Genomic DNA, 112,420 nt, shown 5'->3' on the forward strand with positions numbered 1-112,420 from the left:
CTGCTCGATGACCGACGGCTACGACTGCTACCAGAACGCGCTGGCCGAGCGCGTCAACGGAATCCTGAAGATGGAGTTCCTGCTGCATCGGCCCGCCGACCTGGCGCAGGCCGCCCGGATGGTTCGCCAGTCGGTGCAGATCTACAACCAGGAGAGACCGCACCTGTCCCTAGAATTGAAAACGCCCGATGAGGTTCATCGGGCGTCTATTGCCGGCTTCAGCACGCCGGCTATGTGTCCCTCGTAGGTGTCAACCTATCGCAGGACGGGTCAGGCACCAGTCTTGCGGACTGGCTTGGCTTACTGAGGCGCGTGATGCAGGCGCGACTCCGGCACGATCTTCAGTTCGCCGGGCAGCGTGCTGATGTAGGTGGCCAGGGTCTTCAGTTCGGCGTTGGTGAACTTCTTGGGTTCGACCTGCGCGGCCATCACGGCGTTCGAACGGCCGAGGTGGGGGTTGTTCTTCACGCGGTACGACTTGAGCGCCACGAACAGGTAGTCGGCGTGCTGGCCGGCCAGCTTGGGCACGGTGCCGTCGTTCGGCGTGTTGAAGTTGGCGCCGTGGCACTTGGTGCAGCTGTTGTCCTTGTCGCGCGCGATGAGCGCCTGGACGTTCTCGGACGCAGCCTTGGCCGGTGCGGCCGGAGGCGCATCGCCTTCCTTCACGCCGAGCTGGCTGTAGTAGGCCGAGAGGTCGGCGATGTCCTGTTCGGTGAGGCTGTCGGCGATGGCGCGCATCGTCGGGTGCTTGCGGTCACCGCCCTTGTACGCGGTGAGCGCGGCCGAGATGTACGTGGCGCTCTGGCCCGCGATCATCGGGACCTTGTGGATCTCGGGAAAGCTCGCCTGGTAGCCGATGATGCCGTGGCAGCCCACACACATCTGGACCTTCTTGGCGCCGTCCTGGGGCTTGCCAGTGACTTGCTGGGCTTGTGCCGAGAGCGTCACGCAAGCGACAGCAAGGGCAAACATCGTGGTCAACAACTTGTTCATTTTGCGCGCACAATCTCGTGGAGATACAGTTTTTCGAATCAACATTCGATTATATGCAAGGGTCCCACGGGAACCTCGCGCGAGCTGCACAAGAGGCTGCGCAATGCAGTTCGAGTGTGTTCTTTTCTCCACCCTGCCTCCGCTCCACTCATGAAATTCAAGGGCTCAGACAACTACGTCGCCACTCAGGACCTGATGCTGGCGGTCAACGCGGCCATCACACTCCAGCGCCCGCTGCTCGTCAAGGGCGAGCCCGGCACCGGCAAGACCATGCTGGCCGAGGAAGTGGCGCAAGCGCTCGACATGCCGCTGCTGCAGTGGCACATCAAGTCGACCACCAAGGCGCAACAGGGCCTGTATGAATACGATGCCGTGAGCCGCCTGCGCGACTCGCAACTGGCCGACGTGGACGGCGGCCAGCGCGTGAAGGACATCCAGAACTACATCATCAAGGGCGTGCTGTGGCAGGCCTTCACGGCCGAGCAGCCGGTCGCGCTGCTGATCGACGAGATCGACAAGGCCGACATCGAATTCCCGAACGACCTGCTGCGCGAAATCGACCGCATGGAGTTCTACTGCTACGAGACGCGCGAACTCATTCGTGCCAAGCACCGTCCGCTGGTGTTCATCACCTCGAACAACGAGAAGGAACTGCCCGACGCCTTCCTGCGCCGCTGCTTCTTCCACTACATCAAGTTCCCCGATGCCGAGACGATGAAGCACATCATCGCCGTGCACTTCCCGAACCTGAAGCAGGAGCTGCTCACGTCGGCAATGAAGACCTTCTACGACGTGCGCAACCTGCCCGGCCTGAAGAAGAAGCCCTCGACCTCCGAACTGCTCGACTGGCTCAAGCTGCTGGTGGCCGAAGACATTCCGCTCGAAGCCCTGCAGAGCAAGGACGACAAGGTCGCCGTGCCGCCGCTGGTGGGCGCGCTGCTCAAGAACGAGCAAGACGTGACGCTGTTCGAGAAGCTCGTCTTCATGCAACGCAACAACCGCTGAGCCCATGAGCCAGCAACAGCCACCGCCGCATTCCACCGGCCAGTTGATGAAGCTGGGCATTGCCCAGGCGGTGCTGTTCGTGGCGGGCGCCCTGCTCGGCCGCGGCATCGGCCTGCTGCTGGGCCTCGACGCCTTCGGCGCGGGCGGCTACGGCAACAAGGAAATCTTCGGCATCCTGCTGATCGGCCTGGGCGGCGGCGCCGGCGTGCAACTGGCGCGTGCCTGGTACACGCGCAAGTACGGCAACCCGCGCGGCTGAGAAGCCGCCACAAGCCGAGCCCCTGCCCCACTGCTCACGAGAGAGTCTCTTGATATGGCGTTCGTCGAACCTGTCACCCTGAAGGCCCGCGGCATCGCGCTGGTGCCGCTCGCACTCCCCCACGAAGACGGCCTGCGCGCCGCGGCCGCCGACGGCGAGCTGTGGAAGCTGCGCGTCACCTCCGTGCCCGAGCCGCAGGACACGCGCGCCTACATCGAGACCGCCCTCAAAACCGCCGACCGCTTCGCCTTCGCCGTGACCGACGAGGCCACCGGCACGGTGCTGGGCAGCACCAGCTTTCACGACATCCTGCCGGGCGTGAAGCGCGTCGAAATTGGCTACACCTGGTACGCCGCGCGCTGCCACCGGACCCACGTCAACACCACCTGCAAGCTGCTGATGCTCACGCACGCGTTCGACACGCTCGGCTGCAATGTGGTGGGCTGGCGCACCGACAACTTCAACTTCGCTTCGCAGCGCGCCATCGAGCGCCTGGGCGCGAAGAAAGACGGCGTGATCCGCGGCCACGTGATGCGCCGCGACGGCACCATCCGCGACACCGTCATGTACAGCCTGCGCGCGGGCGAATGGCCCGAGGTGAAGGCCCAGCTGCAGTACCTGCTCGACCGGCCGCGCGACTGACACCGGCGACGACACACAAGGAGCGCACCCCATGCTCATCGACTTCTTCTACACGCTGCGTTCGGCCAAGCTGCCGGTGTCGGTCAAGGAATACCTCACGCTGCTCGAGGCGCTCAAGGCCGACGTGGTGGGCCCGAACTCCGACGGCGCCTACGGCATCGACGACTTCTACTACCTCTCGCGCACCGCGCTCGTGAAGGACGAGAAGCACTACGACAAGTTCGACCGCGCCTTCGCCGCCTACTTCAAGGGCGTCGAGATGCTCACCGACTTCACCAAGGAAGTGCCGCTCGACTGGCTCAAGAAGACGCTGGAGCGCGAGTTCACCGCCGAAGAAAAAGCCAAGATCGAGAAGATGGGCTGGGACGAGCTCATGGAAACGCTCAAGAAGCGCTTCGAAGAGCAGAAAGAGCGCCACGAGGGCGGCAGCAAGTGGATCGGCACGGGCGGCACCTCGCCCTTCGGCAACGGCGGCTACAACCCGCAGGGCATCCGCATCGGCGGCGCGGGCAAGAACAAGAGCGCCGTCAAGGTGTGGGACCAGCGCGCCTACAAGGACTACGACGACACGCAGGAACTGGGCACGCGCAACATCAAGGTCGCGCTGCGCCGGCTGCGCAAGTTCGCGCGCGAAGGCAACGTGGAAGAGCTGGACCTGGACAACACTATCCACTCGACCGCCGCCAACGCGGGCTACCTCGACATCAAGATGCGGCCCGAGCGCCACAACAACGTCAAGGTGCTGCTGCTGATGGACGTGGGCGGGACGATGGACGAGCACATCCAGCGCGTCGAAGAGCTGTTCTCGGCCGTGAAGACCGAGTTCAAGCACCTGGAGTTCTACTACTTCCACAACTGCGTCTACGACTTCATGTGGAAGAACAACAAGCGCCGCTTCTCCGAGAAGTTCGCGACCTGGGACATCCTGCGCAAGTACAACAAAGACTACAAGTTGATCTTCGTGGGCGACGCCACGATGAGTCCTTACGAAATTTTGCAACCTGGCGGCAGCGTCGAATACAACAACGAAGAGGCCGGCGCCGAGTGGATCCAGCGCCTCACGCACACCTTCCCCAAGTTCGCCTGGATCAACCCCGAGCCCCAGGGCGTGTGGCAGTACCGCCAGAGCATCGCGGTGATGCAGCAGCTCATGTCCAACCGCATGTACCCGCTCACCTTGCGCGGCCTCGAAGAGGCGATGCGCATGCTGTCCAAGTAACCCGCGGCCCCGCACAAGTGGGGGGCACGCGTCACACGTGTGCTGTCAGAATGCCCCCATGGTCAGGGTGGCATCCGTTCTTTCGCCGGCGTTGTGGCCGGCTTTGCTTTTTTCCGGCGTCCTGCTTTTGCAAGGCTGCAGCCTGCTGCCTAAAAAAGAGGCGGCAGACACGGGCGCGCCCACCGTCGGCGTGGTGCGCAGCGCCGATGCCGACAGCAACAAGGACGACGACAAAGCCAAGGCCGATGGCCGGCGCCGCGCCTTCACCGTCGACGTGCGCGGCCCCGAGACCGAGCGCGACTACCTGACGCGCCACCTCGAAATCCAGCGCTACCGCGAGCTCGACGACCTGGGCGTGACCGAGGTCTCGCGCCTCATGGTCGCGGCCGAGGCCAACGCGCGCGAACTGCTGGGCACGCTGGGCTACTTCACGCCCACGCTCACGCTCGAACTCAAGGAAACGCCCGACAGCACCGAGGCCCCGCGCGAGGTCGTCATCACCGTCGCGCCCGGCGAGCGCACCAAGGTGTCGACGGTGCAGATCCGCTACGCCGGCCAGATCGCCGACGACCCCACCGCCGAAGCGCAGCGCGACGCCATCCGCACCGGTTGGGCGCTGCGCGCTGGCGAGCCTTTCACCCAAGGAGCGTGGGACGACGCCAAGACCACCGCGCTGCGCAGCCTCACGGCCAAGCGCTTTCCCACCGGCAGCGTGGAAGTCAGCCGCGCCGAGGTCGATGCCGACCGCCACGAAGCCCGCCTCGGCGTGACCTACCAGTCGGGCCCGGCCTACAAGTTCGGCCCGCTCGTGCTGCGCGGCGTGGAGCGCTACGACGCCGATGCCGCGCGCCGCATCGCGCGCCTGCCCACCGGCACCGACTACGACCAGCAGAAGCTGCTCGACGCGCAACAACGCCTGGCCAGCAGCGGCTACTACGACTCGGTGTTTCTCACGCTCGACACCGACAGCAACACGCCCCTGGCCGCGCCCGTGATCGCCCAACTGCGCGAGGCGCCGCTGCAGAAGGTCGTGATGGGCGTGGGCTTCACCACCGACAACGGCCCGCGCCTGTCGATCGATCACACCCACAACCGCATGCCGCTGCTCGGCTGGCGCGCCGTGTCGCGGCTCTCGCTGGACAACGACATCCAGTCGCTGGGCACCGAGTGGAACGCCGTGCCCAACGACCGCGGCTGGCGCTGGTTTGCCGGCGGCGAACTCAAGAGCGAGCAGTCGGGCAGCTACGTGGTCGACAGCGGCCGCCTGCGCGGCGGGCAAAGCAAGTCGAGCGACCACATCGACCGCAGCCTGTTCCTGCAGTACGACTACGCCCACAACCGCGGCACCGACGCGCCGCCCTCGGCCTCGGCCGTCACCGCCAACTGGGGCTGGACCGGGCGCTACTTCGACGACAACTCGGCGCCCTCGCGCGGCTACGGCCTGGCGCTCGAAATGGCCGCGGGCTACACGCTCACCGGCCAGCAACTGCCCTTCACCCGCACCTACGCGCGCTTTCTCGGCGTGCTGCCGCTGGGCGCAGCCGACGACAAGAACGCCCGCGCGCGCCGCAGCCGGCTGCAGATGCGCCTGGAGGCCGGCGCCGTCGCCGCCAAGGACAGCGCGCAGATCCCGTCCACGCTGATGTTCCTCACCGGCGGCGACACCACCGTGCGCGGCTACAGCTACAAGCAGATCGGCACCGTGCGCGCCGACGGCAAGACCGTGTCGGGCCGCTACCTCGGCGTGGCCAGCCTCGAATGGCAGCGCCCCTTCGTCTACAAGGACAAGCTCACCGAATGGGAGAGCGTGGTGTTCGTGGATGCCGGCGCCGTGGCCGACAAGCCCGGCGAGCTCAAGCCCAAGGTCGGCGTGGGCGTCGGTGCGCGCTGGCGCAGCCCCATCGGCCCCGTGCAGGCCGACCTGGCCTACGGCGTCGACTCGAAGAAATTCCGCCTGCACTTCCGTCTCGGCTTCACCTTCTGACCCGCTTCATGCCGACCACGCCCGCCGCAGCCACGCCCCCTCCCAGCCCCCGCCGCCGCTCGCGCACCCGCCGCGTGCTGCGCGCGCTGGGCTGGACCCTGGCGGGCCTGTTGCTGGTCGTGCTGCTGCTCGCCGCAGGCACCTGGTGGTGGCTCGGCTCGAACAAGTCGTTGGCCTTCGCGCTCGCGCAGGCCGCACAGCGCCTGCCTGCGGGCCAGACGCTCGAAAGCCGCGACGTGACCGGCTCGCTGCGCACCGGCGGACGCATCGGCTGGCTCAAGTGGCAAAGCGAGACCCTCGCGGTCGAGGTGAACGACGCCACGCTCGGCTGGCAGCTCGCGCCGCTGTTCCAGCGCAAGGTGCAGCTCGGCGACATCCACGCGGCACGCCTGTCGATCGAACGCCGCGGCCCGCCCAGCGACACGCCGACCGAGCCGCTGGCACAGGTCGCGCTGCCCGTCGAGGTGGCCGAGGTGCCCTTCCGCATCGACGAGCTGCGCTGGGCCGGCCCGCCCCCGCTGCAGGCCACCGGCCTCGCCGGCCGCTACAGCTACCTCGGCGCGCAGCACGCGCTGGACATCGAAGGCGTCGACATCGCCGACGGCCACTACAGCGCCCGCGTGCGGCTGCAAGGCCCGGCGCCGATGGCGCTCGACGCCACGCTCGACGGCCGCGTGAAGGCCCCGCTCGCTGAAGACCGCCACCTCGAGGTGCAGGCCAAGGCCTCGGTCAAAGGCACGCTGGCCGGCCCCGAGGCGCGCCTGCAGGTCGCCGCCGACCTGCAACCCACCGAGCCCAACGCCGAAGCGCCGATGGAAGCCACGCTGCGCGCGCAGATCGCGCCCTGGCTGCCGCAGCCCGTGGTCGATGCCAAGGCCGACCTGCGCAACGTCGACGCCGCCAGCCTCTGGCCCGGCGCGCCGCAGACCCGGCTCACCGGCACCGTCGAACTCGCGCCCGACGCCGCCACCGGCCCCGCCGCATGGAAGGCCTCGGCCGACATCCGCAACGCCGTCGCCGGCCCGTGGGACCAACAGAAGCTGCCGATCGAGCAGGTCGAGGCGCAGGTCGGCTTCGACGGCACGACCTGGACCGTGCCCGAAGCCACCGTGCGCGCGGGCGGCGGCCGCATCGACGCCGAAGGCAGCTGGAGCCCCGCGCCCTCGCCCTGGCAGGTGCGCGCCACCGTGCGCGGCGTGCGGCCCGGCGCGCTGTACGGCGAGCTGTCGGGCACGCCCGTCGGCGGGCAGATCAGTGCACGGCAGGCCGAAGACTCCGACACCCTCGTCTTCGACGTGGCCCTCCGCGCCGAAGGCAACGGCGGCGCCGGCAGCAAGGCGCTGCCCGGCTTCGGCCTCGACCGCGCATTGGCGCAGGGCCAGTGGAAAGACCAGGTGCTCGACCTGCGCACCCTGCGCGTCGAAGCCATGCGCGCCCGCATCGACGGCAAGCTGCAGGTGCGCGTGGCCGACCAGGCCGCCAGCGGCAAGCTCGACCTCTCGCTGCCGGGCGGCAGCGCGCAACTCGACGGCCGCATCGCGCCCGCCACTGGCGGCGGCGACCTCAAGGCGCGCATCGACGACGCCGAGGCGATGCAGCGCTGGGTGCAAGGCCTGCCGGGCCTGTCGGGCGTGTTCGCGAACGCCAGCGCCAAGGGCAGCGCCCGCCTCGACGCCAGCTGGCAAGGCGGCTGGCAGACCGTGCAACGCCGCATCGAAAACCCCGGCGCCCCCACCGCACGCGGCAGCGCCGAGCCCAGCCTCAAGGCCGCGCTCGCCGTGCCGCGCCTCGACCTGAACCTGCCCGCCGCACAGCCCGACGGCACGGCCACCTCTGTGCAGTTGCGCGAGCTGCAGGCCGACCTCGCCGGCAGCATTGCCCAGGCCACGCTGACGCTCAAGGGCGAAGCCACCACCGGCACGCAAAAGCTCGCGCTCGACACCCGCGCCAGCGGCGGCCTCGCCAGCGCCAACCAGTGGCGCGCCACCCTCGCCAGCCTGCGACTTCAAGCGCAAGACACCGCCACCGCGCGCCCCGGCCAAGGGCCCTGGGTGCTGGAGCTGGGCCGCGAAGTCACGGCCACCGTGCGCGCCGCCGACAACCGCCTCGATGTCGAAGCCTCCGCCGCCGAGGCCACCTTGCGCGGCCCGCTGCCCGGCACCGTGCGCATCGACTGGCAGCCGCTGCGCTTCAACCAGAGCGGCGCCGCACCGAACCGCGTGTTCCGCCTGCAGTCCAAGGGCCAGATGCAGGGCCTGCCGATGGCCTGGGCCGGCGCGTTCGGCGCCAACGCCACGCTGAGCGAACTCGGCATCAGCGGCGACCTGCTGTTCAACGGCGACTGGGACATCGACGCCGGCGACACCCTGCGCGCCAAGGCCCGCCTTGCGCGCCAGAGCGGCGACATCCGCGTGCAGGCCGGCGAGGCGGCGCTCGTCACCCGCATCACCAGCACCGGAACCGGCACGGCGAGCGAACGCACCATGAGCTCGGCCAGCGGCAAGAACGACGTCAACGGCGTCGATCTCACCGCCACCCCGGCCGGCCTGCGCCGCGCCGAACTGCAGCTCGACGCGCAAGGCGACGCCGTGCGCGCCACCCTGGCCTGGGACAGCGAACGCGCCGGCCGCCTCGACGCCGAACTCGGCACCCGCATGCAGCAGCGCAGCGGCGGCTGGCAGTGGGCGCCCGACGCGCCGCTCAACGGCACGCTGCGCGCTGCGCTGCCCAACCTCGGCGTGTGGTCGATGCTCGCGCCGCCCGGCTGGCGCATCGCCGGCACGCTCGACGCCAACGCCACCCTGTCGGGCAACCGCACCGCGCCGCGCTGGAACGGCACGCTCGGCGCCGACCAGCTCGCGCTGCGCGCGCCCGTCGAAGGCCTCGACCTGCGCGACGGCCGCCTGCGCGCCTCGCTCACCGGCGACCGCCTCGAAATTGCCGAGTTCACGCTCAAGGGCGGCGCCGGCAGCAACGCACGCATCGGCGGCCAAAGCGGCAACCGCAGCACCGCCGCCAGCGAAGCGCGCACCGACGGCGGCTCGCTCACCGCGCGCGGCGACCTCAGCTGGGGCAGCAACAACAGCGCGACCAGCACCGGCATCCGCATGGCCCTGCAGGCCGAGCTGCGCGCCCTGCGCGTGCTGGTGCGCACCGACCGCCAGGTGTCGCTGTCGGGCAACCTGCAGGCGCGGCTGGACAACGGCCAGTTCAACGTGCGCGGCAAGCTCAAGACCGACCGTGCCGTCATCATCCTGCCCGACGAGACCGCGCCCAGCCTGGGCAGCGACGTCGTCGTGCGCTCGGCCGCCAAGGACAGGGCTGCCGCCGAGGCCGCGCAGCGCGAATCCGCCAAGGCCGACGCCCAGGCGGCCAAGGCCGCCAACAAGCCCCAGACCGCCAAGCCGCCCGACATCGTCGTCACCTTCGACCTCGGCGACGACTTCGCCGTGCAGGGCCGCGGCATCACCACGCGGCTCGAAGGCGAACTCGAAATCCGCAGCACCCGCCTGGACGCCCCGCCGCGCATCACCGGCGAAGTGAAGACCGTGAAGGGCCAGTACCGCGCCTACGGCCAGCAGCTCGACGTTGAGACCGGCATCGCGCGCTTCAACGGCCCCTTCGACAACCCCGCGCTCGACATCCTGGCCATCCGCCCGAACATCTCGCAGCGCGCCGGCGTGCAGATCACCGGCTCCGCGCAGTCGCCCCGCGTGAAGCTCTACGCCGAGCCCGCGCTGTCCGACGCCGAAACCCTGTCATGGGTCATCCTGGGCCGCGCCTCGGCCACCAGCGGCGGCGAATCGGCCCTGCTGCAGCAGGCCGCCCTGTCGCTGCTCGGCAAGATCGGCGGCACCACCACCGGCGGCAGCCTGGCCAGCCGCTTCGGCCTGGACGAACTCGGCTTCAAGGGCCCCGGCAACGGCGGCGACCTGCGCGAGTCGGCCGTCACGCTCGGCAAGCGGCTGTCGAAAGACTTCTACATCACCTACGAACGCAGCCTGGGCGGCACCTTCGGCACGATCTTCATCTTCTACGACCTGACGAAACGCCTCACGCTGCGGGGGCAGGCGGGGCAGACGAGCGGGGTGGACCTGATCTATACGGTGAAGTACGACTGAGGGTGCAGACACCCCAAACTGGTAAAGTGCGGGCCGCGCAGCAGCAGCTGCAGCGCGCACCGTCTTCGTAGTTCAATGGATAGAACGGGGTCCTCCTAAGACTCAGATACAGGTTCGATTCCTGTCGAAGGCACCACATCCAAGGCCTGGGACTTCCCAAGCGCCTTTCGGCTCCCCCAGTGACACAGTGCCTTCAATGGCCTGCCTCACCCCAAGCACGTCATCACGTGCCTGGAGTTCGAGGGTTTCAGGCACCTCGGAGACTCACGCCTGCGAGCGCACGTTGTCGCGCGATCTCACGGACATCCGCCCACCATGTGGACCACCGCTGCGCGACCTTGTCCGCCGTGAAGCGCTCTGCGGACGCCAATGCGCCGAAGCGAAGGTCATATGCTTTCTCGGGGTCCTCCAGCAGCGCCACGATCGCATCGGCCATCGCGCCGACCTCTCCGGGAGGAACCAGGATGCCGGCATCACGGCCCTCCAGCAAATCCTTCGGACCGTACTTCACGGAAAAGGCCACCAGCGGGCGCGCGTGGGCCAGGCACTCCAATCCGAACAGCGAGAAACCCTCCTCGCTGGACGCCATCACGCCGAGACTCGACGCCCTGAAGAGGGTGGCAACATCACTCGCGTAGCCGTGGATGAAGATGCTCCCCGCCAGACCGGTGGCGTCGACGCGTGCCTGGAGCGCCGCCTGCAGAGGGCCGACGCCGTAGTTGTGCAACTGCGCATCCGGGATCTTTCGGAGGACGCGCTCGAACACCTGAAAAAGCAACTCATGCTGCTTCTTCGCTGTGTAGCGCGCCAGATAGATCACCCGTTTCTCCGGCAAAGAAGCCGATTCGACGGTCTCGGGCACACGAGACAACGCGTGCGGGATCACACTCAACTTTGTGGCCGGCACACCGGTCTCGAGCAAGTCCCGCCGCTGCTCTTCCGTGGCAACAATGAGGCTGTCGAAAGAGTCCGGATCTTCGAGCAGATGCCGATAGCTGATTTTCAGTTGCCCATTGGGAAGCCGATGGGTGCTGTGCACGAAGGCACTGACAGTGCAGTGAAGCCGGCGGCTTGCCGCGCTCTGCCGGAGCTTGCGGTACATCTCGTTCTTGTCGACGAGAAAGTGCCAGGTGACGTCTTCTTCCAGATTGGCGCCCATCATCGCGCAGACAAAGTCACTCTCGGTCGCGTAGGTGATCGAGGTGCCCTCCGCACTGCGCAGCTCGATGGCTTGCAGATCCGTGCCGCCTCGGCCCGGCTTGAACGTCTTTCGCATCAAGACCTGGCCGTTCGCCAGCTCGAATTCTTCACAACCGGTCTGCGTCGAATCCCAGGCGGCTGGGTGGCTGACCTTTCGCAGCGAAAGCCTGGCAGTGTTCGGCTTGCCTCCCCCCGCAGGCGAGCCAGACGCCGAGCGCGATGAAGCAAGCGGGATCAGCAGGCCCTCGTCACGCATGTCCACGAGCCAGTCATAGACATTGAGCACCCTCGTTTCCGAAGGCAGCGCTCCCTCGGCCTTCAAGGTCGCTACGTTTTCACGCAGGCGAGGAGAGAAATTGCTGGTCAGTATCCATGGGGTGATGCCGAGGTGCCCATGGAAGAGATGGGCTCGGCGGATGCCTGCGACTTCAATGCCGTTGCCGATCTGGCGCAGATTTTCCTGCAGGAACAACACGCGCTCCGCCCGGGAAGGCCCCACAACTCCCGCCGTTCCTGAAACCGCCGATGCGTGGTCGGCCTTGAGCGGCGAATTCCCAGTGTCGTTCGTCAAACCCAACTCCTCGAGGTACGTGCTTGCAGGGTGCGTGGCGTCGAATTGTCAATCAAGACGGCATTGCAGCGTCGCTGCTTCGGACCGTCGACGGTGGTGCGTCGATTCGGGCGCTGCATTCAAACCCGGATGCGTGCGTGCCGCCTCGCGCAGTGACGCGCCTTCCATCCACGGCCCGACGGCGCGACGGACTACTTTTGGATGCACGGCGTAACGGCATGCTGCCCCTCATAGCAGACACAACACAGCAGGGGGCAAGCGATGAACAAGACCGAGGCCTTGGCGGCCATGGTGGAAGTGGCTCGGATCGGGCGCGGCATGACGCCCGCCGACGCACTCACGCACTTGGGCGAGCTGATCGCACAAGAGTCACCGGACGATCCGGCGCATGACGCCAATGTCGAAAGACTGCTGCGCCTCGGCGCCTGCATCTGGTCGCTGCGGCGTGGGCTGTTCCTGCCCGAGCTGGCCGGGCGCGGCGACGCGCCGGAAGCATCGCAGCAACCCCGCGAGATCGCACCCATCGGCACAGTGCCTGCGCGTGCATCGCACCCCGTCTCGCACCACCCGGTGATCCCGGCGCTGAGCACGTCGGTGCACTACGGGCTCGCGACCGCGTTCACACCACCCGATATTCCTCCACCACAAAGGCGGTGATCTCGTACAGGAAGGTCTTGGCGTGCGCCATCGTGCGCTGGCCTTCGGGCGAGGCGAACGCGGCGTTCAGCGTGTCGGTGTTCTCGAACCACAGCTCCACGATGCCGTCGATCGGCAGCTCGGCGTAACCGCAGGGCGTGCCCTTTTCGAATTCGCGCGCGACCACCACGTTCTGTCGGTAGCCGGCCACGCCGGGCATGCGGCGCACATGGTCGGCGTGCACCTTCCATTCGCGGCGAAAGTCGGCCTCCGACTGTGCGGCCGGACGGCGCAGGGTCGAGATGCGCTTGAGCATCACCGGCCCCGCCGACGATGCGGGCGATGGCGGCGCGATGACCTCGGTCTGCTCGACGGTCACGATGTGCAGCCCGCCCAGAAAATGCTGCTCGTCGGCGCGGATCTCTTCGGCGAGTTCGCCGATGTTGAAAGCCGCGTCGGCCTGCGCCGCGGCGTCGAACTGCAGCTGCGAGAAGCCATCGAAGTCCCACGGTCCGCGCGCGAAGTCGATGCCGCGCTGCAGGCGATCGGTCACGCGGTTCTGGCGGTAGCTGCGCAGCGTGGGCAGGCGCGCGACGAGCGGGCCGTGGCGTTCGCGCCAGTGACGGCTGAAGGCCTCGTCGGTCCAGCCGGGCTGCTTGCGGATCAGGCCCATGCGCAGCAGGGTCGTGGTGGTCGGTTCGGTCATCGGTCGGTCTCCTTGTTGGATGGCATCTCTGCTTCGGCGCGCGCACGCGCCAGACCAGGGGCGCGCTTGGCGAGCCACACGCCGTGGCGCACGGGCCAGCGCTGGTACTGCGGGTCGGCGCCGAGCGCGGCGGCCGCGTGGTGCGGCCAGTAGGGGTCGAACAAAGCTTCGCGGCCGAGTGCGACGAGATCGGCCTGACCCGCGGCGAGCACGGCCTCGGCCTGCTGCGCGTCGACGATCATCCCGACGGCCTGAGTGACCACGCCGGCCTCGCGCCGGATGCGCTCCGAGAACGGCACCTGGAAGCCCAGGCCGCGCGGCACGGGCAGTGCGCGCGTCTCTTCGGTGAGGCCGCCCGACGAACAGTCGATCACGTCGACGCCGCAACGCTTCAGCTCGCGCGCGAGCACCACCGAGTCGTCGAGGTTCCAGCCGTCGAGCGTGCCGTCCACGGCCGAGAGGCGGCAGAACAGCGGCTTGCCGGCGGGCCATGCGGCGCGCACGCGCTGCGCGATTTCCAGGGCGAGCGACATGCGGTTCTCGCGGCTGCCGCCGAGCGCGTCGTCGCGGTGGTTGGCGTTGGGCGACAGGAAGCTCGCCACCAGGTAGCCGTGGCCGAAGTGCAGCTCGACCACGTCGAAGCCGGCCTGGTCAGCGCGCACGGTCGCATCGACAAAACGCTGCACGACCTCGGCCATGTCTGCGGCATCGAGCGCGCGCGGCGCCGACCAGCCGGGGCCGGCCGCGAGCGCGCTGGGGCCCAGGCGCTCCCACGGCTCGTCGTCGGCCGCCATGCGCGCCGGGTCGATGGCGGCACCGCCCTCCCACAGCGGCTCGCTGCCGGCCTTGCGGCCCGCATGCGCGAGCTGCACACCGATGGCGCTGCCTTGCGCGTGGACGAAATCGACCACGGCCTTCAGCGGCGCGATCTGGCTGTCGTTCCACAGGCCGAGGTCGGCGGTGCCGATGCGCCCGCGCGGATCGACGGCGGTGCTCTCGGTGAGGATCAGGCCCGCGCCGCCGAGCGCGAACTTGCCCAGGTGCACAAGGTGCCACGGCGTGGCATGGCCGCGCTCGGCGGCGTGCTGGCACATGGGCGAGATGACGACGCGGTTGGCGAGCGTGAGCTCGCGCAGCTGCAAAGGCTGGAACAGCAGGGGAAGTGAATCGGACATGAGAAGAAGGGTTCAGGGTGCGCGGGCAGCCACGGGCCGCGTGCCGAGCCAGGTGCCGGTCATCACCGCGGCAAAGCCGAACAGGTGCCACCACGTGAGCACTTCGCCCAGCAGCAGCGCCGCGAACAGCACGCCGAACACCGGCACCCAGTAGAGAAAGACGGCCGTCCGCGCCACGCCGATGACGGAGATCGCACGGTTCCAGATGAGGTTGCCCGCGGCGGTGGCCGCGATGCCAGAGAACAGCACCAGCGCCCACGGCCACATGCCGGGAAAGAGCTGCGCCGTGCCCAGCCGCGACGGACCGAGCACGGTGTGGACCACGAGCATGAGCGTGCCGATGAGGTAGATGACCCAGCTGATCGACAGCGGATCGATCTGCCGCGCCAGCCGCTGCACGCCCACGCCGCCGACCGCGAAGCTCACCACCGACAGTGCGAGCATCAGGTCGCCGATGCCGGCGCTCGACAGCCCCGCGCCCGGGTGGCTCAGCACCACCGCGGCCACGCCCGCGAAGCCCAGCGCCACGCCTACCATGCGGCGCGGCGTGAAGCGCTCGCCGAAGACCAGCGCGGCCATCAGCGCCGACACCAGCGGGCTCAGCGCCATGATGAGTGCGCCGTTGGTGGCGGTGGAGCGCAGCAGCCCCTGCGCGAACAGGATCTGGTTGCCGTAGACCATGAGGAACGCGCAGCCCGCCATCACTGCGAGCTGCCGCGCCGTGAGCCGGGGCACGCCACCGCGCCGCCACAGCACGATGGCGCTGAGCGCGCAGCACGCCACACCCATGCGCAGTGCCGAGAGCGGCAGCGTCTCGAAGGACGTGGTGAGCGCCTTCACGACCGACACGTTCACGCCCCACACCAGCATCGCGAGCAGCATCCAGCCCTGCACGGACGCGGGCGTGGCGCCGTGCGAGGGCGCGGGTTGGTTCACCTCAGCTCTCGAGCGCGTTCCACATTTCGATGTCGCGCTCGGCCGTCCAGATGCGCGGGTGCGTGTGGCCCGTCGCCTCGTCGTAGGCACGCGTCACGTCGAAAGGCATGCAGTGGTCGAAGATCACCCAGTGGCCGTAGGTCGGGCGCAGCGCGGCCACGGTTTCCTTGTAGATCACGTTGAGCGACTTGCCTTCTGCCACGCCGTTGTTCACCAGCGTGTAGACGTCGGAGATGAAGGCGCGCGTGGAGGCAATCGCCTTGCGCACGTCGGCGGCGTTTTCCAGTGCGGCGCCGCGGCCAGGCACCAGCTTCTCGAAGCCGAAGCCAGCCAGGCGATCCAGCGTGGTGGGCCAGTCGCGGAAATAGCAGTCGCCCGCGTACGCGGTGCTCTGGTATTCGACGAGGTCGCCCGCGAAGCAGATCTTCTGGTCTTCGAGGTAGGCGATGGTGTCGCCCTTGGTGTGGCCGCGGCCGACCTGCGCGATCTTCACTTCGAGCTTCTTGCCCAGCCACACGCTCATGGTGCCGTCGAAGGTCATGGTGGGCCAGGTGAGGCCCGCCGGCACCGACTCGACGTTGCGGAACAGGCGCGGGAAGCGACCGATCTCGCTGGCCTTGTCCTGCTCGCCGCGCTCGACGATCAGGTCGTAGGTGTCGCGGCTGGCAATGATCTGCTCGGCGCCTTCCTTGAAGTACGCCGACGCGCCCAGCACGCGCACCGCGTGGTAGTGGCTCAGCAGCACGTACTTGATGGGCAGCGGTGTCACTTCGCGGATGCGGCGGATCACGTCCTGCGCCATCGCGGGCGTGGCCTGCGTGTCGACCACCATCACGGCCTCGTCGCCGATGAAGACGCCGGTGTTCGGGTCGCCCTCGGCGGTGTAGGCGTAGGCGTTCTCCGAGAGGCGGGTGAACGAGACCTTCTTTTCTTCAAGGTCGGCCTGGCTGGCGAATTTCTTGGTGGTCATGAGTGGTCCTTTGAAGTGAGAGGGAAAGTCAGTGCGTGCCGAGATAGGCAGACTTCACCTTGGGGTTGTCGAGCAGCTCGCGGCCGGAGCCTTCGAGCGTGATGCAGCCGGTTTCGAGCACGTAGGCGCGGTCGGCCACGCCGAGCGCCTGCTTGGCCATCTGTTCCACCAGCAGGATCGTGAGACCCGAGCTGCGCAGCTGGCGAATGGCGTCGAAGATGTCCTTGATGATGAGCGGCGCCAGGCCCAGCGAGGGCTCGTCGAGCAGCAGAAGGCGCGGCTCGCTCATGAGCGCGCGGGCAATCGCGAGCATCTGCTGCTCGCCGCCAGACAGCGTGCCCGACAGTTGATGCTCGCGCTCCTTCAGACGCGGAAAGCGCGCGAACTCACGCTCGATGGCGCGCTCCACGAAGGCCTTGTCGCTGCGGCGCGAATAAGCGCCGAGCATCAGGTTCTCGCGCACGCTCTGGTCGGGGAACACGCCGCGGCCTTCGGGCGACAGCGCCACGCCCAGGCCCACGCGCTGGTGCGCGGGCACCTGCGTGCAGTCCTTGCCGTCGATGAACACCCGGCCTTCGGCCACGGGCTCCAGCCCGACGATGCTCTTGAGCAGCGTGCTCTTGCCGGCGCCGTTGGCGCCGATGATGGTGACGACCTCGCCCGCGCGCACTTCCAGGCTCACGCCCTTGACGGCCTCGATGGCGCCGTACGAGACCTTCACCGATTCGATTTTCAACATGATGGTTTCGGTCCTCTGGCTCAGGCGGGCACGGCCTGCGCCGTGTGCGCTGGTTCTTCGTCGTCCACGCCCAGGTAGGCCTCGACCACGCGCGGGTTCGACTGCACCTCGGCGGGCTTGCCTTCGGCGATCTTCACGCCGTAGTCGAGCACGATCACGTGGTCGGAGATCGACATCACGAGGTCCATGTGGTGCTCCACCATCAGGATGGACACGCCGCACTTGCCGATGCGCACCAGCAGTTCGCCGAGCTCGGCGGTCTCCTGCGGGTTGAGGCCGGCGGCGGGCTCGTCGAGCAGCAGAAGCTGCGGCTCGGTGGCGAGCGCGCGCGCCAGTTCCACGCGGCGCTGCAGGCCGTAGGGCAGGCTGCCGGCGGGCCAGTGCGCCAGGTGGCCCAGTCCCACGAGGTCGAGCAGCTGCAGCGCGCGGTCGCGCGTGGCACGCTCCTGCTTGCCGGCCGTGGGCCAGGCGACGAGCGACGACAGGAAGCCGTTGCTCATGCGGCTGTGCCGCCCGAGCATCACGTTGTCGAGCACCGAGAGGTCGGCGAACAAACGCAGGTTCTGGAAGGTGCGGCCCATGCCCAGGCAGCAGATGGTGTGCGCCGGCTGGCCCACGATGTTGCGGCCCAGGAAGCGGATCACGCCCGCGTCGGGCTCGACCACGCCGGTGAGCATGTTGATCATGGTGCTCTTGCCGGCGCCGTTCGGGCCGATGAGCGCATGGATGTGACCGCGCTGCAGGCGGAACGACACGTCCTGCGCGGGCTTCACGCCGCCGTACGACTTGGTCACGCCCTGCACCACCAGCAGCTCGCCTTCGCCGCCGGGACCGATCTGGCCCGGCACGCCGTGGCCGGCCGCCCCTTCGCCGCGATGGCGCGACTTCAGGAACCACTTGTTGAACAGGCCCACCACGCCGCCCGGCATGACGTACAGCGCGAACAGCAGCAGGAAGCCGTACAGGAAGTGCTGCGCCGAAGGCCAGCGCGCGAGCAGCGCGTCGGTCGCCGTGAGCAGCACGGCGCCCACGATGGGGCCGTACATCGAGCCCGCGCCGCCGAACAGCACCAGCAGCAGGATGAAGATCGACAGGTGGAAGGTGATGAAGTCGGAGTTGATGTACTGGTTCTGCTGCGCCACGAGCGCGCCCGCGATGCCGCAGGTGACGGCCGCGACCACGAAGGCCATGACCTTGGCGCGGTACACGCGCACGCCCACCGACGACGAGGCGATCTCGTCCGCCTGCAGCGACAGCAGCGCACGGCCGAAGCGGCCCTGCAGCAGGTTGCGCAGCAGCAGGTGCAGCGCGGCGCTGAGCACGATGCCCAATATCACCCATTGCACGCTGCTCAGCGGCTGGCCGTTCCAGGTCAGCGGGCGGATGCCGTAGATGCCCTGCGCGCCGCCGAAGACATCGGTCCATTCGCCCACGAGCTTCTCGACCACGATGCCGAAGGCCAGCGTGACCATCGCAAGGTACGGGCCCTTCACGCGCAGCGAGGGCAGCGCGATGAGCACGCCGCACACGCCCGAGATGACAGCCGCGAGCACCAGCGCGAGCCACGGGTTCAGCTCGGTGCGCGAAGTGATGAGCGCGACCGCATAGGCGCCGGCCGCGAACAGGCCGGCCTGGCCCAGCGACTTCTGCCCTGCGTAGCCGACCAGCACGTTCATGCCGGCGGCGCACAGGTAGTAGACGCACATCATGAAGGCGATGCGCAGGTAGTAGTCGTTGCCGGACAGCGTGACGAGGCCGCACAGCACGGCCGCCACGAGCACCACGGCGGCGGGATGCATCAGGCGCTTCATACCTTCTCCACCGTCGAGCGTCCGAACAGGCCCGTGGGCCGGAAGGCCAGCACCAGGATGACGAGCGCGAACACCGCGACCTCGCGCCACTGGGCCTGCCAGAGGTTCACCATCGACTCGAGCACGCCGAGCAGAAAGCCGCCGATGACGCAGCCGCGCGGGTTGCTCAGCCCGCCGATCATGGCGCCCGAAAAACCCTTGAGCCCCACGGTCAGCCCCATGAAGAGCGAGGCCTGCGCGATGGGCGCAAGCAGAAAGCCCGACAGCCCCGCCAGCGCCGAGCTGACGACGAAGGCGCCGATCATCATGGCGTTGGTGTTGATGCCCATGAGGCTGGCGACGTTGCCGTTCTGCGCCACGGCGCGCATGGCCTTGCCGATCATGGTGCGGTTCATCACGCGGTCGAAGCCGATCATCACGACCACGGCCACGCCGAGCGTCAGCAGTTCCTGCGGGCGCACGCCCACGCCGAACATGCGGATCACGGTGTCGCCCACGGGCGCGGGCACCACCACGGGCTTCGGGCCCCAGATGGCAAGCCCCACGCTCTGCAGGATGACGCCGAAACCCAGCGTGCTCATGACCCAGGCCATGCCGGGGCGGCCCGCGAAGGGACGCACGCCGAGCACATAGAGCAGCCAGCCCAGGAAGCCCATCACGCCGAGCGCGGCGAGCAGCGCAAACAGCTGCGCACCCGCGCCCGGCACGGCGTCGCCGAAGGTGGTGGAACTGAGCGGCTTGCCCAGCACGAGGAACAGTGCGCTCATGCCGATGAACGCGCCGGCCGAGACGAACTCGCCGTGCGAGAAGTTCAGCGTCTTGGTCGTCGTGAACGTGATGCTGAATCCCAACGCCACCAGCGCATAGGCACCGCCGACGGCGAGCCCGCTGATGAGCGCCTGCAGGAGCGCTTCAACCATGGTGTGTATCTCCGTTGCGGAACGAGGCGGGGCCCCGTTCCTTTTTTTGTCTCAGACGTTTATTGCTTGAAGTCGGCCGGCTTGAGCGCACCGATCAGCGCGTCGCTGTAGGGCAGCAGCTTGCCGTCCTTCCAGCGGATCCAGACCAGGTCTTTCGCCGTCAGGGCTTCGTGGTTGGTCTTGCTGAAAGGCTTCTCGTAGGTCTTGAGCACGCCCTGCACCGGCGTCTTCAGGTCTTCGAGCGCAACGCGCACGGCGGCGCCGTCGGTGCTGTTGGCCTGCTTCATCGCCTGGGCCAGCAGCAGCACCGAGTCGTAGCCGTGCAGCGCGAACGAGAACGAGCCCGGCGCCTTCAGCTTGCTGCCGATGCGGTCGAACAGCTTCTGCTGCGCGGGCGTGCGCGTTTCGCTCACGGTGCGCATGAAGATCGGCTTCTCGGCGAGCGCCTTGCCGGCTGCGTCGTAGAAGGTGATGTTGTCGGCCGCCCACGAGGTGAGCGTCAGCGGGAAGTAGTTGATCTTCTCCATGCTGCGCACCAGCTGCGCGATGGGCGTGCCCTGCGCCCACACGACGACGGTGTCGACATTGGCGGCCTTCATCTTGCTGAGCTGCGAGGTCATGTCGGTGTCGCCGACGCCGAAGCGCTCGGTGGCCGCGATCTTGATGTCCTGCAGCTTGGCGATTTCTTCCATGTCCTTCAGGCCGCCCTGGCCGTAGCCGGTGGTCTCGGCCATGAGGCCCACAACCTTGGAGCCGGCCGTGTTGCGCTTCACGTAGGCCATGAGCGCGGCGACCTGCTCGCGGTCGACCATCGAGACGCGGAACATGTAGTTGTCGGCGCCGGCGCTCATCGGCTTGGTGATGTCGGTGCCCGAACCCACGTTGCCCAGCACGGGAATCTTCTTCTGGTTGGCGATGTGCTTCCAGGCCATGGCGTTGCCCGAGTTGGTGGGGCCGAACACCGCCACCACCTTCTCGTTGTCGACCAGGTCGCTCATGTTCTGGATCGACTTCGGCGGCGCCGAAACGTCGTCGCGCGTGACCAGCGTGAACTTCCGTCCGAGCGCGCCGCCGGCGGCGTTCAGGTCGGCAATGGCCGCCTCCATGCCCAGTACCGCGGCCTGGCCACTCTGCGCCGAGGGCGACGCCGAGAGGTCGCCGTTGTAGCCGAGCTTGATGTCTTGCGCGTAGGCACCGGCGCTGAACGCAGCGAAGGCGGCGGTCGCGAGCAGGGTCTTGTACAGACGGATCGTTTTCATTCTTTGTCTCCTAAGGGTTGACGGACGGGGAACGGGAAATCGAAAAAGAGCGGGTGCGCCTCAGACGGCGAGGAAGCCGCCGTCCACCGGCAGCGTGATGCCGGTGACATAGCGCGACATGTCGCTCGCCAGGAAGATCACCGGGCCCACCAGGTCTTCGGTCTGGCCGACGCGGCCCAGCGGGATGCGCGTCATGAACGACTCGAGGCGCTGCGGGTTCTCGCGTGTGGCGGCGGTCATGGGCGTCTCGATCACGCCGGGTGCGAGTGCGTTGACGCGCACGCCGGCCGGTGCGAGTTCCTGCGCCAGCGACTGCGTGAGCATCTTGATGGCGCCCTTCGAGGGCGCGTAGCCCAGGCTCGCGGCCTGCCCCGCATAGGCGGCGATGGAGGCGATGTTGATGATCGATCCCTTCGTCTGCTTGAGCACGGGGATGAAGGCCAGCGTGGTGTTGAAGGTGCCGTGCACGTTCACGTCGATGGTCTTCTTCCAGTTGGCCGCGGCGTTCGGGCTGCTGGTGGTCTCGCGGATGATGATGCCGGCGTTGTTCACCAGCAGGTCGACGTTGCCGACCTCTTGCGCCACGCGCGCGGCCAGTGCATGGCAGGCCTCGGGCGCGGTGACGTCGAGCACGAACGACCAGGCTTCGCCGCCTTCGTTGCGCACCAGCTGCGCGGTCTCGGCCACGGTGGCTTCGTTCATGTCGGTGACGACGACGCGCGCGCCCGCCTGGGCCAGGCCGAGCGCAAGTGCACGGCCGTTGCCTTGGCCGGCGCCGGTGATCAGCGCGAGGTGGCCTTCGAGCAGGCGTGGTGCGACGTGAGGAGGAAAAGGCATGGTCGACTCCTTGAATGAATGAATGCGTGCGTGCGTTGAATCGAGACGGGGTCAGGCGCCGCGCGGCACGGCCACGGCTTCGCGCTGCTCGACGTGCAAGGGCACAGCCACTTCGGCCTGTGCGACCTGCAGGCCCGCGACGTAGCCGAAGGTGAGCGCCGGGCCGAGCGTGATGCCCGCGCCGGGGTAGTTGCCGCCCATCACGCTGGCCGCGTCGTTGCCGACGGCGTACAGGCCCTTGATCGGCTGGCGGTCGGCGTCGAGCACGCGGGTCTTCTCGTCGGTGACGAGACCGGCGAAGGTGCCGATGTCGCCGACGACGAGCTTGATCGCGTAGTACGGGCCGTGCTCGAGCGGTGCGACGCAGGGGTTCGGCGTGACGTTGGCGTCGCCCTGGTAGCGGTTGTAGGCCTTGCTGCCTTTGCCGAAGGCGGGGTCGTCGCCGGTGCGCGCGCCTTCATTGAAGGCTTGCACGGTGGCTTCAAGCGCGGTGGGGGCGATGCCGATTTCTTTGGCCAGCTCGCCGATGCTCGCGCCGCGCTTGAGGTAGCCGGTCTTCAGGTGGCGGCCGATGGGCAGCGGTGCGGGCGCGACGCAGCCCAGGCCGTAGTCGCGCAGCGCCTTGTGGTCGCACAGCAGCCAGGCCGTGACCTCGGGCTCGCCGTCGCTTTCGCAGGCCTTGACCATCGCCTGCACGAAGTCGTGGTACGAGTTGCCTTCGTTCGCGAAGCGCTTGCCCTTGGGCGTGACCGCGATCACGCCGGGCTTGGCGCGGTCGATGAAGTGCGGCATGACGCCCTTGCTGCCGTCGGGCCGCGTGGTGACCGACGCCGGCACCCAGGCTGCGGCGTGCGGGATGGTGCCGTCGACGCGGCCACCCACGGCCTCCGCCAGGCGCAGGCCGTCGCCGGTGTTCGTGGAGGGCGACGGCGAGTAGTGCTCCTTGCCGGTCGGCGCGTGCGGGAACAGTTGCTTGCGGCGCTCCACGTCGTACGGGAAACCGCCGCAGGCCAGCACCACGCCGCGCCTGGCGGTGATGCGCACCGACTGGCCTTCGTGCTGCACCACGGCGCCCGAGACGCCGTCGTACTCGACCACGAGCTTCTTCACCGGCGACGAGAGCCACACGGGAATGTCCAGGTCCATCGCGGCCTTGGCCAGGCGGCCGGCCAGCGCGTTGCCGTTGGTCAGCGTCATGCCGCGGCCGTGGCGCACCACGTCCAGGAAGTGCCGGGTCAGGCGCTTGGTCACGTACCAGAACGAGGTCGGCGACTTGAAGGCCCGCATGAAGTGTTTGATCTCGGGGCCCGAGCCCAACATCATTCCGAACACCGTGAGTTCGGGCAGCGGCGGCGCCAGGTGCTTGATGCGCTTGCCGAGTTCACGGCCGTCGAACGGGCGCGTGACCATCGAACGCCCGCCGGGCTGGCCGCCGGGCGCTTCGGCGTGGTAGTCGGGGAAGACGGCCGGCATGTCGAACTGCACGCAGGTGTTGCGCGTGAAGAAGTCGATGGCCTTGGGGCCCATGTCGAGAAAGGCGCCGACGCGCGCGGCGTCGAAGTGCGTCGTGGTCTCGTGCTGCATGTAGGCGAGCGCGGCGCCGGGCGGCTCATGGATGCCCTGCTCGGTGGCCAGGCGCGTGCCCGGGATCCACAGCCAGCCGCCCGAGCGCGCGGTGGTGCCGCCGAAGCGCGGCTCTTTCTCGACCACCAGCACCTTCAAACCCTGCGACGCCGCCGTGACGGCGGTGGCCATGCCCGATGCGCCGCTGCCGACGACGAGGACATCGCATTCCCACGTGTTCTGTTCCATCTCTGCCTCTGTTCGCTCTCGTGTTGTGTTGTGTTGTGTACGACTTAAGTTGCGGCGGAGTTTAGGCAGCGATATTGATATGGTCAAGTCGTTTAGTTACTATCAGATGATCAGTCATCGTCAATTGAACGTGACAATATCAGTAGAAACCCTGATGGCTATACTCGCTCCCACTCTCAACCCCCACGCCGGGCGCCCCATGGAAAAGCCAAGACGTGGCATTCAATCCGTCGAAATCGGAACGCAATTGCTGGTCGCGCTCGGGCGGCACGTGGCGCCCATGGCGTTGCGCGACCTCGGCAAATCGGCCGGCATTCCGGTCGGCAAGGCGCACCCCTACCTCGTCAGTTTTCTGAAGGTCGGGTTCGTGGTGCAGGACGGCGCCGGCCGCTACGAGCTGGGCCCGCTGGCCCTGCAGCTGGGCCTGGCCAAGCTGCAGCGGCTTGACCCGATCAAGGAGGCGTCGCCCCTCATCGAGGCGCTGGCGTCCGAAACCGAACAAAGCATCGCGGTGGCCGTGTGGGGCAACTTCGGGCCCACCGTGGTGCGGCTGGAAGAACCGATCCACCCGCTGCACGTGAACCTGCGCACCGGCACCGTGATGTCGCTGGCCTACACGGCCACGGGGCGTCTGTTCGCGGCCTACCTGCCGCCGAAGGTGGTGGAAAAAATGATGCTCGAAGACCTGGCGCGCACGCGCCCGGCCGACGGGCGCGGCGCCAGCGACGAGCTGTCGACCTCGCAGATCGAGGCGCTGCTGGTCGAGACGCGGCTGCACGGCGTGTCACGCACGCTGGGCCAGCCCATTCCGGGCATCGACGCCTTCTGCGCGCCGGTGTTCGACTCGACCAACAACCTGGTGCTGGGCATCACGGCCATGGGCCCCGAGGCCACCTTCGACAGCGACTGGAACGGCCGCGTGGCCGTGCCGCTGAAGGCCTGCGCGCTGGAAATCTCGCGCCGCCTGGGCTTCGTGGCGACCGACGCGCCAGCTTGATTTGTAGGCAGGCGCTCACGCGCTTGGTTTGCCTTATCCCGCACGCGCGGGCCGCCGACGCGGCCACTGTAGAGGCCTACCTACCTCACGGAGACCGGCCATGAAAAGCATCATCCTTTGGCTCTGCGGCGTGCCGCTGATCGTGATCATCGGGCTGAAGGTGTTCGGCATTCTCTGACCGGCCACGGCCACCTCACGAACGATCGCTTCCTCCTCACGGCGCCTTCGTGCGTCGTTCCAGCGCCCCTTCCGGGGCGCTTTTTTTGCGCGGATCGATCCGGTCAGTGCCGCTCAGTGGGTATCGCGGCGCAGCTGCTGCACGTCTTCATGCAGCGCATGCGCCCAGCTGCGGCGCTCGCGGCTGTACGAGGGCTGCGACTCGCCGAAGCGCACGATGGCCAGCAGCGGCGGCGCGCGCAACGTGTTCCACACCGAGGTCAACAGGCTGTCGTCGTCGATGTAGCGCGGCGCCTGGCTGGTCTCGCCGGTGGCGGCGTCGGCAAAGCGCAGCGCGGCCGGGATCACGGGCGCGCCCGAGGAAATCGCGGCCTGCAGCAGGTTGGCGTGGAACGGCAGCAGGCCGCGCCCGTCGCTCGTCGTGCCTTCGGGGAACACGCCGATCAGGTCGCCGCCGCGCAGCGCCTCGGTCATGTGGTGCACCACGCGCATGGCGTCGCGGCGGCGTTCGCGCTCGATGTAGAGCGTGCCCGCGCCGGTGGAGAGCGTGCCGATCACCGGCCACTGCTTGACGTCCGACTTCGACACGAAGCGCACATGACGCGCCGCATGGATGGCGGTGATGTCGAGCCACGAGAGGTGGTTGCAGATGAGCAGCGCCGGCCCGTGCACGGGCGGTGTGCCCTGCACGCGCAGCGTGACGCCCATGATCTGCAGCATGCGCGCCGACCAGGCCTGCACGCGCGCGCTGCGCTCGTCGGGCGAGAGCCGCGGAAAGGCGAAGCGGATCGTCCACCAGCCGGACAGCGCATGCGACGCCGCATGCAGCAATCGCCAGCCGGCCTTCAACGAGTGCAGCATCTGGACGCGGGCCCTCTTCTTCTTTTGACTGCGTGCCGTGTGGCGGGCGCGTCGTTCAGCCGTGCACGATGCGACCGGCCACCAGCGTGTGGCGCACGCGCCCCTGCATCGGGTAGCTGGAGAACGGCGTGTGCTTGCCCTGGCTGCGCAGCGCTTCGGGCAGCACCTGCCATTCGAGCGACGGATCGGCAATGCACAGGTCGGCCACGCCGCCCTGCACGATGCGGCCGATGCCGCTGGCCGCGTCGGCGGCGGGGAGCAGCCGTGCCGGCGCCGAGGTGATGACCTCGATGGCGCGCGCCACGCCCGCACCGCTGCGCTCGCCCCACTGCAGCGCGAGCGGCAGCAGCAGTTCGAGGCCGGTGGCGCCGGGTTCGGCTTCGGCAAAAGGCAAGGTCTTGGCGTCGGCCTCGACCGGCGTGTGATCGGACACCAGCGCGTCGATGGTGCCGTCGGCCAGCGCGGCCGAGAGCGCGTCGCGGTCGCCCTGCTGGCGCAGCGGCGGGTTCAGGCGTGCGCGGCTGTCGAAGAAGCCGATGTCGGTGTCGGCCAGGTGCAGCGAGTTGATGCTGACGTCGCAGGTGAGCGGCAGGCCCTGCGCCTTGGCGTCGCGCACCAGCGCCACGCCGCGGGCGCTGGACACGCGGCACAGGTGCACGCGCGCGCCAGTGCTCTTCATGAGCTCGATGATGGTGAAGATGGCGATCGTCTCGGCCGCCACCGGCACGCCGCCCAGGCCCAGGCGCGTGGCGAGCGCGCCGCTGGCCGCGACGCCCTTGCCGAGGTCGCGGTCTTGGGGGCGCAGCCACACGGTGTAGCCGAAGGTGCTGGCGTACGACAGCGCGCGCTGCAGCACCTGGGTGTCGGCCAGCGGCACGTCGGCCTGGCTGAAGCCGATGCAGCCGGCTTCGGTGAGTTCGGCCATCTCGGTGAGCACGCCACCGGCGAGGTTGCGCGTGAGCGCACCGAGCGGGAACAGGCGCGCGCACTGCAGCTTTTCGGCGCGGAACTTGAGCATCTCGACCAGGCCGGGCTCGTCGAGCACGGGGTCGGTGTCGGGCGGGCACACGAGGCTGGTCACGCCGCCCGCGATGGCCGCGGCCATTTCGCTTTCGAGCATGCCTTCGTGCTCGTAGCCCGGCTCGCGCAGGCGCGCAGCCAGGTCGACGAGGCCGGGGGTGACGATGCAGCCCGTGGCGTCGAGCGTGCGCTCGGGCTTGAAGCCTGCCGGTGCCTGCCCGATGCCGGCGATCTTGCCGTCGGCGATGGCGATGTCGGTGGGCGTGTCGGTGCCCGAGGCGGGGTCGATGACGCGGCCGTTGGTGATGAGGATGTTCATGCGTCTGTACTTCCGGTGGCAGTCAGGGCCTGTTCGGGAAACACCGTGGAACCGGCTTTGCCGGGCCACTGGTGTTGCCCCCGGTAGGGGGTTGGCGAAGCGACACGAAGTGCGCGAAGACTGGGGGCGAGCAACATTTCTATGCTTCGTTGCCTGCGACGATGCTCATGACGGCCATGCGCACGGCGATGCCGAAAGTGACTTGCGGAAGGATCACGCTCTGCTTGCCGTCGACCACGGCGGAGTCGATCTCGACGCCGCGGTTGATCGGGCCCGGGTGCATCACGATGGCGTCGGGCTTGGCCAGTTGCAGTTTTTCCTGCGTGAGGCCGAAGGTCTTGAAGAACTCTTGCGACGAGGGCAGCAGCGCGCCGCTCATGCGTTCGTTCTGCAGGCGCAGCATGATGACGACGTCGCAGTCCTTGATGCCTTCTTCGAGCGTGTGGCACACGCGCACGCCCATGCCGGCCATGTCGGCGGGCACCAGCGTCTTCGGGCCGACCACGCGCACTTCGGCGCAGCCCAGCGTGGTGAGTGCATGAATGTCCGAACGCGCCACGCGCGAGTGCAGCACGTCGCCCACGATCGCGACGGTGAGGTTGGAAAAATCTTTCTTGTAGTGGCGGATCGTGTACATGTCGAGCAGCCCCTGCGTCGGGTGCGCGTGGCGGCCGTCGCCGGCGTTCACCACGTGCACGTGCGGCGCGACGTGCTGCGCGATCAGGTACGGTGCGCCCGACTCGCTGTGGCGCACCACGAACAGGTCGGCGGCCATGGCGCTCAGGTTGGCGATGGTGTCCAGCAGCGACTCGCCCTTGGTGGCCGAGGAGCGCGCGATGTCCAGGTTGATGACGTCGGCCGAGAGGCGCTTGGCCGCGATCTCGAAGGTGGTGCGCGTGCGCGTGCTGTTCTCGAAGAACAGGTTGAACACGCTCTTGCCGCGCAACAGTGGCACCTTCTTCACCTCACGGTCACTCACGCTCGTGAAGTTGGCGGCCGTGTCGAGGATGTGCGTGACGATGTCCTTGGGCAGGCCCTCGATCGACAGCAGGTGAATCAGCTCGCCGTTCTTGTTGAGCTGCGGATTTCGCTTGTAGAGCATTAGGTGTTGTCCTCTACCTTGAGGCTGAAGGCGCCGTTGTCAGCGCGTGCGAGGGCGAGCAGTTGCGTGTCGGGCAGCGTGAGCGTGGTGGCGGCGAAGTCGGCCGCCACGGGCAATTCGCGCCCGCCGCGATCGACCAGCACCGCCAGGCGCACGCAAGCGGGACGTCCGAAGTCGAACAGCTCATTGAGCACGGCGCGGATGGTGCGGCCCGTGTAGAGCACGTCGTCGAGCAGCAGCACGTCGGCGCCGTTCACGTCGAAAGGCAGCGCGGTCTGCGCGCTGGCCGAGAGGCCGCGGCGCGCGAAGTCGTCGCGGTGCATGGCCGACGAGATGACGCCGGGGGCACCGGCCAGGCCCAGGTCTTTCTGCAGGCGCTCGACCAGCCAGGCGCCGCCGGAGGTGATGCCCACCAGTTTCGTCTCGGGGCGCATCAGCGCCTTCACGCCGGACAGCAGCGTCGTGTACAGCGCTTCGGCATCAGGGATTGAACTCACGGGAGACTCCTCAAAAATTGCTCCAGGATGATGCAGGCGGAGGCTGCATCGGCATCGCGGGCACCGGACGACAGCGCCTCGGTGGTGCTGTAGCGCTCGTCCACCTCGAACACCTGGAGATTGAAACGGCCGCGCAGCTGGCGCGCGAACTTCTGGGCGCGGCGGGTGTTCTCGTGCGGGGCACCGTCGGGGTGGTAGGGCACGCCGACCACGAGCGCGTCGGGCTGCCATTCCTTGATGCGGGCCTCGACCTGCGCAAAGCGGGCGTCGGCGCCCTCGGCCTTGATGGTGGTCTGCGGGGTGGCCGTGCGCAGCAGCCGGTTGCCGCTGGCCACGCCGGTGCGCTTGGCGCCGAAGTCGAAGCCCAGGAAGCTCTGGAAATGCGCGGGAACGGCGGCGGGGACGGGAGCAGAAGCAGGAGCGGGTGCGTCGGACATGACGTCGCTCATGCGTGACCCGCTTCGGGGGACAGCGTCCACGCTTCGAGGCCCAAGAGCATCAGCGCCTTGTCGTAGCGCTTTTCCACCGGCGTATCGAAGATCACAGCCGGGTCGGCCAGCACGGTGAGCCAGCTGTTCTCGGCCAGTTCGGACTCCAGCTGGCCCTCGCCCCAGGCCGAATAGCCCAGCGAGACCAGCACCTTGCGCGGGCCGGCGCCGGTGGCCAGGGCCTCCAGCACGTCCTTCGAGGTGGTCATTTCGAGCCCGCCGGGGATGGTCATGGTCGAGGCGTAGACCGATTCCTCGGGCTTCTCGGCCTGGGTGAACACCGGCTCGTGCAGCACGAAGCCGCGCTCGGTCTGCACCGGGCCGCCCTGGAAAACGGGGGCGTCGCCCAGCTCGGGGCGGGTCAGGTGAAGCTCGATTTTTTCGAACAGCACCTTGAGGTTGATGTCGCTGGGTTTGTTGATGACCAGCCCGAGCGCGCCGCGCTCGCTGTGTTCGCAGAGGTAAACGACGCTGCGGTTGAAAGTTTTGTCTTCCATCCCCGGCATCGCGATCAGAAAGTGATGCGTCAGGTTCATCGGGGCAGAATCGGCAGCCATATGCCCCCGATTTTACTGGCCGTCGATAAGACCTATCCCAAAGGGCTCATGTGGTTCCGCCGGGACCTCCGGGTGGACGACAACGCAGCGCTGTACCGGGCGCTGCGGGCCTGCCGGCAGGTGGTGTGCGTTTTCGTGTTCGACCGGGCCCTTCTGGACGCCCTGCCCCGCGCGGACCGGCGGGTCGAATTCATCCGCGAGTCGCTGGTGGAACTCGAAGCCGAGCTGCGCGGCCTGGGCAGCGGGCTCATCGTGCGGCACGCCGTGGCCGCCGAAGAGATTCCGGCGCTGGCCCACACGCTCGACGTGCAGGCCGTGTTCGCCAACCGCGACGACGAGCCCGACGCCCTGGCGCGCGACGCCCGCGTGCTCGGCGCGCTGGCCAATACGGGCATCAGCTTCCACACCTTCAAGGACAGCACCGTCTTCGACCGCGACGAGGTCATGACCAAGGCCGGCCTGCCCTACACGGTGTTCACGCCGTACAAGCGGGCCTGGCTGGCGAAGGTGGATTCGTTCTTCCTGAAGTCGTACCCGGTGCGCAGCCACGCCGACGCGCTCGCGCCGCCGCCCCCGGCGCTGAATGCGCCGGTGCCCACGCTGGGCGAGATCGGCTTTGAAAGCACCAACCTCCAGACGCTGGAGATTCCCACCGGCACGCGCGGCGCGGGCGCGCTGTTCGAAGATTTCTTCGAGCGCATCGACCGCTACGACGAGGCGCGCAACTTCCCGGCGGTGCGCGGCCCGAGCTACATGGGCGTGCATCTGCGCTTCGGCACGGTGTCGATCCGCCAGCTGGCCAGCGTGGCGCATCAGCTGGCGCTGCAGGGCAACACGGGCGCCGCGACCTGGCTCAGCGAGCTGGTCTGGCGCGACTTCTACTTCCAGATCCTGGCGCACTTTCCGCATGTGCATGCGAACGGCGAGTCGAAGAGCTTCCGCCCCGAGTACGACAAGATCGCCTGGCTCCACAGCAAGCACGCCGACCAGTTGTTCGACGCCTGGTGCGAGGGCCGCACCGGCTACCCGCTGGTCGATGCGGCGATGCTGCAGATCCGGCAGAGCGGCTACATGCACAACCGGCTGCGCATGGTGGTGGCGAGCTTCCTGTGCAAGGACCTGGGGCTGGACTGGCGGCGCGGCGAGCGCTACTTTGCGGAGCACCTCAACGACTTCGAGCTGGCCTCGAACAACGGCGGCTGGCAGTGGGCCAGCTCGACCGGCTGCGACGCCCAGCCCTACTTTCGCATCTTCAACCCGGTGACGCAGAGCGAACGCTTCGACCCCGAAGGCAAGTTCATCCGCCGCTACCTGCCGCAGCTCGCGGGCCTGTCGAACGTGGCGATCCACGCGCCGTGGATGGCGTCGCCGGTCGAGCTGGAGGCGGCCGGCGTCAAGCTGGGCGACAACTACCCGACGCCGGTGGTGGACCACGCCGAGGCGCGCGAAAAGACGATGCAGCGCTATGCGACGGCGCGGAGCAAGGCCCTGCAGAAGCCGTAGCCAAAGAGAAAGGGCCCCGAAGGGCCCTTCTCTTTTGCGCGTCGATCGCCGACGCTGCGGAGGCTGATCAGGCCACGGCCAGCGCGGCCGGCTCGCTCGTGTACGCACGCACCAGGCGCAGCAGTTCCTCTTCCGAGTACGGCTTGCCGAGGTAGTGGTTCACGCCCAACTCGCGTGCGTACTCGCGGTGCTTTTCGGCGATGCGCGAGGTGATCATGATGATCGGCAGCTCGGCCAGCGCGGTGTCGGCGCGGATGTTGCGAGCCAGGTCGAAGCCGTCCATGCGCGGCATTTCGATGTCCGACAGCACCACGGCCGGGCGCTCCTGCTGCAGCCGCTCGAGCGCCTGCAGGCCGTCGGCCGCGAGCGACACGCGATAGCCTTCGCGCTGCAGCAGACGCTGCGTGACGCGACGCACGGTGATGGAGTCGTCCACCACCAGCACGAGCGGGATCTGCGGCACCACCGGCGCGAAGGCCGCCGGGGTTTGCGGTGCACCGGCGTCTGCCGACGTTGCATGCGTCGGCGCGGCCAGCGCGGCGGTCTGGCGCGCACGCGCCTGGTCGCCGTGCACTGCCGCCAGCGCCACCGGGTTGTAGATCAGCGCCACCGCGCCCGACGCCAGCACCGAGATGCCGGCCAGGCCGGGCAGCCGTGCAAGCTGCGGCCCGAGGTTCTTCACCACGACTTCCTGGTTGCCCAGAACTTCGTCCACGTGCAGGGCGACGCGCTGCGCCGCGCTTCGCACGATGACCAGCGTGTTGTTCTTGGTGGCGGCGTGCTCGCTGCGAATCGAATGCTGCAGCAGCGCGCCGGCCCAGTAGAACGGCACCTGCTCGCTGCCGAAGGCGAAGCTGTGGTTCAGGTAGGCGGCCTCGAGGTCGGCACCGCTCACGCGCTGCACGAGTTCCACGAGGTTCGACGGCACACCGATCGACACCTCGCCGGCACGCAGCATCACCACGTGCGTCACGGCGGTGGTCAGCGGCAGCACCAGCTTGAAGGTGGTGCCCTGGCCCGGCGTGCTGTGCGTTTCGATGCGGCCGCCGAGTGCGGCGATCTGCGCGCGCACCACGTCCATGCCGATGCCGCGGCCGGCCAGTTCGGACACCTGTCCGGCCGTCGAGAAGCCGGGCTTGAAGATCAGCTCGGTGGCTTCTTCGGGCGACAGGTCCTGGTCGTGGCCGAGCAGGCCGAGCGCGCGGGCGCGTTCGGCGATGCGCTTCTGGTCGAGGCCTGCGCCGTCGTCGCGGAAGCTCACCGACACGTCGTTGCCTTCGTGGTGCAGGTCGATGACGATGAGGCCGCTGGCGTCCTTGCCGGACGCTTCGCGCGCCGCCGCGTCTTCGATGCCGTGCGCCACGCAATTGCGCAGCAGGTGTTCGAAGGCGGGCGTCATGCGGTCGAGCACGCCACGGTCCATTTCGATGGAGCCGCCGACGATGTCCAGGCGCACCTGCTTGCCGGTGTCCTTCGAGGCCTGGCGCACCACGCGGTACAGGCGGTCGGAGATGCCTTCGAACTCCACCATGCGCGTGCGCAGCAGGCCGCGCTGCAGTTCGCGCGTCTGGCGTGCCTGCACGCTCAGGTCGTCTTCCGTGGCCTGCACGGTCTTCTGCAAGGTGCGCTGCACGGTGGCCACGTCGTTCACCGACTCGGCCATCATGCGCGTGAGTTCCTGCACGCGGGTGAAGCGGTCGAACTCGAGCGGGTCGAAGCTCTGCTGCGAGTCCTTGGCTTGCGCCAGACGCGACTGCATCTGGCTTTCGGCCTGCACTTCGATGTCGCGCAACTGCTGGCGCAAGCGATCCAGGTTGCCCGTGAGGTCGGCGAGCGAGCCGCGCAGCTGGCCGAGTTCGGCTTCGAGGCGCGAGCGCGTGATGATGACCTCGCCGGTCTGCGCAACCAGACGGTCGAGCAGCTGGGTGCGGATGCGCACGGCCTGGCCCGAAGCCGCACGCAGCGGCGCGAGCAGGGCCGGCGCGGGGCGCGGCAGCAGGGACGACGGGGCTGCAGCGGACGCCGTATCCGCGGCCTCGCCGGCTTCGGCCTGGTCATCGTTCGCCGACACGCGGACCTCGGGCGCCGATTGCACGCGCTGCATGGCGGGTGCGGTCGGGCTGGCGGTCGCGATCAGTTGGGCCACTTCGACCTGAGCGGCGTCGTCGGCCGCGCGCAGGGCGTCAAAGGTGTGTTGCAGCGTGTCGAGGCGGCCCAGCAGCTTCTCGATGTCGGCCCGCTCGGCGCCCTGGGAGCCCAGGAGTTCGATCTCGGACTCCATGCGGTGCGCGCGCTCGCCCAGGCGCATGGCGCCGGCCAGCCGTGCGCTGCCCTTGAGCGTGTGCAGCGTGCGCAGCACCGAGGCGCGCGGCGCGCTGTCGTCGGGGTGGTGCGACCACTGGCGCAGCGCCTCGCCCAGCTGCGGCATCAGTTCAGCCGCCTCTTCCTCGAAGATCGGGAACAGGTCGACGTCGACCGCATCGGCCAGGTCGATGGCGTCTTCGTTGTCGTCCAGTACCACGTCGGCAAAGGCGTCGTTGGCGACGATCTGCTTCGGCAGCAGCGTCTCGAAACGGGCCGCGGCGATTTCAGGCGGCATCGGCGCGGCGGCGATTTCGCGCAGCGCCTGCAACGTGGCTTCGGACGGATCACGCAGGAAGCCGACGGCGAACTGGTGCAACAGGCGACGCAGCTCGTCGGCTGCGGCGACCAGCACGATGCCCTGCTCGCGCGTACCGCTGCCCTGCATCTGCAGATGCTGCAGCGCGGATTCGAGCAGGCGGGCCATGCCCGAGAGGCTGTGGAAGCCGACGGTGGCCGAGCTGCCGGCCAGCGAATGCGCCAGCGCGATGGTCGAGTCGGGCAGGCGCTCGTGGGTTTCGAGCGCCCATTCGCCGACATCGGTCGCCAGTTGGCGGGACCATTCGTCGGCTTCGTTGAGGTAGACGTTGTAGAGCGCGATGCCGATGCGCAGCGGACCGATCACCTTGACCTGGTCTTCGGCGCTCGGTGCGATGGAAGACTCGGGTTCGGGTTCGGGAACGGCCTCGGCCAGCACAGGCTCAGGTTCCGGTTCGGCAACGGCGGCCGCCGTCAGTTCTTCGATGACGACAGGGGCCTCGGGAGCAACGTCGACTGTCGCTGCCACGGGTTCCGGTTCCGGCTGCAGTTCAGGCAGCGCTTCGAGTGCCTGCAGTTCTTCGGCGACTTCGATGACTTCGGCAGCGTCCACCACCTCGGCGACGGGCTCTGCGGCAGCCAGAGGCAACGGCTCGGGCGCCCATTCGAGATCGGGCAGGCCCGACGCGGTCGGCATCGTCGCTTCGATCTCCGCAGCGGGCTCGGGCTCGACGTGCGACACGACAGGCTCGGCGGGTGCGTGCGTCTTCGAGGGCGCGAGGAAATCGAAATCGTCACCGCTGGGCAGCGCTTCGAGCGGTGCGGGTGCGGTGTTCTGCTTGGCTTCGAAGTCGACGAAATCGGTGGACGCGAAATCGTCGTCGGGCTCGGGTGTGACAGGCTGGGTGGATGCGTGTTGCGCGTCTTGCGCCTGCTGCCAGTCGGAGAAGTCCAACGTGGCGTCAGGGGCTCCGACGTCTTGCGGCGTCAGCGACAGATCGGGCAACTCTGGCAGTTCCGGCAGCGCGAGCGATGCCGATTCGGCGGCGATGTGGCGCGCCGCCACGGCGAGCGCTTCGGCGTCGGCCACGCGCACCGGTGCGGGCACGGGCTCGCCTGCCAGCAGGGCGTTGGCCACACGGCTGAACGGCGCCGAATGCCAGGTGCCTGCATCGCCGGCGGCAATGGCTTCGACCCACTGGCTGAAGTCGCGCAGCATGCGCTCGGTGCTCGACAGCAGCTCGGGCGTGGCGTCGCGCTGGTCGGCCAGCCAGGTGTTGACCACCTGTTCGAGCGACCAAGCGGCATCGCCGAAGTCGGTGAGGCCAACCATGCGCGAGCTGCCCTTGAGCGTGTGGAACGCGCGGCGCAGGATGGTGAGTTCTTCGGTGTCGCCGGGACGGCTGCCGAGCGCGGTGATGGCGGCCAGGCCGTTGCCCACCACTTCGCGGGCTTCGTCCAGGAAGATGTTCTGCAGGTCGTCTTCTTCGAGCTCGGTGACTTCGGTGTCGGGCAGCGCCGACGGACCGGAGATCTTGGTGGTCCAGCTCTCGGCCTTGCGGCTGAATTCCTCCAGCGGCGACGGCTTGGTCTTGCGGTTGGGCGTGGCCAACGCGGCGAGCTTGGAGGCGATCTGCGCGTCGACTTCCTCGATGCTGAGCACGGGCTCGGCGACCGGTGCGGCAGCGCCTTCGGCCGGGGCCGCGGCATCGGTGGCGTGGCGGCCCATCAAGGGCTTGAGTTCGCCGGCTTCGGCGTCGAACACGAACAGGCGCTTGGCCAATGCGGGCTGGTAACCCAGCATGTCGATGAGGAAACCGAGCGCGCCCAGGTTGTTGCCGAGCGCGTCGAAGGTGGCCATTTCCTCGACGGGCGAGCGGTTGGCCTGCAGCATCTGGTCGACGTCGTCGCGCATGCGCTGCACGGTGAGTGCGGCCTGCTCGAGCCCCAGCACCGAGAACACACCGCGCATCTGCATGAGCTGGGTGGGCACGGTGCGCAGCAACGGCTTTTCGGCCGGGCGGCGGAAATACTGGTCGAGCGACTTCTCGAGTTCGCTCAGATGGCTGCGCAGCTCGTCGACCACGGTGCCCATGGTCTGGCGGTCGCTGACGCGGCGGTACAGGTCCTCCATCCACGGCTCGAGCGGCTCGGAACGGCCACCGTCGCGCACGCGCTCGATGCGGCCGGCCAGTTGCAGCGTGCGGGCCGTGAGTTGCGGATCGCTGGGGTCTAGGTCTTCGAGCGCAGCTTCGAGGTACAGCACCGAGGTGGCGACTTCCATCGCCAGTTCGGTGTCGGGCGGCTGGCCGGAACGCACCGAGGCGTCCACGGCATGGGTCAGCGCCTCCACCATCGGCTGGCTCGGCGGGTGCAGCTTGTGCAGCGATTCGCCGAGTTGCGCGAAGGTGTCGGCCACCTGACGCGTGCGCGTGATGTCGCCGCCCGAGAGCGCCGACCACATTTCCTTGGCGGTTTCGATGCGCTTGCGTGCCTGCGAGAGCACCAGCGGATCGAAGCGACCGAACTGCACCACGGTGTAGTCGACGCGCGGCTCTTGCGCCACGCCCCAGGCGCTGCGCACGGTGCGCAGCGTGGCGGCGTCGTCGTCTGGTGCGCCAGGCCCGGCCTGGGCGCAGAAGAACAGCAGATCCTGGCCGAGGCGGTCGGACACCACGCTGTCGCCGCGCGCCAGCGTGGCGTACTGCAGCAGCACGCGCGAGGCCGCGCGCTTGACGTAGGTGTCGAAGGGAATCAGGCCCAGTGCGAGGGCTTCGAAGAAGCCCGCGGCCAGCGTCCAGAAGCTGGCGACGCGCGGCAGCAGCGCGCCGCGACCGAGCCCCAGGCACAGCGCATGCAGCCGGCGCGCGGCCTGCGGATCGCTGCTCTTGACCAGCTGCAGCACTTCGCGGTCGAGCCGCGAGCGCACGGCCGGGTCGTAGGCCAGTGCCGCCTGCGTGAGCGCGGGCTTGACCTCGACCCAGCGCCACGCGGTGCTCCACAGGTCCGCCGGGTGGACGCGCTCATTGCCGACCAGTTCGAGCACGTCGCGGTACTGCGGGAACAGCGCCACCGACGACACGGCCTTGCCGGCCAGCAGTGCGCTGAGGAAATCGGTGACGGCAAAGCCGGCACGCTCGATCTTGTGCACGGCACTCTCGGTGCAGCGCTGCGGCTCGGCGATGAAGCCTTGCACCGCGAATTCGATGGTGCCAAGCACCAGCGCGGGCGAGCTGTGGCCCACCATCTGCAGCGCGCCGACGGCCTGGTGCAGTTGCTGGCGGGCCATCTGCAGCGGACCGCTCTCGGGCTCCGTGGCACTGCCCACGTCGCGCACGAAACGCCGCAGCGACTTGCCGACACCGTCGAGGGATTTCTGGATTTCTCCCAGCACCCAGGCCAACGGCCCGAGGTCTTCGGTGGCCGGCATGTTGCCGGCGAGGGGGGCCGTGGCAGGGGTTTGAATCGACACGTGGTTGCTCGCCGTTCTTATCTATCTGTTGTCAGGCAATCTTGAAACGAGCCACGGAGCGACGCAGTTCTTCGGCCATCTGCGAGAGCTCGCGCACCTGCTGGGCCGTGGTCCGCGTGCCTTCTCCGGTCTGTTCCGTCACCGCAAAAATGTGCTGGATGTTGGCGGCCACCACGTTGGCCGAATCGGCCTCGCGGGAGGCGGACTGCGAAATCTGCTCGATGAGGTCAGCAAGGCGGCGCGACACGCGGTCAATCTCGGTCAGCGCGGTACCTGCGTTGTCGGACAGCTTCGCCCCCTCGACCACACCCTGCGTGGAACGCTCCATGGCGCCCACCGCATCCTGGGTGTCGGTCTGAATCGCCTTCACCAGCGCCGAAATCTGGCGCGTGGCGTCTGCGGAGCGTTCAGCCAGTCGCTGCACTTCTTCCGCCACCACCGAGAAGCCTCGACCGGCTTCACCGGCAGATGCGGCCTGGATGGCGGCGTTCAGGGCCAGCACGTTCGTCTGCTCGGTAATGTCCGAGATCAGCTCGGTGATTTCGCCAATCTCTTGCGACGATTCGCCCAGGCGCTTGATCCGCTTGGAGGTTTCCTGGATCTGGTCGCGGATGGAGTTCATACCGCCGATGGCGTTCTGCACGGCCTGCAGACCCGACGATGCGGCTTGCAGCGACTGGCGCGCCACCGTGGCGGACTCTTGCGCCTGCGTGGACACGCCGTTGATTCGCTCGGCCATGGTCAGCACCGACTGGCCGGTTTCGCGAATTTCGCGCAGCTGTTCGGTCGAGGCGGCGAGCAGTTCGGTCGAGGTGTTTTCCACCTGCGACGTCGTCTGCGCCACGCGGGTTGCCGTGTTCTGCACGTTGCCCACCAGCAAGCGCAGTTCTTCCACCGTGTAGTTCACCGAGTCGGCGATGGCGCCGGTGATGTCTTCGGTCACGGTGGCTTCCTGCGTCAGATCGCCTTCGGCCACTGTCTGCAGTTCGTTCATCAGCCGAAGAATGGCGGCCTGGTTGGCGTTGTTGACGCGACCGGCTTCTTCGGAAGTTTGCTCGGCCGCCAGACGTTCGCGTTCGGCGGTTGCGGCACGTTCGCGGCCTTCGCGCACCTGCACGAAACCGATGGCGCCGGCCAGAGCCAGGGCGGCCAGCGACAGCACGAACAGCAGCACGATCGTTCCGGCGCCCAGGCCGGTGCGGGCAGAGAGCTTGTCCTGCAGGTCGCCGAGCGACTTACGCAGCGGCTCGCTGTCGGTCAGGATGGAGGCCTGCGCTTCGCGCGCGGCCACCAGACCTTGCAGGTTGCCCAGAATGGCGGACGCCTGCGTGCGCATCTGCTCGTAGGTCTTCAGAATGGCTTCGAGCTGCTGGCGCGTCTGCGGGTCTTTCGAGCCGGGGAAGCGCTGCTGTGCATTGCCGTCGAGCAGGCCGCGGGTGGTTTCCTGGAAGGTGTTCAGGTCCTTGCCGAGCAGGAACACAGCGTCGGGGTTCACACCCTCGACCGTGAAGAACTCGTTGGTCGACTTGCCGATGCGCTGCGTCAGCATCACGAGCTGGCCGGCGGCCGAGATTTCAGGCAGCGTGGCGTTCTGCTGCATCTTCAGCGACGCGACGGTTTCCGTCATTTCGAGCAGCGTGGACGACTGCTGGTTGATGTCGCGCAAGGCGGCACCCACCTGCGTCAGGATTTGACGCTGGGCCAGCACGGCCTTGGCGCTGGTGTCGGCGCGGGTGACCAAGGGGTTGATCTTGTTCATCTCCTCGTCGTACTGGTTGCCGACGGCTTCCAGGCGCAGCGAGTCGTCGCCGTTGGTCAGGCCCTGCACGCGGCGCGTGAGGTCGTCGGCGCTGTCCTTCACTTCGACGAACGCCGAGGCGCTGCCGACGAGGGCCTGCGAGATCGACTTGGCCAGGCGCTGCGACTGCATCAGCGACTGGCCGGTGGCCGCCACCTGCTGCGCCAGGCGTTCCGCGCGAAGAATGGCGGAGCCGGCCACCAGCAACAGCGCCAGCACCACGATGGCCAGCAAGATGGCCAGCACGCGCTGCTGCTTGGCGGGGTTGGCGCCCATGCTGCCGCCCGTGGTGGCAGCCAGCGGGGCCGCTTCGAGCGTGGCCGCGTTGGCGGCCTCGATGGACGCGGGGTCGCCCAGCGCATCGATACCGCCGAAGCCGGTGTCGGTCACGGCGGCAGACGCCGAAGCGCCGTCGCCTTTTTTGGCGAGGCGGATCGTTTTTTCGTCCGGAACCTGAACCGTGTCGACATCGTCGAGCGATATCGAACCGGAGCCGTCGACGCGGGCCTTGTCGTTCCCGTTGTTCGCGGGGAGTAATTTCTTGAACTTGTCGGCGATCGAGCTCACGGTCGGTCCTTCAGGTGGTTGCCAGTGCCATGTGCCGAAGCACTACGCACCAATACTCAAAAACTGGGGTTGCTGCGAAAGCGCCTGCAGGTTGACTTCCTGCCAGCGCTCACCTGCTGCGTCGGTGTACAGATGCCCGTGCCAGGCAGGTGCTTCTGCGCCCGGGGCCTCGGCGGCCGTGAAGGCCTCGACACCCCGCAACCCCGCCAGTCGATCGACCAGCAATGCGCAGTTGACTTCGAGCAGCTCGTTGAATGCCACGAGCCGCGATTGCATGCGTGCCGCTTCGGAGGCGGCGGGCGCGCCCGGCGCACCGGACGCAAACGCCGACAGCTGCACGACGCCGTACAGGCCGCCGCGCAGATTGGCGACGCCGAGAAACCAGGGCTCCGTGTAGGGCACGGGCTGGGGCGGCGTCCAGGGAAAGATTTCGCCGGCGTGCGCGAGCGGAAAGAGGTACTTGCCCTCGCCCGCCTCGACCGCCAGCCAGCTCGCGGCCACGCCCGTGGTGCGCGCAGCCTGGAGGCGGCTCGCAAGACGGGACTGGAAGGCGCGGAGCGCGTCGCGATTCGCCATGGATTGCGCAGGTTCCCGGTCAGGCGAGCGCGCTGATCTTGGACATCAGGTCGGCCGCGTTGACCGGCTTCACGATGTAGTCGCGTGCGCCCTGGCGCATGCCCCAGACACGATCGGTTTCCTGGTTCTTGCTGGTGCACAGGATGATCGGGATGGCGGCGTACTTCGGGTCACGGGCGATGGCGCGCGTGAGCTGGAAGCCGTTCTGGCCGGGCATGACCACGTCCATGAGGATCAGGTCGGGGTGGTCTTCCTCGAGGCGGCGCATCGCGTCGTCGGCGTTTTCGGCCGTCTTCACGGAGAAACCGTTCTTCTGGAGGAGGTCGGTCAGGAACATCAGTTCCGTCTTGGAGTCGTCAACGACGAGGATTTTTCGAATCGGCATTACTGCACTTCCTGTTGAACAATGCCAAACTGCTGCACGGCCTGCAGCAGCTGGTCTTTGGTGAACGGCTTGGTGAGATAGTCTTGGGACCCGACCATGCGGCCACGGGCCTTGTCGAACACACCGTCTTTGGAAGACAGCATGACGACCGGGACATTGGAGAAATGCGCGTTGCGCTTGATGATGGCGCAGGTCTGATAGCCGTCGAGACGAGGCATCAGGATGTCGCAGAAAATCAGGTGAGGCTTGTGGTCGTTAACCTTGGAGAGCGCGTCGAAGCCGTCTTCCGCGAGAAGAACCTCGTGCCCACCCTGCTTCAAAAAAATCTCGGCACTGCGCCGGATGGTGTTGCTGTCGTCGATGACCAGCACCTTGTAACCAGATCCATTCGGGCTCATTGCAAACGCTCCTGCTCATCAGAGACTTGGATGCCCGCCGCGCCGAACATCGACGCAGATCGCGTAGCCCTATGCCATGCTTGTCAGATCTCAACCATTTCGAAGTCTTCCTTGCGCGCACCGCACTCAGGACAGGTCCAGTTCATCGGCACCTCGGCCCAGGCCGTGCCTGCCGCGATGCCGTCTTCCGGCACACCAACCGCTTCGTCATAGATCCACCCACAAATCAGGCACATCCAAGTTTTCGTGTTCATCGGAGCTTAAAGTCCTTGTTCATTAAATGCAACGAGTGTATCTATGCGTATCTCACTGGCAGACCGTAAACGTCGCGCCTATGCCACCATCCAGGGGATTTCGCCAGGCGTATGACCATCTACTTACATCCAGACGAGAACGCCCGCACACCGGGCAATCTTAACGACCCCTCGCAGGAGGACGATGAGGCGCTGAGCGAACGCGACCTGAATCCCCCCTGCGTGCTGGTGTTCAATGCCAGCGATCCGAGCGGCGCGGGCGGCCTGGGCGCCGACGCCCTGGCCATGGGATCGGTGGGCGCTCACATCCTGCCGGTGGTGACGGGCGCCTACGCCCGCGACACAGCCGAGATCTTCGACCACTTCCCCTTCGAGGAAGAGGCCGTGGCCGAGCAGGCGCGCGCCATCCTCGAAGACGTCGAGGTCCAGCTGATCAAGGTCGGCTTCGCCGGCACCCCCGAGGCGTTGAGCACCATCGCCGAGACCGCCGCCGACTATCCCGACGTGCCCGTGGTGGCCTACATGCCCAACCTGTCGTGGTGGGACGAGAACCTGATCGAGGCCTATCACGACGCTTTTCGCGACCTCGTGCTGCCCCAGACCACGGTGTTGGTTGGAAACCACAGCACCCTGTGGCGCTGGCTGCTGCCCGACTGGAGCGGCGAGCGTCCGCCCAGCGCCCGCGACATCGCCAAGGCCGCCGGCGAGTTCGGCGTGCCCTACACCTTGGTCACCGGCATGGTGCTGCCCGACCAGTTCATCGACAACGTGCTGGCCTCGCCCCAATCGGTGCTGGCCAGCGAGAAGTACGAACGGCTCGAAGCCGTCTTTGCCGGCGCCGGCGACACGCTCTCGGCCGCACTCGCGGCCCTGCTCGCCAGCGGCACCGACCTCGTCGCCGCCACGAGCGAAGCGCTCGCTTACATGGACCGCTGCCTCGACGCGGGCTTTCGCCCCGGCATGGGCCATGTGCTGCCCGACCGCCTGTTCTGGGCCGAGCCCGAGGACGACGAAGACGATGACGAACCCGATGCTCCTCCCGATTTCGCTTTACCCCCGCACGACACCCGACACTGATGACTGACCAGAACGACATTCTTTTCGAGCGCGCCCGCGCCGTGATCCCCGGCGGCGTGAACTCGCCCGTGCGCGCCTTCAAGGCCGTCGGCGGCACGCCCCGTTTCATCCAGCGCGCGCAAGGCGCCTATTTCTGGGACGCCAACGACAAGCGCTACATCGACTACATCGGCTCCTGGGGTCCGATGATCCTGGGCCATGGCCACCCCGCCGTGGTCGAGGCGGTGCAGAAGGCCGTGCTCGAAGGCTTCTCGTACGGCGCGCCGACCGAGCGCGAGATCGAGCTGGCCGAAGCCATCCTGGCCCTGGTGCCGTCGATGGAAATGGTGCGCCTCGTGAGCTCGGGCACCGAAGCCGCCATGAGCGCGCTGCGCCTGGCGCGCGGCGCGACCGGCCGCAAGACCATCGTCAAGTTCGAAGGCTGCTACCACGGCCATGCCGACGCGCTGCTGGTGAAGGCCGGTTCCGGCCTCGCCACCTTCGGCAACCCGACCTCGGCCGGCGTGCCGCCCGAGGTGGTGCAGCACACGCTCGTGCTGGAGTACAACAACCTGCAGCAGCTCGACGAAGCCTTCGCGCTGCACGGCAAGGACATCGCCTGCCTGATGATCGAGGCGATCGCCGGCAACATGAACTTCGTGCGCGCCACGCCCGCCTTCGCGAAGCGCTGCCGCGAGCTGTGCACGCAGCACGGCGCGCTGCTGATCTTCGACGAGGTGATGACGGGCTTCCGTGTCGGCCTGCACGGCGCGCAAGGCGTGCTGGGCGTCACGCCCGACCTCACGGTGCTCGGCAAGGTCATCGGCGGCGGCATGCCGCTGGCGGCCTTCGGCGGCCCGCGCGCCATCATGGAACAGCTCGCGCCGCTGGGCCCGGTCTACCAGGCCGGCACGCTGTCGGGCAACCCGGTGGCCACCGCCTGCGGCCTGGCCACGCTGAAGGAAATCTCGAAGCCCGGCTTCTACGAAGCGCTGGCCAAAAAAACCCGCACGCTGGTCGACGGCCTCAAGGCCGCCGCAGCCGCCGAGGGCCAGCCCTTCAACGCCGACAGCGAAGGCGGCATGTTCGGCTTCTTCCTCATGAACGAACTGCCGCAGAACTACGCGACGGTGATGACCACCGACAACGCGCAGTTCAACGCGCTGTTCCACGGCCTGCTCGACCGCGGCGTGTACATCGCGCCGGCACTCTACGAAGCAGGCTTCGTGAGCGCCGCGCACAGCGAGGACGACATCGCGGCCACCATCGCGGCGGCGCGCGAGATCTTCAGCAAGCGCTGACGCGCCCCCTCCCCGCTCAGGCGGGGTCGACCACGGCCACCGGCCCGGCCTCGGCTTCGAGCACCTCGGCCGCGGCCAGGCACAGGTCTTCGCGGAAGCGGTCGCTCACGAGCTGCACGCCCGTGGGCAGCCCCCGACGCAAGCCCATGGGCACCGACAGCCCCGGCAAGCCCAGGATCGCGGTGGACAGCAGCGGGCTCTGCGCGTCCAGGATCTCCCGCATCGCGGCGCTGCCGCGCTGGTCGGCGTCGACCGGGAACGGATGGCGCCACGACACGGGCATCAGCAGCAGCGGATGTCGTTGAAAGAACAGCGCCCATTCACGCATCAGGCCCGTGCGCGCAGCCAGGGCGCGCATATAGCTTGCTGTGTCGAACTGCGGCGCGTGCGCATCCATGGCGCGGTAGGCCTGGCGGATGGTGTCGTCGCCGTCGCGCATCAGCGCCTCTTCCACCAGCAGCCGGCTGTCGGCCATCGTCAATGACAGCCAGAGGTCGGCCGTCTCGCGCAGGCGCGGCGGCTGCGCAGGCTCGACGCGGTAGCCGGCGCTCTCCAGGCGGCGCGCGGCGCGCTGCAATGCGTCGGCCACCTCGGGATCGCAGGCGTAGCCGGGCAGCTCGGTGCACAGCGCCACGCTGACCGGACGGCTCGACGTTGCCGATTCCAACGGCGCGGGCCCCCACCACGGGTCGCGCACATCGCGCTGCGCCATCGCGGCGAAGGCCAGCCGCAGGTCGCGCACGCTGCGCGCCAGCGGCCCTTGCACGGAGGTGAGCTGGACCACCATCGGCCGCTCGCTCCCGCCCGAGGGATTGAAGGCCGGCACGCGCCCGAAGCTCGGGCGCAGGCCGTACACGCCGCAGGCGTAGGCCGGGTAGCGGATCGATCCGCCCTGGTCGTTGCCGTGCGCGATGGCGCCGATGCCGACCGCCACCGCCGCCGCCGCACCGCCGCTCGAACCGCCCGGCGTGACGTCGGCGTTGTGCGGATTCAGCGTGCGCCCATGGGCCGCGTTGTCGGTGAACCAGCGCATCGAGAACGCGGGCGTGTTGGTGCGGCCGACCACGATCGCGCCGGCGCGCTGCAGGTTCGCTACCACCGGGCTGTCTTGCGTGGCCACGACGCTGCGGTAGGCCTCCACGCCGTTGGTGGTGGCGTGGCCGCGCTGGTCGACGTTGACCTTGATCGTGACCGGCACGCCGTGCAGCGGCCCCGTCGCTTCACCGCTCGCCAGTGCCGCGTCGGCCTGCGCTGCCGCGCCCAGCGCTTCGTCGGCGCAGCGGTCGACCACGGCATTCAGCTGCGGGTTCACCGCGTCGAGCCGCGCCAGGCTGCTGCGCACCGCGTCGACGCACGAGACCTCGCGCACCTTGATGCGCTGCGCCAGGTCGGCGGCTTCCAGTTGCCAGAGTTGCATGCGTTGTCTCCTTGAGAAAAAGTGAAATCGATCGGGGCGTTCGTCAGTCGCCCTTGACGCCCGCGCGCCGCACGGCGTCAGCCCAGCGCGGCTTCTCGCGCTTCATCAGCGCGCTGAGTTCCTCGGGGCTCGAAGGCAGCGCCTCGATGGACAGCGCGGCGTTGGCCCGGACCACGGCCGGGTCGGCCAGTGCGGCGCGCAGCGCGGTGTTGAGCCGGTCGACCGTCTTGCGCGGCGTGCCGGCCGGCGCCATCAGCGCGCCCCAGGCCACCACCTCGAAACCGGGCACACCGCTCTCGGCCACCGTCGCCACCTCGGGCAGCACGCCGGCGCGCTTGGCACTGGTCACGGCAATCGCCTTGACCCGGCCCTGCTGGATGAACGGCAGCACCGCCGAGATGTTCTCGATGGTCACGTCGAGCTGGCCGTTGACCATGTCGCCGACCGCCTGCGTGCCGGTCTTGTAGGGCACCTGCACCATCGTCAGGCCCGTCTCGGCCTTCAGCAATTCGCCGGTCAGGTGACCCGCACTGCCGATGCCGGGCGAGCCGACCGACAGCTTGCCCGGGTGCTCGCGCCCATAGGCAACCAGCTCCTGCAGATTGCGCACGGGCAGGTCCTTGCGCACGATCAGCACATAGGCGTTGCTCGAGATCAGGCCGACGGGCACCAGGTCTTTCTCGGGCGCGTACGGCAGCTTCGAGAAGAAGGCCGGGTTGATGCTCAGCGTGACGAGGTTGCCGTAGCCGACGGTGTAGCCGTCGGGTGCGGAGGTCGCCAGCGCCTGCGTGCCGACGATGCCGCCGGCGCTGGGGCGGTTGTCCACCGCCATGGCCTGGCCCAGTTCGCGGCCCATCGCGTCGGCCACGGGCCGCACCGCCACGTCGACGCCCGAGCCGGCGGCGTACGGCACGATGAACTTCAACGGGCGCTCGGGGTACTGGGCCGAGGCGCCAAGGGCGACGGCAGCAAGCCCGGCAAGAAGGGTGCGGCGGGTCCACGCGAATGACAGCAGTGCAGGCACGAAGGTATCTCCTGTGAGAAGCCCGCCGCTCACGATGAGACGACTGGTGCACAAAGTCTAGGAATCGACTGCCCGCCGGAAAAGACAATCGCTTGTCGCGATGACAACCTGTGTTTGTCTGGGGATCACCCGGTGGCGGCGCCCGGCAGAATGCCCCGCATGAAGGACCACCAGCTCAAGGCCTGGCTGCGGCTGGCCGACACCGGCAGCATCCGCGCCGCCGCGCGCAGCCTGCACCTGAGCCAGGCGGCCGTGACCAAGGCGATCCGCGAGCTCGAGGCCGAGGTCGACGCGCAGCTGGTGCTGCGCAGTTCGCGCGGCATCGAGTTCACTGAGTGCGGCCGCCAGCTCACCGTGCGCGCGCGGCTGGCGCACCAGCAGCTCGAACTCGCGCGCCAGGACATCCGCATCCTGCAAGGCAGCCAGCACGGCCGCGTGGCCATCGCGGTGACGCCGATGGTGTTCCTGGGCGTGCTGCCCGAGGTGGTGCGCGCCTTTCGCAAGGCGATGCCGCATGCGCAGCTCAAGCTGTACGACGGCCTGATTCCCCAGGTGCTGCCGCTGCTGCGCGAGGGCATGATCGACTTCGCGGTGGCCGGCCCGGTCGCTGCGGCGCTCGACGCCGACTTCGCGTTCGAGCGGCTCGACATGATCGAGATGGCGGTGCTCTGCCGCCGCGGCCATCCGCTGAACCGCGCCACCCGCTGGGAAGAGGTGGCGGGCGCCGAATGGCTCATGCACCTGGCGCCGGGCAGCCAGCACACCTTTCTGCTGGAGCAGTACGCCGAGCAGGGCTTGCCGCTGCCGGAGCACCGCATCGAGGTGGCGTCGTTCGGCGTGAGCTGGGGCCTGCTGACCCGCAGCGACGCGCTGATGGTCGGGCCGGCCGGCATGCTCACCATGCCGCCGTATGCCGACATGGTGGAGCGCGTGCCGCTCGCGATGCCAGTGCCGCCGCTGGAGCTGGGCATCGTCTCGCCGCGCGGCAAGCCGCTGTCGCTGGCGGCGCTGCGGCTGGCCGAGCTGTTTCGCAAGTACCTGGCGCGGCCCGCCTGAGCGATGTCATCGTTTTCGCGATCGCCGCGTGTATATTGCGCCGGCGTTCGCGGGTCCATTCCCACGCGCGCAGACCCAAGGGAAGCCGTCATCGCAGCCACCATCGAAGCCGCGAGACAGACCAATAATTCAGGACGCCCCGCCCATGACCCCCTTGCGCATGCTGCCGCTGCTGAGTGCCCTTCTTCTGCCGGGCCTCGCGCTGGCGCAGTCCTTCGAGCCGAAGAACATCTGGATCAACCCCGGCTTCTATTCGGCCCACTTCGACAGCGGCAAGGGCCTGGAAAACGCCAACCCCGGCCTGGGCTTCGAGTACCCGCTGAACGACACCTACCGCGTCACGGCCGGCACCTTCCACAACAGCAACCGGCGCCAGTCGCACTACGTCGGCCTGTACATCCTGCCCTTCGAGTTCTACGGCGTGAAGTTCGGCGCGGTGGTGGGCGGCTTCGACGGCTACCCCGACTACCGCAACGGCAACTGGTTTCCCGCGATCATTCCGACCGCCGCCATCGAGGGCAAGAACTGGGGCCTGAACATCGCCTACGTGCCGACGATCAGGAACCGCCTCTACGGCGCGATCAGCTTCCAGCTGAAGTACCGCTTCGGCACGCACGAATAGCGGCGACGGCAACAAAAAAAGCCAAGGCCGCGTGAGCGACCTTGGCCTTGTGTGCGAGGCCCCGCGGGGCCGCAAGCTCAGTGCCGGAAGTGGCGCACGCCCGACAGCACCATCACCACGCCGCGCTCGTCGGCCGCGTCGATCACTTCCTGGTCGCGCATCGAGCCGCCCGGCTGGATGACGCAGCCTGCGCCCGCATCCACCACCACGTCGAGGCCGTCCCGGAACGGGAAGAAGGCGTCGCTGGCCACCGCCGTGTCCTTGAGCGACAGGCCCGCGTGCTCGGCCTTGATGCTGGCGATGCGCGCGGAGTCGAGGCGGCTCATCTGGCCGGCGCCCACGCCCATCGTCATGCCGTCGGCGCAGAACACGATCGCGTTGCTCTTGACGTACTTCGCGACCTTCCAGGCGAACAGCAGGTCTTGCAGCTGCTGCGGCGTGGGCTGCTTCTTGCTGACCACCTTGAGATCGGCCAGTGCCAGCTCGTGGTTGTCGGCGGTCTGGATCAGCAGGCCCGAGCCGACGCGCTTGACGTCCATCGCGTTGCGGCCGTTGTCCCAGTCGGTGGTGCCACCCTGGGGCAGTGCGATCTCGAGCACGCGCACGTTGAGCTTGGCCTTGGTCGCCTGGAACACTTCCAGCGCCTCGGGCGTGTAGCCCGGCGCCATCAGCACTTCGACGAACTGCTTGTTGACGGCTTGCGCGGTTGCGAGGTCCACCGGGCGGTTGAAGGCGATGATGCCGCCGAAGGCCGAGGTCGGGTCGGTCTTGAAGGCCTTGCTGTAGGCCTCGAGCGCGTCGGCGCCCACGGCCACGCCGCAGGGGTTGGCGTGCTTCACGATCACGCAGGCGGGCTCGTCGAAGCTCTTCACGCATTCCCACGCCGCATCGGCGTCGGCGATGTTGTTGTAGCTGAGCTCCTTGCCCTGCAGCTGCCTGGCCGACACGAGCGAACCGGGCGCCGGGTACAGGTCGCGATAGAACGCGGCCTGCTGGTGCGGGTTCTCGCCGTAGCGCAGGTCTTGCACCTTCACGAAGCGGCCGTTGCTCTGCGCCGGGAACAGCGAGCGCGTGGGTGCGGGCTGGCCGATGCTGGCGTCGAAGTCGATGGCCGAGAGGTAGTCGCTGATCGCGCCGTCGTAGTCGGCGATGCGGTTGAACGCGGCCACCGAGAACGCGAACTTGGTCTTGTCGCTGAGCTTGCCGTCGGCCTTGAGTTCGGCCAGCGCCACGGCGTACTGCGAAGCGTCGGTGAGCACGCCGACGTCCTTCCAGTTCTTGGCCGCGCTGCGCACCATCGCCGGGCCGCCGATGTCGATGTTCTCGATCGCGTCTTCGAGCGTGCAGCCGGGCTTGGCCACGGTGGCTTCAAACGGGTACAGGTTGACCACCAGCAGGTCGATGGTGTCGATGCCGTGTTCTTTGATGGCTGCCACGTGCGCGGGCAGGTCGCGGCGTGCCAGCAGGCCGCCGTGGATCTTCGGGTGCAGCGTCTTCACGCGGCCGTCGAGCATTTCGGGAAAGCCGGTGTGGTCGGCGACCTCGGTCACCGGCAGGCCGGCGTCGGCCAGCAGCTTGGCGGTGCCGCCGGTGGACAGCAGCTTGACGCCCAAGCCATGCAGGGCTTGCGCGAATTCGAGGATGCCGGTCTTGTCGGAAACGGAAAGGAGTGCGGTCTGAGCCATGGATGTGCCGTCGGGTTATTTCAAAAGTTTGTGCTCGACCAATTTCTTGCGGAGCGTGTTGCGGTTCAGGCCCAGCCATTGGGCGGCCCGGGACTGGTTGCCTTCGGCGCGCGTCATGACGACGTCGAGCAGGGGTTTCTCGACCACGCGCACGAGCATCTCGTACATGCCGTCGGGTTCGGTGCCCCGCAGATCGCGAAAGTAGCTGTCCAGACTGCTGCGAACGCAGTCCTCGATGTGTTTCTTGCTCATTGCTTGCTTCTTCTCTTTTTCTCTTCTTCTCTCAATCGACGGCGCAGGCCGTCTCCTCTTCCCCCGACGGCTCCTCGTCTGCCGTCGGAGCGGGCATGCGGTCCATGCGGTCCGCAAGCCCCTGGAAATAGTCGTCCACCGCGCGCAGCTGTCCGGCGCAGTCTTCGATGGCGTTCATCCGTGCGCGGAACGCCTCGCCGTCGGGCAGCGACCGCACATACCAGCCGATGTGCTTGCGCGCGGTGCGCACGCCGCTGAACTCGCCGTACAGCGCGTAGTGCTCCACCAGGTGGTCGAGCAGCAGCCGGCGCACCTCGGCCACCAGCGGCGGCGCAAGGTGCGTGCCGGTGTCCAGGAAATGCGTGATCTCCCGGAAGATCCACGGACGGCCCTGCGCGGCGCGGCCGATCATCACGGCATCGGCGCCCGTGGCCGCGAGCACGTCGCGCGCCTTCTCGGGCGAGCGGATGTCGCCGTTGGCCACCACCGGCACGCGCACTGCGGCCTTCACGGCGGCGATGGTGTCGTACTCGGCGTGGCCCTTGTAGCCCTGCTCGCGCGTGCGTCCGTGCACGGTGAGCATCTGCACGCCGGCCGATTCGAAGTCGCGTGCGAGCTTCACCGCGTTGCGGTTGTCTTCGCTCCAGCCGGTGCGCATCTTGAGCGTGACCGGCACGTTGAAGGGTTGCGCCGCATCGACCACGGCCTGCACGATCTCAAGCGCCAGCGGCTCGTCGCGCATCAGCGCCGAGCCGGCCCACTTGTTGCAGACCTTCTTGGCCGGGCAGCCCATGTTGATGTCGATGATCTGCGCGCCGCGCTCGATGTTGTAGACCGCGGCCTCGGCCATCATGGCCGCGTCGGTGCCGGCAATCTGCACCGCAATGGGGCCCGGCTCGCCGTCGTGGTTGGCGCGCCGCGAGGTCTTCAGCGTGCCCCAGAGTTCCTTGCGCGAGGTGACCATCTCGCTGACCGCATAGCCCGCACCGAGTTCGCGGCACAGCATGCGAAAGGGCCGGTCCGTCACGCCGGCCATGGGCGCGACGAACAACCGGTTTTCCAGCGTGTGGGTGCCGATCTGCAGGGTCATGGGAAGGGGTGCTGTGCGGGTCGGCTGCTGAAAAATGAGGCACGATTGTAGCCACGTGGCATTTCAGCGACTGAAACGATTTACGCCTTTTTGCGCCTGAGACACAGGCGTAAACACCAGTATTTCGCGGGGCCTTCTCCCACGCGGCGGCGACGTGAGCGCTGCCTATACTTCGCCGACCTTATGCAAGCCTGGCTCGACGCACTCCTGGCGCTCCTCGCGCTCCCCCAGTACGGACTTTCGACGCTGTTCATCGCGGCCTTCGTCTCGGCCACGTTGCTGCCGGTGGGCTCCGAACCGATCTTGTTCGGCCTGCTGAAACTCAACCCCGAGATGTTCTGGCAGGCCATCGCCGTGGCCACCGTGGGCAACACGCTGGGCGGTGCGGTCGACTGGTGGATGGGCTACGGCGCGCACAAGGTCGCCGACAAATATTCGCACTCGAAACACCACCTGCGCGTGCTCGGCTGGCTCGAGCGGCTGGGCCCGAAGGCCTGCCTGCTGAGCTGGCTGCCGATCGTGGGCGATCCGCTGTGCGCGGTCGCCGGTTGGCTCAAGCTGCCGTTCTGGCCCTGTGTGGGCTACATGGCGATCGGCAAGTTCCTGCGCTACGTGACGATGACCTACGCGCTTCTTTACGCCTTCCCGTCATAAGGACTTGGCTCGCCCCCAGGCTGCGCGCACTTCGTGTCGCTTCGCCAACCCCCTACCGGGGGCAGGCCGGCCGCTTCGGGCGGCCGTGCGCGGCGGCCTCGCGCAGATGCAAGAAACTCAGCTCAGCAGTTCGTAGGGGCCGCCGCGCTGCAGCGCGCGCTGGTAGGCCGGGCGCGCATGGATGCGCTCCAGGTAGGCCATGAGCTTGGGCCGCTTCGCATCGAGGCCGCCGCGCGCCTGCGAGGCTTCGACCACGAAACTCATCTGGATATCGGCGCCCGTGAACTCATGGCCCGCGAACCACTCGCTCCGGCCGAGTTCGGCCTCCATGAAATTCAGATGGCCCGTGATGTTCGGATGAATGAAGGCCGACTTCGCCTTGCTTGCGATGGCCTTGGCGATCGGCTTCGCGAAGAAGGGCATCTTGCTCGTCTCGATCCGGTCGAACACCAGCTTGAGCAGCAGCGGCGACATCGCCGTGCCTTCGGCGAAGTGCAGCCAGTAGCGGTAGCGCAGCGCCTCGGGCGAACCCGCCGCGGGCGCGAGCCGGCCCTGGCCGTAGCGCTCGATGAGCGACTCGATGATCGCGCCCGATTCCGCCAGCGTCGCGCCGTCGTCGGTCGTCACCACGGGCGACTTGCCCAGCGGATGCACGGCCTTCAGCGAAGCGGGCGCCAACATGGTCTTGGGGTCGCGCTGGTAGTGGACGATCTCGTAGGGCAGCTCGAGTTCTTCGAGCAGCCAGAGCACGCGCTGCGAGCGCGAGTTGTTCAGGTGATGGACAGTGAGCATGGCGAATGGAAGCCTTCCGGCAGAGGATGCAGCGGGCGCGCAGTCTAACCACAACGCATGCAGCTTTCAGGCGCCCGCTGCGACAGCGTCACCGCCTACGGCAAACCGTGGGCCTGCTTCCTACACTGGCCGGAATGCCCCACCTCTTCACGCGGCGCTGCCGCACCTCGCAGCTCATCACCGGACTCTGGCTCGGCCTCGCGGGCTGTCATGCCTGGGCCCTCACGCCCGAGGAGGTGTTCCGCAAGGTCTCGCCCGCGGTCTGGACGGTGAAGGGTGAGCGCGGCAACAACCAGACCGCCATCGGCAGCGCAGTGGCCGTGACCTCCGGCGCACTGGCCACCGCCTGCCATGTGGTCGACGGCGCCGTCTCCGTCACCGTGACGCAGGGCCCGACCACGCTGCGCATCGCCCGCATCGTGCGTGACCCCGATCCGTCGCGCGACCTGTGCGTGCTCACGAGCGAGACGCCGCTGCAATTGCTCGCCGTGCAGATCGTGCCCGCCGGCGAGTTGCGCGTCGGCCAGCGCGTGTTCGCCGTCGGCAGCCCGCACGGCCTCGAACGCACGCTGAGCGAAGGCCTGATCTCCGCGTTGCGTCCACGTGCGCCCAGGCAACTGCCGATCGTGCAGACGTCGGCGCCGGTGTCTTCAGGCTCCAGCGGTGGCGGGTTGTTCGACACCGAGGGCCGGCTCGTCGGCGTGACCGACAGCGTGGCGCCCGGCGGTGCGAACCTCGGCTTTGCCTATCCGGCGCAATGGGTGATGGAGCTGCCGCAACGCGTGACCACGGAACTGGCGACATGGCGCGATCTGCTGAAAAGCACCGGCGTGGTGTTCGGCCCCAACGGGGAACCCGCGCCTTCGGGCCATGCCGACCTGGCGGACCTGCAAGCCCTGCCCTCCATCGGCGCCGACCCGACGCCGGTGCGCAATGCGTACCGCCAGTTCCTGCTGCAGGCGCGGCCCCGCATCTTCCTGATCACGAGCGATCAGAAATTCGGCACCGCCACCAACTCGGCCGCGCTGACCGCGCATCTGAAAGGCTGCACCGAACGCAAGGTGACGTGCGCCGCCTATGCGGTGGATGACACCGTGGTGTGGGGCAAGCAGAAGACGGAGTGATCGAAGAGGCTCGCCGTCAGGCGGCCCGTTCGTGAAACACCGAGGAACCGGCTTTGCCGGGCCTCAGGTGTTGCCCCCGGTAGGGGGTTGGCGCAGCGGACACGCAGTGCCGCGCAGCCTGGGGGCGAGCGAAATCAGGAGCTGAACAGGAAGTTCATCACGTCGCCATCCTTCACGACGTATTCCTTGCCTTCCGAACGCATCTTCCCCGCATCCTTCGCGCCCTGCTCGCCCTTGAAGGCGATGTAGTCGTCGAAGGCGATGGTCTGGGCGCGGATGTAGCCCTTCTCGAAGTCGCCGTGGATCACGCCAGCAGCTTGCGGGCCGGTGTCGCCGATGTGGATGGTCCAGGCGCGCACTTCCTTCACGCCGGCGGTGAAGTACGTCTGCAGGCCGAGCAGCTTGTAGGCCGCACGGATCAGGCGGTTCAGGCCCGGCTCTTCCTGGCCGATTTCGGCGAGGAACATCTTCTTGTCTTCGTCGTCCATCTCGGACAGGTCGGCTTCGATCTTGGCGCAGATGGCAACCACGGGGGCGCCCTGCTTGGCGGCGTATTCGCGCAGGCGGTCGAGGTAGGGGTTGTTCTCGAAACCGTCTTCAGCCACGTTGCCCACGAACATCGCGGGCTTGGCGGTGATGAGCGTGAAGCTCTTCACCAGCGGCACTTCTTCCTTCGTGAACTCGAGCGCGCGCACCGGCGTGTTCTCGTTCAGGGCGGCCTGGCAGCGTTCGAGCAGGCCGACGAGTTTCTGCGCGTCCTTGTCGCCCGAACGGGCGACCTTGGTGTGGCGGTGCAGCGCCTTCTCGACCGTGGCCAGGTCGGCCAGGCAGAGTTCGGTCTGGATCACTTCGATGTCGGAGATCGGGTCGACCTTGCCGGCCACGTGGATCACGTTCTCGTCGTCGAAGCAGCGCACCACGTTGACGGTGGCGTCGGTCTCGCGGATGTGCGCCAGGAACTTGTTGCCCAGGCCTTCACCGGTGCTGGCACCGGCCACCAGGCCGGCGATGTCGACGAACTCGACGATGGCGGGTACCACGCGCTCGGGCTTGACGATCTCGCTCAATTGGTCGAGCCGCGGATCGGGCACTTCCACCACGCCCACGTTGGGCTCGATGGTGCAGAACGGATAGTTTTCCGCTGCGATGCCGGCCTTGGTCAACGCATTGAAAAGGGTGGATTTACCGACGTTGGGCAGGCCGACGATGCCGCATTGCAAACTCATGGGAGGTCCTCTTGGGTAACCCCCGATTTTAGGCTGACCGGGTTCAGCCCCGGGTTAGGCCCACTTCCGGCCACTGCCACGCTCCTTTTTCAAGGCGGCAAACCCCGCACAAAAGCCCTCCGGCAGCGACTTTTCAGCCCGAAAAGCTCAGGGTTAGACCCGACTCGCAAACGTTTGCGCAAACGTTTCCCTCGATTAATATCGGGGCCCCCGGCCCAGACCGGCGTTCCGCTCTGACCCCTCATTTCAGGAGACATCCACCATGAAGTTCACCCGCCGTACCCTGCAAAGCGCTGCCGCATTGACCTTGCTGGGCGCCATCGCCGGAACGCCCGCCTTCGCGCAGGACAAGCCGAAGGTCGCGCTCGTGATGAAGTCGCTGGCCAACGAGTTCTTCCGCACCATGGAAGACGGCGCCAAGGCGCACCAGAAGGCCAACGCCGCGCAGTACACGCTGGTGGCCAACGGCATCAAGGACGAGACCGACACCGCCGCGCAGATCAAGATGGTCGAGCAGATGGTGGCGCAGAAGATCAACGCGCTGGTCATCGCGCCCGCCGATTCGAAGGCGCTGGTGCCGGTGATCAAGGCGGCCATCGACAAGGGCATCCTGGTCGTGAACATCGACAACCAGCTCGACGGCGCTGCCCTGAAAGAAAAGGGCATCCAGGTGCCCTTCGTCGGCCCCGACAACCGCGCCGGCGCCAAGCTGGTGGGCGACGCGCTTGCCAAGGAGCTGAAGTCGGGCGACAAGGTCGGCATCATCGAAGGCGTGTCGACCACCTTCAATGCGCAGCAGCGCACGCTGGGCTACCAGGACGCCATGAAGGCCGGCGGCATGACCGTGGTCGGCGTGCAGTCGGGCCAGTGGGAAATCGACAAGGGCAACACCGTGGCCGCCGGCATGATGCGCGAGCACCCCGACCTGAAGGCCCTGCTGGCCGGCAACGACAGCATGGCGCTGGGCGCCGTGGCCGCCGTCAAGGCCGCGGGCAAGACCGGCAAGGTGCTGGTGGTGGGCTACGACAACATCGGCGCCATCAAGCCGATGCTTAAAGATGGCCGCGTGCTCGCCACCGCCGACCAGTTCGCCGCCAAGCAGGCCGTGTTCGGCATCGAGACCGCGCTGAAGGCCATCGCCGACAAGAAGAAGCAATCGGAAATGCCGGCTGAAGTGAAGACCGACGTGGTGCTCGTCACCAAGTCCTCGAAGTAAGCCATTCCGCTCCGCTAAAAAGAAGAAGACCTCGTTGTGATTGCCGCACCCGACGCCGCCATGAATCCCCCCTTACCCACCGCCGTGCTCTCCCTGAGCACGGTCGGCAAGGACTACGCGGCGCCGGTGCTCGACGACGTCTCGCTCGAGCTGCGCGCGGGCGAGGTGCTCGCACTCACGGGCGAGAACGGCGCGGGCAAGAGCACGCTGTCGAAGATCGTCTGCGGGCTGGTGCAGCCCACGCGCGGCGGCATGTTGCTGAACGGGCAGCCCTTCGCGCCGGCTTCGCGCCGCGACGCCGAGCGCCTGGGCGTGCGCATGGTCATGCAGGAACTCGGCCTCGTCACCACGCTGTCGGTGGCCGAGAACCTGCTGCTCGACCGCCTGCCGCACAAGAGCGGCTGGATCCGCCGCGCCACGCTGCACGAGCTGGCCGAGCGCCAGCTCGCCAAGATCGGCCTGGACGGCATCGACCCGGCCACGCCGGTGGCGCGGCTGGGCATCGGCCAGCAGCAGATGGTGGAAATTGCGCGCAACCTGCAGGACGACACGCGCGTGCTGGTGCTCGACGAGCCCACCGCCATGCTCACGCCGCGCGAAACGGCGCACCTGTTTGAACAGATCGAACTGCTGAAGCTGCGCGGCGTGGCGATCGTCTACGTGTCGCACCGCCTCGAAGAATTGCAGCGCATCGCCGACCGCGTGGCGGTGCTGCGCGACGGCAAGCTGGTTGACGTGCGCGCCATGGCCGGCGTGCGCGAATCCGAACTGGTGCAGCGCATGGTCGGCCGCGCGGTGCACGAGCACGAGGGCCGCGCGCGCCGCGTGGCGGGCCCCGTGCTGCTGAGCGCGCGCGGCATCGGCCGGGCGCAGGTGGTGCGCGATGTCGACCTCGAACTGCGCGCCGGCGAAATCATGGGCCTGGCCGGTCTGGTCGGCTCGGGCCGCACCGAGCTCGTGCGGCTGCTGTTCGGCGCCGACCGTGCCGACCGCGGCGAGGTCGTGCTGCACGACGGCACGCCGGCCGCACAGCCCGTGCAGCCCGTGCAGCATGCGCGCAAGGGCTGGCGCTCGCCGATGCAGGCCATTCGCGCGGGCATCGGCCTCGTCACCGAAGACCGCAAGTCGCAGGGCCTGCTGTTGTCGCAGCCGATCCGCGTCAATGCCACGCTGAGCGACCTCGGCGCGATCTCGCATGCCGGCTGGCTGCGCCGCGCCAAGGAGCGCCAGATTGCGCGCCGGCTGGTGGATCTGCTGCGCATCCGCTCGCGCAGCATCGAGCAGCCCGTGTCGACACTCAGCGGCGGCAACCAGCAGAAGGTGGTGTTCGCGCGCTGGCTGCACCGTGAATGCAAGGTGCTGCTGCTGGACGAACCCACGCGCGGCGTGGACGTCGGCGCGCGCGCCGACCTGTACACCGAACTCGACCGCATGACCGACGCCGGCAAAGCACTCCTGATGGTGTCGAGCGACCTGCGCGAGCTGATGGCCATGTGCGACCGCATCGGCGTGATGAGCGCCGGCCGGCTGGTCGCTGTGTTCGCGCGCGGCGAATGGACCGAGCAGTCGCTGCTCGCCGCCGCCTTCAGCGATGCCACGGGCCGCGTGCCCGGCTCTCCGGCGGATTCCACCCCCTCCGCAGCTTCTGCCCCGACTTCCGCCGACGCATGACGACCATGAACGCCGCCTCCCCTTCTTCTTCCGCTGCCACCCGCAAGCCGCCGTCCGCACTCAAGGGCCAGCTCGGCACCTACCTGGGCCTGACGGTCGTGCTGCTGGGCATGATTGCGCTGTTCGGCTCGATGAGCGAATACTTCCTCACGCGCGACACCTTCATCTCGATCGCCAATGAAATCCCGGCGCTGGCCGTGATGGCCGTGGGCATGACCTTCGTGCTGATCATCGCGGGCATCGACCTGTCGGTGGGCTCGGTGCTCGCACTCAGCGCGGCCGTCACGGCCGCTGCCATCCTCGAATGGAAGCTCTCGGTGCCGCTGGCCGCCATGCTCGGCCTGGCCACCGGGCTGGTCTGCGGCACGGTGACGGGCGCGGTGTCGGTCGCGTGGCGGCTGCCGAGTTTCATCGTCTCTCTGGGCATGCTCGAAGCCGTGCGCGGCGGCGCCTACCTGGTCACGGATTCGCGCACGCAGTACGTGGGCGACGCCATCTCGGGCCTGGCCGCGCCATGGATCGGCGGCATCTCGGCCGCCTTCGTGCTCGCGGTGGTGCTGGTGGCCGTGGGGCAGCTGGTGCTCACGCGCTCCGTGTTCGGCCGTCATGTCGTGGGCATCGGCACCAATGAAGAAGCCATGCGCCTGGCGGGCATCGACCCGCGCCCCATCCGCATCATCGTGTTCGCCGTCACCGGCCTGCTGGCCGGGCTCGCGGGCCTGATGCAGTCGGCCCGCCTTGAAGCCGCCGACCCGAACGCCGGCGTCGGCATCGAGCTGCAGGTGATCGCGGCCGTGGTCATCGGCGGCACCAGCCTCATGGGCGGACGCGGCTCGGTGGTCAACACCTTCTTCGGCGTGCTGATCATCGCGGTGCTCGAAGCCGGCCTGGCACAGGTCGGCGCGAGCGAGCCGAGCAAGCGCATCATCACGGGCGCGGTGATCGTGGTGGCCGTCATCATCGACACCCTGCGCCAGCGCCGGGCCGATCGCCGGCTGGCCTGAGCTTCCACAGGAACAAGGACAACCATGGCCACCATCAAGGACGTTGCACTCCAGGCGGGCGTTTCCGTCACCACCGTGTCGCACGTCGTCAACGACACGCGCCACGTGAGCGCCAAGGTGCGCGAGCGCGTCGAGCTGGCGATTCGCGAGCTGGGCTACGTGCCCAACGCGATGGCGCGCAGCCTCAAGAGCAACACCACCTCGACGCTGGGCATGCTCATTCCCAACAGCTCGAACCCCTACTTCGCCGAGATCGTGCGCATCGTGGAAGACCGCTGCTTCGGCGCCGGCTACACGCTGGTGCTGTGCAACACCGACGACGAACCCCGGCGCCAGAGCGTGTACCTGCAAGTGCTGGCCGAGCGCCGTATCGACGGGCTCATCGTGGTGTCGACCGGTGCCGACGAAGACGACTCGCTCGCCACCCAGCTGCGCGGCCTGCGCATTCCCACCGTGCTGGTCGACCGCGAGATCGCCGACCCGGCCTGCGACCTGGTGGAAACCGCTCACATGCAGGGCGGCCTGCTCGCCGTGCGGCACCTGCTGTCGCTGGGCCACAAGCGCATCGCCTGCATCGGCGGGCCGACGGGCGTGACGTCGAGCGAGCAGCGCATCGAAGGCTGGCGCATGGCGCTGGCGGAGACCGGCTCGGCACCGAACGCCGACGCGCTGCTGTGGCGCGGCGGCTTCACCAGCCAGGGCGGCTACGAGGCGATGCACGCCATCCTGCGCACCGAGCAGAAGCCTTCGGCCGTGTTCGTGTGCAACGACCTGATGGCCATCGGCGCGCTGCGTGCCGCGCATGAAAGCGGCGTGCGCGTGCCCGACGAACTCTCCATCGTGGGCTTCGACGACATCGAACTGTCGGCCTACACCAGCCCGCCGCTCACCACCGTGGCGCAGCCCAAGGAGCGCATCGGTGCGCTGGCGGTCGACATGCTGCTGGAGCGCATGGGCGGCAAGCGCCGCGACGCACGCAAGGTCGTGCTGCAACCCGAGCTGCGCGTGCGCGCCTCGACCGCGCGCCACGCGGGCTTTCGCGAAGCGGGCGTGACGCCCGCCTCCTCCTCCACCACCGCCACACCTTCCAAGTCCCGCACCTCGTGAGCCTTCAGCCTCTCTCTTCCTCCACGCCACCGCGCATCGTGGTGCTCGGCAGCCTGAACATGGACATCGTGCTGCGTGTGCCGCACGCGCCGGCCGCGGGCGAAACCCTGCTGGGCCGCTCGATCGACGCCATCCCCGGCGGCAAGGGCGCCAACCAGGCCGTGAGCTGCGCGCGCGAAGGTGCGCAGGTGCACATGATCGGCTGCGTGGGCGACGACGCCCACGGCCAGGCGCTGCGCGATGCACTCGCACGCGACGGCATCGACACCTCCGCGCTGCGCACCGACACCGCCGAGCCCACCGGCACGGCACTGATCCTGGTGGAAGACAGTGGGCAGAACCGCATCGTGATGATCCCCGGCGCCAACGCGCGCGTCGCCCTCGACGACGCCGCGTTGCGCACGCAGCTGCAAGGCGCGGCTTTCCTTGTCGCGCAGTTCGAAACCCCGATGGACCAGGTGGCGCGCGCCATCGCCGCCGCGCACGACGCGGGCTGCGCGGTGATGCTCAACCCCTCGCCGGTGCAAACCATCGCCGAGGCGCTCTGGCCCCGCATCGACACGCTCGTGGTCAACGAAATTGAAGCGCAGACGCTGTCGGGCCAGAACGCCGACAGCCCCGAAGAAGCCGCGCAGGCCGGCCAGGCGCTGCGCGCGCGCGGCATCGCCCGCGTGGTCGTGACGCTGGGCTCGCGCGGCGCGGTGGCAGTCGACGCCGACGGCGCGCGCCACCATCCCGCGCCGAAGGTGCAGGCGGTCGACACCACCGCCGCCGGCGACACTTTTCTGGGTGCGCTCGCCGTGGCACTGGGCGAAGGCCAATCGTTCGACGAAGCCGTGCGCCTGGGCATTCGCGCCGCCGCGCTGTGCATCCAGCAACCCGGCGCCCAACCCTCCATTCCGCTGCGCGATGCCGTGCTGCGCAGCCCCCTGCCCCCCGACTGGACCACGCTGTGAAACGCTCTCCCTTGCTGCACGCCGAACTCTCCCACGTGATCGCCTCCATGGGCCACGGCGACATGCTGGTGATCGGCGACGCCGGCCTGCCCATTCCCGACGGCCCGCGCCGCATCGATCTGGCCGTGGCGCGCGGTGTGCCGGGGATCAGCGACGTGCTGAAAGCCGTGCTGTCGGAAATGCAAGTCGAGAGCGCACTCATCGCACGCGAAGCACTGGAGCCCTTGCCTGCCGGCACGCTGCCCGCGTGGTGCGAAGGCCAGCTGGGCGTGGTGCCGCAGGTCATCTCGCACGAAGAGCTGAAGCGCGTGAGCGCGCGCGCCAAGGCCGTGGTGCGCACGGGCGAATGCACGCCTTACGCGAACATCATCCTGGTCGCCGGCGTGGCGTTCTGATCGCCCTTTACTCGAAGCGGTAGTTCGCGCCCACAGGCTGCCCCACCTTCAGCAGGTGCTCCACGCCCTGCATCACGATGCAGTTCATGCCGAAGGTGATGCCGCCGTCCACGCGCGCGTCGGCGCGGTAGGTGCGCAGCATGTCGCCGACCTCGGGGCTGCTGAGCGCGGTGGCCGGGTCGATGTCGGGAATGGGGCAGCGCGTGCAGGGCTTGACCGGGCGCAGCTCGGCCTCGCCCTCGCCGGTGGTGACGTGCAGCGCGTCGACCCGGTCTTCGTCGTGCGACTCGATGCCGGCCAGCACGATGTTCGGGCGGAAGCGCTCGATGCCGACCGGGCCGTGGCCGGCCGCGGCGAGGCGCTCGTTGAGCTCGGCCAGCGAGCCTTCGCTGGCCACCAGCAGCGGAAAGCCGTCGGCAAACTGGTTCAGTGCCTCGACGCCGTCGGTCCACTTGAGGCTCGACAGGCGCTGGTACTCAGGGTCGAAGCGCACCAGCCGCAGCGTCTGCGGCTTGCCGGGCTCTGACAGAAAGTCGCTGAACCACTGGGCGGCAATGTCGCCCATGTCGTAGGCCGCCACGTCGTCCTTCCACACGCGCACGCGCACCGGCTGCTCGACGCGGTCGAAGGCCAGGTGCAGCGCCAGCATGCCGGGCGCGCGCAACACGACCTCGGTGTGCTTCATCTGCGGCCGGATGAGCGCCATGCGCGGCAGTTGCCGCTGGGTGACGAACTCGCCCTGCGCATCGACCACCATCCAGGCGCGGTCGAACTCCAGGCCGGTTTCGGTGAGCAGCATCTCATTGAGCTCGACGCCCGCGCACGACTTGACGGGGTACACGAACAGGCGGGCGATGGTGGCCTGGAGATCGAAAGCGGACGGCTGCGACACGGTGGGGTTCCTTTGAAATCGCTGGCCATTCTCCCGCATGAACGGGTATCGGCGCCCGTACGCGAGGCAACTCCTACAATCGTTCGATGGCCCTCTCACCCGAAGTTTGTATCCGCGGCGCCGGCATCGTCGGCCGCACGCTGGCGCTGCTGCTGGCACGCGAACGCGTGCGCGTCGCGCTGGTGGTGCCGCCCGCCCCGCCGGCCAAGGAAGACATCCGGGCGTACGCGCTCAACGTGGCGTCCCGCACGCTGCTCGAATCGCTGCGCGGCTGGCCCGACACGGCCCATGCCACGCCGGTGCACGAGATGCAGGTGCACGGCGACGACGGCGGCCGCGTGCAGTTCAGCGCCGCGCGCCAGAAGGTCGAGGCGCTGGCCTGGATCGTCGACGTGCCCGCGCTCGAACAGCAACTGGCCGACGCGGTGCGCTTCCAGCCCCTGATCGACGTGGTGACCGAGCCCGTGGCCGCGCCGCTCACCGTGGTGTGCGAAGGCAAGGCCAGCGCCTCGCGCGCGGCGCTGGGCGTGAGCTACGAGGTCACGCGCTACCCGCAGCACGCCATTGCCGCGCGGCTCGAGGCCGCGCACACGCACGACGGCATCGCGCGCCAGTGGTTCAACGACCGCGGCGAGGTGTTCGCCCTGCTGCCGCTGGGCGGCGTGCACGGCAAGACGCTGGCGCTGGTGTGGTCGGTCGACCAGTTGCGCGTGCCCGAGCTGGTCGCGCAAAGCGTCGAAGAATTCAGCGCCGCCGTGAGCGAAGCCAGCCACGGCGAGCTGGGCTCGCTGCGGCTCACGAGCGAACGCGCCGTGTGGCCGCTGTCGCGCGCCATCGCCGACCGCTGGTCCGGCACGATGCCCGGCCAACCCACCCAATCGTGGGTGCTCGCGGGCGACGCCGCCCACACGGTGCACCCGCTGGCGGGCCAGGGCCTGAACCTCGGCCTGTCCGATGCGGCCGCGCTGGCCGAGGTGATCCGCACCCGCGACTACTGGCGCAGCGTGGGCGACGCCCGCCTGCTGCGCCGCTACGAACGCGCCCGCCGCGCCGACGTGCTGCAAATGAGCCTGGCCACCGACGGATTGCAGCAACTTTTCTCGCACAACCTGGGTCCACTTCCTGCGTTGCGCAACTGGGGCATGCGCGGTTTCGACCGCACGCGCTTCGTGAAGCACTGGATCACCGCACAAGCCATGGGCCTCAAAGCCTGATCGCCTGACGCCGCCCACCAGCCCTCCACCTTTTTCCCGAAACCTTCCCGATGACCTTCGTCCGCCACCTTCTCGTTGCCGCCTGCGCGCTGCTCACGCTCTCCACCGCCGGCGCGGGCGAGGCCGAGATCCGCAAGAACCTGCCGACGCACATCCCGCAGCTCCCGCCCATCGAGGAAGTCACCAAGACGCCCGTACCGGGCCTGTACGAAGTGCGCGTCGGCGGCAGCCAGCTGCTCTACACCGACGAGCAAGGCAACTACCTGCTGCAGGGCAACCTGATCGACGCCAAGACGCGCCGCAACCTCACCGAAGAGCGCGTCGAGAAGCTCACCGCCGTCGCCTTCGACAAGCTGCCGCTGAAAGACGCCATCAAGATCGTGCGCGGCAACGGCAAGCGCAAGGTCGCGGTCTTCGAAGACCCGAACTGCGGCTACTGCAAGCGCTTCGAGAAAGACATGAAGAAGGTCGACAACGTGACCGTCTACATGTTCCTGTACCCCGTGCTCGGCGCCGACTCGACCGCCAAGTCGCGCGACATCTGGTGCAGCAAGGACCCGGGCAAGGCCTGGGCCGACTGGATGGAAAACAGCGTCAAGCCCGCCGCCGCAGCCACCAGCTGCAACGTGACGGCGCTGGAGCGCAACGTGGAGTTCGGCCGCAAGTACAACATCACCGGCACGCCCACGCTGATCTTCACCGACGGCAGCCGCGTCCCGGGCGCCATTCCCGCCGAACAGGTCGAGAAGCAACTCGCCGCCGCCAACTGATCCAATGGCGACCACCTCGACGACCTCGACGACCTCCGCTTCCCGGCGCACGGCCGCAGCCGCAACCGCCGCGCCCGCCGTGCATTGCCGCGTCGAGTGCGCGGACCTTCATGCCCGCCTGTTCGCCGTCACGCTGACCATCGCCGCGCCCGCCGCGCAGCAGCGCGTGGCGTTGCCGGTGTGGATTCCGGGCAGCTACCTCGTGCGCGAGTTCGCCAAGAACCTGCAGGGCCTGCGCGCCACACAGGGTCGTCGCAAGCCGGTGCTGACGCAGCTCGACAAGTGCAGCTGGCAGATCGATTGCGTGCCGGGCCAGCCGCTGGTGCTGCACTACCAGGTGTGCGCCTACGACAACTCGGTGCGCACCGCATGGCTCGACGCCACGCGTGGCTTCTTCAACGGCACCAGTGTCTGCCTGCGTGTCGAAGGCCAGACCGAGGCGCCGCATGCGCTGGAGATCGTGCCGCCCACGCTGGCGGCAGACGCCGCGCGCTGGTCGTGCGCCACCGCGCTCGTGCCGACGAAGGCCGACAAGCACGGCTTCGGCAGCTACCGCGCCGCCGGGTATGACGAACTGGCCGACAGCCCGGTCGAGATGGGCGCTTTCTGGAGCGCCGAATTCGAAGCCTGCGGCGTGCCGCACCGCTTCGTGATCGCGGGCGCCGCGGCCTCGTTCGACGGCGATCGGCTCATCGCCGACACGCAGGCCATCTGCGAAGCCGAGATCCGTTTCTGGCACGGCGACAAGGCCGGCAAGCGGGGCGGGCCCAAGCTGCCGATCGACCGCTACGTCTTCATGCTCAATGCCGTGGACGACGGCTACGGCGGGCTCGAGCACCGCCATTCCACCGCGCTCATCTGCAACCGCCGCGACCTGCCGCAGCGCGGCGAAAAGAAGAAGCAGCCCGAGGGCTACACCACGCTGATGGGCCTCATCAGCCACGAGTACTTCCACACCTGGAACGTCAAGCGCATGCGCCCGGCGGAGTTCGCGCGCTACGACTACAGCCAGGAAAACTACACGCAGCTGCTGTGGTTCTTCGAAGGCTTCACGAGCTACTACGACGACCTGCTGCTGCGCCGCGCCGGCCGCATCGACGACGCGGCCTACCTGCGGCTGCTCAACAAGACCATCAACCAGGTGCTGCAGACTCCGGGCCGGCTCGTGCAGCCTGTCGCCGACGCGAGCTTCGACGCCTGGGTCAAGTACTACCGACAGGACGAGCAGACGCCCAACAGCACCGTCAGCTACTACACCAAGGGCGCGCTGGTGGCGCTGTGCTTCGACCTCACGCTGCGCCAGGAAGGCAAGGGCACGCTCGACGACGTGATGCGCCACCTCTGGACGCACAGCAACGGCGGCCCGATCAGCGAAGCCGACATTGCCGCCGCGCTCGAAGCTGTGGGCGGACGCTCGTACGCGCCGGAACTGGCGCGCTGGGTGCATTCCACCGACGAACTCCCGCTGGCCGACCTGCTGCGCGCACACGGCGTCGCCACGCTCGACGACCCGTCGCAACCGGCGCAGGCGCTCGGACTGCGCGTGGCCGAAACCGGCGGCAGCGTGCAGATCAAGGTCGTGCTGCGCGGCGGCGCCGCCGAGAAGGCAGGCTTCTCGGCCAACGACGAATGGCTCGGCATCGAACTGCCGGCCGTCGGTGGTCGCGGCAAGGGCGCATCGCAGCCTGCGCAGGCCTGGCGCCTCACGAAGCTCGACGACCTGGCGCTGTATCTCGGCAATGCCGCGAAGTGCACCGCCCTCGTCTCGCGCGACCGCCGGCTGCTGCGCCTGCCGCTCACGTTGCCGACGGGCTCGACCACGTGGCGGCTGTTCTCGCACGACGCGGCCAAGGTCTCGGCCTGGCTCGCAGCCAAGCCGTAATTTCTTCCGTTCAGCCCGCGTGATCGACGGCCGCCGCCAGCGACGGTCGCACGAACAGCATCGGCTGCGGCTCGCCCACCAGCACACAGGGCTTGCCGGTGCGGCGGCAGTGGTCCTGCACGCGCCAGTAGGCGCCGTGGCTCACGCAGCCGGTCTGGCAGATCACGAGGTCGGCCGCGCGCAGGCCCGCTTCGAGCGCCGCGGGGTCGTCGGCATCGTCGCCGCCGTCGTGGTGCAGGTAACGGCCGCCGGCAATCTCCACGAGCTGGCGCGCCAGCGAAGGCGCCTCGGGCGCCGCTTCCGAACGGCCGACACACAGCACCGACTTGGCACGCAGATCGGCGGGCACCTCGGGCCCCGGCGGCAGGGCATGGTGGCGTCGGCCGCCCGGCGCCAGCAACCCATGAAGGCGTTTGGGCAAGGCGGTGCCCGCGGCCGCGCGCGCCGCCAGCTCTTCGCGCACGATGGCAATCGCCGAGTCGCGCGCCACCAGTGCGCCGCGCAACCGCACGATCTGCGCCTCGAGCCGCTCGACCCGAGCGGCCTGCTCCATCAGCAGGCGCGAGCAACGCTCCTGCACCCGGGCGTAAGCCCGCAGCAACACGGCATGTTCTTGCATCGGGAAGTCCATGGCGGTCATTCTAGATGAGAACAATTCTCAAATGAAACACCCGCGCGTCAGCGGGCCCGAGGCCATGCTCGGTATAGTGGAACGCGTTTTTTCCCCCACCTCCCCCGGAGACAGAGACACCATGAGCTACGAAAACATCGAAGTGCGGACCGAAGCAGGCAAGGTCGGCATCGTCACCCTCAACCGCCCCAAGGCCCTCAATGCGCTGAACGATGCGCTGATGACCGAGCTGGGCCAGGCGCTCAAGGCTTTCGATGCCGACGACGCCATCGGCTGCATCATCCTCACGGGCAGCGAGCGCGCCTTCGCGGCCGGCGCCGACATCGCGGCGATGGCCAAGTACAGCTTCATCGACACCTACAAGGGCGACTACATCACGCGCAACTGGGAAACCATCCGCTCGATCCGTAAGCCCGTCATCGCGGCCGTGAGCGGCTTCGCACTGGGCGGCGGCTGCGAGCTGGCGATGATGTGCGACTTCATCATCGCGGCCGACAACGCCAAGTTCGGCCAACCCGAGATCAAGATCGGCGTGATCCCCGGTGCCGGCGGCACGCAGCGCCTGCCGCGCGCGGTGGGCAAGAGCAAGGCCATGGACATGGCGCTCACCGCCCGCATGATGGACGCCACCGAAGCCGAGCGCGCGGGCCTCGTGAGCCGCGTGGTGCCCTTCGAGAAGCTGGCCGACGAAGCGCTGGGTGCCGCGCTGATCATCGCGGGCTACTCGCAGATCGCCGTGATGGCCGCCAAGGAATCGGTCAACCGCGCCTTCGAGAGCGGCCTGAGCGACGGCGTGATGTTCGAACGCCGCCTGTTCCACGCGCTGTTCGCCACGCAGGACCAGAAGGAAGGCATGGACGCTTTCCTGAACAAGCGGGCCCCGGACTTCAAGAACGCCTGATCCGCTGAATCGTCACGGGCCCGGCGACTGCAACGGTCGCCGTCAGCGGGTCCGTGACAGCGCCGTGCGCAGCGCCTCGAGCGCCGGTGCCGGCGGCGCGCCGATGGATGCGGGGCCGCCCGGCTGCGGCGTCCACCGCACCTGATCGCCCGCGATCTCGAGCACGGCCAGCAACGCGCCGTCGCGCCGCAGTTCGAGGCGCGCCTCGACCGGCGCACTCGATTCCCCGCCCGACATGGTGGCCGCGCGCGCCACGGTGTTCACCAGCGCCGCGAGGCCTTCGGTGTCGCCGCGCGCCTGGCGCGTGGTGGCGCCGGCACGTGTAATGTCGAGGGCGGTCCAGCGGTCCAGTGCGGTGAAGCCACCGGTCGTGACGGCCTCAGTCGCCGCGCGTGGTGCGGCGGCCTTGGCTGCGGCCGGTGCGGACGCGGGCGCAGCGCGGCGCTGCATGCCTGCGACGTTCGCGCTGGCACCGCCTTGTGCGGCGAGCGATGACGTCGTTTCTGCGGACTCGCGCTGCATCGGCGGTGCTGCTGCGGCGGGCGCGGGTGGTGCGGCGGCATAGGGCACCGGGCTCCGACCGACATCGGCCATGGGAGAAGCCGCGGGCACAGGCGCCGACGCGATGGCGGGTGCGGCGGGGGCAGGCGCCGGGGCTTGCACCACCGGAGCCGCGGGCGCCGCCTTTTCTCGCATCCGTTCTTCGTCCTTCTGAATCGACGCCGCAGCGGGGGCTTCGCGCCGCCGCGTTGCGTCACGCGCTTCCTGCGTCTCGCGCTGCTTCAGGGTCTCTTTCGCATCGCGCGACGCTTCGCTGCGCTGCGCAGCGGGCGGCGTCATGTCTGCTGTTGCGGCCGGTTCAGCAGGGGGCGCGGCTGGCACCGGCGCTGCTGCCGGCGCCTCGGCCGATTGCGCAGGCGGTGCCGATGCCGGCGCGGGCGCCCTGGCCACTTGCGCTTCGCCATCAAGCCCGGCCTCGGGCACCGGCTCGCGATGCCACAGCACGGTCACGAAGGTCGCCACGAGCACCGTCGCGAAGGCCGCATTCCACGGCATGCGCGAGCGGGGACTGCCACCGCCGCCGAACACGCGTCGCCACCACGGCGCGGCCTCCGCCGCACGGCCGGCCGCCGGTGCGGAAGCCCCGGCGAGGTTGTGCGCCATCTTCAGGATCGCCTCGCGCGTGTGGGCCGCGGGCATCGCATCGCGGTCGGGCGCGTGGTCCAGCGCGCGACGCAGCCGCGGGTCGTGCAGGTCGTCGTCCATGCCGGTGCTCATGCCCGCTGCTCCAGCACCGACAGGTAGCGTTCCATGCAGCCGCGCAGTTTCTGCAGCCCGTAGCGCAGGCGGCTGCGCACGGTCTCGAAGCCGATCTCCAGCCTGGCCGCGAGCGCGTCGACGGTCAGGCCGTCTTCATGGTGCAAGAGAAAAGCCGCGCGCTGCTCGGCCGGCAATTCGTCGAGGCAGACCAGCAGCCGGCGACCGGCGGCGCGCCAGAACGCGAGCTCTTCGGCCGACGGATGCGCCGACAAGTCGGTGGCACCGTGCACGCCACGATCGAGTGCGGGCACCGCGTCGCCATCGTCGTCGGTCGCGTGGCCATCGAGCGTCACTTCGCGCCCGCTCACGCGCAGGCGGTCCATCGCGAGGTTGTGCGCGATGGTGAAGGCCCAGGTGCGCCACGTGGCGCCCTGCGGCGAAAAGCTGTCGCGCGCCGAGATGATCCGCACCCAGGTGTCCTGGAACACCTCGTCGGCCTGCGCCACCAGCCGCGCGCCGAGCAGGCGCTTGACGAAGCGGAACAGGCCGCCTTCGTGGCGCGCATAGAGCACGTCGAAGGCCGCGGCATCGCCGTGGGCGTAGGCCAGCATCAACTGATCGTCGGGCATGGCGTCGCGCGCGGTGGCGGCAGCAGAAGAAGGGGCGCGGGGCAGCGCAGACATCGGAGGATTGTCACCCGAGCTTGTACGGGCCAGCGGCGCGATCGGGGTTAAGCCGGTGTGCGTTCCGAAGCGATCGGACGCAGAAAAATCGACCTGAAAACGCCGGGTGTTGAACTCGGCCCAAAGCCTGGGCTATAATTTTGGGCTTCGGTGCAGTTTTGTACTGAACGGCTCTTTAGCTCAGTCGGTTAGAGCGATGGAATCATAATCCACAGGTCCGCGGTTCGAATCCGTGAAGAGCCACCAACACCACTTCCCCGCCTCGGCGGAGAAGTGAAAAAAAGCCCTAAGTTTTCAACGACTTAGGGCTTTTTTCTTGCCCGGAACCTGCTCAAGGAATCGCCTCCCGGTCCAACCGGAACGCCTCCGGCTCGCAATGCACCAGGCGCCAGCCGTGGGCGCCGTGCAGTTCCAGTTCGTCCGCAACGTCGGTCAGCGTGCCGATCAGCTCGTTGCCCCAGAACCTGCGCGCGCCGCGCACGGGGTTCATCATCCGCCGCAGCCGCGCGAGCGAAAGCATCCGCTCGGCGTTGAAGAAGAACTCGAGCGCCAGATCGAAAGTCACCGGGTCGAGGCGGCGTGTCCGGCCCGGGAAGCTCACGCTGCGTTCCAGCGGGTGGAAGCTGTAGGCGCCCCACGTGAGCGGCTTCGGCGTCGCGCAGCCCAGTCCGCGGGTTTGCAACACGAGCAGGATGTCCCGGTAGAAATCGTCGAACGACGGCGGCTGCATGGGCGGACGCGCCCGCAGGTGCCGCGTGGGCGCCGGGCCCGAGTCGGCGTGCGCCAACTGAACGAGCTTGCTTCCGATCGACGACAGCACCCCCGGCGGCAATGCCACCTCGCCTTCGCGGTCGGTCGGCGGCGCGTCGCCCAGGAACAGCAGGTTCAGGCGCGCCAGGTCGTCGCCCAGCGCCGTCAATTCGTCGCCGCTGGTGAACACCAGCGGCGCCACGCCGAGCGCGCGCAGCACGCGCCGCGCGTATTCGCGCTCGCGCAAGGCATGGCCCAGCACACCGATGCGGCGGGCCGGGCGCGTCACGGGGACGGGTGAAGAAGCGGGAGCCCGGCTCATCGGCGCACGGCCATTCCGCAATCCGCGGCAGGCTCAGTGATCGCGCGGCTGCGCCTTCGGGCGTTCGGGCCGCAGTTCGCGAACCCGGTGATCAGGACCTGCATGGGTGCTCGAAATTCCCAAAAGAATGAATGGAGGCGCGTCCCGCCCGCTCGCTCCAGGCGCCGCACGCGAAAGCACCCGGTCGCGATGAAGCGGGCCGACCGGAACGACCCGGTGCTACCCCATCCTAGGAAGAGCGGCGCTGCACGTACATAGGACTCTTCCGAAAATTGCCCCTGTTCGCGCCCCTCACAGCACCTTCGCGCCGCGCAGCCAGTCCAGCAACATCGCCGAGTCGGCGCGCATGCGCAGGTCGGCCGCTTCGGCATCGAAGCGTGTCGTCACCTGCGCCGACTGGTTGCCGTAGTGATCGCTCTCGGCGGTCAGCACGTCGAGCAGCGTGCGCTTGCCCAGGTGGTACCACTGCTCGAAGAAGATCTTGCGCACGCGATCGGTTTCCTGGATCAGCTCGCTGTACTCGCCGGCGCGGCTCGCGGACGCGTCGCGCTGTTCGGCCGACGTGCGCAGGCGGTAGGCCAGGTCACGCGCCGAGGCCTCGGCCTTTTCTTCACCGGCCGCCGCGCGCTCGAACGCCGCGCGTTCCGACGCGCGGCCCGAACCGCCCTGGAACGCGTTCCACTGCAGCGACAGGCCCGTGGACCACGGCTGCTTGTTGCCCAGCGAATCTTCCTGCGTGCTCTTGCCGACCACCCAGTTCAGCTGCGGCAGGCGCCCCGCCTTCACCGACTCCGCGTACAAGCCGGCGGCCTTGGCTTCGGCCCGTGCCTGCTGCATCGCCGGATGCTCGGCACCCGCGACCAATGCGTCCTGCAGCACGACGGGGCGCATCTCCCATGCCAGGTCGGCCGGCCACTGCACTTCTTCGCCGACCAGCTTCACGAGGCTCACCTGCACCTCGCGCAGCTTGGCCGTGATGGCGTCGCGCTGGGTCACGGCCTGCAGCCGGCGTGCGCGCGCCTGCGTGAGTTCGCTGGCGCGGCCGCGGTCGCTCTGCACGATCTGGCTGAGCATGTCGACCAGCTCTTCCATGCGCGTCACATAGCCCTGGCTGGCCTCGAGCGCCGCCTGGTGGCGCCGCTGTTCGAGCAGCGCCGACACGGTGTCGTAGGCGATCTTCTGGCGCACCTGCTGCGCCGCCTGGTAGGCCGCCTTCGAGGTCTCGGTGCGGCTGTCGATGGTGGCGCTCAGGCGCCCCCAGTCGTACACCGGCGTCGTGACCGACAGGTTGCCGGCCGCGCTGCGCGTGCCGCTGTTGCTGTTGGCGCCGCTGCCGAAGGTCGCGGTCGGCGACGACACGCCCACCTGCACCTGCGGCCAGCGCTGGCCCTTGGCCTGGTCGATGTCGTACTCGGCGGCCTTCCAGTTGGCATTGGCCTCGCGCGCCTCGGCGCTGAGCTCGAGCGCCTTGCGCACCGTCTCGTCGAGGTAGGCACGCAGGCGTTCGCCGGCGTCGGCCGACAGCCCGAGCGCCGAAGCGGACGCCGCCACCTTGCGCATCTGGAACGGTGCGGGCGACGACGCGACGAGCGGCGCAGGCGCAGGCGCGGACGCGAAGGCCATCGGCGCCACGGCCACCGGCAGGTTCGCCAACGGCACGGGGGCCGTGGCCGGCGATGCGGCCAGGCGGCGCGCCACCTTCAGCGCGGGCGCATCGCCCTGCACGGCTTGGGCGGACGCTGCGCCGGCGCCGAACAGCATCGACACCGACAGCAGCGCGCACACGCCCGACTGCATGGATTTCTTCTTCGTTCTCATGATCTGGACTCCTGCCTTTGTGCCTATCGCTCGCGAAACGCTTCGCGTGCCTTGAGCACCGGCTTCAGCAGGTAGCTCAGAACTGATTTCTCGCCCGTGCGGATCTCGACCGTCGCGGTCATGCCGGGAATGATGGGGAACTCCTTGTCGCCCGCGCTCAATGACGCCTTGTCCGTGCGCACCAGCAGCCGGTAGTACGAGGTGTCGCCGCGCGCGCCCTGGCGCGCCTTCTCGTCGTCGCGCAACGTGTCGGGGCTCAGGTGCTCCACGGTGCCGGTGAGGCCGCCGTAGATGCCGTAGTCGTAGGCCGAGATCTTCACCGTGGCCGGCAGCATCGGGCGAATGAACGCCACGTCCGACGGCTTGATCTTGGCTTCGATCAGCAGCTGGTCTTCCAGCGGCACGATCTCCATGATGTCCGCGCCCTGCTGGATCACGCCGCCGATGGTGTTGGCGCGGATGTTCTTCACGGTGCCCTTCACGGGCGCCCTGATGGTCGTGCGCTTGACCACGTCTTCGCGCGCGCCCATGTTCTCCTTGGCCTGCGCCAGCTCGCCCTCGAAGCGCGTGAGCTCGGCGTTGGCCTCGGCGCGGTACTTGTTCTGGCGCTCGGCGATCTGCAGGCGGAACTCGTTGGACTGGCGCTTCATGCGCAGGATTTCCACTTCCGACATCAGGCCGCGTGCCGACAGCGGCTCCGACAGCGAGATCTCGCGCTCGGCCAGCTGCAGGCTGCGGTTCAGCGCGCCCACGCTTTCGTTCAGCGTCTGGCGGCGCGCGTTGTAGGCCTGCGTCTCGTCGCGCACGATCGAGTCCACGCCCTGCACGTCCGGCGGAAACACCAGCGGCTGTGCATAGGCCTCGGCACGCAGCCGGGCAATCGCGCCCTTGAGCGCCTGCACCTTCGACAGGCCTTCGCGGTACGAGGCACCGGCGCGCGTGGCGTCGATCTCGAGCAGGATCTGCCCGCGCTCGACCACGTCGCCTTCGTGCACGTTCATCTCTTCGAGGATGCCGCCTTCCAGGCTTTGAATGATCTGTTCGCGGCTCGCAGGAATCACGCGGCCTTCGCCCTGCGTGATCTCTTCCACCTTGGCAAAGTGCGCCCACACGGCGCCGACCACGAGGATCGCGGCGATCAGGTACAGCACCAGCAGGCTGCCCGGCGTCTTCTGCACCAGCATCGCCTCGCGCAGGTCCTTCACGAAAGGAGAGTCTTCGTGGCGCGCGTGGCCGGTCGGGCCCGCGATCTTCGCGGGCAGCTTCGCCGCCGGGGCGGTCACCGGCATCGGCAGCGCCTTGCCGGCGTCAAGGCCTGCGGTGGTTTCGTTCGTGTTCATGGCATCGTTTCCTTGGCAGCGCGCGCGCTCACGCGGGCACCGCTTGTTCGTTCGGTTCATTGCTGGCCGCGCCGCGCAACCGCGCCAGCACCGTGTCCTTGGGTCCGTCCAGGAACACCTTGCCGTCGCCGTCCATCACGACGATGCGGTCGACCAGGTCGAGCACCGACAGCCGGTGCGTCGCCACCACCAGGGTCTGGCCCTGGGTGACATGCGCCATGCGGCGCAGGAATTCGTGTTCGGTCTGCAGGTCCATCGAGCTCGTGGGCTCGTCCATCAGCAGGATGCGCGGGCGCAGCAGCAGGCAGCGCGCGAGCGCCACCAGCTGGCGCTGCCCGCCCGACAGGCCGTGGCCGCCTTCGCCGATCGGCATGTCGTAGCCGCGCGGATGCCGGCCGCATCGACCACTTCGGTGGTGAAGGCGTGCTTGCCGCTGGCCAGCGGCGTGTCGGGCGTGAACGTCCAGCTGCCGTTGCCGCCGGCGATGGCTTCGCCGATCTTCACACCGTTGTCGTACACGTTCACGGTGGCGCCCGGCTCGGCCTTGCCGCTGAAGGTCGGGCGGTCGTCGTCGGTGGTCATGCCTTCGGTGACGGTGTTGCCGGGCGTGCCGGTGCCATGGAAGTCGGGGCGGGTGTCGTCGGTCTCGCCGCCGCGCTCGATCGGACCTTGCACGAGGCCCACGTCGTCATGCGCACCGCCGATGCCGTCGAAGCCGGGCTTGCCGGGCGGTTGAACCACGGGCGGCGCCACGGGGGGCAGGCTGGGCGCGGGATCGCCGTCGCTGCCGCTGGCCGCGGCGATCGCACCCAGGCCCAGCGCCGCCAGGCCGCCGGTCATCAGCAGGGGGAACATGCCGCCGAAGAAGTCGCTGTCGCCGCCGGCTTCGGTGCCTGCCAGGTACGACACACCCGAGCCGAACGAATCGCCGCCCAGCGCCACGGGCGCGGACTGGCCTTCGGACAATGTGTAGATGTCGCCGGCCGCATCGGTGCGCGCGTAGGCATACAGCTGGCCGTCTTCGGCCACGCCATACAGGCCCACGGGTTCGGACTGCGCGTAGTAGCCCTCGAGCACCAGGCTGGGGCTGCTCTCGCCTTCGAGCGTGACCTGCAGGTCCGCACCCACGCGCGTGAGAGTCACGTTCTCCGGTGCAAAGCCGTCTTCGCCCTTGAGCAGGTACTTGGCGCCTTTGCCGACCTTGATCTTGAGCGGCGCCTTGCCGTTCGCTGCCGCTTCCACCGTGTGATCGATGTTCTTGCCGTTGCTGTTGACGACGACCTTCGTCTTCTTCTTCGTTGCCATGTGATTTCCTAGTGCGGGAGAAAGTAATGGGGACCGGACAAGCACGCGAAATGCACGCGACTCGATCAACGGTTTTGTTAACCGATGACTTTAGGAAGACGGTCCCGATACATCCATCGGACGAGTCCGAAAGCACTCCTCCCAGAGATAGGCACAGGTCGAAACTGTGAACAAAGCCCCCCGGACTCCGTACAAAGCACAAAGGCCCTTGCAAGTCGATGACTCGCAAGGGCCTTGGGAAAAGGAAGGTGGCGGGTAAATAGTGCCGGGGAAAATCCGGGTCTGCTCAATCAGTGAGCAACGTGGTGCGAAGCCCCGTCAATGCTCGCTCTGCGGGTCCGCCTCCTCAGGCAACCCACAGAGTTATGCACAGAAAGAACGAACAACTGTCATCAAGTTGACTTGGCTGCGACGTAGCCCTTGAACTGCTCGCGCAACTTGGTCTTCAGGAGCTTGCCGGTGGCTGTATGCGGCAGGCTGTCGACGAAAGCCACGTCGTCGGGCAGCCACCACTTGGCCACGCGCTGCGAAAGAAAAGTGAGCAGTTCCTCGCCCGTGACCTGTGCGCCCGCGCGCGTCACCACGATGAGCAGCGGCCGCTCCTGCCACTTCGGATGCGCGATGCCGATCACCGCCGCTTCGGCCACGGCCGGGTGCGCGCTGGCGGCGTTCTCCAGGTCGATCGACGAGATCCACTCGCCGCCCGACTTGATGACGTCTTTTGCGCGGTCGACCAGCTGCACATAACCGTCGGCGTCGATGTTGGCCACGTCGCCGGTCGGGAAGAAGCCCTCGGCGTCGAGCACGTCGCCGCCTTCGCTGCGGAAGTAACCGCTCGCAATCCACGGGCCGCGCACGTGCAGGTGGCCGAAGGCCACGCCGTCGTGCGGCAGGCGCTGGCCGTTCTCGTCGACGATCTTGAGCTCCACGCCCCACACGCCGCGGCCCTGGCGCATCTTGACGGTCGTCTGCTCATCTTTCGGGAGCGCGAGGTGCTTGGGCAGCAGGTTGCCGATCACGCCGATGGGGCTGGTCTCGGTCATGCCCCAGCCTTGCACGAAGTCGGCGTTGAAGTCGCGCTCGAAGCGTTCGATCATGGCGCGCGGCGTGGCGGCGCCGCCCACGCCGATGCGCTTCAGGCCGATGGCGCGGGTGTCGATTTCGGGGTGGGCATCGAAGTACTGGAACAGCATGAGCCACACGGTCGGCACCGCCTGCGAGAAGCTCACCTTCTCGTCGCGCATGAGTTCGTACAGGCTCTGGCCGTCCATGTGCGGGCCGGGCATGACGAGCTTGGCGCCCACCATCGCCGCCGAGTACGGCATGCCCCAGGCGTTGGCGTGGAACATGGGCACGGCCAGCATCAGCGTCATCTGCGAGCACACGCCGAAGGTGTCGGGCGCGCATTCCATCAGCGAATGCAGCACGGTGGATCGGTGCGAATACAGCACGCCCTTGGGGTTGCCCGTGGTGCCCGAGGTGTAGCAAAGCGACGAGGCGGTGCGCTCGTCGAACTCGGGCCAGGTGTAGTCCTCGCTCTGCGCGCCGATGAGCTCGTCGTAGCACAGCAGGTTGGGCACGTCGATGCTCGGCATGTGCGCGCGGTCGGTCATGGCGACGAAGGCGCGCACGCTCGTGAGCTTGGGTGCGAGCTTCTCGACCAGCGGCGCGAAGCTGGTGTCGAAGAACAGCACCTTGTCTTCGGCGTGGTTGACGATGTAGTCGATCTGCTCCGGAAAGAGCCGCGGGTTCACCGTGTGCAGCACCGCGCCCGAACCCGACACGCCGTAGTACAGCGCCAGGTGTCGGTAGGTGTTCCACGCCAGCGTACCCACGCGGTCGCCGGGCGCCACGCCCAGCGCCTTCATCGCATTGGCCACCTGCTTGGAACGCAACTGCACCTCGCGGTAGTTGGTGCGGTGCACCGGGCCTTCGACGGTGCGCCCGACGATCTCGGCGTGGGGGTGGAAGGTGGCCGCGTGGTCGATCAGCGACGAGATCAGCAGCGGGCGGTCCTGCATCAGTCCGAACATGGTGTGTGTCTCCTGTGGATTTTTTGTGAGCGTGCTTCACAAGGCTACTTCACGGCGATCGAATCACCCATGGGCTCGAACTCCTTGCCGTTGAACTGCACCAGCTGCAGCGTGTTGAACGGAAAGTAGTCGGTGGCCGAGGTGTTCAGCGCAATGCCCGGCAGCAGCATGCCGGTGCGCATGTTCTTCAGCGTGGTGGCCTGCTTGAGCAGGTTCTCGCGCGTGAGCTTGTCGCCCGAGGCCTTGAGCACGGTCTCCATGGCCTGCGCCACGCCGTAGCCGTACACGCCGGCGGCGTTGTTCACGTCTTCGTTGGGTGCGTACTTCTTCATGAAGGCCAGGAACTCCTGCGTGGCCGGGTCGTTGGCCCAGCGCGGCTGCGCGGCGTCCTTGAAGAAGGCCATGGCCATGATTCCCTTCGACTTCTCCAGGCCCGCGGGCTCCAGCGTCATCTTCACGTAGGCCGACACGTAGGTGAGGTACTGCTGCTTGGGCTTCCAGTTGATGTCCCACGCTTTGCGGATGGCCTGCGCCGCGAAGCGCGCGGTGGCGAAGTTGACGAACACGTCGGCGCCCGACGACTGCAGCTTGATGATCTGCGAATCGACCGTCGGGTCGGCCACCTCGAACGAGGCCTCGGCCACCACCATCGAGGCCTTGTCGCCCAGGCCCTTCTTCAGGCCCTTGAGCAGGTCCTTGCCGAAGTCGTCGTTCTGGTAGAGCACGGCGATCTTCGCGTTCGGCATCGTCTTCAGGATGTTCTTCGCGTAGAGGCTGCCCTCGCCTTCGTAGCTGGGCATGTAGGGCGTGGTCCAGGGGTAGGTCTTGGGGTCGTTGAAGCGGTCGGCGCCCACGCCCAGGAACAGGTGCGGCACCTTCTTGGCGTTCATGTAGCGCTGGATCGCGGCGTTGGAGGCCGAGCCCAGGTTGCCGTACACGGCGAGCACCTCGTCTTGCTCGACCAGCTTGCGCACCACCTCCGTAGTGCGCGGCGGCGTGTACTGGTCGTCGTAGCTGATGAGCGTGACCTTGCGGCCGTTGATGCCGCCCTTGTCGTTCACCATCTTGAAGTACGCCTCGTTGACCTTGCCGACGATGCCGTACGACGACACCGGGCCGCTGTAGGGCATGGCCATGCCGAGCTTGATCTCGGTGTCGGATGCGCCGGTGTCGTACTTCTTCTGCGCGAGGGCCGCGCCGGCGGTGAACAGGAGGGCCGCGCCACCCAGGGCGGCGGCCAGTCGAACGATGGAGGTCATGGAGGCTTCAGTGGAAAAACGAAAAGGGAGACATCAGGAACGAGGCGATCAATCAATCGATCAATCGCCCAGCACCTTGCCGAAGGGCTCGTAGCGCGTGCCGTTGAAACGCACCAGCTGCATGCGCTCGATCGGATAGAAGTCCGTCGGCGAGGTCTTCACGTCGATGCCCGGGTAGAGCATCGGCGGGCTGTACTGCAGGTTGGCCGCCACCTTCATGATGTTGGCGCGCGTGAGGTCGTCACCCGCCTTGCGCAGCACCTGCTCCAGCGTCTGCGCCGACGAGTAGCCCAGCACGTTGAGCGAATCGCTCAGGTCGCCCGAGGGGTAGTACTTGCTGAACCAGGTCTTGTAGTCCTCGTACTCCTTGGAGCCCTTCCACATGTCGTCGGCCGGGTCGCGCAGGTAGGTGGCCGAGATCACGCCCACCGCGTTCTCGGGGCCGGCCGGCTTGATCACCGCCGACACCGACACCGACACGCTCGACAGGTACTGCGTGGGCTTCCAGCCGATGTCGGCCGCCTTGCGGATCGCCTGTGCCGCGAACTTGGGCGTGGTGATGCTGAAGAAGGTGTCGGCGCCCGAGGCCTTCAGGTTGACCATCTGGCTGTCGATGGTCGGGTCGGTCACCTCGTAGGTCGACTGCGCCACGATCATCGTCTTGGCCTTGTCGCCGAGCGCTTCGAGAAAGCCCTTCAAGAAGTCCTTGCCGAAGTCGTCGTTCTGCATGAGCACGGCGATCTTCGCGTTGGGCTTCGTGCTCAGGATGTGCTGCGCGTAGATCTTGCCTTCGGTCTGGTACGTGGGCTGCCAGCCCATGGTCCAGGGAAAGGCCTTCGGGTCGCCGAAGCGCGTGGCGCCCGTGGCCACGAACAGCTGCGGCACCTTCTTCGCATTCATGTAGCGCTGGATCGCCAGGTTGTGCGCCGTGCCCAGCGGGCCGAAGAGCACCAGCACCTCGTCTTGTTCCACCAGCTTGCGCGCCTGCTCCACCGTCTTCGAGGGGTTGTAGGCGTCGTCCAGCGAGATGAACGTGACCTTGCGGCCGTTGATGCCGCCTTCGGCATTGAGCTTGGCGAAGTAGCCCGCCGCCGCCTTTCCAATGGTGCCGTAGGCCGAGACCGGGCCCGAGTACGGAACGATGTGGCCGATCTTGATCTCGGTGTCGCTCGCGCCCGGGTCGTAGCGCTTCTGGGCCTGCACCGCGAAGCCGACAGTCAAGCCGAGCGTGGCCGCGAGGCCTGCGCCCAGCAGGCGGCGGCGCGCACTGGGGCGGGCGGAAAAGAGGGAACGTGTCATGGTGTTGTCTCCGTCGTTCTTGTGAAAAAGAAACTCTCGGCCGCGGGCCTCTCACCGGCCCCGTATCGGCCTCTGTCGGACCTCGTGCGGCGTTCGGGCTGGATGGTAGGCAGCGCCTCCGGCGCGTCACATCGTCGGAACGGACGATTGAGAGCGCCCGAGGGTTGCCCCTAGCATGAGCCTCGACACGGAGACAACACGCACCGCCGCGCAACGCGGCGGGCACCGAAGGCAAGCACCGCATGGACCTCACGCTCAATCCCCGCTACGAAGCCTTTCGCGACGCGCTGCGCGCGTTCCTCGCCACGCACGGCCACCGCTCGGCGTTCGCGCGCACCGCCGAACGCCCCGACGCCGACGCCCTCGCATGGCAGCGCCTGCTGCTGGACCACGGCTACGCCGGCCGCACCGTGCCGCGTGACTACGGCGGCCACGGCGCCGCGCCCGACGTGATGGAGGCGCACCTCATCACCGAAGAGTTCGCACGCGCCGGCGCCGCGCCGCCGCTGGGCAACCAGGGCATCTCGATGCTGGTGCCCACCCTGCTCGAGTTGGGCACCGAGGCGCAGCGGCGCGAATGGATCGGCCCCACGCTGCGCGGCGAGGTGGTCTGGTGCCAGGGCTACTCCGAGCCCGGCGCGGGCTCCGACCTGGCCTCGCTGCAGACACGCGCCACCGAAGACGGTGGCGACTTCGTCATCAACGGCCAGAAGATCTGGACCTCGACCGCGCACGTGGCCGACATGATCTTCTGCCTCGTTCGCACCGAGCCCGGCGCCGCGAAGCACGCGGGCATCAGCTACCTGCTGTTCTCGATGAAGACACCCGGCATCGAGGTGCGCCCGCTGAAGACGATGACCGGCCACGCCGAGTTCAACGAGGTCTTCTTCACCGATGTGCGCGTGCCGCAGCACCAGATCGTGGGCCAGCGCGGCGAAGGCTGGAAGGTGGCCAACGCCACGCTCAAACACGAGCGCGGCTCGCTCGGCAACCCCAACCTCACGACCCAGCGCTACCAGGAACTCGCGACGCTGATGCAGACCGAAACCGTCGACGGCTCGCGCCTCATCGACCAGCCCATGCTGCGCGACCGCTTGATGCGGCTGCAGGGCCAGGTGCTGGCGCAGAAGTGCCACGGCCTGCGGCTGCTCACGGCCGCGGCCAACGGCGAAGACCCGGGCCTGGCCGCGCTGGTCGTGAAACTGCAGGGCTGCGAGCTGCGCCACCAGCTGGCCGCGCTCGCCATCGACGCGCTGGGCGAACTGGGCCTCTTGATGCCCGGCAGCGCGCACCTGCGCGCGCAGGCGCTCTGGCAGGAGCGCTACATGTTCGACCTGGGTTTGATCATCGGCGGCGGCACCGCGCAGATCCAGAAAAACATCATCGCGGAGCGCGGGCTCGACATGCCGCGCGAACCACGCCTCGCTTGATCGGTTGAAGGAAAGCACCCCATGGAATTCGCCCTCTCCGCCGACCAGAAGCTGCTGCAGGACAGCCTGCGCCGCGCGCTCGAACGCGCCTGCCCGCTCGATCGCGTGCGCCGCGTCGCAGCCGACGACCTGCCGCTGGACCGCGAGGTCTGGCGCACGCTGTGCGAGGTCGGCGTGCCGGCTTTGCTTGTGCCCGAAACCTTCGGCGGACTCGGCCTCTCGCTGCTCGACGCCGCGCTGGCCGCCGAGGAACTGGGTCGCCATGTCGCGCCCACGCCGTTTCTCGGCACCGCCGTGCTCGCGCCGCTCGCGCTGCGCGAAGCCGGCAGCGCCGCGCAACAGGATGAATGGCTGCCGCGCCTGGCAGCGGGCGAATGCATCGCCGGCGTCGCCATCGCCGAAGCCGTGGCCGGCGCACGCGACGGCGCCGGCGTGACGGCCAGCACCAATGGCACGCTCGACGGCAGCGCGCTCTTCGTGCTCGACGCGGGCGCGGCCGATGTGTTCATCGTCGCCGACCGCGCAGGCGGCCTGCACCTCGTGCGCGCCGATGCACAAGGCCTCACGCGCGGCGCGCTGCGCAGCATCGACGCCACGCGCCCGCTCGGCGAACTGCACTTCGCGCACGTGAAGGCCGAACCGCTGCCCAACGCCAGCCCCGCCACGCTCGCGCGCCTGCGCAGTGCAGGCTGGGCCCTGCTCGCCGCCGACACGCTCGGCGCGGGCGAAGCCATGATCGGCCAGGCCGTGGCCTACGCCAAGGAGCGCCGCCAGTTCGGCCGCGTGATCGCCTCCTTCCAGGCCGTGAAGCACCTGTGCGCCGAGATGGCCGCCGGGCTGGAACCCGGCCGCGCGCTCGTCTGGTACGCGGCCCATGCCTTCGACGCACTGCCCGACGAAGCCGCGCTGCTCGCCGCACACGCCAAGTCGCACCTGAGCGAAACCGGCACCTTCGTCGCCCGCACCGCCACCGAGGTGCATGGCGGCATGGGCATCACCGACCTGCTGGGCCTGCACTACTGGTTCAAGCGCATCGGCTTCAACCGCCAGCTGCTCGGCGGGCCGGAGCGCGTGCGCCACCTTGCCGCCGAAATGCAGGGCCTCGTCGCCGCATGACCTCCCCACCCATGACCAAGACCACATCCCCCGCTCCCCGCATGCTCGAAGGCCTGCGCATCGTCGACCTCACCACGGTGATCTTCGGCCCCTACTGCACGCAGATCCTCGCGGACCTCGGCGCCGAGGTGGTGAAGGTCGAGCCGCCCGAGGGCGACAGCATCCGCATCATCGGCACGCCGCCCGTCACGCCGCTGATGAGCCCCGTGCACCTGCGCCTGAACCGCGGCAAGCGCTCGGTCGTCTGGGACCTGAAGAGCGAGGACGGCCGCGCCGCGATGCGCCGCCTCATCGAGACCAGCGACATCTTCATCCACAACGTGCGCAGCGACGCCATCGCGCGCGCCGGCCTGTCGTACGACGAAGTGCGCGCCATCCGCCCCGACATCGTCTACGTGCACTGCACCGGCTTCGACCAGCGCGGGCCCTATGCCGCGCTGCAGGCCTACGACGACATCATCCAGGCCGCCTCGGGCATCGCCTCGCTGCCGCCCAAGGTCGACGGCAACCCGCAGCCGCGCTACGTGCCGATGACCATGGCCGACAAGGTCTCGGGCCTGCACGCCGCGTACGCCGTGCTCGCCGCCGTGGTGCACCGTCTGCGCACCGGCGAGGGCCAGCAGGTAGAGGTGCCGATGTTCGAATCGCTCGCCAGCTTCAACCTCGTGGAGCACCTGTGCGACAAGACCTTCGTGCCGCCCACCGGCCCCGCGCTGTACCCGCGCCAGATCGACCCCATGCGCCAGCCCATGCGCACGCGCGACGGCTACATCGCCATTGCGCCCTACCTGGACGACCGCTGGCTGCGCTTCTTCGAGGCCACCGGCCACCCCGAAGTGCTCGAAGTGCCCGAGCTGGCCGACAAGGTGCTGCGCCGCAAGAATATGAGCCGCATGTACGAAGCCGCCGCCGCGATCCTGCCCGAGCGCACCACCGCCGAATGGCTCGACATCCTGAAGAAGGCCAACGTGCCCGCGATGCGCGTGAACGACATCGCCGACCTGCCCGACGACCCGCAGCTGCAGGCCGCCGGCCTTTTCCGACAGCGCACGCACCCGACCGAAGGCGCGTATCTTGAGGTGCGCCCGCCGGTGCGCTTCTCGGGCTATGCCTACGCCGACCTGTCGCACGCCGCGACACCCGGCCAGCACAGCGCTGAAGTCGCACGCGAGCTGGGCGTGACCCTGACGACCTCTCTTCCCCGGAGCACCACCTCACCATGAGCATGACTGTCTACGACGCCGTCGCGAGCCGCCGCTCGGTGCGCGAATTTCTCGACCGCCCCGTGCCGCCCGGCGCCATTCGCCGCGTGCTGCAGGCCGCGCTGCGCGCGCCCTCGGGCGGCAACCTGCAACCGTGGCACCTGCACGTGGTGGGCGGCGAGCGACTGAACGACCTCAAGGCCCTCATGCGCACCCGCGTGCAGGAAACGCCCGGCGGCGAAGGCAGCGAGTACGACATCTACCCGCGCGAGCTGGTGGCTCCGTATCGCGACCGCCGCTTCGCCGTCGGCGAGGCGATGTACGCGCGCCTGGGCATTCCGCGCGAGGACAAGGCCGCGCGCCTGAAATGGTTTGCGCGCAACTTCCAGTTCTTCGGCGCGCCGCTCGCACTCTTCTGCACCGTCGACCGCCGCATGGGCCCGCCGCAGTGGTCCGACCTGGGAATGATGTTGCAGAACGTGATGCTGCTGCTGCGCGCCGAGGGCCTGGACAGCTGCCCGCAGGAATGCTGGGCCATCTACCCGCAGACCATCGGCCGCTTCATCGACCTGCCGCCCGAACGCATGCTCTTCACCGGCATGGCCATCGGCTACGCCGACCGCGACAAACCCCTCGACGCCCTCGAGACCGAGCGCGCGCCGCTGAACGACGTGGCCGAGTTCATCGGTATCTAAGAAAAACGAAAAAGGCAGTTGCAGATGGACGATTGGGAAAGCGCCTGGGCGCCGATGGTGGCGCGCGTGGGCGAAGACTTTGCGAACGGCGTGATCCGCTGGGGCGCCGACGTGATCGAGGCCGGCGCCGTGCGCCGCTATGTCGAGGTGCTGGAGTTCGACTGCCCGCTGCACCAGGGCCCCGACGCGGTCGCGCCATCGACCAGCCTCGCCAGCCTCACGCTGCCGCCGATGTGGGCCCCGGGCCAACCGCCCGTGTTCACCAGCGACGCCCGCAACGCCGAGCCCGAGCGCAGCCCGCTCAAGGGCACGCGCCCCGAAGGCATGCCGCCCACCACCGCCTACATGGCGACCGACTACGAAGTCGACTACCTGCAACCCGCGCGCCTGGGCGACCGGCTGGGAAGGCGCGGCAACCGGCTCGTGCGCTGCGAGCCCAAGGCCACAAAGGTAGGGCGCGGCGCGTTCACGACGTGGGAGTACGACATCGTGAACCAGCGCGAAGAGGTGGTGGCCCGCTGCCGCTTCGGCATGTACCACTACCTGCCGCACTAGGTTGCTGATGCAGCAGCCCTTGGCGCTCTGGCGCACTCCCGCCGACGGGGCACCTTGCTCCGCGAATGTCCCCCGCCCTTCGGGCTCCTCCTTGATTTCGCTGCGCAAGGCACCCCATCGACGTGAGCGTCGGGCAGTGCAGTCGTCGATCGCCCGGAACCACGACCGCGCTCAGTGGGCACAGGGCACTGGGTGCTTCCCGCAGCGAAATCAAGGAGGAGGGCGAAGCCCGGGGGACATTCGCGGAGGGAAGTACCCGGTGGCCTGTGCACACGCCCTGAACAAAGACCGCAACCAACGCAGAGCAACAAGATGAACTGGCAAGAACAACGCCGCTGGAACGAAGTCGACGAAGGCGACACGTTGAACCCCGTGCCCTTCCCCCTCACCGTCTACCGCCTCGTGATGGCCGCCGGCGCCAACCGCGACTTCAACGCGATCCACCACAACACCGAGCATGCGCAATCGACCGGCGCCCCCGAGATGTACGCCAACGTGATGCTGCTGCAGGGCATGTGGGAGCGTGCGATTCGCGAGTACATCGGCACCGCCGGCGTGCTGCATGCCATCCGCGGCTTTCGCATGAAGTCGTTCAACACGGCGGGCGACACCGTCACCGTGCGCGGCCAGGTCGAGCGCAAATGGATCGACGACAGCGCCGACGCCGCACACCGCCACCGCCTCGACCTGCGCCTGTGGAGCGAGAACCGCCACGGCGTGTCGGTCGGCCCCGGCCTCGCTGTCGTGAGCCTGCCGCTCTGACATCGCGCCAAGACAGAAAAACCATCGGAGACAAGACAGACATGCACCGCAGCAGATTCACCCGTCGCCACGCCCTCGCGCTGGCAGCCGCCCTGGCCACCGGCAGCGCCTTCGCGCAGCAGCCAGCGACCACCTGGCCCGACAAACCCATCCGCATGATCGTTCCCTACGCAGCGGGCGGCGGCACCGACGTGTTCGCGCGCATCGTTGCCGAGGGCCTGGGCAAGCGGCTCGGCCAGAGCGTCATCGTCGACAACCGCCCCGGCGGCAACGGACAGATCGGCATCACCGCCGTGCAGCGCGCACCGGCCGACGGCTACACCGTGCTGTTCTCGCTGACCTCGATCATCCAGAACCCGCTGCTGTACCCCAACGCCGGCTTCGATCCGTTCAAGGACTTCGTGCCCGTCTCGGAAGCCGGCCGTCTGCCCATCGTCTTCACCGTGAGCAACAAGCTCGGCGTCGACACGCTCGACGGCTTCGTCAAGCTCGCGCGCGCCGCGCCCGGCAAATATTCGTACGGCTCCTACGGCAACGGATCGAGCGCGCACCTGTACGCCGAGGTGCTGCAGGACGCCGCGGGCATCCAGCTGCTGCACGTGCCCTACAAGGGCGAAGCGCCGGCCATCACCGACCTGCTCGGCGGCACCGTCGATGCGGTGTTCGTCTCGGCCAAGGGCGTGGGCCCGCACGTCGCAGCCGGCAAGGTGAAGTCGATCGCCGTGGTCGGCACCGCACGCGCCCCGCTCGCCGCCGGCGTGCCCACCTTCAAGGAACAGGGCTTCGCGGGCATGGAGTCGGTCGGCTGGTTCGGCATCTACCTGCCCGCGGGCACGCCGCAGCCCATCGCGCAGCGCCTCTCGACCGAGGTGGCACAGGTGGTGCAAAGCCCCGAGCAGGCCGCGCGCATCGAAGGCCTCGGTGTGATCCCGGTCGGCAGCACGCCCGCGCAGCTCACCGCCACCATGCGCGCGGACCACGCGCGATGGAAGCAGGTGATCCAGGCCAAGAACATCAAGCTCGATTGAGACCGCACGCCATGAGACGTCTTTCTTCCACGCTCGGCATTGCACTTGCTGCCTTGTTCGCCCTGCCCGCCGCCGCGCAACAGCCACCGGCCGACTACCCCTCGCAACCCGTCACGCTCGTCGTGCCCTTCCCCGCCGGCGGCATCACCGACAACATCGCGCGGCTGGTCGCGCAGGAACTCGGCACCGCCTGGGGCAAGCCCGTCGTCGTCGACAACCGCGTGGGCGCCAGCGGCACCATCGGCGCCGCCGCCGTCGCGCGCGCCCCGAAAGACGGCCACACCGCCCTCTTCACCATCACCACGCATGTGCAGATGCCCGCGCTGCAGCGCAAGCTCTCGTACGACGCGGTGAAAGACTTCGCGGCCGTGTCGCAGATCGGCATCTCGACCTCGGCTCTGGTCGTGACGCCCGACGTGCCCGCGAAAACGCTGGCCGAACTCGTCACGCTGCTCAAGGCCGAGCCCGGCAAGTATTCGTATGGCTCGACCGGCGTGGCGACCACCTCGCACATCTACGGCGAGCTGTTCAAGAAGGAGGCCGGCGTCGACATGCCGCACGTGCCCTACAAGGGCGCCGCGCCCATGGTGACCGACCTGCTCGGCGGCCACATCCGCGTGGCCGTGCTCGACACCGGCACCGCCCTGCCCTACCTGCAAAGCGGCAAGCTGCGCGCGCTGGCGGCACTGGGCACGCAGCGCTCGGCCACGCTGCCGCAGGTACCGACCTTTCAGCAGGCGGGCTATGCGGGCTTCGAGCCCTATGCGTGGATTGCGCTCTTCCTGCCGGCCGGCACGCCGCAACCGCGCGTGGACAAGATGTCGAAGGCCGTCGCGGCCATCATCGCCAAGCCCGAAGTGCAAAAGAAGATGCGCGACATGAACATCGAACCCGTGGGCAGCACGGCCGCCGAGTTTGCCGTGGTGCTGCGCCAGGACGCCGACACCTGGAAGCGCGTGATCGACAAGACCGGCATCCGCCTGGAGGACTGACGCATGACGCCTCCTCCACTTTTTCGCGGCGCCCTCGAAGGCGTCAAGGTGCTCGACCTCTCGTCGGTGGTGCTCGGCCCCCTGGCCAGCCAGATGCTGGCCGACATGGGCGCCGACGTCATCAAGGTCGAGGCGCCGCAGGGCGACCTGGCCCGCTCCGTCGGGCCTGCGCGCCACAAGGGCATGTCGTCGCTGTACCTGTCGTGCAACCGGAACAAGCGCAGCCTCGTGCTCGACCTGAAGCAGCCCGCCGCGCGCGAGGTGCTCGACACGCTGGTGCGCGGCAGCGACGTGCTCGTGCACTCGGTGCGCACCGACGCAGCGGCGCGCATCGGCATCGATGCGGCGCGGCTGTTGGAACTCAACCCGCGCCTCGTGAGCGCACACGTCAAGGGCTTCTCGGACGAGGGGTCGTATGCGGGCCTGCCGGCCTTCGACGACATCATCCAGGCCGCGTCGGGCCTGGCGCAGCTGCAATCGATCTACACCGGCGAGCCGCGCTACATGCCCGCGCTCGTGGCCGACAAGACCACGGCGCTGTACGCGGCATACGCCATCATCACCGCGCTGTTCCACCGCGAACGCAGCGGCCAGGGGCAGGCGGTCGACGTGCCGATGTTCGAGACCATGACCGCCTTCAACATGGTGGAGCACCTGTGGGGCCACACCTTCCAGCCGCCCATCGACGACATGGTCTACGGCTCGATCCGCTCTGGCGTGCGCAAACCCTTCCGCACGGCCGACGGCTACATCGCGCTGGTGCCCTACACCGACGCACAGTGGCTGCGCTTCTTCGAGGTGGTGGGCCGGCCCGAGCTGCGCGAGGACGAACGCTTTGCCACGCTGGCCGCGCGCGTGCGCAACCACACGGTGGTGTTCGGCGAACTCGAACGCGCCACCGGCGCGCGCACCACGGCCGAATGGGTCGCGGCGTTCCGCCAGGCCGACATTCCGGCGATGCCGATCCAGACGCTGCAGCAACTGCCCGACGATCCGCAGCTGAAAGCCAGCGGCCTGTGGCACGACGCCGAGCACCCGACCGAAGGCACGCTGCGTTTTCCCGGCGTGCCTTTCACGCTGTCGGCCACGCCGGGTGGTGTGCAGCGGTTGGCGCCGTCGCTGGGGGAGCACACGGATGAAGTGCTGGGGGAGTTCAGGTTTGAGCAGGCTGCGGTGGATGCGCTGGTGAGCGCGGGCGTGGTGGCGCGGGCCTGAGGGCTTACTTGGGCGGCCGTTGGGGCAGCTTGGCGACCGCGCTGCGCAGTTGCTCCGCGCGCCGGTTGTTGAGTTCCGCGATGCACGCCGCGCGCCGCATGTCAAGCGCGTTGCCGATGGCGCCGCCGCCGATCGATGCGGCGAACGCGCACTGCTCGACCCGGTACTTGGCAAACGCTTTCCCCGAGGCCGCCAGCCTGGCCTTGGCCAGGTTGACGTACTTCGTGTCTTCGTCCCATGTGTCGAAGGCCGCACGCGTTTCGATTTCGGCGCGCCGCAGATCGACCTCGCTCTGCACCTGCCGCTTGCCCAGGCACTCTCTGACGCTCGCCATCGAAAAATGCTCGTCCGAGCATTGAGCCCGGATTTCCTTCTCGCTCTGGACCCCGCGGTTCGGTTCTGCGCCGGCGGCGAGCGCAAGGGTGGACGCCAGGAGAAAAATGAAGGAGCGCACTGTCATGTCTTTCAATGGCGGATCAGGCCGAGCGTGATGTCGAGTTTACGGAGATAGACGTCGTCGCCTTCTGCGTTGTAGCGCAGGGAAATCAGCTCCGCCGAGAGCGGCCGCCAGCCGGTGATGACGCGCTGGACCGAGGCCCTTTGGCACTTCAAGGTCTGACCTGGACGCAAGATGTCGGCGGTCGGGTTCAGTCGTCTCATCGACTCGACCGTGGAGCCGTGGGCCTTGGCGATCTTGTCGAGGCTGTCACCGGGCTTCACGACGACCTCGAAGACTGAAGCGCCGGGATGCGGCACGCTGCGATGCTCGTAGTGCGCCATCCGCATCAGCAGGTAGCCGATGCCGGCCCGGATATTGTGCGCGGGAACCGTGCGCACGGACAAGGTGGTGAGCCGGTCTTTCCAGAGCGTCGGCAGGATCAGGCTGCCGCCTTCGTTGCCGTGCAGCAGCGAGTCCATCCCGGGGTCTCCAACGACACCGATCTGCATCGGCTTGATGTGCCACTCCGGATTGCCCGCCCCCGACTCAACCCAGATGATCGCCTTGATCGTCCGCCAGTCCAATGGACGGTAGCCGGGTGTGGTCGCCAGATGCTGGTTGAAATCACTGACTGCCGACTGAATCTCGCGGTCCCAGAGGTTCCATCGCGCATCACCGGGCGCGCGATCCACGCCCTCTTTCCACTTGTCGAACCCGCTCTTCGGCGCTGCCTGTGTAGCCACAACCACTCCCCCTTTTGATCGTTTCTTTTCGGTCCAAACGATTCTGCGCAGGGGACAGCAAAGCGCCAGCGGTATGTAAATTTCGCGCCGCATGTATCGCGCATTTACAGGGCCGCCGAACACACCTGTATGCCCAGCCCCGCGAGATAAGCGCGGGCGCTTGCAAACAGGCGCTGTCTCGAATTATTCGAGCTTCAGGTTCATGTCCTTGATCAGCCGCGACCACAGCAGGTTCTCGCGCCTGACCGCCGCCATCAACTCACCCGGCCCTTCACCCGAAGGCTCCAGCCCCAGACCGATCATCCGTTCCTGAAGATCAGGCTGCGCCACGGCCTTTCGCACCGCGCCGGCCAGCTTGTCGATGGCCGGCTGCGGCGTGCCCGTGGGCGCGAAGAAGCCCCAGAAGCCGCCGTGCTCGTAGCCCTTGAAGCCCTGCTCGGTGAAGGTGGGAGTCTGCGGCGCGAGCGGCATGCGGCGTGTGCCGAACACGCCGAGCAATTTCGCGCGGCCCGACTTCGCATGCGGCAGCGCTTCGCCCATGGTGACGAAGCCGCCTTGCACCTGGCCGCCGAGGATGTCGATCATCAGCGGCGCGCCGCCCTTGTAGGGCACGTGCGTCATCTGCAGGCCTTCGTCGCGCATCAGCTTCTCGCCGTAGAGGTGGCCCGACGAGCCCTGCCCCGCCGAGCCGAAGCTCAGCTTGCCGGGCTGCGCCTTGGCCATGGCGACGAACTCGCGCATGCTCTTCGCGGGCACGCCCTCGCCCACCGCGAACACGAGCAGGCCGTAGTTCGACAGCGACACGGGCGCGAAGTCCTTGAACACGTCGTAGCCCGGCTTGGCCATCAGCAGCGGCGCGAGCACGAAGGAGTTGACCGCGAACAGCAGCGTGTGCCCATCGGCCGGCGCCTTGGCCACGAAGGACGCGGCAATGGCACCGTTGGCACCGGGCTTCGGGTCGATGAGCACCGGCTGGCCCAGCGGCTTGGCGATGCGTTCGCCGATGGTGCGTGCGATGCCGTCGACCAGCCCGCCTGCCGCCGACGACACGATGACCTTGATCGGCTGGGTCGGGTAGGTGTCGGCCGCCTGCGCCTTCGGCAGGGCACCGAGCGCGGGGGCCAGAAGCCCGCTCGCGCCCCATTGCGCGAATCGACGTCGTTGCAGCATGAAGATGTCTCCTGTTGGTTTTCTCGAAAGATGAAGTTCTGCTCAGCCGGCGGCGCCCCACACGGCCAGCGCATCGAGCGCCTCGACCGTGCGGCCGTCCACCCGCAGCGGGTTGACTTCGAGCGAGACCAGCTCGGGCCCGAGTGCGAGCGCGGCGTTGCCGATGGCGGCCACGGCTTCGGCGATGGCGTCGCGATCGGCCGCGGGTGCGCCGCGCCAGCCGTCGAGCAGGCGCGCACCGCGCAGCTCGGCCAGCATGTCTTTCACCTCCGCGGGCGTCACGGGCAACAGGCGCAGGCTGGTGTCGCGCAGCGCCTCGACCCAGATGCCGCCGAGCCCCACGGCGAGCGCCGGGCCCCACTGCGGATCGCGCACGGTGCCGACGAACAGCTCGAGCCCGCCTTGGCGCATCGGCGCGACGAGGATGCCGTCGATCTCGGCCTCGGGGCGCGCCGCGCGCACGCGGGCATCCATCGCGAGCCAGGCCGCGCGCACCGCGTCGGCGCCCTGCAGGTTGAGCGCCACGCCGCCGACCTCGGTCTTGTGCGCGATCTGCGCCGAGGCGATCTTCAGCACGACCGGGCCGCCGATTTCTTCGGCGAAGCGCGCGGCCTCGTCGGCGCTGCGCGACAGCCGCACGGGCACCACGGGCACGCCGCGCTGCGAGAGCCACTCGAGCGTCTCGCGCTCCGAACACAAGGGCTGCGTGGGTGGCGCGGCCGGCACCGCGGCAGCAACGCCTTGCGAATGTTGGCGCCGGCGCAGCGTTTCAGACCAGCGGTGCACCGCACCCGCCGCGCTCATCGCGTGGTGGATGCCGCAGGCGATGTGGCGGATGCCGGTCTCGGCGATGAGTTCGCGCGATCGCTCGCTCACCTGCATCACGTAGTGGCTGCAGACGATCGCAGGCACGGGGCTGGCGGCCAGCCCGCGTGCCACCTGCGCGAGCACGGCGCGGTTGAGCGGCGTGTCGTTGGCCGGTGCGTTGGGCACGTCGGCCACGACGATGGCGGCGCCCAGCGCGGGGTCGCGCACCAGCGCTTCAAGCGCGTGGCCGAACAGCTCGGGCTGCAGCATGGCGGCGCCGGTCACGTCCAGCGGGTTCTGCGGCGTGCCGTAGCCCGGCAGCACCTCGCGCAGCGCGGCCTCGGTGGTGGGCGCGAGCGGCGTGAGCACCAGGCCCTCTTCTTCGGCGCGCTCGGCAAAGATCTCGCACATGCCGCCCGACATCGACACGGCCGCGAGCCCGCCGGCCGCGAAGGGCCCGGTCATGCTGGCGAAGGCCGCGGTGAACACCAGGTCTTCGATGGAACGCACGCGCATCAAGCCCAGGCGCTGGCACATGGCGTCGAACACGCGGTCGTCGCCCACCAACGAGCCGGTGTGGGCCTGCGCGGCCTGTGCCGTGATCTCGCTGCTGCCCATCTTCAGCACCACGATGGGCTTGGCCACGGCCAGCGCGCGCTCGGCCGCGGCGGCAAAGCGCTGCGGGTCGCGCACCGTCTCGGCGAACACGGCAATGGAACGCGTGTGCTCGTCGTCCACCAGGTAGTCGATGACCTCGGCGATGTCGATGTCCGACTCGTTGCCGGTCGACACCATGCGGCTCAGGCCGATGCCGTGCACCTGCGCCATGAACGACAGCTGCCCCGCGAGCGCGCCGCTTTGCGACACGATGCCCAGCGTGCCCGCCGGCAGCGGCTCGCGCAGCGAGGCGGTCCACACGGCCGAGCGGTCGACATAGTTGACGAAGCCCAGGCAGTTGGGCCCGAGGATGCGCAGGCCGCGCGATCGCGCCTTGGCCGTGAGCTGGTGCTGGCGCTCGCGGCCTTCCTCGCCGGCTTCGGCGAAGCCCGAGCTCAGCAGCACCGCGTTGCCGATGCCCGCGCGCTGCAGGTCGGCCAGCGCGTCGTCGAGCGCGTCGGCCGGCACCATGAGCAATGCGGTGTCGACCGGCTCGCCGATGGCCTCGGCCGAGGTGGCGGCCGCGATGCCGTGGAAGCTGCCGCCGCGCCGGTTGACCGGGTAGAGCTTGCCCGCGTAGCCCAGCGTGCGCAGGCTGGCGAGCGCTGCGTTGGACCACACCGAGCGCTCGGTGGCGCCGACGAAGGCGATGGCCTTCGGGTGGAGGAAGCAGTGAAGAGAAGAAGAAGAAGAAGAAGAAGAAGAAGAAGTCATGGCAGGAAGGAAGGTCGGATTCAGTCGTCGAGCTTGATGCGCAGGTCGCTCACGAAGCGCTTCTCGTCGGCATAGGTCTTGTGCGCCCAAGCCGTGTAGGCCGAGCTGTCCATGTAGAACTTGACGTAGTCGTTCAGGTCGAGCGTGCGAACGAACTCGGGGTCGTCCACCGCCTTGCGGAAGGCCTCCTGCAGTGCCTGCACCACCTTCGGGTCCATGCCGCGCGGGCCGGCGATGCCCCACGAGCCGTTGGCCACCACGTCGTAGCCCAGCTCCTTCACGGTCGGCACGTTCAGCCGCGTGGGCGAGCGCGCCTCGTTGAAGGTGGCCAGCAGGCGCACGCGCCCGCCCGCCACGGCGGCGCCGAAGCCGGCCTCGGAGACCGCGTCCACATGGCCGCCCATGAGCGCGTTGTACAGCTCGGCCGCGCCCTTGAAGGGAATGAAGTTGAACTTCACGCCGGCCAGCGCCGCCAGCCGCTCCATCGACACGTGCGAAGTGCCGCCGCGCCCGGTGGTGCCGTACGACACCTCGCCCGGCTTGGCCTTGGCCGCGGCCAGCAGCGCGTTCAGGTCTTTCCACGGGGCGTCCTGGCGCACCGTGATGCCCAGCGTGGCGGCCGTCACGTTGGCCACGTAGGTGAAGTCGGTGGCCGGGTCGTAGCTCACCTTCTGCAGGTGCGGCAGCCGGTAGAGCGAGCTCAGCATGAGCGACAGCGTGTAGCCGTCGGGCGCGGCCTTGCGCGCCATGGTGGTCGGCGCCAGCGTGGCGGCCACGCCGGGCTGGTTGAGGATCACGATCTGCTGCTTCAGCTCGCGCGAGGCTGCCAGGGCCAGCGCACGCGCCTGCACGTCGGTGGCGCCGCCCGCGGGGTAGGGCACCAGCAGCGTGATCGGCTGCTTGCCGAACAGGCCCTGGGCGCGCGCCGGCAAGGGCAGCGTGGCGCCTGCGGCGGCCAGCGCGGCGCCGCCGAGCAGGCGGCGGCGGGTGGGGTCGGTGAAGAAAGAAGTCATGGCGCGTCTCCGGTCGGTCGTTCGGTCGAATCTGTCGTTCTTCGGCGATGGTCGCGCGCAGCCCGGCGACGGTCACCGTCGCTTCCGACGACTTTGGCCGCCACAGCGCTTTCGATCCCGTCGCTTCCGACGATGCCGGCGCGGCGCGGCCCTTTCATACTCGGCGCACAACAACGAACCGACCGACGGAGACCGCAGTCCATGGACCTCACCCAGCCCCTGCACAAAGCCCTGCAGGAACGCCCCGGCGCCACCGCCCTCGTGTGCGGCGAGCGCCGCAGCACCTTTGCCCAGTTCGTCGACCGCGTGGCGCGGCTCGCGGCCGTGCTGCAGTCGCTCGGCCTGCAACCCGGCGACCGCGTGGGCCTGCTGGCGCTGAACTCCGACCGCTACGTGGAGTACCTCTACGCCACCTGGTGGGCGGGCGGCGTGATCAACCCCGTCAACATCCGCTGGAGCGCGCGCGAGGTCGCGTACTCGCTGGACGACTGCGACACGCGCATCCTGCTGTCTGACGCGCACTTCGGCGCCGTGGCGCAGCAGCAGCGCGAACTCTCGCGCTCGCTGAAGACGCTCGTGCACTTCGGCGACGGCCCCGCGCCCGAGGGCATGGCCGACGCCGAGGCGCTCATGGCGCAGGCGCAGCCAGTGCCCGACGCGCGGCGCGGCGGCGCCGACCTGGCCGCCGTGATGTACACCGGCGGCACCACCGGCCTGCCCAAGGGCGTGATGCTCACGCACGGCAACCTCTACAGCGGCCAGCTCTCGGCCAACATGGCGGCCACGCGCCCCGCCGAGGCCGTGGGCCTGAACATGGCGCCCATGTTCCACGTGGGCGGCGCCGGCCTCACGCTGCAGCTGATGATGCGGCTGTGCACGCAGGTCATCATTCCGGCCTTCGACGAGGTGAAGGTGCTGGAGGCGATCCAGAACGAGCGCGCCAGCGAGACCTTCATGGTGCCCACCATGCTCAAGCGGCTCATCGAGCATCCACGCTTTGCCGAGTTCGACACCACGCCGCTGCAGCTGGTGCTGTACGGCGCCGCGCCCATCGACGATGCGCTGCTGCTGCAGGCCATCGACAAGCTGCCGCGCGCGGGCTTCTGCCAGCTCTACGGCATGACCGAGCTGTCGCCCGTGGTCACCGTGCTGCCCACGTGGTGTCACCACCCCGACCAGCCGGCCGCGCGCCGCCGCTCGGCCGGGCGGCCCGTGCCGATCGCCGAAGTGCGCATCGTCGACACCGAAGGCCGGCCCGTTCCCAACGGCACCGTCGGCGAGATCGCCGCGCGCGGCCCGATGGTGATGGCCGGCTACTGGAACAAGCCCGAGCAGACCGCCGAGGTGCTGCGCGACGGCTGGATGCACACCGGCGACGGCGGCGTGATGGACTCCGACGGCTTCGTCTACGTGGTCGACCGGCTCAAGGACATGATCGTGAGCGGCGGCGAGAACATCTATTCGGCCGAGGTCGAGAACGCCATCACGCAACTGCCGCAGGTTTCGATGTGCGCCGTGGTCGGCGTGCCCGACGACCAGTGGGGCGAGCGCGTGCATGCCGTGGTCGTGCTGCGCGCCGGCGAAACCCTGAGCGCCGAGACGCTGGTGGCGCACTGCAAGACGCTGATCGCCGGCTACAAGTGCCCGCGCAGCGTGGAGTTTCGCGCCGAGATTCCACTGTCGCCGGCGGGGAAGATGCTCAAGTACAAGCTGCGCGAGCCGCACTGGGAAGGGCGCGCGCGCAAGGTGGGGTGACGCGCCGGCGGGTGTGTGCGGATGTGTGCGGGTGTGTTTCACCTGCTTGGGGTATGGTGGCGGGCCGCCACCTGCACCCACTGCGACATGCACCGCCGCCTCCTCGCTCTCGCCCTGCCCTGCTTTCTGCTTCTTGGCCTGTCGCCCGCCTTTGCGAACGGCAGCCTGCAGTGCGACGGCCGGCCGTACGCAGTCGAAATCCAGTTCAGCCTCTCGACGGGCCAGCTGACCGAACTCATCGTCGCGCGCACCGGCCCCGGCACCGAGGGCAGCGAGCGCTTCACCCTGCAGCAGCGCTTCGTCGACCATCGCCAGCAGCTCATGCGCGTGCGCGGCACCGGCCTCGAACGGCCGCAGGTGGCCGTGGCACTGCGCGTGGCCGGCGCGACGGGCACGCTCAGTTACCGCGGCGCGCAGTACGAGCTGCGCTGCAGCTGGACCGCGCTGGGCTGATCGGCCCTTCACTCTTTCCATGCCTCAGGACCGCACCCTTCTCTATGCCGGGCGCGGGTTCGAGGTGGCGCATGTGCGCCTGCACGCGCCGCAGGGGCCGGCGTGGAGCGACCCGTACACCGTGGCCTCGCCGCGCGTCGTCTTCCCCATCGGACGCACGCGGCTCGACGTGCGCTCGGGCGACCACACCTGGCTGACCGACGCGCTCACCGCCATCCGTTTCGGCGATGCCACCGCCTACCGGCTGCGGCCCGAGACCGCGACCGTGCGCCACAGCCTCGTGGTCAGCGGCCATGCATCGGTCGGCCCGGCCCATGGTGCAAATGCTGCGGGCGTGAGCGTCTGCCTGCTGACGCCGCAAACGCTGTACCGCATGCACGCGGTGCGGCGCCAGCTGCCGGACACCGACAGCGCACAGGCCGCGGCCCTGGTGGCCGCGCTCGTCGCCGAGCTGGGCAGCGCGCCGCACCAGGCGCCATGGCATGGTGCCGTCGCGCGTGCACGGCAACTGCTGCTGTCCGAAGGCAGCGGCCCGGGCGCGCGGCCTCCGCTCTCGTTGGACGAACTGGCCGAGGCCGTGTCGCGCTCGCCCTTTCACCTGGCGCGCCGCTTCCGCCAGCAGACCGGCCTGAGCCTGCACCAGTACCGCCAGCACCTGCGGCTGGCGTCGGCGATGGAGCGGCTGGCCGACGGCGAGCGCGACCTCGCCGGCCTCGCGCACGACCTGGGCTACTGCAGTCAGAGCCACCTGGGCGCCGTGTTCCGGCGCACCGTAGGCGTCACGCTCGGCGATGCTCGCCGCGCGCTCGGGCCGGCCGGCGCAGGCGCACGAATCTGATAGCTTTCGCGCCGCCCGGGCCACAGACTGGCCCGATGACGACATCGCCTCGCACCCTCTGGATCGGCGCACTCGCCGCGCTGGCCGCCGCCCTCATCGGCAGCGCCTGGCAGCTGCTGTCGCGCCACGGCGTGACCGCCACCGCGCTCGGGCCGATGGACCTCGCCCTGCTGCGCTACGGCATTCCCGCGCTGCTGCTCAGCCCCTTGTGGCTGCGCGGCAGGCTCGTGCCGCCGGGTGCGTCGCGCGGCGCGCTCGTGCTGCTCGTCATCGGCGGTGGCCTGCCCTTCGGCTTGCTGGTGCTGGCCGGCGCGCAGTGGGCGCCCGCCAGCCACATGGGCATCTTCATGGCCGGCAGCCTGCCGCTCTTCACCGCGCTGGGCGCGTGGGTCTACCGGGGCGAGCGCGTGCAGGGTCTGCGCCTCCTCGGGCTGGCCGGCATCGCCATCGGCATGGCGGTGTTCGCGGCGGGCAGCTTCGGCGAGGGCTTGCGGCAACAGCACTGGCGCGGCGACCTGCTCTTTCTGCTGGCGGCGTTGCTGTGGACCGTCTACTCCCTGGCCTTCGGCCGCTGCGGCATGAGCGCATGGCAGGGCGCGGCCTTCGTCAACGGTGCATCGACCCTGCTGCTGTTGCCGCTGCTCTGGCTCGCCGGCCCGCCGCGACTGTTCGCCGCGCCGTGGACCGACATCGCGATGCAGGCCGCGGGCCAAGGCGTGGTCGCCGGCCTGCTCGGGCTGGTGGTCTACGGCGTGGCGATCACGCGGCTGGGCGCCGCACGCGCCGCGCTGTCGTCCGCGCTCGTGCCCGTGCTGACCACGCTCGGCGCGGCATGGTGGATGAACGAGCCCGTCACGCGCCCCGCGCTGCTGGCGCTGTCGTTCGTGGTGCCTGGTGTCGTGCTCGCGAGTGGTGCGATGCGGTGGCGAGTGCCGGCGCCACGCGACAGCGAGCGGCAGGCTCCGGGGCAGAATGCGGCGGCGTCTTTGCCCACTTCCGAAAGCCCTCGCCCATGAAGAAGAAGATGAATCGCCTTCGCACCGCCGCGCTCGCTGCCGCCTCGTTCGCGTCGCTCTTCGCCTTCTGTGGCGCGGGCTGGGCGCAGCGACCGGAGCCGCAGGAACAGCCGCAAGTGCAGCAGCAGCAACAACCGCTGCAACGCAGCGTCGTGCGCGTGCCCACGCCCTTCGTCGAGAACGGCGCGCCCGTCACGCTCGAGATGGTCATCTACAAGCCCGACGGCGCCGGCCCGTTCCCCACGGTCGTGTTCAACCACGGCTCCACCGGCATCGGCAACGACCCGGCCTTGTTCAAGCAGACCTGGGCCCCCGAGCGAACCGCCCGCTGGTTCACGCAGCGCGGCTGGCTCATCGCCTTTCCGCAGCGGCGCGGACGCGGCCAATCGGACGGGCTGTACGACGAAGGCTTCACCGCCAAGCGCGAGCACTACAGCTGCGAGCCCGCCATCGCCCTGGCCGGCTTCGACCGCGCCGTGGCCGACCTCGACGCCGCCGTCGCGTGGCTGCAGCGCAACCCCGATGTCGACCCCCGCCGCATGGAAATCGCAGGCCAGTCGCGCGGCGGCATCCTCGCCGTGGCGTATGCGGGCCTGCGCCCCGACGTGTTCCAGGGCGCCATCAACTTCGTCGGCGGCTGGATGGGCGACAAATGCCCCGGCAACACCGCCGACGCCATCAACCCCGTCACCTTCCGCCGCGGCGCGGCCTTCGCCAAGCCCACGCTGTGGCTCTACGGCGAGAACGACCCGTTCTACGCGATGTCGCACAGCCGCAAGAACTTCGAAGCCTTTCGCGACGCGGGCGGCAAGGGGCGCTTCGAGAGCTTCACGCTGGAGCCCGGTATGAACGGGCACGGGCTGATCGGGCAGCAGGGGCTGTGGGGGAAGGCGGTGGAGGCGTATCTGGCGGCGCCGTGAGGTGGTGCGCCGCCTCAGTGCTCCCTCGATGAAATCACTGCGACGTAAAAGCTGCGGCCACCCCACGGGGCCTGCCGCTTTGTCGTTCGTGGTACCTGTTTAGGCGGCTCGATGGGCGGGCGCAAGCCCGGCCGGTTTCACGCAAGTGGTTTCCCGGTACGCCAACCCGTCGAGCTGCCGCCCTCAATTGGCGTTGGGTGCGTCGGTTTCAGCAAACCGAAACCCTTGGAGGCCATTCATGGCTGCTGCATCTCCTCGCGCATCCGCGCACGCGTCTTCGCTTCCTGCATTCTCTGAAAACGCCAGTGCCGAATCGCTTGCGCTACAGGCGTGTGATGACGTCGACAGTCTTCATGCGGTGCAGCCATGTCCATCGCTATACTGCGCCGGTCACGTCAACACAGGGCGTGATCGGGCTTGGACTCCCGTTGAAATCACTGCGACGTAAAGCCGCAGCCACCCCGCAGGGTCTGCGGCTTTGTCGTTCGCGCTTCCTGTTTAGGCGGCTCGATGGGCGGGCGCGAGCCCGGCCGGTTTCACGCAAGTGGTTTCCCGGTAGTCCAACCCGTCGAGCCGCCGCCCCCGCTTGGACTCGGGTGCGTCGGTTTCAGCAAAACCGAAACCCTTGGAGGCCATTCATGGCTGCATCTACATCTCCTCGCGCGTCCGCGCACGCGTCTTCGCTTCCTGCATCTTCTGAAGAAACCGCCAGTGCCGAATCGCTCGCGCTGCAGGCGTGTGATGACATCGACAGTCTTCATGCGGTGCAACGCGCCTATGCGTGCATCGAGAAGCTCATCGTTCCGCAGCACGTGGGGGAGACGGAGGAAGTCTTTCCGACGCGCACGGAGTTGGGGGCGTTGGTGCGGCTGGTGAATGAGGAACTGCAGCGGCGGATCGAAGCTGCCGATGTCACGACTCAGTCACTGCGTGCTGCCCTTGGTGAAGGCGGCGTGCAGTGAGCGCCTCGCGTGATTCACGCCTCTTCAAACCGGCTCGAAACGGAAGCTGAAAGAGCCAGCGGCGCGCCGACGGGCCGGGGATAGCCCACCTCGCTCAGGATTTCGTCGAAGTCCAGGTGCAGCAGCTCGACAAGCTTGTCGATATCCCGCAGTTTCATGGTCCCGTTCGCCATCAAGGTTTGGGCACGCCGTTCGGACGTTCCGATCGCGCTCGCTACGTCGCCAAGGGTGAGACCGGCGTCGGCAAGCTCTCTTCGAAGAATCGCAAGTAGATACGGAGTTCCGGGCATCGCTGGACTGGCAGTGTTGAAACCCGCGCTTGAATCGCGCGGAACTATTCAGCGCGATTGTTCCGAGCATGGCGATGATCGTGGCGCGTTATCCGGGAGGTAGCGTCTCCAGCCACTCCGGGTATCCCGGTATCGCGAACCTTGCCCAAGGCTCAGACCATTGCAACTGGTCGTGGCTCAGACGCCGCTTCGGATGAGCGGTGGTGTCAGGCGCCTGACCTGAGAGAGGGTCTTTCGCCAATCAGCGCGACGAAACACCGTCAGGCCCGCCAGCACGACGCCGCCTCCAAATCACGGCGTCCGCCAAGTAGTGATGGAAGTTCAAGACGAAGTGCGCGATCAGAATGGTCGGAAGCCCCAGCCAAAGAAGACTTTCGCCAACACGATCGGCAGCCACGAACAAGACAGCGCCCACGATTGAACACGTCAGAAAAAAAGTCGCGGGGGATTTCAGAACCGCAACGAACGGCTTGTGGCGTGCCGAAGCGTTGTCTGGTTTCTCGCCGCCTTTTTCCGTCGTGATTTCAGGACGCCGTTGGCGATACACGAATATCAGGTACTGAATGTTGTGCCAGACGTTGACCACCAACCAGCCCACCGTGATGTCGCTGATCCAGACATAGCCAACCAACGAAATCACCAGGTGCGAGAGCACGAAGCTGTTGAAGGGCTCATTCGCCGGCTTCTCGCCCCTGGCATACATCAGGCGTGCGAACCAGAACAATGCACCGGCGGTGGCCGCGATGCCTGCCGCAAAGGCCAACTCCTGCGGAACGGGAGGAAACCAGATCGGGTAGCCCAGGAAACTTTGAGGTACCTGCGCACTGCGATGCAGGTATCCCCACGCGGGGAACAAATAGATCAGCAAATAGGGCAGATTGCGAAAAGGCACCTGAAGCCGACGGTCATGGCGTCTGGCGATTCCATAGCTCTGGCGAGCAACATGGAACGTCTGAAGCACGAAATACAGGGCGAGCAGCCCGGCCGCTTCATAGGCAAGCGCAACGATCGTCAAGCCCGTCAATATCAAGAGCGGCGCGACAAAGATCAGAGCCCAGCGCAGACGAATGCGCGAATAGATGGCGCCGATGCGCGTGTAGGTTGCCACCAGATGAGGATTCGCCAGCAGCCATATGTTGATATAGAGAACGGCCAGCATCATCGGCGCGGACCACAATGCCAGCACTCCGGCCGACAGCGCCACGAACAGGTTTCCAAAGATGAACCAATGCTCCTGACGCATTGCGGCGTTTGGGACGCTCCCTGACGCAGGCTGGGCGTGGACGGTCATGTCACTGCGATTGGAGGCGGCGGAAGCGGTGTCGAGCCGAGAGGGGGGCGTTTGGGTTGCTCCAAAAACACGGAGCGAGGCCGCAGATAGCGCTCGAGGTCGGTACGCATGCTTTCGTATGCCGCACTCAGCGCTGCCGCGAATCTCGGCTCGAGGGTCGCACGACTCAGGACACCAGACAAACCCGCCGGCGGAAGCTTCTGGGACGAGTCGTAGTGTTCGACGACCTCGCAGGGGTAGCAACGCCCGTCTTCGTCATACTGGCTGTAGATCTTCACCTTGTAGATCACGCCGCCCTCCTTGGCCGGATCCACGGGAAAACTGAAAGTCAGAGTGAGTTCGGAAGCCCTTGGAGGAGCTTCGCTTTCAACGGACAAGAAGCCAGCGCTTCGGTAAGCGCGAACAATTTTTTCCTTCAGACTGGGCAAACTGAGGCCAACGAAGGCGTTGCCGAACAAGGTCTTCTCCCCTTCCCATTGCCGCTTGTAATTGAACAAGAACGCTGGGTCGACATATTCGCGCCCGGCGGACTCGATCGCCGCGTACGCGTTGTCGATTGCTGGGACGATTCGCGCGCTCAGGTCGTACTGAACCATCCACGGAAGTGCCTTGACCTCCTTCGCATTTTTTATCTCGGCAAGTCTTAAGAAACATGGATTGCACTTCCTCTTGCCATCGAGCAACTCGTCGGCAGATACGAGAACTCTCGGGACGAACCGCATCTTCGGATCCGCATTGAATTTGAACTCGAAGACCGTCGACCTGTTCTTCTGCTCATCCACGGCAACGAAAGAGAAGTCTGACTTCTGAAACGCCTTGCTTACCATCGACCTGAATTCCGTAACACTGATATTTCGATAGGCAGCGACGGGGAAAGCGGGCGTTTTGCCCTTGTAGCTGAGATCCAGAACACTCTCCGATAGCCACGGCTGGGCGAAAGCAGCCAGTCCAGCCAGCAAGAAGCATCCACCAAGCAAGGCTTTGCGAATGCCAGAAATAAACGTCATGTGTGCTCCCTGTAACAGCGCCCGTGTGCGTGGACTCGCCACAGGCGCATATCAAATTTTCTGGTGAATGTCCGATCCCGGCCGATAGGGCGGCATCGAATCGTCGCACGGAACTTCTCTGCCAGACAGGTGCGGTCTTGGCCAAACGACCACGACAAGCATCCATCGGCACTGGGAATTCAGCATTAAGCGAAAAAAATCCGAGCTCAATAACGCTAGAACCCCTGTTGCCTACAAACGACGGCATCCGCCTACAGCACACCCCCTCCATTTGTGTCCCCAAATTGAGCACAATCCCCCCATGCCAAACATCGCCTCCATCCTCAAAGCCGAAATCTCCCGTGTCGCTCGCAAGGAAGTGCGAGCGGAGATCGAAACCCTCAAGAAGGCCTCCGTCGCGCACCGGGCATCGATTGCCGACTTGCGCCGTCAGGTGAGCGCGCTTGAAAAAGAACTGCGCAAGGTCGCCAAGGGTTCCGCGCGTCAGGCGCCCGCCTCAGCCGGTGCTGCAGGCGACGACGCCGACGCAGGCGGTCCCAAGCGCCGCTTCAGTGCCAACCGGCTGGCCGCGCACCGCGCCAAGCTCGGGCTGTCCGCGGCGATCTATGGGCAGCTGGTCGGCGTGTCGGGCCAGACGATCTATCACTGGGAACAAGGCAAGGCACGTCCGCGTGCAGCGCAGCTGGAGCGACTGGCCACGGTGCGGGAACTCGGGGCGCGCGAGATTGCAGAGCGGCTGGAAGCGCAGTAAGTAAGCAACGCGCCCTCGTCCATGAAACTCGGCTACACCATCGTCTACGTTCCGGACGTCGCCCAATCGCTGAAGTTTTTTGAACAAGCCTTCGGCCTGCCCACGCGCTTCCTGCACGAATCGGGCACTTATGGCGAAGTCGAAACCGGCGAGACCACGTTGGCCTTTGCCGCGCACGCGCTCGCCGATTCCAACTTTCCAGGCGGGCATGTCGCCGCCTCGGATTCCGCCCAACCATTGGGCATGGAGTTGGGCCTCGTGACGCCCGACGTACCCGCCGCGCACAGCCGCGCGCTCGCGGCCGGCGCCACGCAGCTGTCGGCGCCGGTGACCAAGCCCTGGGGGCAGGTGGTCTCGTACGTGCGCTGCCCCGACGGCACGCTGGTCGAGCTGTGCTCGCCCATCGGCGGCTGACGGGCGCCCTGCCCGGCTCCAGCCGGTTCGCTACCGGCTAGTCGATCAACGCCGCCGCCCGCCGCGCAAACCCCGCGGCCTGCGCGCCCACCTGCACCGCATCTTCCGCCGCCGCGCTGCCGCTCTTGGCGCGCGCCGCGATGCCTTCGAGGATCACGGCGAAGCGGAACAGCGAGAACGCCAGGTGAAAGTTGGTCACCGGCTCGGCGCAGCCGCCGGCCTGCTGGTAGTGGGCGATGTACTCGGCCTGCGTCGGGATGCCTTCGGCCGCGAGGTCGATGCCCTGCATGCCTTCGAATTCGTCGGCGCCGGTGTGCCAGGCCATGCAGTTGTAGGCCACGTCGGCCAGCGGGTGGCCCAGGGTCGACAGCTCCCAGTCGAGCACGGCGATCACGCGCGGCTCGGTGGGGTGGAACATGAGGTTGCCGAAACGGAAGTCGCCGTGCGCGATGGTGGTCTGGTCGCCCGGTGGCAAGTTGGCGGGCAGCCAGGCGATGAGGCGATCGATGTTGGCGTCTTCGCGGGTGCGCGAAGCTTCCCACTGCCGGGTCCAGCGGGCGATCTGGCGCTGGAAGAAGTTGCCGGGGCGGCCGTAGTCGGTGAGGCCGACGGCGGCAAGGTCGACGGCGTGCAGGCGCGCCAGGGTCTCGGCCATCGCAAAGTAGTACGCGCGGCGCTCGGCGGGCGCGATGCCGGGCAGCGCGTAGTTCGACAGCACGCGGCCCTCGAGCTTGTCCATCACGTAGAAGGGCGTGCCCACCACGGCGCGGTCGTCGCAGTACAGCACGGTGCGCGGCACGGGCACGTCGGTGGCGGCCAGTGCGCGCAGCACGCGGTACTCGCGGTCGACCGCGTGGGCCGAGGGCAGCAGCTCGCCGGGCGGCTGCTTGCGCAGCACCAGCGCGCGGTTGTCGAAGTCGACGAAGAAGGTGGGGTTCGACTGCCCGCCGCCGATGCGCGCCAGGCGCATCGGGCCTTCAAGCTCGGGCAGCACTTGCCGCAGGTGGCGCTGCAGGCGCTCGGCGTCGAACTCGATCCCCGCAGCGGCCGTGGAATCTGCAGCCCCGCTCATGGCCGACGGAACACGGGCTCGCGTTTCTCCATGAAGGCCTTCACGCCTTCGGCGAAGTCGGGTCGGTCGATCAGCTCGCGCTGGCGCTCGGCCTCGTGGCGCATCTGGCCGACGAGCGACTGGCTCGCGGCCGATTCGTAGACGGCGCGGATCTCGTGCGCGGCATGCGCGGGCAGGCGCGCGAGCCGCTGCGCAATGGCCACCGCCTGGGCGCGCAGTTCGGCGTCGTCCACGCAGGCCCAGACAAGGCCCCATTGCGCGGCCTGTTCGCCCGACAGGCGCTCGCCGAGCAGCGACATGCCAATGGCGCGCGCGCCGCCCACGAGCCGTTCGAGGAACCAGGTGGTGCCCAGGTCGGGCACGATGCCCAGGCGCGGCATGAAGGGCAGGTAGAAGTAGGCCGATCGCGCCACCAGCACGACGTCGGCGGCCAGCGCCACGCCCACGCCGGCACCCGCGGCAGGGCCGTTGATGGCGCTCACCACGGGGAAGGGCATGCTGCGCAGGTCTTCGATGAGGCGGTTCGACATGGCCTCCATCGCGTCGGCCGTGCGCTGGCCCAGGCTGCCGGGCGCGCTGGCGTCCATGCTGCCGAGGTCGGCGCCCACGCAGAACGATTTGCCGACGCCGGTGAGCACCACGGCGCGCACCTCGCCTTCGTCGCGCAGCTGTGCGAGCCGCTGGCGCAAGGCCTGCTGCAGCGGCACAGTGAGCGGGTTGAGCCGCTTGGGAATGTTGAAGCTGAGGATGGCGACGTCGCCGTCGCGTTCGTACAGAAGGGGGTCCTGGTCGTCAGGCTGGCTCATGGGTGGGCTCCGAAGGGCGTGAGTAGATAAAAATAAAAAGGGGTTCACTTCATGTTCAGCGCGGGCCCGACCGGGTCGAGGTCCACGCCGTTGAAGCGCACGGGCTGCATGGAGGCGTAGGCGTGCAGGTCGGCGGCCGAATTGGCCATGGCCACGCCGGGCAGCAGCATCGAGATGCGCGGGCTCTTGAGGGTGCTGGCGGCCACGCGCACGCTCTCGCGCGTGGGGTTGGCGCCGGCCTCGCGCAGCACGTGCGCCATGAGCTGCGCGACGATGTAGCCCGACACGCCGCTGCCGTTGCTCGGGTCGACGCCGCTGGCGTGGGTCTTGAGCAGCTCGAGGTACTCGAGCACCTCGGGGTCGCGGCTCCAGCGCGGGCTCATGGGTTCCTTGTAGACGGCGAGCGCGACCACGCCCTTGGCCTTGTCGGCGCCCGCGGGCTCGAAGGCCATCTTCACGGAGGCGGCGGCAAAGTTGAGATAACGGTCGGGCGTCCAGCCCACGTCGGCGACCTTGCGGATGGCCTGCGCGGCGGTGCGCGCGGTGGCGGCCATCACGAGCACGTCGGCACCCGACGACTTGAGCTGCACCACCTGCGAATCGACGGTGGGGTCGGTCACCTCGAAGGTGGCCTGCGCCACGATCTTTGCCTTGCCCTGCTTCGACAGGCCTTCCTGCAGGCCCTTGAGCACTTCGCGTCCGAGGTCGTCGTTCTGCATGAGCACGGCGATCTTGGCGTCGGGCCGGGTCTCGATGATGTGGCGCGCGAACACGCGGCCCTCGCCCTGGTAGCTGCCGAGAAAGGGCACGGTCCACGGGTACCTGGCGGCGTCGTCGAACTGCGCGGCGCCCGACTGCACGAAGAGCTGCGGCACCTTCTTGGCGTTCATGTAGCGCTGGATCGCCATGTTGGGCGCGGTGCCCAGGTTGCCGAAGAGGGCGAGCACCTGGTCTTCTTCGACGAGGCGGCGCGCCACTTCGACGGTCTTGGGCGGCGAGTACTGGTCGTCGTAGATCAACAGGCGCACCTTGCGCCCGTGGATGCCGCCCTGCTCGTTGAGCTTCTTGAAGTAGGCCTCGGCCACCTTGCCGACCACCGAGTAGCCCGACACGGGCCCCGACAGCGGCATGGGCATGCCCAGCACGATCTCGACGTCGCTCACACCGGCTTCGGGCTTCTTCTGGGCCAGGGCCGGCAGGCTGATGCAGAGCGTGGCAAGGCCGGCGGCCAATGCGGTGCGGCGGGAAAGCGGATGAACCATGTCGCGTGTCTCCTTCTGTGTTGCTGAGTGGCCGGTCGGCCTGCGTCGTCAGTCGTCGTCGGAAAGCGGTTCAGGCGGCAGTGGCCCGGTTCGGCCCCATGTAGCCGAAGAGATGGCCCGCCACCTTGCGCATCTGGATCTCTTCGGAGCCCTCGGTGATGCGGTAGCGGCGGTGGTGGCGGTAGATGTGTTCGAAGGGCTTGTGGCGCGAATAGCCGATGCCGCCGTGCACCTGCATCGCGCGGTCGGCGGCCTCGCACACGAGGCGGTTGGCCCAGTAGTTGCACATCGAGACCTTGTCGGACAGCTGCTTCTCGACCTGTGGCTTGGGCATCTGGTCCATCTGCCACGCGGTCTTGCGGATCAACAGGCGCAGCATCTCGACCTGCGTGGCCAGCTCGACCAGCGGGAACTGGATGCCCTGGTTGCGCGCCAGTTCCTCGCCGAAGGGCTTGCGCTCGCGTGCGTACTTGACGCTCTCGCGCACGCAGTAGTCGGCGGCGCCCAGGCTCGACGCGGCCTGGCGGATGCGGTTCTCGTGCACGAAGTGCTGGGCAATGGCCAGGCCGCCGTCGAGCGGGCCGAGCACCGCGTCTTCGGGCACCCACACGTTCGTGAAGCTCACGCGCGGGTGGTCGGTGGGCATGTTGAAGGTCCAGAGGTACTCCTCGATCTTCACGCCCTCGGCCTGCGCGGGCACGAGCAAGGCGCTGATGCCGCGCGCGTCGCCGTCGCGCCCGCTGGTGCGCGCGAACAGCACGCAGTGCGTGGCGGTGTGCATGCCGGTGGTCCACATCTTTTCGCCGTCGATGCGAAAACCGGCGCGGCCGTGGCGCGCCTCGGGCACGGCGCGCGTTTCCATGTGGGTGGCGTCGGAGCCGTGCTGCGGTTCGGTGAGGCCGAAGGTCAGGCGCACGCGTTCGTCGAGCATGCCCTGGATGAGTTCGTCGCACTGCGCGGGCGAGCCGAAGTCGCGAATCGCGAGGACGAAGGGGTTGTTGGCGACGATCGAATGTTCGTTCTGCAGGTCGTTGTGCAGGCCCAGGCCGCGCGCGGCAAAGTGCTCGCGGATCACGGCCATCCAGAGGTTGCTGCCGTCGCGCCCGCCAAACTCGCTGGGCAAGGCGAAGCGCAGATAGCCCGCCTTGTCGGCGCGGCGGCGCGCCTCGGCCAGCAGCGCTTCCCACTCGGGGCGCGGCAGGCCGCCGTTCTCGAAGTCGGTGCGGGCCCATTCGCGGCGGTGGTCGAAGAAGCGCTCGTTGTCGCCCTGCGCCTGCAGCGGCGCGATCTCGCGGTCGATGAAGGCGTCGAGTTCCGCGAGGTAGTCGACGAGGTCGCGGGGCAGGTCGAAGTCCATGGCTCAGTCCTCTCTCTTCTTCGTGCCGGCGGCGTAGCCGGGCTGGTCGATGGCGAGCTTGTCGCGTGTGGTCTGGCGCAGGTGGTCGATCAGGCCGGGGGTGGCGGCGTCGAGTTCGCTCGAGGCGATGCGGGTGCAGAGCAGGCGGTTGGCTTCGGCCAGGTCGGTCGGTGCACCAGGGCCCAGCAGCGCGTGCAGCCGCGCCCGTTCACCGGCCTGCGCGACGGGGCCGAGCTGCACTTCGCGCCGCACGATGTCGAGCGTGTTCGCGGCCACGCGCGCATGGAACGCGACCTGCCCTTCGGTGGCTGGCACCACCTGCTCGCGCAGGAAGACGGCAACGGCTTCGAGCAGTTCGGCGATGTCGGGACGGTCTTGCATCAGGCGGCCTCTTCCTCGGGTGCGAGCAGCGCCAGCAGGTCCGACTCGGCCTCCGACGCGCGACGGCCGATGGCGGCCTTCTCGACATCGCGCTCGCGCCCACTGAGCCAGGCATGCCCCATGGCTTCGCAGACGATGCCCCACTTGAGCGTTCCCAGCACTTCCCACCAGCGCACGCGCTCGGCATCGACCTGCCCACCTTCGGCCGTGTAGCCCTCGAACAGTTGCTCGCGCGTGCCGAAGCCGCCCACGGGCAGCGCACCGTGGCCGAAGCGCCAGGAGCGCACGCACATCCAGCCGAGGTCTTCCATCGGATCGCCGAAGTGCGCCAGTTCCCAATCGAGCACGGCACGCAGGCCTTCCTCGCCGACCATCAGGTTGCCGTTGCGGAAGTCGCCGTGCACGAGCACCGGTGCAGGCACGTCGGCCGGTGCATTCGTGCGCAGCCAGCGGAACGCGAGTTCGAACACGGGGCGCGCGGTGCCGTGGCTGCGGTGCAGGCCGATCTGGAAGTCCAGCTCCGCGCGTGCGGCGGCTGTGCGCAGCGGCGGCAGGCCGTGTGCGGGCAGTCGATGGATGCGCGCCATGGCCGCGCCGCACTGGCGCGCCAGCACGCGGCGCGCGCCGGCCAGGCGTTCGTCGCGCACGATGCGGCGGCCCAGGGTTTCGCCCTCGATGCGGTCCATGACGAAGCCTTCGCCGAGCCCGTCGGCCGGCTGCAGTACATGGCGCACGCCGGGCACGGGCACGCCGCCCGCGCGTGCGGCTTCGATGAGCTGCGCTTCCGCAGCAAGGCCCGCGGTGCCCAGGGCGCGCGCGCCGCTGGCATCGGCCGCGCGGCGCAACACCAGCGGCTGCGTATGCGTAAGGCCCGCGCCGGTCGTCGTCACATCGAAAGCCCAGGTCTGCTGGCTGGCGCCGCCCGAGAGCCGGCGCACGGCCTGCACTGCAAGGCCGTCGGGCACGAGGCGCCCGGCCAGCCGCTGCAGTGCGTTCGCGATCAGCGTCGCGTCATCGTGCACGGGCGACGCGTGCCTGGAGCTTGCGCAGCAACCCGACCACGCCGCCGGGCATCGCGAACATGAAGGCGATCAGCACCACGCCGTACACCGCCCATGGCGCGGCCTTGGAGACCTTCTCGGCCAGCGAGGGCACGAACATGATGAAGAGCGCGCCGAAGATCGCGCCGTACAGCGTGCCCACGCCGCCCACCACGATGCCCACCAGCAGCGAGATCGACAGGAACAGCGTGAACGAATCGGGTGCCACGAACTGCACCGCAATGGCCGACAGCGCGCCGCCCACGCCGGTGTACGCGGCCGAGACGCCGAAGGTCATGGCCTTGTAGTGGCTGTTGTCCACGCCCATCGCCTCGGAGGCCATGGCGTGGTCGCGGATGGCGCGCATGGCCCGGCCGCTGCCGCTTTGCAGCAGGTTGTGGGCAATGAAAAACATCACGACCGCGACGAACAGTGAGAACAGGTAGAGCCACTGGTCTTCGTTGAGCGGCAGGCCGAAGGGCGCGGCGGGCTTCATGAGCACGATGCCCTGCACGCCGCCGGTCCAGGCCTCGAGGTGCTTGTACTTGAGCAGCTGCGGCATCGCCACGCCGAGCGCGAAGGTGGCCAGCGCCAGGTACAACCCCTCGAGCTTGAGCGCGGGCCGCCCGAACAGGTAGCCGACGATCAAACACACCACGGCCGCCGCCGGCACCGTGAGCCAGTACGGCACGCCCGCGTGCTCCATGAGGATGCCGGTGGTGTAGGCCCCAATGGCATAGAAGGCGCCGTGGCCCAGCGAGATCTGCCCGTTGTAGCCCGTGAGGATGTTCAGGCCCAAGAGCGCGATCGCGTACGAGATCACCATGGTGGCCTGGAACAGCTGGTAGCCGCGCGCCACGAAGGTGATGCCGATGGCCAGCGCGATCAGCAGGCCGACCCACATGAGCGGCGAGCGCGAGGGCTTGGTGCTGCGTGCATTGGCCGGCACGGCAAGCGGTGCCATGGCGGTCGGCAAGGAGGAGGCTTGAGGGGAGTTCATGCGATCAGACTCGAGTGACCAACTTGCGGCCCATGAGGCCGGAGGGCTTGACGATGAGCACGCCGACGATCAGCACCAGCGCCACCGACAGCTTGAGTTCGGTGCCCACCACGTAGGTGCCGATGAGGTTCTCGAGCACGCCGACGATGAAGCCGCCGAGCACCGCGCCCACGGGGCTGTCGATGCCGCCGATGAGCGCGCCGGCAAAGGCGTAGAGCAGCACGCCGGTCATCATGTGCGGGTCGAGAAAGACCACCGGCGCGACCATCATCCCGGCCACCGCGCCGATGGCACCGGCCAGGCCCCAGCCCAGCATGAGCATGCGCCCGACATTGATGCCCACGAGCCGCGACGAGGCCGCGTTCTGCGCAGCGGCGCGCATCGCCAGGCCCAGCGGTGTGAAGCGGAAGAACGCGAACAGCAGCACCACCACCAGCAGCGTCACGCCGATGGCGCCCATTTCGTGCGCCGACATCATCGCGCTGCCGAACCACGCATCCGACGGGAACGGGCTCGGGAACTGCTTGATGGTGTAGCCGAAGAGCCAGCCCGCCAGGCTGTGGAAGATCACCAGCAGGCCGATGAACACCACCACCACCGACAGCGCCGGCTTGTCGTGCATGGGCCGGATGACGGTGAACTCCACCACGGCCGCGAGCACGAAGGACAGCGCCACGGTCGCGACGAAGGCGGCCCAGTACGGCAGGCCCGCTTGCATGAGGCTCCAGGCGATGAAGGTCGAGAACATCGCCATCTCGCCCTGCGCGAAGTTGATGTGGTGCGTGGCCTGGTAGATCATCACCAGCGCCAGCGCAACGCTGGCGTAGATGCCGCCGGTGGCCAGGCCCGCCAGCAGTTGGTGCAGGAATGCGTTCATCGGTGTGAGGCCCTTATTCGCCGAGATAGGCTTTGCGCACGGCGTCGTTGCGGCGGATCTCGGCGGCGGTGCCCGAGAGCACGATGCGGCCGGTTTCCAGGAGGTAGGCCGAGTCGGCCAGGTCGAGCGCGAGCTTGGCGTTCTGCTCCACCAGCAGGATCGACACGCGCTCTTCCTTGTTGATGCGCCGCATGATCGAGAAGATGTCCTTCACGATGAGCGGCGCGAGCCCGAAGGACGGCTCGTCGAGCAGCAGCAGGCGCGGCTTGCCCATGAGCGCGCGGCCGATGGCGAGCATCTGCTGCTCGCCGCCCGACAGCGTGCCAGCCTGCTGGGCGCGGCGCTCGCGCAGGCGCGGGAAGTAGCCGAACACGCGCTCCATGTCGGCGTCGATGCCGTCCCTGCTGGCACGCGCATAGGCCCCCAGCCGCAGGTTCTCCTCGGTCGTGAGGCCCAGGAAGGTGCCGCGCCCGTCGGGCACATGGCCCACGCCGGCCTTGGCGATCTGCTCGGTCGAGCGGCCGTCGATGCGCTGGCCGGCCAGCATGATGCGGCCCTCGGTGCTCACCATCATCTGGCACAGCGCGCGCAGCGTGGTGGTCTTGCCGGCGCCGTTGGCGCCCAGCAGCGCCACGACCTGGCCCGTGGGAATGTCGAGGTCGACGCCCTGCAGCACGCGCGTCGGGCCGTAAGCGGCGTGCAGCCCGCGCACTTCGAGAATGTTCGTCGTCATGCCGTGGCCTCCGCTTCTTCTTCCTCTTCACCCAGGTAGGCACGGATCACCTCGGGGTGCGCGCGCACCTCGGCCGGTGTGCCCTCGGCGATCTTCTTGCCGAAGTTGAGCGCCACCACCTGGTCCGACACGCCCATCACGAGGCTCATGTGGTGCTCGACCAGCAGCACCGTCACGTTCAGGCGGTCGCGGATGTCGCGGATCAGCGTGCCCAGGCTTTCGAGTTCCTCGTGGTTGAGGCCGCAGGCCGGCTCATCGAGCAGCA

Annotated in this window: 103 protein-coding genes, 2 tRNA genes and 1 pseudogene (1 of these 106 cut by a window edge); 45 read left to right on the top strand and 61 right to left on the bottom strand. The window is 68.2% G+C overall.

The genetic code is table 11. The annotated features are described in order from the left end of the window. Positions 1–247, top strand: a 247-nt coding sequence (locus CY658_RS11175; RefSeq protein ID WP_143713672.1) for an integrase core domain-containing protein, incomplete at its 5' end; no start/stop codon positions are given. Between the two features lie 53 nt (positions 248–300). Here CY658_RS11175 and CY658_RS11180 read toward each other — a convergent pair. Then, complete coding sequence (locus CY658_RS11180) at positions 301–993, bottom strand: c-type cytochrome (protein WP_101490329.1); 693 nt, start codon at positions 991–993, stop codon at positions 301–303. 150 nt (positions 994–1,143) lie between these two features. Here CY658_RS11180 and CY658_RS11185 point away from each other — a divergent pair, with 150 nt between their 5' ends. The 7 genes from CY658_RS11185 to CY658_RS11215 all read left to right on the top strand — a co-directional run bounded on the left by CY658_RS11185 (position 1,144) and on the right by CY658_RS11215 (position 10,359). Beyond that, positions 1,144–1,998 (top strand): AAA family ATPase, encoded by an 855-nt coding sequence (locus CY658_RS11185; protein ID WP_101490330.1) that lies wholly within the window; start codon positions 1,144–1,146, stop codon positions 1,996–1,998. A gap of 4 nt (positions 1,999–2,002) precedes the next feature. Beyond that, on the top strand, positions 2,003–2,257 hold the full coding sequence (locus CY658_RS11190; RefSeq protein WP_056577818.1) for a hypothetical protein: 255 nt from the start codon (positions 2,003–2,005) through the stop codon (positions 2,255–2,257). A gap of 54 nt (positions 2,258–2,311) precedes the next feature. Continuing rightward, on the top strand, positions 2,312–2,899 hold the full coding sequence (locus CY658_RS11195) for a GNAT family N-acetyltransferase (protein WP_101490331.1): 588 nt from the start codon (positions 2,312–2,314) through the stop codon (positions 2,897–2,899). 31 nt (positions 2,900–2,930) lie between these two features. Beyond that, positions 2,931–4,118 (top strand): vWA domain-containing protein, encoded by a 1,188-nt coding sequence (locus tag CY658_RS11200; RefSeq protein ID WP_099792873.1) that lies wholly within the window; start codon positions 2,931–2,933, stop codon positions 4,116–4,118. Between the two features lie 58 nt (positions 4,119–4,176). Beyond that, positions 4,177–6,102 carry an autotransporter assembly complex protein TamA gene (locus tag CY658_RS11205; RefSeq protein WP_101490332.1) on the top strand — a complete coding sequence of 642 codons (1,926 nt, stop codon included), beginning with the start codon at positions 4,177–4,179 and terminating at the stop codon, positions 6,100–6,102. A gap of 8 nt (positions 6,103–6,110) precedes the next feature. Next, on the top strand, positions 6,111–10,223 hold the full coding sequence (locus CY658_RS11210; RefSeq protein ID WP_101490333.1) for a translocation/assembly module TamB domain-containing protein: 4,113 nt from the start codon (positions 6,111–6,113) through the stop codon (positions 10,221–10,223). 61 nt (positions 10,224–10,284) lie between these two features. Continuing rightward, positions 10,285–10,359 (top strand) — tRNA-Arg (locus CY658_RS11215). Positions 10,360–10,470: 111 nt separating this feature from the next. Here CY658_RS11215 and CY658_RS11220 read toward each other — a convergent pair. Then, entirely contained in the window at positions 10,471–11,994 is a 1,524-nt protein-coding gene (locus CY658_RS11220) for a glycosyltransferase (protein WP_143713674.1), read from the bottom strand. Positions 11,995–12,255: 261 nt separating this feature from the next. Here CY658_RS11220 and CY658_RS32990 point away from each other — a divergent pair, with 261 nt between their 5' ends. After that, positions 12,256–12,651: a hypothetical protein gene (locus tag CY658_RS32990; protein WP_257884840.1), complete on the top strand. Its 396-nt coding sequence runs from the start codon at positions 12,256–12,258 to the stop codon at positions 12,649–12,651. Here the strand turns inward: CY658_RS32990 and CY658_RS11230 are convergent. The 10 genes from CY658_RS11230 to CY658_RS11275 are packed head-to-tail and all read right to left on the bottom strand — an operon-like array spanning position 12,614 to position 23,795. Then, positions 12,614–13,336 (bottom strand): EthD domain-containing protein, encoded by a 723-nt coding sequence (locus tag CY658_RS11230; RefSeq protein WP_101490335.1) that lies wholly within the window; start codon positions 13,334–13,336, stop codon positions 12,614–12,616. The genes CY658_RS32990 and CY658_RS11230 overlap by 38 nt on opposite strands. Then, the gene (locus tag CY658_RS11235) at positions 13,333–14,511 is read right to left on the bottom strand and encodes an NADH:flavin oxidoreductase/NADH oxidase (protein WP_101490336.1); all 1,179 of its coding nucleotides are present in this window, start codon (positions 14,509–14,511) and stop codon (positions 13,333–13,335) included. Before CY658_RS11235 ends, CY658_RS11230 begins: the two co-directional genes overlap by 4 nt. Positions 14,512–14,523: 12 nt before the next feature. Next, the gene (locus CY658_RS11240) at positions 14,524–15,447 is read right to left on the bottom strand and encodes a DMT family transporter (protein ID WP_257884841.1); all 924 of its coding nucleotides are present in this window, start codon (positions 15,445–15,447) and stop codon (positions 14,524–14,526) included. Between the two features lies 1 nt (position 15,448). Beyond that, positions 15,449–16,417: an MBL fold metallo-hydrolase gene (locus CY658_RS11245; RefSeq protein ID WP_101490337.1), complete on the bottom strand. Its 969-nt coding sequence runs from the start codon at positions 16,415–16,417 to the stop codon at positions 15,449–15,451. A gap of 28 nt (positions 16,418–16,445) precedes the next feature. Then, the gene (locus CY658_RS11250) at positions 16,446–17,156 is read right to left on the bottom strand and encodes an ABC transporter ATP-binding protein (RefSeq protein WP_101490338.1); all 711 of its coding nucleotides are present in this window, start codon (positions 17,154–17,156) and stop codon (positions 16,446–16,448) included. A 20-nt stretch (positions 17,157–17,176) separates the two neighbouring features. Next, entirely contained in the window at positions 17,177–18,967 is a 1,791-nt protein-coding gene (locus CY658_RS11255) for a branched-chain amino acid ABC transporter ATP-binding protein/permease (RefSeq protein WP_101490339.1), read from the bottom strand. Beyond that, on the bottom strand, positions 18,964–19,887 hold the full coding sequence (locus CY658_RS11260) for a branched-chain amino acid ABC transporter permease (protein WP_056577796.1): 924 nt from the start codon (positions 19,885–19,887) through the stop codon (positions 18,964–18,966). The genes CY658_RS11255 and CY658_RS11260 overlap by 4 nt, the downstream gene beginning before the upstream one ends. A gap of 59 nt (positions 19,888–19,946) precedes the next feature. Further along, complete coding sequence (locus tag CY658_RS11265; RefSeq protein WP_099792891.1) at positions 19,947–21,146, bottom strand: ABC transporter substrate-binding protein; 1,200 nt, start codon at positions 21,144–21,146, stop codon at positions 19,947–19,949. Between the two features lie 60 nt (positions 21,147–21,206). Next, on the bottom strand, positions 21,207–21,983 hold the full coding sequence (locus CY658_RS11270) for an SDR family NAD(P)-dependent oxidoreductase (protein ID WP_101490340.1): 777 nt from the start codon (positions 21,981–21,983) through the stop codon (positions 21,207–21,209). Between the two features lie 51 nt (positions 21,984–22,034). After that, positions 22,035–23,795, bottom strand: coding sequence for an FAD-dependent oxidoreductase (locus CY658_RS11275; RefSeq protein ID WP_101490341.1), 1,761 nt, complete (start codon positions 23,793–23,795; stop codon positions 22,035–22,037). A gap of 199 nt (positions 23,796–23,994) precedes the next feature. On the opposite strand from CY658_RS11275, the gene CY658_RS11280 reads away from it, so the two are divergent. Beyond that, positions 23,995–24,792: an IclR family transcriptional regulator gene (locus CY658_RS11280; RefSeq protein WP_101490342.1), complete on the top strand. Its 798-nt coding sequence runs from the start codon at positions 23,995–23,997 to the stop codon at positions 24,790–24,792. Positions 24,793–25,083: 291 nt separating this feature from the next. On the opposite strand, the gene CY658_RS11285 is transcribed toward CY658_RS11280, so the two are convergent. From CY658_RS11285 to CY658_RS11310, 6 genes are all read right to left on the bottom strand, one after another. After that, positions 25,084–25,830 carry a lysophospholipid acyltransferase family protein gene (locus tag CY658_RS11285; protein WP_101490343.1) on the bottom strand — a complete coding sequence of 249 codons (747 nt, stop codon included), beginning with the start codon at positions 25,828–25,830 and terminating at the stop codon, positions 25,084–25,086. 55 nt (positions 25,831–25,885) lie between these two features. After that, complete coding sequence (locus CY658_RS11290) at positions 25,886–27,169, bottom strand: dihydroorotase (RefSeq protein WP_101490344.1); 1,284 nt, start codon at positions 27,167–27,169, stop codon at positions 25,886–25,888. Positions 27,170–27,308: 139 nt separating this feature from the next. Further along, entirely contained in the window at positions 27,309–28,271 is a 963-nt protein-coding gene (locus tag CY658_RS11295; RefSeq protein WP_056577783.1) for an aspartate carbamoyltransferase catalytic subunit, read from the bottom strand. Next, complete coding sequence (gene pyrR / locus CY658_RS11300) at positions 28,271–28,768, bottom strand: bifunctional pyr operon transcriptional regulator/uracil phosphoribosyltransferase PyrR (RefSeq protein ID WP_099792903.1); 498 nt, start codon at positions 28,766–28,768, stop codon at positions 28,271–28,273. Before pyrR ends, CY658_RS11295 begins: the two co-directional genes overlap by 1 nt. Then, complete coding sequence (ruvX, locus tag CY658_RS11305) at positions 28,765–29,217, bottom strand: Holliday junction resolvase RuvX (RefSeq protein ID WP_374221102.1); 453 nt, start codon at positions 29,215–29,217, stop codon at positions 28,765–28,767. The genes pyrR and ruvX overlap by 4 nt, the downstream gene beginning before the upstream one ends. Then, positions 29,214–29,813: a YqgE/AlgH family protein gene (locus CY658_RS11310; RefSeq protein ID WP_101490345.1), complete on the bottom strand. Its 600-nt coding sequence runs from the start codon at positions 29,811–29,813 to the stop codon at positions 29,214–29,216. Before CY658_RS11310 ends, ruvX begins: the two co-directional genes overlap by 4 nt. Between CY658_RS11310 and CY658_RS11315 the strand changes: the two genes are divergently transcribed. After that, on the top strand, positions 29,814–31,316 hold the full coding sequence (locus tag CY658_RS11315) for a cryptochrome/photolyase family protein (protein WP_101490346.1): 1,503 nt from the start codon (positions 29,814–29,816) through the stop codon (positions 31,314–31,316). It abuts the gene before it with no gap. Positions 31,317–31,383: 67 nt separating this feature from the next. Here CY658_RS11315 and CY658_RS11320 read toward each other — a convergent pair whose 3' ends face one another. The 6 genes from CY658_RS11320 to CY658_RS11345 all read right to left on the bottom strand — a co-directional run bounded on the left by CY658_RS11320 (position 31,384) and on the right by CY658_RS11345 (position 41,385). Next, positions 31,384–37,407: a hybrid sensor histidine kinase/response regulator gene (locus CY658_RS11320; RefSeq protein WP_101490347.1), complete on the bottom strand. Its 6,024-nt coding sequence runs from the start codon at positions 37,405–37,407 to the stop codon at positions 31,384–31,386. A 31-nt stretch (positions 37,408–37,438) separates the two neighbouring features. Beyond that, the gene (locus CY658_RS11325; RefSeq protein ID WP_101490348.1) at positions 37,439–39,772 is read right to left on the bottom strand and encodes a methyl-accepting chemotaxis protein; all 2,334 of its coding nucleotides are present in this window, start codon (positions 39,770–39,772) and stop codon (positions 37,439–37,441) included. 42 nt (positions 39,773–39,814) lie between these two features. Continuing rightward, positions 39,815–40,348 (bottom strand): chemotaxis protein CheW, encoded by a 534-nt coding sequence (locus tag CY658_RS11330; RefSeq protein ID WP_101490349.1) that lies wholly within the window; start codon positions 40,346–40,348, stop codon positions 39,815–39,817. A 19-nt stretch (positions 40,349–40,367) separates the two neighbouring features. Further along, a complete protein-coding gene (locus tag CY658_RS11335; protein ID WP_099792919.1) occupies positions 40,368–40,733 on the bottom strand; it encodes a response regulator in 366 nt (121 codons plus the stop codon). Then, positions 40,733–41,131 (bottom strand): response regulator, encoded by a 399-nt coding sequence (locus CY658_RS11340; RefSeq protein ID WP_099792921.1) that lies wholly within the window; start codon positions 41,129–41,131, stop codon positions 40,733–40,735. Before CY658_RS11340 ends, CY658_RS11335 begins: the two co-directional genes overlap by 1 nt. An 83-nt stretch (positions 41,132–41,214) precedes the next feature. Continuing rightward, positions 41,215–41,385 carry a rubredoxin gene (locus CY658_RS11345; protein WP_099792923.1) on the bottom strand — a complete coding sequence of 57 codons (171 nt, stop codon included), beginning with the start codon at positions 41,383–41,385 and terminating at the stop codon, positions 41,215–41,217. Between the two features lie 111 nt (positions 41,386–41,496). Between CY658_RS11345 and thiD the strand changes: the two genes are divergently transcribed. Beyond that, the gene (thiD, locus tag CY658_RS11350) at positions 41,497–42,462 is read left to right on the top strand and encodes a bifunctional hydroxymethylpyrimidine kinase/phosphomethylpyrimidine kinase (RefSeq protein WP_101490350.1); all 966 of its coding nucleotides are present in this window, start codon (positions 41,497–41,499) and stop codon (positions 42,460–42,462) included. Beyond that, positions 42,462–43,742: a glutamate-1-semialdehyde 2,1-aminomutase gene (hemL, locus tag CY658_RS11355; protein ID WP_101490351.1), complete on the top strand. Its 1,281-nt coding sequence runs from the start codon at positions 42,462–42,464 to the stop codon at positions 43,740–43,742. The genes thiD and hemL overlap by 1 nt, the downstream gene beginning before the upstream one ends. A 16-nt stretch (positions 43,743–43,758) precedes the next feature. Here hemL and CY658_RS11360 read toward each other — a convergent pair whose 3' ends face one another. Further along, positions 43,759–45,159: an amidase family protein gene (locus CY658_RS11360; protein WP_101490352.1), complete on the bottom strand. Its 1,401-nt coding sequence runs from the start codon at positions 45,157–45,159 to the stop codon at positions 43,759–43,761. A gap of 43 nt (positions 45,160–45,202) precedes the next feature. After that, a complete protein-coding gene (locus CY658_RS11365) occupies positions 45,203–46,183 on the bottom strand; it encodes a Bug family tripartite tricarboxylate transporter substrate binding protein (protein ID WP_180838935.1) in 981 nt (326 codons plus the stop codon). Between the two features lie 159 nt (positions 46,184–46,342). Between CY658_RS11365 and CY658_RS11370 the strand changes: the two genes are divergently transcribed. Continuing rightward, positions 46,343–47,239, top strand: a complete 897-nt coding sequence (locus tag CY658_RS11370) for a LysR substrate-binding domain-containing protein (protein ID WP_101490353.1) — start codon at positions 46,343–46,345, stop codon at positions 47,237–47,239. Positions 47,240–47,384: 145 nt separating this feature from the next. Continuing rightward, positions 47,385–47,861 carry a hypothetical protein gene (locus CY658_RS11375; protein WP_101490354.1) on the top strand — a complete coding sequence of 159 codons (477 nt, stop codon included), beginning with the start codon at positions 47,385–47,387 and terminating at the stop codon, positions 47,859–47,861. A 77-nt stretch (positions 47,862–47,938) separates the two neighbouring features. Here the strand turns inward: CY658_RS11375 and purH are convergent, their stop codons facing one another. Genes purH through dusB form a run of 3 tightly spaced genes read right to left on the bottom strand, consistent with a single transcriptional unit; the run spans position 47,939 to position 50,888 of the window. After that, positions 47,939–49,546, bottom strand: coding sequence for a bifunctional phosphoribosylaminoimidazolecarboxamide formyltransferase/IMP cyclohydrolase (purH, locus tag CY658_RS11380; RefSeq protein ID WP_101490355.1), 1,608 nt, complete (start codon positions 49,544–49,546; stop codon positions 47,939–47,941). A 15-nt stretch (positions 49,547–49,561) separates the two neighbouring features. Further along, positions 49,562–49,798: a Fis family transcriptional regulator gene (locus CY658_RS11385; protein ID WP_056577757.1), complete on the bottom strand. Its 237-nt coding sequence runs from the start codon at positions 49,796–49,798 to the stop codon at positions 49,562–49,564. 31 nt (positions 49,799–49,829) lie between these two features. Further along, complete coding sequence (gene dusB / locus CY658_RS11390; protein WP_101490356.1) at positions 49,830–50,888, bottom strand: tRNA dihydrouridine synthase DusB; 1,059 nt, start codon at positions 50,886–50,888, stop codon at positions 49,830–49,832. 183 nt (positions 50,889–51,071) lie between these two features. Here dusB and CY658_RS11395 point away from each other — a divergent pair, with 183 nt between their 5' ends. Further along, a complete protein-coding gene (locus CY658_RS11395) occupies positions 51,072–51,542 on the top strand; it encodes a YqaA family protein (protein ID WP_101490357.1) in 471 nt (156 codons plus the stop codon). A 117-nt stretch (positions 51,543–51,659) separates the two neighbouring features. Here CY658_RS11395 and CY658_RS11400 read toward each other — a convergent pair whose 3' ends face one another. Beyond that, a complete protein-coding gene (locus tag CY658_RS11400) occupies positions 51,660–52,334 on the bottom strand; it encodes a glutathione S-transferase (RefSeq protein ID WP_101490358.1) in 675 nt (224 codons plus the stop codon). A gap of 134 nt (positions 52,335–52,468) precedes the next feature. On the opposite strand from CY658_RS11400, the gene CY658_RS11405 reads away from it, so the two are divergent. Beyond that, complete coding sequence (locus CY658_RS11405; protein WP_101490359.1) at positions 52,469–53,458, top strand: trypsin-like peptidase domain-containing protein; 990 nt, start codon at positions 52,469–52,471, stop codon at positions 53,456–53,458. A gap of 134 nt (positions 53,459–53,592) precedes the next feature. On the opposite strand, the gene ychF is transcribed toward CY658_RS11405, so the two are convergent. After that, complete coding sequence (gene ychF, locus CY658_RS11410; protein WP_101490360.1) at positions 53,593–54,684, bottom strand: redox-regulated ATPase YchF; 1,092 nt, start codon at positions 54,682–54,684, stop codon at positions 53,593–53,595. A gap of 262 nt (positions 54,685–54,946) precedes the next feature. On the opposite strand from ychF, the gene CY658_RS11415 reads away from it, so the two are divergent. From CY658_RS11415 to rbsD, 6 genes are read left to right on the top strand one after another with little or no spacing between them, the layout of a single operon-like run. Next, on the top strand, positions 54,947–55,900 hold the full coding sequence (locus CY658_RS11415) for a sugar ABC transporter substrate-binding protein (protein WP_101490361.1): 954 nt from the start codon (positions 54,947–54,949) through the stop codon (positions 55,898–55,900). A gap of 60 nt (positions 55,901–55,960) precedes the next feature. Beyond that, on the top strand, positions 55,961–57,571 hold the full coding sequence (locus tag CY658_RS11420; protein ID WP_101491251.1) for a sugar ABC transporter ATP-binding protein: 1,611 nt from the start codon (positions 55,961–55,963) through the stop codon (positions 57,569–57,571). Positions 57,572–57,576: 5 nt separating this feature from the next. Further along, positions 57,577–58,575 carry an ABC transporter permease gene (locus CY658_RS11425; RefSeq protein ID WP_099792949.1) on the top strand — a complete coding sequence of 333 codons (999 nt, stop codon included), beginning with the start codon at positions 57,577–57,579 and terminating at the stop codon, positions 58,573–58,575. 24 nt (positions 58,576–58,599) lie between these two features. Then, positions 58,600–59,682 carry a LacI family DNA-binding transcriptional regulator gene (locus tag CY658_RS11430; RefSeq protein ID WP_101490362.1) on the top strand — a complete coding sequence of 361 codons (1,083 nt, stop codon included), beginning with the start codon at positions 58,600–58,602 and terminating at the stop codon, positions 59,680–59,682. Beyond that, positions 59,679–60,638, top strand: coding sequence for a ribokinase (gene rbsK / locus CY658_RS11435; RefSeq protein ID WP_101490363.1), 960 nt, complete (start codon positions 59,679–59,681; stop codon positions 60,636–60,638). The genes CY658_RS11430 and rbsK overlap by 4 nt, the downstream gene beginning before the upstream one ends. Continuing rightward, positions 60,635–61,033, top strand: coding sequence for a D-ribose pyranase (rbsD, locus tag CY658_RS11440; protein WP_070062770.1), 399 nt, complete (start codon positions 60,635–60,637; stop codon positions 61,031–61,033). Before rbsK ends, rbsD begins: the two co-directional genes overlap by 4 nt. A 7-nt stretch (positions 61,034–61,040) precedes the next feature. On the opposite strand, the gene CY658_RS11445 is transcribed toward rbsD, so the two are convergent. After that, positions 61,041–61,925: an MOSC domain-containing protein gene (locus tag CY658_RS11445; RefSeq protein ID WP_101490364.1), complete on the bottom strand. Its 885-nt coding sequence runs from the start codon at positions 61,923–61,925 to the stop codon at positions 61,041–61,043. A gap of 86 nt (positions 61,926–62,011) precedes the next feature. Here CY658_RS11445 and CY658_RS11450 point away from each other — a divergent pair, with 86 nt between their 5' ends. From CY658_RS11450 to CY658_RS11460, 3 genes are read left to right on the top strand one after another with little or no spacing between them, the layout of a single operon-like run. Beyond that, entirely contained in the window at positions 62,012–63,139 is a 1,128-nt protein-coding gene (locus CY658_RS11450) for an FAD-dependent monooxygenase (protein WP_101490365.1), read from the top strand. A 50-nt stretch (positions 63,140–63,189) separates the two neighbouring features. Then, positions 63,190–63,909 (top strand): DsbC family protein, encoded by a 720-nt coding sequence (locus CY658_RS11455; protein ID WP_101490366.1) that lies wholly within the window; start codon positions 63,190–63,192, stop codon positions 63,907–63,909. A 4-nt stretch (positions 63,910–63,913) separates the two neighbouring features. Next, positions 63,914–65,791, top strand: coding sequence for a M61 family metallopeptidase (locus CY658_RS11460; protein WP_101490367.1), 1,878 nt, complete (start codon positions 63,914–63,916; stop codon positions 65,789–65,791). A gap of 10 nt (positions 65,792–65,801) precedes the next feature. Here CY658_RS11460 and CY658_RS11465 read toward each other — a convergent pair whose 3' ends face one another. Then, positions 65,802–66,410: a DUF2325 domain-containing protein gene (locus CY658_RS11465; protein ID WP_101491252.1), complete on the bottom strand. Its 609-nt coding sequence runs from the start codon at positions 66,408–66,410 to the stop codon at positions 65,802–65,804. Positions 66,411–66,543: 133 nt separating this feature from the next. Between CY658_RS11465 and CY658_RS11470 the strand changes: the two genes are divergently transcribed. Continuing rightward, positions 66,544–67,323: an enoyl-CoA hydratase gene (locus CY658_RS11470; RefSeq protein ID WP_101490368.1), complete on the top strand. Its 780-nt coding sequence runs from the start codon at positions 66,544–66,546 to the stop codon at positions 67,321–67,323. A gap of 42 nt (positions 67,324–67,365) precedes the next feature. Here CY658_RS11470 and CY658_RS32995 read toward each other — a convergent pair whose 3' ends face one another. Both CY658_RS32995 and CY658_RS11480 read right to left on the bottom strand, forming a co-directional pair. Continuing rightward, on the bottom strand, positions 67,366–68,601 hold the full coding sequence (locus CY658_RS32995) for a hypothetical protein (RefSeq protein ID WP_257884843.1): 1,236 nt from the start codon (positions 68,599–68,601) through the stop codon (positions 67,366–67,368). Then, positions 68,598–69,266: a sigma-70 family RNA polymerase sigma factor gene (locus CY658_RS11480; RefSeq protein WP_101490369.1), complete on the bottom strand. Its 669-nt coding sequence runs from the start codon at positions 69,264–69,266 to the stop codon at positions 68,598–68,600. Before CY658_RS11480 ends, CY658_RS32995 begins: the two co-directional genes overlap by 4 nt. 169 nt (positions 69,267–69,435) lie before the next feature. Here CY658_RS11480 and CY658_RS11485 point away from each other — a divergent pair. Continuing rightward, positions 69,436–69,512, top strand: a tRNA-Met gene (locus CY658_RS11485). 85 nt (positions 69,513–69,597) lie between these two features. Here CY658_RS11485 and CY658_RS11490 read toward each other — a convergent pair. The 8 genes and pseudogenes from CY658_RS11490 to CY658_RS11525 form a co-directional block, all read right to left on the bottom strand. Further along, positions 69,598–70,305, bottom strand: coding sequence for a hypothetical protein (locus tag CY658_RS11490; RefSeq protein WP_101490370.1), 708 nt, complete (start codon positions 70,303–70,305; stop codon positions 69,598–69,600). A 324-nt stretch (positions 70,306–70,629) separates the two neighbouring features. Next, positions 70,630–72,156 carry a TolC family protein gene (locus CY658_RS11495; RefSeq protein WP_101490371.1) on the bottom strand — a complete coding sequence of 509 codons (1,527 nt, stop codon included), beginning with the start codon at positions 72,154–72,156 and terminating at the stop codon, positions 70,630–70,632. Between the two features lie 23 nt (positions 72,157–72,179). Next, complete coding sequence (locus CY658_RS11500; RefSeq protein WP_257884844.1) at positions 72,180–73,496, bottom strand: HlyD family type I secretion periplasmic adaptor subunit; 1,317 nt, start codon at positions 73,494–73,496, stop codon at positions 72,180–72,182. A 28-nt stretch (positions 73,497–73,524) separates the two neighbouring features. Beyond that, entirely contained in the window at positions 73,525–73,962 is a 438-nt protein-coding gene (locus CY658_RS11505) for an ATP-binding cassette domain-containing protein (protein WP_374221117.1), read from the bottom strand. Further along, positions 73,935–74,801: pseudogene (locus CY658_RS33110) on the bottom strand (Ig-like domain-containing protein); the annotation flags it as partial. The gene CY658_RS11505 and the pseudogene CY658_RS33110, both read right to left, overlap by 28 nt. Positions 74,802–75,193: 392 nt before the next feature. Continuing rightward, the gene (locus CY658_RS11515) at positions 75,194–76,834 is read right to left on the bottom strand and encodes a 3-(methylthio)propionyl-CoA ligase (protein ID WP_101490374.1); all 1,641 of its coding nucleotides are present in this window, start codon (positions 76,832–76,834) and stop codon (positions 75,194–75,196) included. Between the two features lie 44 nt (positions 76,835–76,878). Then, the gene (locus CY658_RS11520; protein WP_101490375.1) at positions 76,879–78,093 is read right to left on the bottom strand and encodes an ABC transporter substrate-binding protein; all 1,215 of its coding nucleotides are present in this window, start codon (positions 78,091–78,093) and stop codon (positions 76,879–76,881) included. A 60-nt stretch (positions 78,094–78,153) separates the two neighbouring features. Beyond that, positions 78,154–79,392, bottom strand: a complete 1,239-nt coding sequence (locus CY658_RS11525) for an ABC transporter substrate-binding protein (RefSeq protein WP_101490376.1) — start codon at positions 79,390–79,392, stop codon at positions 78,154–78,156. Positions 79,393–79,634: 242 nt separating this feature from the next. Between CY658_RS11525 and CY658_RS11530 the strand changes: the two genes are divergently transcribed. The 9 genes from CY658_RS11530 (at position 79,635) to CY658_RS11570 (ending at position 88,387) form a co-directional block, all read left to right on the top strand. Next, positions 79,635–80,822 (top strand): acyl-CoA dehydrogenase family protein, encoded by a 1,188-nt coding sequence (locus tag CY658_RS11530; RefSeq protein ID WP_101490377.1) that lies wholly within the window; start codon positions 79,635–79,637, stop codon positions 80,820–80,822. A gap of 21 nt (positions 80,823–80,843) precedes the next feature. Continuing rightward, a complete protein-coding gene (locus CY658_RS11535; RefSeq protein ID WP_101490378.1) occupies positions 80,844–81,938 on the top strand; it encodes an acyl-CoA dehydrogenase family protein in 1,095 nt (364 codons plus the stop codon). Between the two features lie 11 nt (positions 81,939–81,949). Next, complete coding sequence (locus tag CY658_RS11540) at positions 81,950–83,161, top strand: CaiB/BaiF CoA transferase family protein (RefSeq protein ID WP_101490379.1); 1,212 nt, start codon at positions 81,950–81,952, stop codon at positions 83,159–83,161. 2 nt (positions 83,162–83,163) lie between these two features. Next, on the top strand, positions 83,164–83,835 hold the full coding sequence (locus tag CY658_RS11545; protein WP_101490380.1) for a nitroreductase: 672 nt from the start codon (positions 83,164–83,166) through the stop codon (positions 83,833–83,835). Positions 83,836–83,859: 24 nt separating this feature from the next. After that, a complete protein-coding gene (locus CY658_RS11550) occupies positions 83,860–84,390 on the top strand; it encodes a MaoC family dehydratase N-terminal domain-containing protein (protein WP_056577679.1) in 531 nt (176 codons plus the stop codon). A 312-nt stretch (positions 84,391–84,702) separates the two neighbouring features. Continuing rightward, on the top strand, positions 84,703–85,152 hold the full coding sequence (locus CY658_RS11555) for an acyl dehydratase (RefSeq protein ID WP_101490381.1): 450 nt from the start codon (positions 84,703–84,705) through the stop codon (positions 85,150–85,152). 41 nt (positions 85,153–85,193) lie between these two features. After that, positions 85,194–86,180 (top strand): Bug family tripartite tricarboxylate transporter substrate binding protein, encoded by a 987-nt coding sequence (locus CY658_RS11560; RefSeq protein WP_101490382.1) that lies wholly within the window; start codon positions 85,194–85,196, stop codon positions 86,178–86,180. A gap of 11 nt (positions 86,181–86,191) precedes the next feature. Then, entirely contained in the window at positions 86,192–87,172 is a 981-nt protein-coding gene (locus tag CY658_RS11565; protein ID WP_101490383.1) for a Bug family tripartite tricarboxylate transporter substrate binding protein, read from the top strand. A gap of 3 nt (positions 87,173–87,175) precedes the next feature. Next, complete coding sequence (locus tag CY658_RS11570) at positions 87,176–88,387, top strand: CaiB/BaiF CoA transferase family protein (RefSeq protein WP_101490384.1); 1,212 nt, start codon at positions 87,176–87,178, stop codon at positions 88,385–88,387. 4 nt (positions 88,388–88,391) lie between these two features. Here the strand turns inward: CY658_RS11570 and CY658_RS11575 are convergent, their stop codons facing one another. The 5 genes from CY658_RS11575 to CY658_RS11595 all read right to left on the bottom strand — a co-directional run bounded on the left by CY658_RS11575 (position 88,392) and on the right by CY658_RS11595 (position 93,930). After that, positions 88,392–88,847: a lysozyme inhibitor LprI family protein gene (locus tag CY658_RS11575; RefSeq protein ID WP_101490385.1), complete on the bottom strand. Its 456-nt coding sequence runs from the start codon at positions 88,845–88,847 to the stop codon at positions 88,392–88,394. A gap of 5 nt (positions 88,848–88,852) precedes the next feature. Beyond that, positions 88,853–89,662 (bottom strand): LysM peptidoglycan-binding domain-containing protein, encoded by an 810-nt coding sequence (locus CY658_RS11580; RefSeq protein WP_101490386.1) that lies wholly within the window; start codon positions 89,660–89,662, stop codon positions 88,853–88,855. 90 nt (positions 89,663–89,752) lie between these two features. Beyond that, entirely contained in the window at positions 89,753–90,739 is a 987-nt protein-coding gene (locus CY658_RS11585; protein ID WP_101490387.1) for a Bug family tripartite tricarboxylate transporter substrate binding protein, read from the bottom strand. A gap of 42 nt (positions 90,740–90,781) precedes the next feature. Then, complete coding sequence (locus tag CY658_RS11590) at positions 90,782–92,917, bottom strand: acetate--CoA ligase family protein (RefSeq protein ID WP_101490388.1); 2,136 nt, start codon at positions 92,915–92,917, stop codon at positions 90,782–90,784. A gap of 20 nt (positions 92,918–92,937) precedes the next feature. Further along, the gene (locus CY658_RS11595) at positions 92,938–93,930 is read right to left on the bottom strand and encodes a tripartite tricarboxylate transporter substrate binding protein (RefSeq protein ID WP_101490389.1); all 993 of its coding nucleotides are present in this window, start codon (positions 93,928–93,930) and stop codon (positions 92,938–92,940) included. Between the two features lie 201 nt (positions 93,931–94,131). Between CY658_RS11595 and CY658_RS11600 the strand changes: the two genes are divergently transcribed. The 6 genes from CY658_RS11600 (at position 94,132) to CY658_RS11630 (ending at position 99,874) form a co-directional block, all read left to right on the top strand. Next, the gene (locus tag CY658_RS11600) at positions 94,132–95,685 is read left to right on the top strand and encodes an acyl-CoA synthetase (RefSeq protein WP_101490390.1); all 1,554 of its coding nucleotides are present in this window, start codon (positions 94,132–94,134) and stop codon (positions 95,683–95,685) included. An 87-nt stretch (positions 95,686–95,772) separates the two neighbouring features. Next, positions 95,773–96,138 carry a hypothetical protein gene (locus tag CY658_RS11605; protein ID WP_101490391.1) on the top strand — a complete coding sequence of 122 codons (366 nt, stop codon included), beginning with the start codon at positions 95,773–95,775 and terminating at the stop codon, positions 96,136–96,138. A gap of 19 nt (positions 96,139–96,157) precedes the next feature. Continuing rightward, the gene (locus tag CY658_RS11610) at positions 96,158–96,976 is read left to right on the top strand and encodes a helix-turn-helix transcriptional regulator (protein WP_101490392.1); all 819 of its coding nucleotides are present in this window, start codon (positions 96,158–96,160) and stop codon (positions 96,974–96,976) included. A gap of 35 nt (positions 96,977–97,011) precedes the next feature. Continuing rightward, entirely contained in the window at positions 97,012–97,992 is a 981-nt protein-coding gene (locus tag CY658_RS11615) for a DMT family transporter (protein WP_101490393.1), read from the top strand. 8 nt (positions 97,993–98,000) lie between these two features. Then, positions 98,001–98,912 (top strand): alpha/beta hydrolase family protein, encoded by a 912-nt coding sequence (locus tag CY658_RS11620; protein WP_101491255.1) that lies wholly within the window; start codon positions 98,001–98,003, stop codon positions 98,910–98,912. A 638-nt stretch (positions 98,913–99,550) separates the two neighbouring features. Next, positions 99,551–99,874, top strand: coding sequence for a hypothetical protein (locus CY658_RS11630; RefSeq protein WP_101490395.1), 324 nt, complete (start codon positions 99,551–99,553; stop codon positions 99,872–99,874). Between the two features lie 14 nt (positions 99,875–99,888). Here the strand turns inward: CY658_RS11630 and CY658_RS32750 are convergent, their stop codons facing one another. From CY658_RS32750 to CY658_RS11645, 3 genes are all read right to left on the bottom strand, one after another. Then, positions 99,889–100,032 (bottom strand): hypothetical protein, encoded by a 144-nt coding sequence (locus tag CY658_RS32750; protein WP_180838936.1) that lies wholly within the window; start codon positions 100,030–100,032, stop codon positions 99,889–99,891. A 373-nt stretch (positions 100,033–100,405) separates the two neighbouring features. Then, a complete protein-coding gene (locus tag CY658_RS11640) occupies positions 100,406–101,455 on the bottom strand; it encodes a hypothetical protein (RefSeq protein WP_101490397.1) in 1,050 nt (349 codons plus the stop codon). Next, positions 101,452–102,462, bottom strand: a complete 1,011-nt coding sequence (locus CY658_RS11645) for a hypothetical protein (RefSeq protein ID WP_257884846.1) — start codon at positions 102,460–102,462, stop codon at positions 101,452–101,454. The genes CY658_RS11640 and CY658_RS11645 overlap by 4 nt, the downstream gene beginning before the upstream one ends. A 301-nt stretch (positions 102,463–102,763) precedes the next feature. Between CY658_RS11645 and CY658_RS11650 the strand changes: the two genes are divergently transcribed. Continuing rightward, entirely contained in the window at positions 102,764–103,213 is a 450-nt protein-coding gene (locus CY658_RS11650; RefSeq protein ID WP_099793020.1) for a helix-turn-helix domain-containing protein, read from the top strand. 21 nt (positions 103,214–103,234) lie between these two features. Continuing rightward, complete coding sequence (locus CY658_RS11655) at positions 103,235–103,627, top strand: VOC family protein (protein WP_101490399.1); 393 nt, start codon at positions 103,235–103,237, stop codon at positions 103,625–103,627. Between the two features lie 37 nt (positions 103,628–103,664). On the opposite strand, the gene CY658_RS11660 is transcribed toward CY658_RS11655, so the two are convergent. From CY658_RS11660 to CY658_RS11705, 10 genes are all read right to left on the bottom strand, one after another. Beyond that, positions 103,665–104,699, bottom strand: coding sequence for a phosphotransferase family protein (locus CY658_RS11660; RefSeq protein WP_101490400.1), 1,035 nt, complete (start codon positions 104,697–104,699; stop codon positions 103,665–103,667). Beyond that, the gene (locus tag CY658_RS11665) at positions 104,696–105,505 is read right to left on the bottom strand and encodes an enoyl-CoA hydratase-related protein (RefSeq protein ID WP_101490401.1); all 810 of its coding nucleotides are present in this window, start codon (positions 105,503–105,505) and stop codon (positions 104,696–104,698) included. The genes CY658_RS11660 and CY658_RS11665 overlap by 4 nt, the downstream gene beginning before the upstream one ends. A 44-nt stretch (positions 105,506–105,549) precedes the next feature. Then, positions 105,550–106,767 carry an ABC transporter substrate-binding protein gene (locus tag CY658_RS11670; protein WP_101490402.1) on the bottom strand — a complete coding sequence of 406 codons (1,218 nt, stop codon included), beginning with the start codon at positions 106,765–106,767 and terminating at the stop codon, positions 105,550–105,552. A gap of 70 nt (positions 106,768–106,837) precedes the next feature. After that, positions 106,838–108,124: an acyl-CoA dehydrogenase family protein gene (locus CY658_RS11675; protein WP_101490403.1), complete on the bottom strand. Its 1,287-nt coding sequence runs from the start codon at positions 108,122–108,124 to the stop codon at positions 106,838–106,840. A gap of 3 nt (positions 108,125–108,127) precedes the next feature. Beyond that, positions 108,128–108,505: a DUF6285 domain-containing protein gene (locus CY658_RS11680; protein WP_101490404.1), complete on the bottom strand. Its 378-nt coding sequence runs from the start codon at positions 108,503–108,505 to the stop codon at positions 108,128–108,130. Then, positions 108,505–109,527 carry a phosphotransferase family protein gene (locus tag CY658_RS11685; RefSeq protein ID WP_257884847.1) on the bottom strand — a complete coding sequence of 341 codons (1,023 nt, stop codon included), beginning with the start codon at positions 109,525–109,527 and terminating at the stop codon, positions 108,505–108,507. The genes CY658_RS11680 and CY658_RS11685 overlap by 1 nt, the downstream gene beginning before the upstream one ends. After that, positions 109,517–110,449 carry a branched-chain amino acid ABC transporter permease gene (locus CY658_RS11690; protein WP_225617103.1) on the bottom strand — a complete coding sequence of 311 codons (933 nt, stop codon included), beginning with the start codon at positions 110,447–110,449 and terminating at the stop codon, positions 109,517–109,519. Before CY658_RS11690 ends, CY658_RS11685 begins: the two co-directional genes overlap by 11 nt. A 100-nt stretch (positions 110,450–110,549) precedes the next feature. After that, on the bottom strand, positions 110,550–111,422 hold the full coding sequence (locus CY658_RS11695; protein ID WP_101490406.1) for a branched-chain amino acid ABC transporter permease: 873 nt from the start codon (positions 111,420–111,422) through the stop codon (positions 110,550–110,552). Positions 111,423–111,435: 13 nt separating this feature from the next. Next, positions 111,436–112,155, bottom strand: a complete 720-nt coding sequence (locus CY658_RS11700) for an ABC transporter ATP-binding protein (RefSeq protein ID WP_101490407.1) — start codon at positions 112,153–112,155, stop codon at positions 111,436–111,438. Next, a protein-coding gene (locus CY658_RS11705; RefSeq protein WP_101490408.1) for an ABC transporter ATP-binding protein crosses the window boundary here: on the bottom strand, positions 112,152–112,420 show its final stretch. Its footprint extends 553 nt past the window's final position; only the last 269 of its 822 coding nucleotides appear in the window; its start codon lies off the right edge, out of view; its stop codon occupies positions 112,152–112,154. The genes CY658_RS11700 and CY658_RS11705 overlap by 4 nt, the downstream gene beginning before the upstream one ends.

It is taken from the genome of Variovorax sp. RO1, from assembly GCF_002849325.1.
GTDB lineage: Bacteria > Pseudomonadota > Gammaproteobacteria > Burkholderiales > Burkholderiaceae_C > Variovorax.

Excerpts from the sequence above, each read along its gene's own strand:
- CY658_RS11180 (WP_101490329.1), bottom strand. The coding sequence starts at position 993 with ATGAACAAGTTGTTGACCACGATGTTTGCCCTTGCTGTCGCTTGCGTG.
- CY658_RS11185 (WP_101490330.1), top strand. The coding sequence starts at position 1,144 with ATGAAATTCAAGGGCTCAGACAACTACGTCGCCACTCAGGACCTGATG.
- CY658_RS11190 (WP_056577818.1), top strand. The coding sequence starts at position 2,003 with ATGAGCCAGCAACAGCCACCGCCGCATTCCACCGGCCAGTTGATGAAG.
- CY658_RS11195 (WP_101490331.1), top strand. The coding sequence starts at position 2,312 with ATGGCGTTCGTCGAACCTGTCACCCTGAAGGCCCGCGGCATCGCGCTG.
- CY658_RS11200 (WP_099792873.1), top strand. The coding sequence starts at position 2,931 with ATGCTCATCGACTTCTTCTACACGCTGCGTTCGGCCAAGCTGCCGGTG.
- CY658_RS11205 (WP_101490332.1), top strand. The coding sequence starts at position 4,177 with ATGGTCAGGGTGGCATCCGTTCTTTCGCCGGCGTTGTGGCCGGCTTTG.
- CY658_RS11210 (WP_101490333.1), top strand. The coding sequence starts at position 6,111 with ATGCCGACCACGCCCGCCGCAGCCACGCCCCCTCCCAGCCCCCGCCGC.
- CY658_RS32990 (WP_257884840.1), top strand. The coding sequence starts at position 12,256 with ATGAACAAGACCGAGGCCTTGGCGGCCATGGTGGAAGTGGCTCGGATC.
- CY658_RS11230 (WP_101490335.1), bottom strand. The coding sequence starts at position 13,336 with ATGACCGAACCGACCACCACGACCCTGCTGCGCATGGGCCTGATCCGC.
- CY658_RS11235 (WP_101490336.1), bottom strand. The coding sequence starts at position 14,511 with ATGTCCGATTCACTTCCCCTGCTGTTCCAGCCTTTGCAGCTGCGCGAG.
- CY658_RS11245 (WP_101490337.1), bottom strand. The coding sequence starts at position 16,417 with ATGACCACCAAGAAATTCGCCAGCCAGGCCGACCTTGAAGAAAAGAAG.
- CY658_RS11250 (WP_101490338.1), bottom strand. The coding sequence starts at position 17,156 with ATGTTGAAAATCGAATCGGTGAAGGTCTCGTACGGCGCCATCGAGGCC.
- CY658_RS11255 (WP_101490339.1), bottom strand. The coding sequence starts at position 18,967 with ATGAAGCGCCTGATGCATCCCGCCGCCGTGGTGCTCGTGGCGGCCGTG.
- CY658_RS11260 (WP_056577796.1), bottom strand. The coding sequence starts at position 19,887 with ATGGTTGAAGCGCTCCTGCAGGCGCTCATCAGCGGGCTCGCCGTCGGC.
- CY658_RS11265 (WP_099792891.1), bottom strand. The coding sequence starts at position 21,146 with ATGAAAACGATCCGTCTGTACAAGACCCTGCTCGCGACCGCCGCCTTC.
- CY658_RS11270 (WP_101490340.1), bottom strand. The coding sequence starts at position 21,983 with ATGCCTTTTCCTCCTCACGTCGCACCACGCCTGCTCGAAGGCCACCTC.
- CY658_RS11275 (WP_101490341.1), bottom strand. The coding sequence starts at position 23,795 with ATGGAACAGAACACGTGGGAATGCGATGTCCTCGTCGTCGGCAGCGGC.
- CY658_RS11280 (WP_101490342.1), top strand. The coding sequence starts at position 23,995 with ATGGAAAAGCCAAGACGTGGCATTCAATCCGTCGAAATCGGAACGCAA.
- CY658_RS11285 (WP_101490343.1), bottom strand. The coding sequence starts at position 25,830 with ATGCTGCACTCGTTGAAGGCCGGCTGGCGATTGCTGCATGCGGCGTCG.
- CY658_RS11290 (WP_101490344.1), bottom strand. The coding sequence starts at position 27,169 with ATGAACATCCTCATCACCAACGGCCGCGTCATCGACCCCGCCTCGGGC.
- CY658_RS11295 (WP_056577783.1), bottom strand. The coding sequence starts at position 28,271 with ATGCTCTACAAGCGAAATCCGCAGCTCAACAAGAACGGCGAGCTGATT.
- ruvX (WP_374221102.1), bottom strand. The coding sequence starts at position 29,217 with ATGAGCGACGTCATGTCCGACGCACCCGCTCCTGCTTCTGCTCCCGTC.
- CY658_RS11310 (WP_101490345.1), bottom strand. The coding sequence starts at position 29,813 with ATGGCTGCCGATTCTGCCCCGATGAACCTGACGCATCACTTTCTGATC.
- CY658_RS11315 (WP_101490346.1), top strand. The coding sequence starts at position 29,814 with ATGCCCCCGATTTTACTGGCCGTCGATAAGACCTATCCCAAAGGGCTC.
- CY658_RS11330 (WP_101490349.1), bottom strand. The coding sequence starts at position 40,348 with ATGGCGAATCGCGACGCGCTCCGCGCCTTCCAGTCCCGTCTTGCGAGC.
- CY658_RS11335 (WP_099792919.1), bottom strand. The coding sequence starts at position 40,733 with ATGCCGATTCGAAAAATCCTCGTCGTTGACGACTCCAAGACGGAACTG.
- CY658_RS11340 (WP_099792921.1), bottom strand. The coding sequence starts at position 41,131 with ATGAGCCCGAATGGATCTGGTTACAAGGTGCTGGTCATCGACGACAGC.
- CY658_RS11345 (WP_099792923.1), bottom strand. The coding sequence starts at position 41,385 with ATGAACACGAAAACTTGGATGTGCCTGATTTGTGGGTGGATCTATGAC.
- thiD (WP_101490350.1), top strand. The coding sequence starts at position 41,497 with ATGACCATCTACTTACATCCAGACGAGAACGCCCGCACACCGGGCAAT.
- hemL (WP_101490351.1), top strand. The coding sequence starts at position 42,462 with ATGACTGACCAGAACGACATTCTTTTCGAGCGCGCCCGCGCCGTGATC.
- CY658_RS11360 (WP_101490352.1), bottom strand. The coding sequence starts at position 45,159 with ATGCAACTCTGGCAACTGGAAGCCGCCGACCTGGCGCAGCGCATCAAG.
- CY658_RS11370 (WP_101490353.1), top strand. The coding sequence starts at position 46,343 with ATGAAGGACCACCAGCTCAAGGCCTGGCTGCGGCTGGCCGACACCGGC.
- CY658_RS11375 (WP_101490354.1), top strand. The coding sequence starts at position 47,385 with ATGACCCCCTTGCGCATGCTGCCGCTGCTGAGTGCCCTTCTTCTGCCG.
- purH (WP_101490355.1), bottom strand. The coding sequence starts at position 49,546 with ATGGCTCAGACCGCACTCCTTTCCGTTTCCGACAAGACCGGCATCCTC.
- CY658_RS11385 (WP_056577757.1), bottom strand. The coding sequence starts at position 49,798 with ATGAGCAAGAAACACATCGAGGACTGCGTTCGCAGCAGTCTGGACAGC.
- dusB (WP_101490356.1), bottom strand. The coding sequence starts at position 50,888 with ATGACCCTGCAGATCGGCACCCACACGCTGGAAAACCGGTTGTTCGTC.
- CY658_RS11395 (WP_101490357.1), top strand. The coding sequence starts at position 51,072 with ATGCAAGCCTGGCTCGACGCACTCCTGGCGCTCCTCGCGCTCCCCCAG.
- CY658_RS11400 (WP_101490358.1), bottom strand. The coding sequence starts at position 52,334 with ATGCTCACTGTCCATCACCTGAACAACTCGCGCTCGCAGCGCGTGCTC.
- CY658_RS11405 (WP_101490359.1), top strand. The coding sequence starts at position 52,469 with ATGCCCCACCTCTTCACGCGGCGCTGCCGCACCTCGCAGCTCATCACC.
- ychF (WP_101490360.1), bottom strand. The coding sequence starts at position 54,684 with ATGAGTTTGCAATGCGGCATCGTCGGCCTGCCCAACGTCGGTAAATCC.
- CY658_RS11415 (WP_101490361.1), top strand. The coding sequence starts at position 54,947 with ATGAAGTTCACCCGCCGTACCCTGCAAAGCGCTGCCGCATTGACCTTG.
- CY658_RS11420 (WP_101491251.1), top strand. The coding sequence starts at position 55,961 with ATGAATCCCCCCTTACCCACCGCCGTGCTCTCCCTGAGCACGGTCGGC.
- CY658_RS11425 (WP_099792949.1), top strand. The coding sequence starts at position 57,577 with ATGAACGCCGCCTCCCCTTCTTCTTCCGCTGCCACCCGCAAGCCGCCG.
- CY658_RS11430 (WP_101490362.1), top strand. The coding sequence starts at position 58,600 with ATGGCCACCATCAAGGACGTTGCACTCCAGGCGGGCGTTTCCGTCACC.
- CY658_RS11450 (WP_101490365.1), top strand. The coding sequence starts at position 62,012 with ATGGCCCTCTCACCCGAAGTTTGTATCCGCGGCGCCGGCATCGTCGGC.
- CY658_RS11455 (WP_101490366.1), top strand. The coding sequence starts at position 63,190 with ATGACCTTCGTCCGCCACCTTCTCGTTGCCGCCTGCGCGCTGCTCACG.
- CY658_RS11460 (WP_101490367.1), top strand. The coding sequence starts at position 63,914 with ATGGCGACCACCTCGACGACCTCGACGACCTCCGCTTCCCGGCGCACG.
- CY658_RS11465 (WP_101491252.1), bottom strand. The coding sequence starts at position 66,410 with ATGCAAGAACATGCCGTGTTGCTGCGGGCTTACGCCCGGGTGCAGGAG.
- CY658_RS11470 (WP_101490368.1), top strand. The coding sequence starts at position 66,544 with ATGAGCTACGAAAACATCGAAGTGCGGACCGAAGCAGGCAAGGTCGGC.
- CY658_RS32995 (WP_257884843.1), bottom strand. The coding sequence starts at position 68,601 with ATGAGCACCGGCATGGACGACGACCTGCACGACCCGCGGCTGCGTCGC.
- CY658_RS11480 (WP_101490369.1), bottom strand. The coding sequence starts at position 69,266 with ATGTCTGCGCTGCCCCGCGCCCCTTCTTCTGCTGCCGCCACCGCGCGC.
- CY658_RS11495 (WP_101490371.1), bottom strand. The coding sequence starts at position 72,156 with ATGAGAACGAAGAAGAAATCCATGCAGTCGGGCGTGTGCGCGCTGCTG.
- CY658_RS11500 (WP_257884844.1), bottom strand. The coding sequence starts at position 73,496 with ATGAACACGAACGAAACCACCGCAGGCCTTGACGCCGGCAAGGCGCTG.
- CY658_RS11515 (WP_101490374.1), bottom strand. The coding sequence starts at position 76,834 with ATGTTCGGACTGATGCAGGACCGCCCGCTGCTGATCTCGTCGCTGATC.
- CY658_RS11520 (WP_101490375.1), bottom strand. The coding sequence starts at position 78,093 with ATGACCTCCATCGTTCGACTGGCCGCCGCCCTGGGTGGCGCGGCCCTC.
- CY658_RS11525 (WP_101490376.1), bottom strand. The coding sequence starts at position 79,392 with ATGACACGTTCCCTCTTTTCCGCCCGCCCCAGTGCGCGCCGCCGCCTG.
- CY658_RS11530 (WP_101490377.1), top strand. The coding sequence starts at position 79,635 with ATGGACCTCACGCTCAATCCCCGCTACGAAGCCTTTCGCGACGCGCTG.
- CY658_RS11535 (WP_101490378.1), top strand. The coding sequence starts at position 80,844 with ATGGAATTCGCCCTCTCCGCCGACCAGAAGCTGCTGCAGGACAGCCTG.
- CY658_RS11540 (WP_101490379.1), top strand. The coding sequence starts at position 81,950 with ATGACCAAGACCACATCCCCCGCTCCCCGCATGCTCGAAGGCCTGCGC.
- CY658_RS11545 (WP_101490380.1), top strand. The coding sequence starts at position 83,164 with ATGACTGTCTACGACGCCGTCGCGAGCCGCCGCTCGGTGCGCGAATTT.
- CY658_RS11550 (WP_056577679.1), top strand. The coding sequence starts at position 83,860 with ATGGACGATTGGGAAAGCGCCTGGGCGCCGATGGTGGCGCGCGTGGGC.
- CY658_RS11555 (WP_101490381.1), top strand. The coding sequence starts at position 84,703 with ATGAACTGGCAAGAACAACGCCGCTGGAACGAAGTCGACGAAGGCGAC.
- CY658_RS11560 (WP_101490382.1), top strand. The coding sequence starts at position 85,194 with ATGCACCGCAGCAGATTCACCCGTCGCCACGCCCTCGCGCTGGCAGCC.
- CY658_RS11565 (WP_101490383.1), top strand. The coding sequence starts at position 86,192 with ATGAGACGTCTTTCTTCCACGCTCGGCATTGCACTTGCTGCCTTGTTC.
- CY658_RS11570 (WP_101490384.1), top strand. The coding sequence starts at position 87,176 with ATGACGCCTCCTCCACTTTTTCGCGGCGCCCTCGAAGGCGTCAAGGTG.
- CY658_RS11575 (WP_101490385.1), bottom strand. The coding sequence starts at position 88,847 with ATGACAGTGCGCTCCTTCATTTTTCTCCTGGCGTCCACCCTTGCGCTC.
- CY658_RS11580 (WP_101490386.1), bottom strand. The coding sequence starts at position 89,662 with ATGCGGCGCGAAATTTACATACCGCTGGCGCTTTGCTGTCCCCTGCGC.
- CY658_RS11585 (WP_101490387.1), bottom strand. The coding sequence starts at position 90,739 with ATGCTGCAACGACGTCGATTCGCGCAATGGGGCGCGAGCGGGCTTCTG.
- CY658_RS11590 (WP_101490388.1), bottom strand. The coding sequence starts at position 92,917 with ATGACTTCTTCTTCTTCTTCTTCTTCTTCTTCTTCTCTTCACTGCTTC.
- CY658_RS11595 (WP_101490389.1), bottom strand. The coding sequence starts at position 93,930 with ATGACTTCTTTCTTCACCGACCCCACCCGCCGCCGCCTGCTCGGCGGC.
- CY658_RS11600 (WP_101490390.1), top strand. The coding sequence starts at position 94,132 with ATGGACCTCACCCAGCCCCTGCACAAAGCCCTGCAGGAACGCCCCGGC.
- CY658_RS11605 (WP_101490391.1), top strand. The coding sequence starts at position 95,773 with ATGCACCGCCGCCTCCTCGCTCTCGCCCTGCCCTGCTTTCTGCTTCTT.
- CY658_RS11610 (WP_101490392.1), top strand. The coding sequence starts at position 96,158 with ATGCCTCAGGACCGCACCCTTCTCTATGCCGGGCGCGGGTTCGAGGTG.
- CY658_RS11615 (WP_101490393.1), top strand. The coding sequence starts at position 97,012 with ATGACGACATCGCCTCGCACCCTCTGGATCGGCGCACTCGCCGCGCTG.
- CY658_RS11620 (WP_101491255.1), top strand. The coding sequence starts at position 98,001 with ATGAATCGCCTTCGCACCGCCGCGCTCGCTGCCGCCTCGTTCGCGTCG.
- CY658_RS11630 (WP_101490395.1), top strand. The coding sequence starts at position 99,551 with ATGGCTGCATCTACATCTCCTCGCGCGTCCGCGCACGCGTCTTCGCTT.
- CY658_RS32750 (WP_180838936.1), bottom strand. The coding sequence starts at position 100,032 with ATGAAACTGCGGGATATCGACAAGCTTGTCGAGCTGCTGCACCTGGAC.
- CY658_RS11640 (WP_101490397.1), bottom strand. The coding sequence starts at position 101,455 with ATGACCGTCCACGCCCAGCCTGCGTCAGGGAGCGTCCCAAACGCCGCA.
- CY658_RS11645 (WP_257884846.1), bottom strand. The coding sequence starts at position 102,462 with ATGACGTTTATTTCTGGCATTCGCAAAGCCTTGCTTGGTGGATGCTTC.
- CY658_RS11650 (WP_099793020.1), top strand. The coding sequence starts at position 102,764 with ATGCCAAACATCGCCTCCATCCTCAAAGCCGAAATCTCCCGTGTCGCT.
- CY658_RS11655 (WP_101490399.1), top strand. The coding sequence starts at position 103,235 with ATGAAACTCGGCTACACCATCGTCTACGTTCCGGACGTCGCCCAATCG.
- CY658_RS11660 (WP_101490400.1), bottom strand. The coding sequence starts at position 104,699 with ATGAGCGGGGCTGCAGATTCCACGGCCGCTGCGGGGATCGAGTTCGAC.
- CY658_RS11665 (WP_101490401.1), bottom strand. The coding sequence starts at position 105,505 with ATGAGCCAGCCTGACGACCAGGACCCCCTTCTGTACGAACGCGACGGC.
- CY658_RS11670 (WP_101490402.1), bottom strand. The coding sequence starts at position 106,767 with ATGGTTCATCCGCTTTCCCGCCGCACCGCATTGGCCGCCGGCCTTGCC.
- CY658_RS11675 (WP_101490403.1), bottom strand. The coding sequence starts at position 108,124 with ATGGACTTCGACCTGCCCCGCGACCTCGTCGACTACCTCGCGGAACTC.
- CY658_RS11680 (WP_101490404.1), bottom strand. The coding sequence starts at position 108,505 with ATGCAAGACCGTCCCGACATCGCCGAACTGCTCGAAGCCGTTGCCGTC.
- CY658_RS11690 (WP_225617103.1), bottom strand. The coding sequence starts at position 110,449 with ATGTGGGTCGGCCTGCTGATCGCGCTGGCCATCGGCATCACCTTCGTG.
- CY658_RS11695 (WP_101490406.1), bottom strand. The coding sequence starts at position 111,422 with ATGAACGCATTCCTGCACCAACTGCTGGCGGGCCTGGCCACCGGCGGC.
- CY658_RS11700 (WP_101490407.1), bottom strand. The coding sequence starts at position 112,155 with ATGACGACGAACATTCTCGAAGTGCGCGGGCTGCACGCCGCTTACGGC.